Annotated in this window: 104 protein-coding genes, 8 tRNA genes, 1 pseudogene and 1 riboswitch (2 of these 114 running past the window's edge); of the genes and pseudogenes, 53 read left to right on the top strand and 60 right to left on the bottom strand. The window is 73.3% G+C overall.

Annotated features, from left to right (window positions below; all coding sequences use genetic code 11):
• Positions 1-724 carry the 3' portion of a phosphoribosylaminoimidazolesuccinocarboxamide synthase gene (locus tag OG871_RS19575; protein WP_371498247.1) on the top strand. It extends 176 nt beyond the left edge of the window, so 724 of the gene's 900 nt are visible here — the last part of the coding sequence; its start codon lies beyond the left edge, outside the window; the stop codon is at positions 722-724.
• A 67-nt stretch (positions 725-791) separates the two neighbouring features.
• Here the strand turns inward: OG871_RS19575 and OG871_RS19570 are convergent, their stop codons facing one another.
• The 7 genes from OG871_RS19570 to OG871_RS19540 form a co-directional block, all read right to left on the bottom strand.
• A complete protein-coding gene (locus OG871_RS19570; protein WP_371498246.1) occupies positions 792-1406 on the bottom strand; it encodes a response regulator in 615 nt (204 codons plus the stop codon).
• On the bottom strand, positions 1403-2695 hold the full coding sequence (locus OG871_RS19565; RefSeq protein WP_371498245.1) for a sensor histidine kinase: 1293 nt from the start codon (positions 2693-2695) through the stop codon (positions 1403-1405). Before OG871_RS19565 ends, OG871_RS19570 begins: the two co-directional genes overlap by 4 nt.
• Before the next feature lie 86 nt (positions 2696-2781).
• Entirely contained in the window at positions 2782-3627 is an 846-nt protein-coding gene (locus tag OG871_RS19560) for an ABC transporter permease (RefSeq protein ID WP_371498244.1), read from the bottom strand.
• Positions 3624-4625, bottom strand: a complete 1002-nt coding sequence (locus OG871_RS19555) for an ABC transporter ATP-binding protein (RefSeq protein WP_371498243.1) — start codon at positions 4623-4625, stop codon at positions 3624-3626. The genes OG871_RS19560 and OG871_RS19555 overlap by 4 nt, the downstream gene beginning before the upstream one ends.
• A 186-nt stretch (positions 4626-4811) precedes the next feature.
• Positions 4812-4887, bottom strand: a tRNA-Gly gene (locus OG871_RS19550).
• Between the two features lie 50 nt (positions 4888-4937).
• A tRNA-Gly gene (locus OG871_RS19545) sits at positions 4938-5010 on the bottom strand.
• Positions 5011-5149: 139 nt separating this feature from the next.
• The gene (locus OG871_RS19540) at positions 5150-5467 is read right to left on the bottom strand and encodes an Lsr2 family protein (protein WP_033817889.1); all 318 of its coding nucleotides are present in this window, start codon (positions 5465-5467) and stop codon (positions 5150-5152) included.
• A 467-nt stretch (positions 5468-5934) separates the two neighbouring features.
• Here OG871_RS19540 and purS point away from each other — a divergent pair, with 467 nt between their 5' ends.
• From purS to OG871_RS19515, 5 genes are all read left to right on the top strand, one after another.
• Positions 5935-6189, top strand: coding sequence for a phosphoribosylformylglycinamidine synthase subunit PurS (purS, locus tag OG871_RS19535; protein ID WP_371498242.1), 255 nt, complete (start codon positions 5935-5937; stop codon positions 6187-6189).
• The gene (purQ, locus tag OG871_RS19530; protein ID WP_371498241.1) at positions 6186-6863 is read left to right on the top strand and encodes a phosphoribosylformylglycinamidine synthase subunit PurQ; all 678 of its coding nucleotides are present in this window, start codon (positions 6186-6188) and stop codon (positions 6861-6863) included. Before purS ends, purQ begins: the two co-directional genes overlap by 4 nt.
• The gene (gene purL, locus OG871_RS19525) at positions 6863-9118 is read left to right on the top strand and encodes a phosphoribosylformylglycinamidine synthase subunit PurL (protein ID WP_371498240.1); all 2256 of its coding nucleotides are present in this window, start codon (positions 6863-6865) and stop codon (positions 9116-9118) included. The genes purQ and purL overlap by 1 nt, the downstream gene beginning before the upstream one ends.
• 116 nt (positions 9119-9234) lie before the next feature.
• Positions 9235-10062 (top strand): sterol carrier family protein, encoded by an 828-nt coding sequence (locus tag OG871_RS19520; RefSeq protein WP_371498239.1) that lies wholly within the window; start codon positions 9235-9237, stop codon positions 10060-10062.
• 123 nt (positions 10063-10185) lie between these two features.
• Complete coding sequence (locus tag OG871_RS19515; RefSeq protein ID WP_371498238.1) at positions 10186-11913, top strand: WD40 repeat domain-containing protein; 1728 nt, start codon at positions 10186-10188, stop codon at positions 11911-11913.
• Positions 11914-11967: 54 nt separating this feature from the next.
• Here OG871_RS19515 and OG871_RS19510 read toward each other — a convergent pair whose 3' ends face one another.
• Positions 11968-12744 (bottom strand): DUF3152 domain-containing protein, encoded by a 777-nt coding sequence (locus OG871_RS19510; RefSeq protein WP_371498237.1) that lies wholly within the window; start codon positions 12742-12744, stop codon positions 11968-11970.
• Between the two features lie 340 nt (positions 12745-13084).
• Between OG871_RS19510 and OG871_RS19505 the strand changes: the two genes are divergently transcribed.
• Together OG871_RS19505 and wrbA are read left to right on the top strand one after the other, a co-directional pair.
• Positions 13085-13738 carry a TetR/AcrR family transcriptional regulator gene (locus OG871_RS19505; protein ID WP_371498236.1) on the top strand — a complete coding sequence of 218 codons (654 nt, stop codon included), beginning with the start codon at positions 13085-13087 and terminating at the stop codon, positions 13736-13738.
• Positions 13739-13908: 170 nt separating this feature from the next.
• On the top strand, positions 13909-14517 hold the full coding sequence (wrbA, locus tag OG871_RS19500; RefSeq protein ID WP_371498235.1) for an NAD(P)H:quinone oxidoreductase: 609 nt from the start codon (positions 13909-13911) through the stop codon (positions 14515-14517).
• Positions 14518-14615: 98 nt separating this feature from the next.
• Here the strand turns inward: wrbA and OG871_RS19495 are convergent, their stop codons facing one another.
• Both OG871_RS19495 and fbaA read right to left on the bottom strand, forming a co-directional pair.
• Positions 14616-15029: a DUF3151 domain-containing protein gene (locus OG871_RS19495; protein WP_371498234.1), complete on the bottom strand. Its 414-nt coding sequence runs from the start codon at positions 15027-15029 to the stop codon at positions 14616-14618.
• 87 nt (positions 15030-15116) lie between these two features.
• Entirely contained in the window at positions 15117-16139 is a 1023-nt protein-coding gene (gene fbaA / locus OG871_RS19490; protein ID WP_371498233.1) for a class II fructose-bisphosphate aldolase, read from the bottom strand.
• Positions 16140-16457: 318 nt separating this feature from the next.
• Between fbaA and OG871_RS19485 the strand changes: the two genes are divergently transcribed.
• The gene (locus OG871_RS19485; RefSeq protein WP_371498232.1) at positions 16458-17183 is read left to right on the top strand and encodes a DedA family protein; all 726 of its coding nucleotides are present in this window, start codon (positions 16458-16460) and stop codon (positions 17181-17183) included.
• A gap of 125 nt (positions 17184-17308) precedes the next feature.
• On the opposite strand, the gene OG871_RS19480 is transcribed toward OG871_RS19485, so the two are convergent.
• From OG871_RS19480 to OG871_RS19460, 5 genes are all read right to left on the bottom strand, one after another.
• Positions 17309-19132 carry an alkyl/aryl-sulfatase gene (locus tag OG871_RS19480; RefSeq protein WP_371498231.1) on the bottom strand — a complete coding sequence of 608 codons (1824 nt, stop codon included), beginning with the start codon at positions 19130-19132 and terminating at the stop codon, positions 17309-17311.
• Positions 19133-19290: 158 nt separating this feature from the next.
• Positions 19291-19830 carry an orotate phosphoribosyltransferase gene (gene pyrE, locus OG871_RS19475; RefSeq protein ID WP_371498230.1) on the bottom strand — a complete coding sequence of 180 codons (540 nt, stop codon included), beginning with the start codon at positions 19828-19830 and terminating at the stop codon, positions 19291-19293.
• Positions 19831-19876: 46 nt separating this feature from the next.
• Positions 19877-20758: a carbon monoxide dehydrogenase subunit G gene (locus OG871_RS19470; RefSeq protein ID WP_371498229.1), complete on the bottom strand. Its 882-nt coding sequence runs from the start codon at positions 20756-20758 to the stop codon at positions 19877-19879.
• Positions 20759-20886: 128 nt separating this feature from the next.
• Positions 20887-22557, bottom strand: coding sequence for a spermidine synthase (locus tag OG871_RS19465; protein WP_371498228.1), 1671 nt, complete (start codon positions 22555-22557; stop codon positions 20887-20889).
• A gap of 121 nt (positions 22558-22678) precedes the next feature.
• Positions 22679-23236 carry a DUF2617 family protein gene (locus tag OG871_RS19460; RefSeq protein ID WP_371498227.1) on the bottom strand — a complete coding sequence of 186 codons (558 nt, stop codon included), beginning with the start codon at positions 23234-23236 and terminating at the stop codon, positions 22679-22681.
• 483 nt (positions 23237-23719) lie between these two features.
• Here OG871_RS19460 and OG871_RS19455 point away from each other — a divergent pair, with 483 nt between their 5' ends.
• A complete protein-coding gene (locus tag OG871_RS19455) occupies positions 23720-24313 on the top strand; it encodes a hypothetical protein (RefSeq protein WP_371498226.1) in 594 nt (197 codons plus the stop codon).
• A gap of 10 nt (positions 24314-24323) precedes the next feature.
• On the opposite strand, the gene OG871_RS19450 is transcribed toward OG871_RS19455, so the two are convergent.
• From OG871_RS19450 to OG871_RS19435, 4 genes are all read right to left on the bottom strand, one after another.
• Complete coding sequence (locus OG871_RS19450) at positions 24324-25484, bottom strand: pyridoxal phosphate-dependent aminotransferase (RefSeq protein ID WP_371498225.1); 1161 nt, start codon at positions 25482-25484, stop codon at positions 24324-24326.
• Between the two features lie 159 nt (positions 25485-25643).
• The gene (locus OG871_RS19445; RefSeq protein ID WP_371498224.1) at positions 25644-26204 is read right to left on the bottom strand and encodes a YbjN domain-containing protein; all 561 of its coding nucleotides are present in this window, start codon (positions 26202-26204) and stop codon (positions 25644-25646) included.
• Positions 26205-26397: 193 nt separating this feature from the next.
• Complete coding sequence (clpB, locus tag OG871_RS19440) at positions 26398-29004, bottom strand: ATP-dependent chaperone ClpB (RefSeq protein WP_371498223.1); 2607 nt, start codon at positions 29002-29004, stop codon at positions 26398-26400.
• 115 nt (positions 29005-29119) lie between these two features.
• Entirely contained in the window at positions 29120-30034 is a 915-nt protein-coding gene (locus tag OG871_RS19435; protein ID WP_371498222.1) for a LysR family transcriptional regulator, read from the bottom strand.
• Positions 30035-30104: 70 nt separating this feature from the next.
• Between OG871_RS19435 and OG871_RS19430 the strand changes: the two genes are divergently transcribed.
• From OG871_RS19430 to OG871_RS19420, 3 genes are all read left to right on the top strand, one after another.
• Complete coding sequence (locus OG871_RS19430; RefSeq protein WP_371498221.1) at positions 30105-31235, top strand: C4-dicarboxylate ABC transporter; 1131 nt, start codon at positions 30105-30107, stop codon at positions 31233-31235.
• 980 nt (positions 31236-32215) lie between these two features.
• The gene (locus OG871_RS19425) at positions 32216-33196 is read left to right on the top strand and encodes a LuxR C-terminal-related transcriptional regulator (RefSeq protein ID WP_371498220.1); all 981 of its coding nucleotides are present in this window, start codon (positions 32216-32218) and stop codon (positions 33194-33196) included.
• 223 nt (positions 33197-33419) lie between these two features.
• Complete coding sequence (locus OG871_RS19420; protein ID WP_371498219.1) at positions 33420-34397, top strand: LuxR C-terminal-related transcriptional regulator; 978 nt, start codon at positions 33420-33422, stop codon at positions 34395-34397.
• A gap of 14 nt (positions 34398-34411) precedes the next feature.
• On the opposite strand, the gene OG871_RS19415 is transcribed toward OG871_RS19420, so the two are convergent.
• Positions 34412-35038 (bottom strand): hypothetical protein, encoded by a 627-nt coding sequence (locus OG871_RS19415; protein WP_371498218.1) that lies wholly within the window; start codon positions 35036-35038, stop codon positions 34412-34414.
• A gap of 381 nt (positions 35039-35419) precedes the next feature.
• Here OG871_RS19415 and OG871_RS19410 point away from each other — a divergent pair, with 381 nt between their 5' ends.
• A complete protein-coding gene (locus tag OG871_RS19410) occupies positions 35420-35581 on the top strand; it encodes a hypothetical protein (protein ID WP_371498217.1) in 162 nt (53 codons plus the stop codon).
• A 56-nt stretch (positions 35582-35637) separates the two neighbouring features.
• On the opposite strand, the gene OG871_RS19405 is transcribed toward OG871_RS19410, so the two are convergent.
• The 5 genes from OG871_RS19405 to dnaK all read right to left on the bottom strand — a co-directional run bounded on the left by OG871_RS19405 (position 35638) and on the right by dnaK (position 41048).
• A complete protein-coding gene (locus OG871_RS19405) occupies positions 35638-36654 on the bottom strand; it encodes a LuxR family transcriptional regulator (RefSeq protein WP_371498216.1) in 1017 nt (338 codons plus the stop codon).
• A 200-nt stretch (positions 36655-36854) separates the two neighbouring features.
• On the bottom strand, positions 36855-37364 hold the full coding sequence (locus OG871_RS19400) for a heat shock protein transcriptional repressor HspR (protein WP_371498215.1): 510 nt from the start codon (positions 37362-37364) through the stop codon (positions 36855-36857).
• A gap of 4 nt (positions 37365-37368) precedes the next feature.
• A complete protein-coding gene (gene dnaJ / locus OG871_RS19395) occupies positions 37369-38520 on the bottom strand; it encodes a molecular chaperone DnaJ (RefSeq protein ID WP_371498214.1) in 1152 nt (383 codons plus the stop codon).
• A gap of 90 nt (positions 38521-38610) precedes the next feature.
• On the bottom strand, positions 38611-39213 hold the full coding sequence (grpE, locus tag OG871_RS19390) for a nucleotide exchange factor GrpE (RefSeq protein ID WP_371498213.1): 603 nt from the start codon (positions 39211-39213) through the stop codon (positions 38611-38613).
• A complete protein-coding gene (gene dnaK, locus OG871_RS19385; protein WP_371498211.1) occupies positions 39210-41048 on the bottom strand; it encodes a molecular chaperone DnaK in 1839 nt (612 codons plus the stop codon). The genes grpE and dnaK overlap by 4 nt, the downstream gene beginning before the upstream one ends.
• 354 nt (positions 41049-41402) lie before the next feature.
• On the opposite strand from dnaK, the gene OG871_RS19380 reads away from it, so the two are divergent.
• From OG871_RS19380 to OG871_RS19360, 5 genes and pseudogenes are all read left to right on the top strand, one after another.
• Complete coding sequence (locus OG871_RS19380) at positions 41403-43619, top strand: (Fe-S)-binding protein (protein ID WP_371498210.1); 2217 nt, start codon at positions 41403-41405, stop codon at positions 43617-43619.
• A gap of 155 nt (positions 43620-43774) precedes the next feature.
• Positions 43775-44944 carry a LamG domain-containing protein gene (locus OG871_RS19375; RefSeq protein ID WP_371498209.1) on the top strand — a complete coding sequence of 390 codons (1170 nt, stop codon included), beginning with the start codon at positions 43775-43777 and terminating at the stop codon, positions 44942-44944.
• Positions 44945-45166: 222 nt separating this feature from the next.
• A pseudogene (locus OG871_RS19370) lies at positions 45167-45862 on the top strand (NDP-sugar synthase); the annotation flags it as partial.
• A gap of 578 nt (positions 45863-46440) precedes the next feature.
• Positions 46441-47385 (top strand): YIP1 family protein, encoded by a 945-nt coding sequence (locus OG871_RS19365; RefSeq protein WP_371498208.1) that lies wholly within the window; start codon positions 46441-46443, stop codon positions 47383-47385.
• Between the two features lie 79 nt (positions 47386-47464).
• On the top strand, positions 47465-48367 hold the full coding sequence (locus OG871_RS19360; protein WP_371498207.1) for a metal-dependent hydrolase: 903 nt from the start codon (positions 47465-47467) through the stop codon (positions 48365-48367).
• 102 nt (positions 48368-48469) lie between these two features.
• Here the strand turns inward: OG871_RS19360 and dcd are convergent, their stop codons facing one another.
• Both dcd and OG871_RS19350 read right to left on the bottom strand, forming a co-directional pair.
• The gene (gene dcd / locus OG871_RS19355) at positions 48470-49045 is read right to left on the bottom strand and encodes a dCTP deaminase (protein WP_371498205.1); all 576 of its coding nucleotides are present in this window, start codon (positions 49043-49045) and stop codon (positions 48470-48472) included.
• 93 nt (positions 49046-49138) lie between these two features.
• A complete protein-coding gene (locus tag OG871_RS19350) occupies positions 49139-49360 on the bottom strand; it encodes a hypothetical protein (RefSeq protein ID WP_371498203.1) in 222 nt (73 codons plus the stop codon).
• Positions 49361-49616: 256 nt separating this feature from the next.
• Here OG871_RS19350 and OG871_RS19345 point away from each other — a divergent pair.
• Positions 49617-49690: transfer RNA gene (locus tag OG871_RS19345), tRNA-Gly, on the top strand.
• Positions 49691-49988: 298 nt separating this feature from the next.
• On the opposite strand, the gene OG871_RS19340 is transcribed toward OG871_RS19345, so the two are convergent.
• Complete coding sequence (locus tag OG871_RS19340; RefSeq protein ID WP_371498201.1) at positions 49989-51488, bottom strand: MFS transporter; 1500 nt, start codon at positions 51486-51488, stop codon at positions 49989-49991.
• A 129-nt stretch (positions 51489-51617) separates the two neighbouring features.
• On the opposite strand from OG871_RS19340, the gene OG871_RS19335 reads away from it, so the two are divergent.
• Positions 51618-52355 carry a TetR/AcrR family transcriptional regulator gene (locus OG871_RS19335; RefSeq protein WP_371498198.1) on the top strand — a complete coding sequence of 246 codons (738 nt, stop codon included), beginning with the start codon at positions 51618-51620 and terminating at the stop codon, positions 52353-52355.
• A 712-nt stretch (positions 52356-53067) separates the two neighbouring features.
• On the opposite strand, the gene OG871_RS19330 is transcribed toward OG871_RS19335, so the two are convergent.
• Together OG871_RS19330 and OG871_RS19325 are read right to left on the bottom strand one after the other, a co-directional pair.
• Complete coding sequence (locus OG871_RS19330) at positions 53068-53715, bottom strand: hypothetical protein (protein ID WP_371498197.1); 648 nt, start codon at positions 53713-53715, stop codon at positions 53068-53070.
• A gap of 90 nt (positions 53716-53805) precedes the next feature.
• Entirely contained in the window at positions 53806-54258 is a 453-nt protein-coding gene (locus tag OG871_RS19325) for a nuclear transport factor 2 family protein (protein ID WP_371498196.1), read from the bottom strand.
• A 169-nt stretch (positions 54259-54427) separates the two neighbouring features.
• On the opposite strand from OG871_RS19325, the gene OG871_RS19320 reads away from it, so the two are divergent.
• The 3 genes from OG871_RS19320 (at position 54428) to trxA (ending at position 55724) form a co-directional block, all read left to right on the top strand.
• The gene (locus OG871_RS19320; protein ID WP_371498195.1) at positions 54428-54874 is read left to right on the top strand and encodes a cupin domain-containing protein; all 447 of its coding nucleotides are present in this window, start codon (positions 54428-54430) and stop codon (positions 54872-54874) included.
• Between the two features lie 70 nt (positions 54875-54944).
• On the top strand, positions 54945-55385 hold the full coding sequence (locus tag OG871_RS19315) for a MerR family transcriptional regulator (protein ID WP_371498193.1): 441 nt from the start codon (positions 54945-54947) through the stop codon (positions 55383-55385).
• A gap of 12 nt (positions 55386-55397) precedes the next feature.
• Positions 55398-55724 (top strand): thioredoxin, encoded by a 327-nt coding sequence (trxA, locus tag OG871_RS19310; protein ID WP_371498192.1) that lies wholly within the window; start codon positions 55398-55400, stop codon positions 55722-55724.
• 42 nt (positions 55725-55766) lie between these two features.
• Here trxA and OG871_RS19305 read toward each other — a convergent pair whose 3' ends face one another.
• Complete coding sequence (locus OG871_RS19305; protein WP_371498190.1) at positions 55767-56762, bottom strand: LuxR C-terminal-related transcriptional regulator; 996 nt, start codon at positions 56760-56762, stop codon at positions 55767-55769.
• A gap of 162 nt (positions 56763-56924) precedes the next feature.
• Between OG871_RS19305 and OG871_RS19300 the strand changes: the two genes are divergently transcribed.
• The 4 genes from OG871_RS19300 (at position 56925) to OG871_RS19285 (ending at position 59060) form a co-directional block, all read left to right on the top strand.
• Positions 56925-57281 carry a hypothetical protein gene (locus OG871_RS19300; protein ID WP_371498189.1) on the top strand — a complete coding sequence of 119 codons (357 nt, stop codon included), beginning with the start codon at positions 56925-56927 and terminating at the stop codon, positions 57279-57281.
• Positions 57282-57636: 355 nt separating this feature from the next.
• Positions 57637-58059, top strand: a complete 423-nt coding sequence (locus tag OG871_RS19295) for a MarR family winged helix-turn-helix transcriptional regulator (protein WP_371498187.1) — start codon at positions 57637-57639, stop codon at positions 58057-58059.
• 61 nt (positions 58060-58120) lie between these two features.
• Positions 58121-58555 carry a PPOX class F420-dependent oxidoreductase gene (locus OG871_RS19290; protein ID WP_371498185.1) on the top strand — a complete coding sequence of 145 codons (435 nt, stop codon included), beginning with the start codon at positions 58121-58123 and terminating at the stop codon, positions 58553-58555.
• An 85-nt stretch (positions 58556-58640) separates the two neighbouring features.
• Positions 58641-59060: a hypothetical protein gene (locus OG871_RS19285; RefSeq protein WP_371498183.1), complete on the top strand. Its 420-nt coding sequence runs from the start codon at positions 58641-58643 to the stop codon at positions 59058-59060.
• Between the two features lie 7 nt (positions 59061-59067).
• Here the strand turns inward: OG871_RS19285 and OG871_RS19280 are convergent, their stop codons facing one another.
• Complete coding sequence (locus tag OG871_RS19280; RefSeq protein ID WP_371498181.1) at positions 59068-59793, bottom strand: aquaporin; 726 nt, start codon at positions 59791-59793, stop codon at positions 59068-59070.
• 206 nt (positions 59794-59999) lie between these two features.
• Between OG871_RS19280 and OG871_RS19275 the strand changes: the two genes are divergently transcribed.
• Positions 60000-60773, top strand: coding sequence for a MerR family transcriptional regulator (locus OG871_RS19275; protein ID WP_371498180.1), 774 nt, complete (start codon positions 60000-60002; stop codon positions 60771-60773).
• A 31-nt stretch (positions 60774-60804) separates the two neighbouring features.
• On the opposite strand, the gene OG871_RS19270 is transcribed toward OG871_RS19275, so the two are convergent.
• Complete coding sequence (locus OG871_RS19270; RefSeq protein ID WP_371498178.1) at positions 60805-61842, bottom strand: helix-turn-helix domain-containing protein; 1038 nt, start codon at positions 61840-61842, stop codon at positions 60805-60807.
• A 134-nt stretch (positions 61843-61976) separates the two neighbouring features.
• Here OG871_RS19270 and OG871_RS19265 point away from each other — a divergent pair, with 134 nt between their 5' ends.
• On the top strand, positions 61977-62429 hold the full coding sequence (locus OG871_RS19265; RefSeq protein WP_371498176.1) for a rhodanese-like domain-containing protein: 453 nt from the start codon (positions 61977-61979) through the stop codon (positions 62427-62429).
• Between the two features lie 92 nt (positions 62430-62521).
• Here the strand turns inward: OG871_RS19265 and OG871_RS19260 are convergent, their stop codons facing one another.
• Complete coding sequence (locus OG871_RS19260; RefSeq protein ID WP_371498174.1) at positions 62522-64003, bottom strand: aminopeptidase P family protein; 1482 nt, start codon at positions 64001-64003, stop codon at positions 62522-62524.
• 130 nt (positions 64004-64133) lie between these two features.
• The gene (locus OG871_RS19255; protein ID WP_371498172.1) at positions 64134-65495 is read right to left on the bottom strand and encodes a PP2C family protein-serine/threonine phosphatase; all 1362 of its coding nucleotides are present in this window, start codon (positions 65493-65495) and stop codon (positions 64134-64136) included.
• 498 nt (positions 65496-65993) lie between these two features.
• On the opposite strand from OG871_RS19255, the gene OG871_RS19250 reads away from it, so the two are divergent.
• A complete protein-coding gene (locus tag OG871_RS19250) occupies positions 65994-66707 on the top strand; it encodes a bifunctional DNA primase/polymerase (protein WP_371498170.1) in 714 nt (237 codons plus the stop codon).
• A 219-nt stretch (positions 66708-66926) separates the two neighbouring features.
• Here OG871_RS19250 and OG871_RS19245 read toward each other — a convergent pair whose 3' ends face one another.
• From OG871_RS19245 to OG871_RS19230, 4 genes are all read right to left on the bottom strand, one after another.
• Positions 66927-67913, bottom strand: coding sequence for a DUF5926 family protein (locus OG871_RS19245; RefSeq protein WP_371498168.1), 987 nt, complete (start codon positions 67911-67913; stop codon positions 66927-66929).
• A gap of 117 nt (positions 67914-68030) precedes the next feature.
• Complete coding sequence (locus OG871_RS19240) at positions 68031-68510, bottom strand: ATP-binding protein (RefSeq protein WP_371498166.1); 480 nt, start codon at positions 68508-68510, stop codon at positions 68031-68033.
• A gap of 413 nt (positions 68511-68923) precedes the next feature.
• A complete protein-coding gene (locus tag OG871_RS19235) occupies positions 68924-69679 on the bottom strand; it encodes a glycerophosphodiester phosphodiesterase (RefSeq protein ID WP_371503359.1) in 756 nt (251 codons plus the stop codon).
• Between the two features lie 162 nt (positions 69680-69841).
• Entirely contained in the window at positions 69842-71203 is a 1362-nt protein-coding gene (locus tag OG871_RS19230) for a cytosine permease (protein ID WP_371498164.1), read from the bottom strand.
• Positions 71194-71345: riboswitch (TPP riboswitch) on the bottom strand. Its footprint overlaps the gene before it by 10 nt.
• 222 nt (positions 71346-71567) lie before the next feature.
• Here OG871_RS19230 and OG871_RS19225 point away from each other — a divergent pair.
• From OG871_RS19225 to OG871_RS19215, 3 genes are all read left to right on the top strand, one after another.
• Complete coding sequence (locus tag OG871_RS19225; RefSeq protein WP_371498162.1) at positions 71568-73151, top strand: S1C family serine protease; 1584 nt, start codon at positions 71568-71570, stop codon at positions 73149-73151.
• 61 nt (positions 73152-73212) lie between these two features.
• Positions 73213-73300: transfer RNA gene (locus OG871_RS19220), tRNA-Ser, on the top strand.
• Between the two features lie 190 nt (positions 73301-73490).
• The gene (locus tag OG871_RS19215) at positions 73491-74180 is read left to right on the top strand and encodes a histone deacetylase (RefSeq protein WP_371498160.1); all 690 of its coding nucleotides are present in this window, start codon (positions 73491-73493) and stop codon (positions 74178-74180) included.
• Between the two features lie 22 nt (positions 74181-74202).
• On the opposite strand, the gene OG871_RS19210 is transcribed toward OG871_RS19215, so the two are convergent.
• Positions 74203-75399, bottom strand: a complete 1197-nt coding sequence (locus OG871_RS19210; protein WP_371498158.1) for an Ig-like domain-containing protein — start codon at positions 75397-75399, stop codon at positions 74203-74205.
• Between the two features lie 257 nt (positions 75400-75656).
• On the opposite strand from OG871_RS19210, the gene OG871_RS19205 reads away from it, so the two are divergent.
• Positions 75657-77021, top strand: a complete 1365-nt coding sequence (locus OG871_RS19205; protein ID WP_371498156.1) for an FAD-binding oxidoreductase — start codon at positions 75657-75659, stop codon at positions 77019-77021.
• A 416-nt stretch (positions 77022-77437) separates the two neighbouring features.
• Positions 77438-77623, top strand: a complete 186-nt coding sequence (locus tag OG871_RS19200) for a hypothetical protein (protein ID WP_371498155.1) — start codon at positions 77438-77440, stop codon at positions 77621-77623.
• A gap of 245 nt (positions 77624-77868) precedes the next feature.
• On the opposite strand, the gene OG871_RS19195 is transcribed toward OG871_RS19200, so the two are convergent.
• Positions 77869-78972, bottom strand: coding sequence for a DMT family transporter (locus OG871_RS19195; RefSeq protein WP_371498153.1), 1104 nt, complete (start codon positions 78970-78972; stop codon positions 77869-77871).
• A gap of 140 nt (positions 78973-79112) precedes the next feature.
• On the opposite strand from OG871_RS19195, the gene OG871_RS19190 reads away from it, so the two are divergent.
• The 3 genes from OG871_RS19190 (at position 79113) to OG871_RS19180 (ending at position 82422) form a co-directional block, all read left to right on the top strand.
• Positions 79113-80024, top strand: coding sequence for a DUF1906 domain-containing protein (locus OG871_RS19190; RefSeq protein ID WP_371498151.1), 912 nt, complete (start codon positions 79113-79115; stop codon positions 80022-80024).
• Positions 80025-80170: 146 nt separating this feature from the next.
• Positions 80171-81832 (top strand): long-chain fatty acid--CoA ligase, encoded by a 1662-nt coding sequence (locus tag OG871_RS19185; protein WP_371498149.1) that lies wholly within the window; start codon positions 80171-80173, stop codon positions 81830-81832.
• A gap of 92 nt (positions 81833-81924) precedes the next feature.
• The gene (locus OG871_RS19180; protein ID WP_371498147.1) at positions 81925-82422 is read left to right on the top strand and encodes a DUF4396 domain-containing protein; all 498 of its coding nucleotides are present in this window, start codon (positions 81925-81927) and stop codon (positions 82420-82422) included.
• Between the two features lie 15 nt (positions 82423-82437).
• Here the strand turns inward: OG871_RS19180 and OG871_RS19175 are convergent, their stop codons facing one another.
• On the bottom strand, positions 82438-85746 hold the full coding sequence (locus OG871_RS19175; protein WP_371498145.1) for a PAS domain-containing protein: 3309 nt from the start codon (positions 85744-85746) through the stop codon (positions 82438-82440).
• Positions 85747-85949: 203 nt separating this feature from the next.
• Here OG871_RS19175 and OG871_RS19170 point away from each other — a divergent pair.
• From OG871_RS19170 to OG871_RS19160, 3 genes are all read left to right on the top strand, one after another.
• Positions 85950-86040 (top strand) — tRNA-Ser (locus OG871_RS19170).
• A gap of 173 nt (positions 86041-86213) precedes the next feature.
• Positions 86214-86289: transfer RNA gene (locus tag OG871_RS19165), tRNA-Arg, on the top strand.
• 33 nt (positions 86290-86322) lie between these two features.
• A tRNA-Arg gene (locus OG871_RS19160) sits at positions 86323-86398 on the top strand.
• Between the two features lie 75 nt (positions 86399-86473).
• On the opposite strand, the gene OG871_RS19155 is transcribed toward OG871_RS19160, so the two are convergent.
• On the bottom strand, positions 86474-87673 hold the full coding sequence (locus OG871_RS19155; protein ID WP_371498142.1) for a globin domain-containing protein: 1200 nt from the start codon (positions 87671-87673) through the stop codon (positions 86474-86476).
• A gap of 10 nt (positions 87674-87683) precedes the next feature.
• Entirely contained in the window at positions 87684-88112 is a 429-nt protein-coding gene (locus OG871_RS19150) for a globin domain-containing protein (RefSeq protein ID WP_371498139.1), read from the bottom strand.
• A 294-nt stretch (positions 88113-88406) separates the two neighbouring features.
• On the opposite strand from OG871_RS19150, the gene OG871_RS19145 reads away from it, so the two are divergent.
• Positions 88407-91040: an Ig-like domain-containing protein gene (locus OG871_RS19145; RefSeq protein WP_371498137.1), complete on the top strand. Its 2634-nt coding sequence runs from the start codon at positions 88407-88409 to the stop codon at positions 91038-91040.
• Between the two features lie 206 nt (positions 91041-91246).
• A complete protein-coding gene (locus tag OG871_RS19140; RefSeq protein ID WP_371498135.1) occupies positions 91247-92482 on the top strand; it encodes an SPFH domain-containing protein in 1236 nt (411 codons plus the stop codon).
• Positions 92483-92742: 260 nt separating this feature from the next.
• On the opposite strand, the gene OG871_RS19135 is transcribed toward OG871_RS19140, so the two are convergent.
• Positions 92743-93708, bottom strand: coding sequence for an aldo/keto reductase (locus OG871_RS19135; protein WP_371498133.1), 966 nt, complete (start codon positions 93706-93708; stop codon positions 92743-92745).
• Positions 93709-93871: 163 nt separating this feature from the next.
• Here OG871_RS19135 and OG871_RS19130 point away from each other — a divergent pair, with 163 nt between their 5' ends.
• Positions 93872-94075: a hypothetical protein gene (locus OG871_RS19130; protein WP_371498131.1), complete on the top strand. Its 204-nt coding sequence runs from the start codon at positions 93872-93874 to the stop codon at positions 94073-94075.
• A 139-nt stretch (positions 94076-94214) separates the two neighbouring features.
• Entirely contained in the window at positions 94215-95105 is an 891-nt protein-coding gene (locus OG871_RS19125; RefSeq protein ID WP_371498129.1) for a tyrosine-protein phosphatase, read from the top strand.
• Between the two features lie 51 nt (positions 95106-95156).
• Here OG871_RS19125 and OG871_RS19120 read toward each other — a convergent pair whose 3' ends face one another.
• The 8 genes from OG871_RS19120 to OG871_RS19085 all read right to left on the bottom strand — a co-directional run bounded on the left by OG871_RS19120 (position 95157) and on the right by OG871_RS19085 (position 100113).
• A complete protein-coding gene (locus tag OG871_RS19120; protein ID WP_371503358.1) occupies positions 95157-96017 on the bottom strand; it encodes an RNA polymerase sigma factor SigF in 861 nt (286 codons plus the stop codon).
• A 216-nt stretch (positions 96018-96233) separates the two neighbouring features.
• Positions 96234-97046, bottom strand: a complete 813-nt coding sequence (locus tag OG871_RS19115) for an RNA polymerase sigma factor SigF (RefSeq protein WP_371503357.1) — start codon at positions 97044-97046, stop codon at positions 96234-96236.
• Positions 97047-97420: 374 nt separating this feature from the next.
• The gene (locus tag OG871_RS19110; protein ID WP_371498126.1) at positions 97421-97714 is read right to left on the bottom strand and encodes a Dabb family protein; all 294 of its coding nucleotides are present in this window, start codon (positions 97712-97714) and stop codon (positions 97421-97423) included.
• A 61-nt stretch (positions 97715-97775) separates the two neighbouring features.
• The gene (locus OG871_RS19105; protein WP_350641138.1) at positions 97776-97940 is read right to left on the bottom strand and encodes a hypothetical protein; all 165 of its coding nucleotides are present in this window, start codon (positions 97938-97940) and stop codon (positions 97776-97778) included.
• Between the two features lie 483 nt (positions 97941-98423).
• A tRNA-Ser gene (locus OG871_RS19100) sits at positions 98424-98510 on the bottom strand.
• Positions 98511-98578: 68 nt separating this feature from the next.
• On the bottom strand, positions 98579-99094 hold the full coding sequence (gene tadA, locus OG871_RS19095) for a tRNA adenosine(34) deaminase TadA (protein WP_371498123.1): 516 nt from the start codon (positions 99092-99094) through the stop codon (positions 98579-98581).
• A gap of 50 nt (positions 99095-99144) precedes the next feature.
• Positions 99145-99654: a hypothetical protein gene (locus OG871_RS19090; RefSeq protein ID WP_371498121.1), complete on the bottom strand. Its 510-nt coding sequence runs from the start codon at positions 99652-99654 to the stop codon at positions 99145-99147.
• A gap of 255 nt (positions 99655-99909) precedes the next feature.
• On the bottom strand, positions 99910-100113 hold the full coding sequence (locus OG871_RS19085; protein WP_371498119.1) for a hypothetical protein: 204 nt from the start codon (positions 100111-100113) through the stop codon (positions 99910-99912).
• Between the two features lie 174 nt (positions 100114-100287).
• Between OG871_RS19085 and upp the strand changes: the two genes are divergently transcribed.
• Entirely contained in the window at positions 100288-100923 is a 636-nt protein-coding gene (upp, locus tag OG871_RS19080; protein WP_371498117.1) for a uracil phosphoribosyltransferase, read from the top strand.
• Between the two features lie 93 nt (positions 100924-101016).
• Here upp and OG871_RS19075 read toward each other — a convergent pair whose 3' ends face one another.
• Positions 101017-101691: a LytR C-terminal domain-containing protein gene (locus tag OG871_RS19075; protein WP_371498115.1), complete on the bottom strand. Its 675-nt coding sequence runs from the start codon at positions 101689-101691 to the stop codon at positions 101017-101019.
• Positions 101692-101960: 269 nt separating this feature from the next.
• Positions 101961-102257 (bottom strand): type II toxin-antitoxin system VapB family antitoxin, encoded by a 297-nt coding sequence (locus tag OG871_RS19070; protein ID WP_014136828.1) that lies wholly within the window; start codon positions 102255-102257, stop codon positions 101961-101963.
• 158 nt (positions 102258-102415) lie between these two features.
• On the opposite strand from OG871_RS19070, the gene OG871_RS19065 reads away from it, so the two are divergent.
• Positions 102416-104029: a helicase HerA-like domain-containing protein gene (locus OG871_RS19065; protein WP_371498112.1), complete on the top strand. Its 1614-nt coding sequence runs from the start codon at positions 102416-102418 to the stop codon at positions 104027-104029.
• A gap of 3 nt (positions 104030-104032) precedes the next feature.
• Here OG871_RS19065 and OG871_RS19060 read toward each other — a convergent pair whose 3' ends face one another.
• Positions 104033-105196 (bottom strand): hypothetical protein, encoded by a 1164-nt coding sequence (locus tag OG871_RS19060; RefSeq protein WP_371498110.1) that lies wholly within the window; start codon positions 105194-105196, stop codon positions 104033-104035.
• Positions 105197-105288: 92 nt separating this feature from the next.
• Here OG871_RS19060 and OG871_RS19055 point away from each other — a divergent pair, with 92 nt between their 5' ends.
• Both OG871_RS19055 and OG871_RS19050 read left to right on the top strand, forming a co-directional pair.
• Complete coding sequence (locus tag OG871_RS19055) at positions 105289-106137, top strand: alpha/beta hydrolase (RefSeq protein ID WP_371498108.1); 849 nt, start codon at positions 105289-105291, stop codon at positions 106135-106137.
• Between the two features lie 66 nt (positions 106138-106203).
• On the top strand, positions 106204-106725 hold the full coding sequence (locus OG871_RS19050; RefSeq protein ID WP_371498106.1) for a YbhB/YbcL family Raf kinase inhibitor-like protein: 522 nt from the start codon (positions 106204-106206) through the stop codon (positions 106723-106725).
• 57 nt (positions 106726-106782) lie between these two features.
• Here OG871_RS19050 and OG871_RS19045 read toward each other — a convergent pair whose 3' ends face one another.
• Complete coding sequence (locus tag OG871_RS19045) at positions 106783-107277, bottom strand: FBP domain-containing protein (RefSeq protein WP_371498104.1); 495 nt, start codon at positions 107275-107277, stop codon at positions 106783-106785.
• Positions 107278-107363: 86 nt separating this feature from the next.
• Between OG871_RS19045 and OG871_RS19040 the strand changes: the two genes are divergently transcribed.
• The gene (locus OG871_RS19040; RefSeq protein ID WP_371498103.1) at positions 107364-107585 is read left to right on the top strand and encodes a KTSC domain-containing protein; all 222 of its coding nucleotides are present in this window, start codon (positions 107364-107366) and stop codon (positions 107583-107585) included.
• Here OG871_RS19040 and OG871_RS19035 read toward each other — a convergent pair.
• On the bottom strand, positions 107569-108165 hold the full coding sequence (locus OG871_RS19035) for an HhH-GPD-type base excision DNA repair protein (protein WP_371498102.1): 597 nt from the start codon (positions 108163-108165) through the stop codon (positions 107569-107571). The genes OG871_RS19040 and OG871_RS19035 overlap by 17 nt on opposite strands.
• Positions 108166-108301: 136 nt before the next feature.
• On the opposite strand from OG871_RS19035, the gene OG871_RS19030 reads away from it, so the two are divergent.
• A complete protein-coding gene (locus tag OG871_RS19030; RefSeq protein ID WP_371498101.1) occupies positions 108302-108829 on the top strand; it encodes a histidine phosphatase family protein in 528 nt (175 codons plus the stop codon).
• Positions 108830-108889: 60 nt separating this feature from the next.
• Here OG871_RS19030 and valS read toward each other — a convergent pair whose 3' ends face one another.
• A complete protein-coding gene (valS, locus tag OG871_RS19025) occupies positions 108890-111445 on the bottom strand; it encodes a valine--tRNA ligase (RefSeq protein ID WP_371498099.1) in 2556 nt (851 codons plus the stop codon).
• Positions 111446-111547: 102 nt separating this feature from the next.
• Here valS and OG871_RS19020 point away from each other — a divergent pair, with 102 nt between their 5' ends.
• Positions 111548-112135 (top strand): hypothetical protein, encoded by a 588-nt coding sequence (locus tag OG871_RS19020; protein WP_371498097.1) that lies wholly within the window; start codon positions 111548-111550, stop codon positions 112133-112135.
• A 36-nt stretch (positions 112136-112171) separates the two neighbouring features.
• Here OG871_RS19020 and OG871_RS19015 read toward each other — a convergent pair whose 3' ends face one another.
• Positions 112172-112307 carry the end of a hypothetical protein gene (locus tag OG871_RS19015; protein ID WP_371498096.1) on the bottom strand. It continues 989 nt past the right edge of the window, so the window shows 136 of its 1125 coding nt (coding positions 990-1125); its start codon lies off the right edge, out of view; the stop codon is at positions 112172-112174.

Below are 112307 nucleotides of genomic sequence, written 5' to 3'. Positions count from 1 at the left end.
CATCCTCACCCAGCTCTCGCTGTGGTGGTTCGAGCGGATCGTCGACCTGGTGCCCAACCACGTCGTCTCCACCGAGGTCCCGGTCGGGGCGCCCGCCGACTGGAAGGGCCGCACGCTGGTCTGCCGGAGCCTGGAGATGGTGCCGGTCGAGTGCGTCGCCCGCGGCTACCTGGCCGGCTCCGGCCTGGAGGAGTACCGGGCCGACCGCACCGTCTGCGGCATCGCCCTCCCGGAGGGCCTGGACAACGGCTCCGAGCTGCCGGCCCCGATCTACACCCCGGCCCTCAAGGCCGAGGTCGGCGAGCACGACGAGAACGTCCCCTACGAGGAGACCGCGCGGCGGATCGGCGCCGAGCTGGCCGCCACGCTCCGGCAGACCACGCTCGCCGTGTACGGCCGGGCCCGGGACATCGCGCGCGAGCGCGGGATCATCCTGGCCGACACCAAGTTCGAGTTCGGTCTGCTGGACGGCGAGCTGGTGATCGGCGACGAGGTGCTCACGCCGGACTCCTCGCGTTTCTGGCCGGCCGACGAGTGGCAGCCGGGGCGGAACCAGCCGTCCTTCGACAAGCAGATCATCCGCGACTGGCTGGCCTCGCCCGCCTCCGGCTGGGACCGCCACAGCGAGCTGCCGCCGCCGCCGCTGCCCCCCGAGATCGTCGAGCACACCCGGGCCAAGTACATCGAGGCCTACGAGCGGCTCACCGGCACCAGCTGGGTCTGACCCTCACCCCGGGGGCGGCCGCGGAGACCCGCGGCCGCCCCCGGAGTCGTTCCCCGGCCAGCCCCGGTCAGATCCAGCCGTGCTCGCGGGCGATCCGCACGGCCGCGTGGCGGTTCTCCGCGCCGAGCTTGGTGGCCGCTGCGGACAGGTAGTTGCGCACGGTGCCGGGGGACAGCGCGGCCCGTTCGGCGATCTCCCCGATCGAGGTGCCGTGCGCCGCGAGCTCCAGGACGTCCGTCTCGCGCGGGGTGAGCGGGCTGTCACCCGCGCTGATCGCGTCGGCGGCCAGCTCGGGATCGACGTAGCGCCCACCCGCCCGGACGGTGCGGATGATTCCGGCGAGGTCGGCCGCGGAGACGGTCTTCGGCAGGAATCCGCGGACCCCGACCTCCAGCGCCCGCTTCAGGTAGCCGGGCCGGCCGTGGCCGGTGACGATCATGACCCGGCACTCCGGCAGCACCCGCCGCAGCTCCGCGGCCACCTCGATGCCGTCCAGTCCGGGCATCTGCAGGTCCAGCACCGCGACGTCGGGGCGGTGCGCCCTGGCCATCGCGAGCGCCTCGGGGCCGGAGGCGGCCTCGGCCACCACGGTCAGGTCCTCCTCCAGGCCGAGCAGGGTGGCCAGCGCACCCCGGATCAGGTGCTCGTCGTCGGCGAGCAGGATGCGAAGGGGTGCGGTCATCGGGCGGCCACCTCCAGGGCCGGTGCGGGGGCGGCGAGCGGCAGCACGGCGGTGATCCGGAAGCTGCCGGGGGCGGTGGCCGGGAGGGTCAGCGCGCCGCCGTGGGCGGCCAGCCGTTCGCCCAGGCCGGTCAGTCCGGTGCCGGGGTGCGCGCCGTCCCCGCGGCTGTCCTCGCGGCCGTCCTCGCGGCCGTCCGTGAGCCCGGTCGGCACCCCGTCGTTCTCGACCTCCAGGACGGCCCGGCCGTCCTCGGCGCGCAGCCGGATCGAGCAGTGCGACGCCTCGCTGTGCCGCAGGACGTTGGTGGTCGCCTCGCGGACCACCCAGCCGAGCACCGAGTGGGCCACCGGCGTCAGGGCCGCCGGGTCCGGTCCGAGGTCGACCGCGCAGACCACCCCGGCGGCGCGGAGCACCGAACGGGCGCCGGCCACCTCGGCCCGCAGGTCGGCGGTGCGGTAGCCCCGGACCACCTCGCGTACCTCGCGCTGCGACTCCTGGGCGATCCGCTGCACCTCGGTCATCTGGTCGGCCGCCTCGGGGCGGCCCCGACGGGCGAGCTGGACGGCCAGCTCGCTCTTCAGCGCGATGGTGGTGAGATTGCGCCCGAGGACGTCGTGCAGGTCGCGGGAGAACCGCAGCCGTTCCTCGGCGACGGCCAGCTGGGACTGCTTCTCCCGGGCCTCGTCGAGCTCCCAGACCACGCCCGCCAGCCAGGCCGAGCACCGGCAGGTGGCCGCGACCACGGTGAGCGAGATCGCGGCCCCGAGCAGCAGCCCGAGCACGGATCCGGCCGGGAGTCCGGCGGCCGCCATCGCGGGCACGGTGAGCAGAAGGGCGCCGGCCGCGACCAGGGCGGCAGTACGGCGGCTGCGCAGGGCGACGGACACCGGGGCGAACCAGAGCACCAGCAGCGAGCTGATCGTGGGTGCGTTGGACAGTGACCCGCCACCGCGGACGGTCGGATCGATCAGAAGCAGGCCCGAGACGCCGCCGACCATCAGCAGGACGGCGGCCAGGATCCAGCCGGTGGGGCGCTCGCGCCGGCCGAGGTAGTGGTCGAGCCCGCGGCGGAAGAGCACGAAGGCCAGGACGGAGCCGGCCAGCGAGAGGGCCAGCGAGGCCACCGCCACCGGGCGGGAGACCGCCAGCCCGGCCGGGCCGTTGACCGTCCCCACCACCACCAGGGGCTGGACGAGCACCATCGCGTACAGCGACCAGCGGACGTAGATCTCGGTGCGTTGCGGCTTCCCGCAGGCCCGCCACCGTTGCAGCGGCCGCCACGGCCCCATCGTGTCCCCTCCCACCGGCATGACATGCGTGCGCCCCCATCCTGACGGGCCGCCGCCGGGCCGGTGGCACCGGCCCGGCGGCCGGTTCAGCGGCGCGGCTCCCAGCGGAACCAACGGCGGGTCGCCCACCAGGCGGCGGCGGTCCACAGGACGGCCAGGCCCAGGTGCGGGGCGGCCGGCGCCCAGGTGCCGAGGAAGTCGGTCGCGGGCCGCGAGCCGTCGCCGCCGAACCAGCCGAGCCGCAGCAGCTGGAAGGCCGGTGTGGTGGGCAGGGCCCGGCAGAGGTCGGCGACGCGCTCCGGCATCACCTCCAGCGGGATCAGCAGACCCGAGCCGAACTGGGCGATCAGCATCAGCGGGAGCGTGGTGATCCCGGCGCTCTCCACGGTCCTGGTGAACGCGCTGGACAGGGCCGCCAGCCCGGTCAGCAGCGCCACCGCGAGCGCCAGCCCGGCGGCCATCAGCAGCGGGTTGACCGGGGCCGGCAGGTCCAGCAGCACCGCCCCGGCGACGCCGAGCACCGCGCACTGCAGCAGGGCCAGCAGCACCGAGGGGACGGCGGTGCCGGCCAGGATCTCCAGGTCCCGTGCCTCGCCGGTGCGCAGCCGCTTGAGCACCAGCTCACCGCGCCGGGCGACGTACGCGGAGGTCAGGTTGTAGTAGACGACGAAGAGCAGGACGATCCCGGTCACGCCGGTGACCATGGCGGCGTCGACGTCCAGGCCCGGGGTGCTCTCGGCCTGCTGGCGGAGCATCCCGCGCACGGCGCCGACCAGCAGCAGCGGCAGCGCGACGGCGGTGAACAGCGCGGTGCGGTTGCGCAGCAGCAGGGTGCTCTCGGCCCGGCCGAGGGCGAGCAGGCGCCCGGCCGTCGTGGTGGTCGCGGTGGTGGTCGCGGCGCGGGGGGCGGCGGGGGTCGCGGCGGTGGTCATCGGGCGCTTCCGATCGGCGTGGGAGCGGGTGTGGGAGCGGGCGGGGCGGCGGTGGTGCGGCCCTCGGCCGCGATGGCCAGGAAGGCCTCTTCCAGCGAGGCGCTGCGGGCGTCCAGCGCGGCCAGCGCGATGCCGTGGTGTGCGGCCCAGCCGAGCAGGGTGGTGAGGTCGGCCTGGAGGGCGGGGGTCTTGACGGTGATCCGCCGGCCCTCGGCGGTGACCTGCGCGCCGTCCAGCGGGGGCAGGTCGAGCGTCTCGTGGCGTCCGGCGCGCTCGGGCAGTTCGAAGCTGATCCGGGCCGGGCGTCCGGCGATGACCTCGGCGACGGTGCCGCCGGTGATGACCCGGCCGTGATGCATGATCGCCAGCCGGTCGGCGAGCTCCTGGGCCTCCTCCAGGTAGTGCGTGGTGAGCAGCACGGTGGTGCCCTGCTCGCGCAGCTCCCGGACCAGCTGCCAGACGGCGGCCCGGGCCTCGGGGTCGAGGCCGGTGCTCGGCTCGTCCAGGAACAGCACCTCGGGACGGCCCAGCAGTGCCATCGCCAGGTCCAGCCGGCGCCGCTCGCCGCCGGACAGCTGCTTGACCCGCACGCCGCGCCGCTGGTGCAGGCCGACCAGTTCCAGGGCCTCGTCCACCGGGCGGGCACCGCTGGTCAGCCCGGCCCAGCTGCGGCCGGTCTCGGCGACGGTGAGCTCGCCGGGGAAGCCGCCCTCCTGGAGCATGATGCCGATCCGCGGGCGGAGTGCGGCCCGCTCCCGGTAGGGGTCGTGGCCGAGCACCCGGACCCGGCCGGCGGTGGGCGCGGCGAGGCCCTCGATCAGCTCCATGGTGGAGGTCTTGCCGGCGCCGTTGGTGCCGAGCAGGGCGAAGAGCTCGCCGCGGTGGACGGTGAGGTCCAGGCCGCGCACCGCGTCGAAGCCCTTGTCGCCGGCGGGCCCGTAGCGGCGCTGCAGCCCGAGCGCCTGGACGGCGGGCTCCGGGTGGCTGGTGTTCGTCATGCTGCCAGCCTTCCGCCGGCCGGGCGGCGCGGGCAGTGCGCGCCGTCACCGGCCGCCGGGGGCGGATCCATGGATCGGCGGTGACAAATGTCATCGGTCGCGGTTCGCCTGTCGTGGGTCACCGGTCGCGGCGGCGAGTGCCCGGGAACGCCGAAGGGCCCCCTCGACCGAGGGGGCCCTTCGTACTGGAGCGGACGACGAGATTCGAACTCGCGACCCTCACCTTGGCAAGGTGATGCTCTACCAACTGAGCCACGTCCGCATGTCTGTGAAGTTGTCCTGCGTTGTGCTGCTACGCCTTTCGGCGTTGCGAGCGGACGACGAGATTCGAACTCGCGACCCTCACCTTGGCAAGGTGATGCTCTACCAACTGAGCCACGTCCGCACGGTGCCTGGGCACCGGCCGCCTCTTGGGTGTTCCCCGTTGTGGCGACGAGAAATACTCTACAACATCGATCGGACTGCTCGCCCCACCCTTCCTCCGGGGAGGAGGGGTGGGGCCCCCGAGCTGCTCGGGTGAGGTCTCAGTTGGCGTCCGCGAAGGCCTCGTAGACGTGCTTCGGGATCCGGCCGCGGGCCGGCAGCTCCATGCCGTTGGACTGGGCCCAGGCGCGGACCGCGGCCGGGTCCGGGGTGAGCGCCGTGCGCCGGAAGGACTTTCCGGTGCGGCTCTGGCGGCGCCCGGCCGCGACGAACGGGGCGAGGGCCTCCCGCAGCTTTTCCGCGTTGTCCGCAGACAGGTCGATCTCGTACGACTTCCCGTCGACGCCGAAGTGGACGGTTTCCGCGGCGGCGCCGCCGTCCAGGTCGTCGGAGAGCGTGACGACTACACGCTGAGCCATGGGTGTCAATCCTCTCGGGCAATTCGGCCGCCGGGTGTCGGAAGTGCCCCGGGTGCCCCGGTGGCCGGTGGGCCGTGCGTAAACGGGCAGGCTTGCGGCCATGCCGATACGCCGCGCCTGCGGCTGCCGGTCGCCCTATTCTGCACCCAAAGGGGCCTGAATACGAAGGGCTGGGGATTCCTTTTTCGGGAAATTCACGTGATGCGCGCGAGGTCTGATACCGGGCGGATAGGGGTGGTCGATCTGTCCGGAGTGCGGGTATTCGGGTGTTCTCGTCGCGGGCTGTCGCGGAGCATTAACCGGCCGGAAAACCGCCCGGTGCGCGGGGGGTGGAGAGGCCTGGAACCCTTGGTGCGTAAGGGGTGGAGGTCTACGCGCGTCGCTATGTCCGGCCCGCAATCCGGCCCGAAAGCCCAGGTAGTCTGAAGGTCCCCCCGCCTTCACGCACGACACCACCGGGAGTGCCAGTGGCACGCGTCGTAGTCGACGTCATGCTCAAGCCGGAGATCCTCGACCCCCAGGGACAGGCGGTGCAGCGTGCGCTGCCGCGTCTCGGATTCAACGGGATCGCCGACGTCCGCCAGGGCAAGCGTTTCGAGCTGGAGCTGGAAGGGCCGGTGGACGACGCCGCCCTCGCCCGCATCCGCGAAGCCGCCGAGACCTTCCTCGCCAACACCGTGATCGAGGACTTCACCGTCCGAGTCGAGGAGGAGGGCAAGTGACCACCCGCGTCGGCGTAGTCACTTTCCCCGGCTCTCTCGACGACCGTGACGCCCAGCGCGCGGTCCGCCTGGCCGGCGCCGAGCCGGTCGCCCTCTGGCACCGTGACAAGGATCTCCATCAGGTCGACGCCGTCGTCCTGCCGGGCGGATTCAGCTACGGCGACTATCTACGGTGCGGCGCCATCTCCCGCTTCTCGCCGGTGATGGAGACCGTCATCGAGCAGGCCAAGCTGGGAATGCCGGTCCTCGGTATCTGCAACGGCTTCCAGGTGCTCTGCGAATCGCACCTGCTGCCCGGCGCCCTGACCCGGAACGACTCGCTGCACTTCATCTGCCGCGACCAGAAGCTGCGGATCGAGAACGTCGCGACGGCCTGGACCGCCGATTACTCGGCCGGCCAGGAAATCGTCGTCCCGCTCAAGAACGGCGAGGGCCGCTTCGTCGCCGACGGGCATGTCCTCGACGAGTTGGAGGCCGAGGGCCGGGTGGTCGCCCGTTACCTCGACGTCAACCCGAACGGTTCGTACCGCGACATCGCCGGTATCACCAACGCCGCCGGCAATGTCGTCGGTCTGATGCCGCACCCCGAGCACGCGGTGGAGCCGCTCACCGGCCCGACCACCGAGGGCCTGGGCTTCTTCACGTCCGTCCTGAAGCAGCTGGTGAACGCCTGATGTCCCTGGATACCGTCAAGAACGCCGAGCAGACCCCGGACTCCGCCCAGCCCTGGGCCGAACTCGGCCTCAAGGAGGACGAGTACGCGCGGATCCGCGAGATTCTCGGCCGCCGTCCCACCGGTGCCGAGCTCGCGATGTACTCGGTCATGTGGTCGGAGCACTGCTCGTACAAGAGCTCCAAGGTCCACCTCAAGCAGTTCGGCGAGAAGGCCCCGGCCTCGGACGCGATGCTGGTCGGCATCGGCGAGAACGCCGGTGTGGTCGACGTCGGCCAGGGCTACGCGGTGACCTTCAAGGTCGAGTCGCACAACCACCCGTCGTACATCGAGCCCTACCAGGGCGCGGCCACCGGCATCGGCGGCATCGTCCGCGACATCCTGGCGATGGGCGCCCGCCCGATCGCCGTGATGGACCCGCTGCGGTTCGGTGCGGCCGACCACCCCGACACCCGGCGCGTGCTGCCCGGGATCGTCGCGGGCATCGGCGGCTACGGCAACTGCCTGGGCCTGCCGAACATCGGCGGCGAGGTCGTCTTCGACTCCTGCTACCAGGGCAACCCGCTGGTCAACGCGCTGTGCGTCGGCGTGATGAAGCACGAGGACATCCACCTCGCGCAGGCCTCCGGCGCCGGCAACAAGGTCATCCTGTACGGAGCCCGCACTGGCGGCGACGGCATCGGCGGCGTCTCCGTGCTGGCCTCGGAGACCTTCGACGCGACCGGCCCGGCGAAGCGCCCGGCCGTCCAGGTCGGCGACCCGTTCCAGGAGAAGCTCCTGATCGAGTGCACCCTGGAGATCTTCGCCGAGAAGCTGGTGCTCGGCATCCAGGACCTCGGCGGCGCCGGACTCTCCTGCGCCACCTCGGAGCTGGCCTCGGCCGGCTCCGGCGGTATGCGGATCGAGCTGGACACCGTGCCGCTGCGCGACAACACGCTCTCGCCCGAGGAGATCCTCATGAGCGAGTCGCAGGAGCGCATGTGCGCCATCGTCGAGCCCGGCAAGGTCGACCGCTTCCTGGAGATCTGCGAGAAGTGGGACGTCATCGCCACCGTCATCGGTGAGGTGACCGACGGCGAGCGCCTGGAGATCTTCTGGCACGGCGAGCAGGTCGTCGACGTGCCGCCGCGCACCGTCGCCCACGACGGCCCGGTCTACCAGCGCCCGTTCGCCCGCCCGAGCTGGCAGGACGCGCTGCAGGCCGACGCCCCGACCGCGGACCGCCTGGTGCGGCCGGCGAACGGCGCCGAGCTCAAGGCGGCCCTGCTGGCCGTCGCGGGCTCGCCCAACCAGGCCTCCAAGGCGTGGATCACCGACCAGTACGACCGCTACGTGCTGGGCAACACGGTGCTCTCGACCCCCGAGGACTCGGGCATGGTCCGGATCGACGACGAGACCAACCTCGGCGTCTCGGTCGCTACCGACGGCAACGGCCGCTTCGCGAAGCTGGACCCGTACACCGGTGCCCAGCTGGCCCTGGCCGAGGCGTACCGCAACGTCGCGGCCGGCGGCGCCAAGCCGCTCGCCGTCTCGGACTGCCTCAACTTCGGCTCCCCCGAGGACCCGGACGTGATGTGGCAGTTCGCCGAGGCCACCCGCGGCCTGGCCGACGCCTGCCAGGTCCTGGGCACCCCGGTGACCGGCGGCAACGTCTCGCTCTACAACCAGACCGGCGAGATCGCCATCCACCCGACCCCCGTGGTCGCGGTGCTCGGCGTGATCGACGACGTCACCCGGCGCACCCCGATCGGCTTCGCCGAGGAGGGCCAGCTGCTCTACCTGCTCGGCGACACCGCCGACGAGCTGGGCGGCTCCGCCTGGACCGAGGTCGTCCACGGCCACCTGGGCGGCCTGCCGCCCAAGGTCGACCTGGAGCGCGAGCGGCTGCTCGCCGAGATCCTGATCGCGGGCTCCCGCGACGGCATGATCGACGCGGCGCACGACCTCTCCGACGGCGGTCTGGGCCAGGCGCTGGTCGAGAGCTGCCTCAAGGGCGGCAAGGGTGCCCGCATCGTGGTGCCGGAGGAGCTCGACCCGTTCGTGTTCCTGTTCTCCGAGTCGGCCGGCCGGGCCGTGGTGTCCGTGCCGCGCAGCGAGGAGCTCCGGTTCAACGACATGTGCGGCGCCCGCGGCCTGCCGGTCGCCCGGATCGGCGTGGTCGACGGTGACACCCTGGACGTCCAGGGCCAGTTCAGCGTCTCGCTGGCCGAGCTGAAGGACGCGCACACCGGTGTGATCGAGGCCCTGCTCGGCTGATCGGTCCGCACCCCGAGGGCGGCCCGCCGGACGGCGGGCCGCCCTTCGCGCGTCCGCGCCTCGTACGTCCGCGCCTCGTATGTCCGCCCTTCGCGCGGTCGCGCTAGCCTTCCGGCATGGCGAACCGGACCCGTACGTACGACCCCGTGAAGGTGCGCGCCGCGCTGGCCGCGCAGACCGAGGCCCTGCGCGCCGCCGTCCGCGCCCTGTGCGCCGATCCGGCGGCCGAGCGGCTGCTCGCCGCGCCGACCAGGCTGGGCACGTGGACCGTCCGCGAGCTGCTGGCCCACCTGGCGCTGCAGGTGGGCTGGGTGCCCCGGCACCTGGACCAGCCGCTGGAGGGACGGCAGCCGCTCGGCCTCGCGCAGTGGGTGGCCGGGGTCGGCGGTCTGGCCCCGCTGCTCGACGGCGCGGCCCGCGAGCACGCCGCCCGGGCCTTCGAGGGCCCCCCGGCGCAGGTCGCCGAGGAGTTCGAGCGGGAGGCGGACGCCCTGCGCGACCTGCTGACGGGCCCGGCCGCGGCGGATCCCGCCCGGCGGTTCGAGATCCGGCTCGGCTCGATGACGCTCGCCGACATGCTGGTGACCCGGCTGGTCGAGACGGTGGTCCACGCGGACGACCTGGCGGACGCGCTCGGCCGGGGCGACTTCCCGCACGACCGGCAGGCGCTGGCCGCCGTCGCCCGGCTGCTGGCGGACTCCTTCGCCGAACAGGTGCCCGGCGGGGCGGTCGAGCTGCGGGTGCCGCCGTTCGCGGTGGTGCAGGCCGTCGAGGGACCGCGGCACACCCGCGGCACCCCGCCGAACGTGGTCGAGGCCGGCCCGCTGGCCTGGATCCGGCTGGCCACCGGGCGGCTCGACTGGGCGACGGCCGTCGAGGAGGGGGCCGTCTCGGCGAGCGGCGAGCGCAGCGACCTGAGCGCCCACCTACCGGTGCTGGGCTGACCGGCCGGCAGGCCCTCCGGTCCGGCGGAGGGCCTGCCGGGCGGGACCCGGGCCGGTCATCAGTAAGCTCGTGCCGACCATCGGGCGGATGACGCCGACTCAGCTGTGAAGGGGGACTCGGCCGTGGGTGGAGACGGGCGCCGGATACCGCCGCTGCGGGCGGGCCGACGGCCGGCCGGGCTGGCCCTGCTCGGCTGGCTCGGCGACGGCCGGGCGCCGCGGCTGTGCCAGGTCACCGGAGCGGCCGGCGCGGGCAAGAGCCACCTGCTGGCCTGGCTGGCCGAGGCCGGCACCGGTGTCGACGCGGTCCTGCCCGCGGCGGAGGCCACCGTGCAGAGCGCGGCCTGGCTGCTGGGCCGACGGCTGGACCTGCTGGTCCGCACCCCCGAGGAACTCTTCACCGCGCTGACCGAGGACGACCGTCCGCTGGTGATCTGCGTGCCGGAGCTCGGCCGGGCCGCCGACCCGGCCGCGCTGGTGGCCGAACTGCTCGACCCGCTGCTGCGGTTGGAACGGATCAGGCTGGTCGTCGAGGGCGCCCCGGAGACGGTCGGCGCCTTCACGGCCGTGGACGGGCCGGCGGTGCTCGACCTCGACCTGCCGCAGTGGACCGACCCGGACCGGTTCGCCGCCTGGTGCGCCGGCGCGGGCGCCGACCCGGCCGGTTACCCCAGCCCCGGTGCGGCCCTCGGCCACCCGGCCGAGCCCGCCGCCCAGAGCCTGGACGAGCTGGCCCGCCTGCTGCCCGCACAGCCGGACGGCTCGGTGGACCCGCTCGCCGCCGCACCGCGGCTGCTGACCGGGCTGTGGCGGGCGGCGGCCCGCGAGGGCGGCGCCGGCCGGCTCCTCGTCGACGCCCGGCTGCTCACCCACGCCGACCCGGTGGCCGTCTCCGCCGCGCTCTCCCGGGAGAGCGGCCGCCTGCCCGAGCTCTGGCAGGCGGCGGCGCCGGCGCTGGTGGCGGAACCCGACCCCGGGGTGCGCGCCGCGGTGCTGCGGACCAGGCTGATCGGGCTGGACGAGGCGGCCGCGGCCCGGCTGGCGGAGGTGGACGCGCCGTGGCACTGCGCCTGGGCGATGTGGCCCAACTCCGCGTTCGGCTGGCCCGGTCCGGTGTCCTCGCTGGCGCTCGGCGCGGGTCCGTACACCGGTCAGCTGCTGCTCGCCGACCCCGGCGGTACGGTGCGCACCGTGGACGCCGCCTCCGGGCGCCCGCTGGCCCGCTTCCCCGCGCCCGGGCCCAAGCCGCTGCGCGGGCTGACCGTGACGGCCGGCGGCAGCGTGGTGCTGCTGGACTCCTGGGGCGAGCTCGCGGTGGTGCCGTCCTCGGCCGAGGCCGACAGCCGTCCGGGCGAGGCGCTGGCCGCGCTGCGGGCCGGGGTCGGCTCCGACCCGAGCGCGGTGGCCGCCGTCGCCGCGCTGCCCGGCGCGCTGCCCGCCCTCGGCGACGAGAGCGGCCGGCTGCACTGGCGGGCGCCGGACGGCGAGGTGCTGACCGAGGGCCCGCACCTGGGCCCGGTGACCGCGCTGGCCGCCACCTGGCAGGGCGCGCTGCCGGCTCTGGTCAGCGGCGGGTTCGACGGCTCGGTCCAGCTGTGGCGGCCCGGCGGTGGTGCACTGGCCGAGGTGCTGGATCGGCGCGGCCGGGTGGTCAGCGCGGTCGCCGCGGCGGGCGGCGCGGACGGCCCGACCGTGGCGGCGGCCTGGTCGGACGGCCTGGTCCGGCTGTACCGGCCCGGCGCGCAACCGCTCGACCTGCGGCTGGGCGCACCGGTCTGGGCGCTGGCGGTCACGGACGGCCTGCTGGTGCTCGGCACTTCGGACGGCATCGCGGCGGTGCGGGCCCGCTGACACCGGCCGCGGGCCGGCGTCCCGTGGAGCGCGCCGGGCCGCCGGGTACCGGGACTACGGGATGCTCGGGCCGCTGATGTAGCTGCCGTCGGCGGTGTACGGCCAGGCGTTGGGCGTGCAACCGTTGAGGCCGTAGATCTGCTGCATCATCGCGGGTGCGGGCTTGCCGGGGCCCGGGCAGGCCTCGTGGCCGTGGCCTATTCGGTGGCCGACCTCGTGGTTGATGATCAGTGCCCGGTACTCCTCGATCGGGCCCGAGAACTGCGGCGAACCCGTCTGCCAGCGCTTGGAGTTGACCATCACCTGGCGGCCGACGTCGCAGTTGACCTCGCCCTTGGTGTCCAGGCCCCCGCTGGCGCAGATCCGGTCGACGGTCTCCGGCGAGGCGATCCTGACGGTGAAGTCGAAGGTGCCGTCGGCGACCAGCTGGAAGCCGTTGCGCCGGTCCGTCGTCCAGCCGCGCTTGTCGGCCAGGATGGCCTGCACCTCGGTCGCGGCGGTCTGCGGCTCGATGCCGATGCCCTCCTCGACCTCGACCTTGTAGCGCCGGATGGTGCCCTTGCCGACGGCCGGGCCGTTGGCGGCGGCGGCGGTGAAGGTGCCGGTCGGGGTGACGGTGCCGCTCGGGGTGGACTGCGGTGCGCCGGACTGCGGCGGGGTGCCGGCCGGGGGGACGGGCGCGGGGTTCTCCGCCACCTGCTCCGCGGCCTCCGACGGGACGGACCGGGCCTGCATGCTCGGCGCGCTCCCGCTCGGCGTGCCCTCCGAGCTGCCGAGGGCCACCGCCGCCGCGCCCAGCACCGCCAGCGAACCGACCAGCGCGACACCCATGCCGAGCCGGCTGCGCCGCCGTCGAGGCTTGGCGCGTCGGCGGCTCCGGGTGGGAGTGCTCCTGGAGGCGGGGGCTGCAGGCACTACGGGCCCTCTCTCTTCGACGACATGGCAGGACGGACCGTCAACTCGGTGACCACGGTGGCGTCGTACTCACCCTCGCACGTAGGTGCGGGGGATGTCGACATACGCGGTATGTATCCCGGCGTCGTGGGCCGGCCCGTCGATGGAGGTGGACGCGGGAGCGGAGTGCCCGGTTCCGCCGCGCGGGCCGCAGGGGCCGGCCGCCGAGGGCGGTCCGATAGGGTTTCGGCGATCCGCGAAACGCTGGGAGGCCCCCGTGAACCGATCCCCGGGGCCGGTCCCGAACCCGCCGGAGCCGCTGTCCGGTCGGCTGCCGATGGCCGGGCAGGCACCGCCCGAGCGGGCCGACGCCGCGCGCAACCGCCTCAAGATCCTCAAGGTGGCGGCGGAGATCCTGGCCAATGAGGGCGCGGAGGGGCTGACCGTGGCCGAGGTGGCCCAGGCGGCGGGCATCGGTGTCGGGACGGTCTACCGCCGCTTCGGTGACCGTACGGGGCTGCTCCTCGCCCTGCTCGACGAGCGGGAACGGCAGTTCCAGGCGGGCTTCATGACCGGACCCCCGCCGCTCGGTCCGGACGCGCCCGCGCGGGTGCGGCTGCGGGCCTTCGTCCTGGCCCTGGTCGACCGGATCCAGGAGCAGCACGCGCTCCAGCTGCTCGCCGAGCGCAGCTCGCCGACCGGGCGGTTCCGGGGCGGCCCGTACTCGGTGTACCACGCCCACCTGGCGTTCCTGCTGGGCCGGGTGCGGCCCGGGTCGGACCCGCGCTTCGTCGCCGACGCCCTGCTCGCGGCGCTCTCGGCGGAGCAGTTGCAGTGGCTGCGGGAGGGGCGGGGGATGAGCGGGGCGGAGATCAGGGCCGCGGTGGGGGACCTGCTGGACGGCTTCTGCGGGCCGGCGGACGACGCCTAACCGGAACTCATTCCGGTTACCCCTTGAAAGCGGAGCGCGTTCCGCTTTACTGTCGACCTGACGCAGTCGGGACGGTCGGGCGGGAAACCCTGCCGCGGGCCGACCCGGGTGCCGCACAGTTGATCAGCGCACGTCCGGCAGCAGCTCATCGCACAGGGGGAGCAACTCTCATGGCCAGCAAGGTCGCAGTCATCTACTACTCCGCCACCGGCAGCGTGCACCAGCTGGCCGAGGCCGTCGCCGAGGGTGCCGCGAAGGCCGGCGCCGAGGTCCGGCTGCGCCGGGTCGCCGAGCTGGCGCCCGACGATGCCATCGACGCCAACCCGGCCTGGCGGGCCCACCTCGACGCCACCGCGGACGTCCCGCTCGCCTCGCACGAGGACCTGGAATGGGCCGACGCCTACGCGCTCGGCACCCCCACCCGGTTCGGCAACGTCGCCGCGCAGCTCAAGCAGTTCCTCGACACCACCGGCGGCCTCTGGTACCAGGGCAAGCTCCAGGACAAGCCGGCCACCGCCTTCGCCAGCGCCCAGAACGTGCACGGCGGCAACGAGTCCACCCTGCTCGCGCTGTACAACACCCTGTACCACTGGGGCACCATCATCATCCCGCCCGGCTACACCGACCCGTCGGTGTTCGCCGCCTACGGCAACCCCTACGGCGCGGCCCACCCGTCCGGGGCGGGCGCCCCGACCGAGGAACTGCTCGCCGCCGCCCGCTACCAGGGCAGCCGGCTGGCCACCTTCACCGACCGCCTGATCGCGGGCCGGCGCGACTGATCTCCGCGGGTGGGCGCGGCCGCGGCGGCCGGCCCCCGGAAAGACGGACGTCCGCCGCCCGGGCGGACCCGGGCGGCGGACGACGTGGTGTCGGCCGGTCAGCCGAGGGTGTCGGCGGCGGTCGGCGAGGAGTCGCGCAGGAACTGCGTGCAGCGCTCGAACTCGTCCTTCTCCTCGATCGCGCCGGCCGCGCGGGCCAGGGCGTGCAGGGCGCGCAGGAAGCCGCGGTTCGGCTCGTGCTCCCACGGCACCGGGCCGTGGCCCTTCCAGCCGGCCCGGCGCAGCGCGTCCAGGCCGCGGTGGTAACCGGTACGGGCGTAGGCGTAGGACTCGACGGTCCGGCCGGCCACGAAGGCGTCGTCGGCGAGCTGGGCCCAGGCGAGCGAGGAGGTCGGGAACTTGGCCGCGACCTCGGCGGGTGTGGCACCCGAGGCCAGCAGCTCCAGCGGGCCGGTCTCGGCCGGCAGGTGGGTCGGCGGCGGTCCGCCGAGCAGGTTCTCGTGAATGCTCATGGGCCCAGTCAACCACTGTCCGGCCAGGGAGTGGACATACCGGTGCCCCCGGGCGGCGGACCGCACGGGGGCACCGGACGAGCGGCCCTACTTGATGCGGTTGCCCGCGGAGCGCAGCTGCTGGGCGGCCTCGAGCACGCGCGCGGCCATGCCGGCCTCGGCGAGCTTGCCCCAGGTGCGGGGGTCGTAGGTGTTCTTCTTGCCGACCTCGCCGTCGACCTTCAGCACACCGTCGTAGTTGCGGAACATGTGGTCCACGACGGGGCGGGTGAAGGCGTACTGGGTGTCGGTGTCGAGGTTCATCTTCACGACGCCGTTCTCCAGCGCGGTGGCGATCTCCTCGGCGGTGGAGCCCGAGCCGCCGTGGAAGACGAAGTCGAACGGGTCGGTCTTGCCGTACTGCTTGCCGATCGCGTCCTGCAGCTCGCGCAGCAGCTCCGGCTTCAGCACGACGTTGCCCGGCTTGTAGACGCCGTGCACGTTGCCGAAGGACGCGGCCAGCAGGTAGCGGCCCTGCTCGCCCAGGCCGAGGGCCTCGGCGGTGCGGACGGCGTCGTTGACGGTGGTGTACAGCTCGTCGTTGATCTCGTGCGAGACCCCGTCCTCCTCGCCGCCGGTCGGGGTGATCTCGACCTCAAGGATGATCTTGGCGGCGACGGCCTGGGCCAGCAGCTCCTTGCCGATGGCGAGGTTGTCGGCCAGGGTCTCGGCGGAGCCGTCCCACATGTGCGACTGGAACAGCGGGTTCCGGCCCTGGGCGACGCGCTCGGCGGAGATCGCCAGCAGCGGGCGGACGTAGCCGTCCAGCTTGTCCTTCGGGCAGTGGTCGGTGTGCAGAGCCACGGTGACGTCGTACTTGGCGGCCACGATGTGCGCGAACTCGGCGAGCGCGACGGCGCCGGTCACCATGTCCTTGCTGTGCTGGCCACCCAGGAACTCCGCGCCACCCGTGGAGATCTGGATGATGCCGTCGCTCTCGGCCTCGGCGAAGCCGCGCAGTGCGGCGTGCAGCGTCTGCGACGAGGTGACGTTGATGGCCGGGTAGGCGAACTTGCCCGCCTTGGCCCGGTCGAGCATCTCGTTGTAGACCTCGGGAGTTGCGATGGGCATGCGAATCCGCTCCTGTCGGTGTGGGGCGATCGGACGACGCTGTCCGATGCTCAATACGCCAGTGGTACGACGTGTGGCACCGGGCCGACGCGACTCAGCGGTACGGCTTGGTGGTACCAGGATCGACGATGTCCATGCGGTACGAGGAGAGGGTGGTCCACGACCGCGGACCGGACACCAGTGTCATCTTCCCAGACTCCGCCCTCGGGACACCCGGCGGCCCGCCACTTGGGACGGGGGATGTCCGCAGGCCCCGACGGTCCGGGGCGGACGGGCACGTGGAAGACCCCGGTAATCCGGGGGCGCTATCCTGCGCGCGTGGACACCTTCAACCAGCTCGCCGTCAATGTGCTCGATGCGAAGTCGCTGATCTCGTCTCTCGGCGCCATCGGACTGCTCGCGATCATCTTCGCCGAGACCGGCCTGCTGGTCGGGTTCTTCTTCCCCGGTGACTCCCTGCTGATCCTGGCCGGTGTGGCCGCCTCCGGCGCTGCCTCCTCGGTGCTCGGGGAGGGGGCCCGGCTGCCGATCGCGGTGCTGCTGATCGGTGCCCCGATCTGCGCCGTCGCCGGGGCACAGCTCGGCCACTTCCTCGGGGCGAGGTTCGGTCCGAAGCTCTTCGACAAGCCGGAGTCCAAGATCTTCCGGCGCGACTTCGTGGTGAAGGCCGAGGAGTACTTCGAGAAGTTCGGCCCGGCCAAGGCCGTGGTGATCGCGCGCTTCATCCCGGTCGTCCGCACCTTCCTGAACCCGGTGGCCGGCACCCTGGAGATGCCCGCGAAGACCTTCTTCGTCTGGAACGTGGTCGGTGGTGTGCTGTGGACCGAGTCCATGCTGCTGATCGGCTACTTCACCGGTGACTCGCTGGCCCCGGTGATCGACAAGTACCTGATCCCGGCGATGGCGCTGATCATCCTGGTCTCGATCTCGCCGATCATCTTCGAGGTGCTGCGGGAGCGGAAGAAGAAGAGGAACGGCGCGGCCGTCGAGTTCGACGAGGAGCAGCAGCACTCGGTGGCCGGCGGTCGCCACCGCAAGGGCTGAGACACGACACGGAGCCCCGGACACCCCACGGCGGGTGTCCGGGGCTCCGTCGTCCGCCCGTGCGGCGCCGGCCCGTGCGTCCCGGTCCGGACACCGTGGGCCCGGGCCGGGACCCGCGGCGGGAGTCAGGGCGTGACGATCGGGAAGTCGGTCTCCGGGGTGTCCAGGTAGGAGATCAGGGTGGCCAGCGCGCTGGGGTCGCCGCTGTGTTCGACGCCGTCCGGTTCGGCGCCCGCGAGCAGGGCGAGCAGCTGAGGTCGGGTGAGGGTGAGCGTGAGGGCGGCGGGACCGTCGCCGAGCGGCCGCCCGGCGGGGGCGCTGCGGTGGGTCAGCGCGCCGTTGGAGAGGGTCAGCCGCCAGTCGCGCCGCTGGTCGGTGACCCGCAGGTCGATGGTGAGTGCGGCGTCCCAGGCCCGCGGACCGTCCACCCGGATCGCGATCGAGTCGATCAGCTGGTCGACGGTGAGGGCCGCCGCCATCTCCGGGTTGGCGGGGTCGAGGTCGACGGTGGCGAGCGTCCCGCGCAGCTCCATGGCGGCGGTCAGGTAGAAGTTGCGCCAGGTGCCGTTCTCGGCGCCGTGGCCGAGCCGGTCGTAGACGGCCGCCAGGGCGTCCCGGGCGGGGCGGTGGCCGGGTTCGGCGAAGACCGCGTGGTCGAGCAGGGTCGCGGCGAACCGCAGGTCGCCGGTGTCCGCGTACCCCTGGGCCTTGGCGACGGTCGCCTCGATGCCGCCGAGCACGTCCACGTACCGCTTCGCCTGGGCCACCGGCGGGTGCGGCCAGAGATTGGCCGGGTTGCCGTCGTACCAGCCCATGTAGCGCTGGTAGACCGCCTTGACGTTGTGGCTGAGCGAGCCGTAGTAGCCGCGCAGGGCCCAGGAGCGCTCCAGCGCCGGCGGCAGCTTGATCTCCTCGGCGATCTCCGGGCCGGTGAGGCCCCGGTTGAGCAGCCGCAGGCTCTGGTCGTGCAGGTAGGCGTAGAGGTCGCGCTGCCGGGTGAGGTGGCCGGCGATCTTCTCGGCGCCCCAGGTCGGCCAGTGGTGCGAGGCGAAGGAGACGTCGGAGGAGGCGCCGAACAGCTGGAGCGCCTCGTCGAGGTAGTGCGCCCACACCCGCGCGTCGCGGACCACCGCGCCGCGCAGGGTGAGCACGTTGTGCATGTTGTGGGTGGCGTTCTCGGCCAGGCACAGGGCCCGGTGCTGCGGGAAGTGGAAGTTCATCTCCGCCGGGGCCTCGGTGCCGGGGGTGAGCTGGAAGACGATCCGCACCCCGTCGAGCACCTCTTCCTGCCCGGTGCGGGTGATGTCCACGGTGGGCGGGACGAGGGTGATGGTGCCGGTGGAGGTGGTCATGCCGAGGCCGCAGCCGATCTGGCCGTCCGGCGCCTTCGGCAGCTGGGCGCCGTACATGTAGACCGCGCGCCGGGCCATCGCGGTGCCGGCGTAGATGTTCTCGCTGACGGCGTGCTCCAGGAACCCGGCCGGTGCGAGGACCGGAACCGGCTCGTGGCCGTGCGGCAGGACGCCGCGGGCACCGCCGAAGTGGTCGCCGTGCGAGTGGGTGTAGATCAGGCCGGTGACCGGCCGGTCGCCGCGGTTGCGGCGGTAGAGCGCGAGCGCGGCGGCGGCCGTCTCGGCGGAGATCAGCGGGTCGATGACGATCACGCCGCGGTCGCCCTCGACCAGGGTCATGTTGGAGAGGTCGAGCCCGCGGACCTGGTAGATCCCCTCGGTGACCTCGAACAGGCCCTGCTTGGCCGCCAGCTGCCCCTGGCGCCACAGGCTGGGGTGGGCGGTCGCGGGGCAGTCCCGATCGAGGAACGCGTAGGCGTCGTTGTCCCAGACCACCCGGCCGTCGGCGGCGGTGACGACCGCGGGGGAGAGGGTGTCGACGAGCCCGCGCTCGGCGTCGGAGAAGTCTTCGGTGTCCTCGAAGGGGAGCGTCGTCATGGGCCGAGAATCGCACCGGCCGACCGGTTTGTCCCGTTCTGGCATGGTCCGCGATCCATCGGTCGACGGGCCGGGTACACCGACGGCCGGTGCCGCACGTTGTTTCACGTGAAACACCGGCCGTTGGGACGGACGGGTGAAGCGGACCGGGCCCGGGCTCAGCCCAGGTCGAGGTCGTCCAGGGTGTACGCGGTGACGTACGGCAGGCCGGCCTGCTCGATCGCGGGGGCGGCGCCGCGCTCCACGATCACCGCGACGCCGACGACCTCGGCGCCCGCCTCGCGCAGCGCCTCGACCGCGGTCAGCACCGAGCCGCCGGTGGTGGAGGTGTCCTCGACCGCCAGCACCCGGCGGCCCTTCACGTCGGGGCCCTCGATCCGGCGCTGCAGGCCGTGCGCCTTGCCGGCCTTGCGGACCACGAAGGCGTCCAGCTTGCGGCCGCGGGCGGCGGCGGCGTGCAGCATCGCGGCCGCGACCGGGTCGGCGCCCAGGGTCAGGCCGCCCACCGCGTCGTACTCCAGGTCCGCCGTGGCGTCCAGCATGACCGCGCCGACCAGCGGCGCCGCCTCGGCGTCCAGCGTGATCCGGCGCAGGTCGACGTAGTAGTCGGCCTCCAGCCCGGAGGAGAGGGTGACCTTGCCGTGCACGACGGCCTTGTTCTTGATCTGCGCCAGCAGGGCGTCGCGGTCGTTGCTCATGAGCAGTCAGTCTAGGGGGTGCCGCACGGCCGGGCCCGTCGCGCCGTCAGCGCCGGCGCAGCGCCCGGACCAGCACCACGGCGCCGCCCAGCAGGGCCACTCCGCCGCCGATCACCCACGGGATCGCGCTGCGCTCGCCGCCCGAACCGGACAGCAGGGTCGGCTCCACGCCGCCCCAGCGGGTGGCCGCCCGGGCTCGGGCGCTGTGGGCCGGCGCGGCGGGCGCGTACCGGCCGCGCGGCGGGGCGTGGTCGACCTCCTCGGCCGAGCGCCCGACGATGCTGCGGCGGACCGGGCCGGCCAGCACGGGCTCCGGGTCGTACGGCAGCTCGGGGCCCTGGCCGGTCGGATGGTCGGCGTCGGAGAAGGAGATCAGATCCGAGAGGTCGTCGTCGAGGTCCCGCTCGGCCGCGTGGTCCTCCAGGTACACCACGGTGGCCGAGGGCTCCTCCGGCTCCTCGGGCTCCGACGGCGCGGCCTCGGCCGGCTCGCCCGCGCGGGCGGCGAAGGCGGTGGCGCTGCGCTCCAGCAGCCGGCGCCCGGCGGCGGTCCGCACGCCGGGGTCGAACTCCGACAGCCGCCCGCTCACCGCGGCCGTGGCGGCCAGCGCCAGCCGGGTGCCGGTACCGTCCGGCGCCTCCCGCAGGGTGACCCGGACCGTCACCGCGAGCGTCCCGCTGCCGCGCACCTCGTCGGCGGTGAGCCGGACGCCCAGCTCGTCGTCCTGCCACCCGGAGATGTCCAGGTGGCCGCCGTAGGTGATGGTGGAGCCGCCGATCCGCAGCCTGAACCGGCCGCCGAGCCGATGTTCGGAGGACTCCTCCGGCGCGATCGTCAGGCCCGGCACGCAGCCGGCCACCAGCTCCCGATCGGCCAGGGCCTGCCGGACGGCCTCGGCCGACAGTGGGACGACAACCTCATGCTCCATACCTGCGAGCCTACCGACCCGGTCGGCCGCTGCGGAGACTTGCGACGAGGTTGGACCGCCCGGGAGCTCGAGCGGTACACCAACGGAGCCATCCGTCCGCCGCCCTCGCCGCACCCGCCGCGCGGCCGTCAGCCGACCAGCCGCTGCGGCGCCGGGCCCGCGGCCGGGCGGCGGGCCGCCAGTGCGTCGGCCGCGGCCCGCAGGCCGTCCGCGGTGAGCGAGCGCGGGCGCGGGCCGTCGGGCGCCAGCTCCAGGGCCGGCCGCGTCCGCCCGGCCAGGACGAAGGCGGATGCCGGGGGACGGCGGGTGCTGCCGCAGGCCCGGTCCGTGCCCGGGCCGCCCTGGTACGGGACGGTGCCGAGCCCGGCCGCGCGCAGGCCCGCCTCGGCCGTCCACAGGTCGGCGCCGACCGGCCCGGTCCGGACGGCGATCCGGCCCTGGGGTGCCAGCCGGTGGGCCGCGAGGCCGAAGAACTCCAGGGAGCGGTACCGGGCGTCGCGGGACTGCCCGGCCAGGTCGGAGATGATCACGTCGAAGGGTTCGGTCCCGGCGCGCAGCCAGTTCAGCGGCTCGGCGTTGAGCAGCCGGACCCGGGGATCGTCCAGGGCGTGCTCGTTCAGCGCGGACAGCGCCGGGTCGCGGCGGGCCAGCTCGCTGAGGGCCGGGTCGCGCTCCACCACGAGCACCGAGCGGACCGAGGGGTGCCGCAGCACCTCACGCAGCGCCAGCCCGTCCCCGCCGAGCAGCAGCACCCGGGCGTTCGGCCGCCCCGCGAGGGCGGGGTGCACCAGGGCCTCGTGGTCCCGGTACTCGTCCGGGCCGCACACCACCGGGCGGCCGTCCAGGAAGAGTTCCAGCGGGCCGGCGGGGCCGGTGGCGGGCCGCTGCTCGGGCACCCGCGGGTCGGCCGGGCGGGAGGCGCCGGTCAGCACGATCTCCTGGTAGCGGCTCTGGGTGGCCAGCCGGACCTGAGCGCCGTACAGCGCCTGCCGGGCGACCCGTTCGATCGCCCCGGTGCAGGCCGCGGCCGCGGCCAGGACGGCCAGCACCAGCCCGCAGCCGGTCCACAGCAGCACCCGGGTGCGGGGAGAGGGCTCCTCGCGGAACAGCCAGAGCACCACGGCGGCGCCCGCCACCGCGTTCACGCCGCCGGTGACCAGGGCGCCGGTGGCCTGGCCGAAGGCGGGCAGCAGCAGGAAGGGGAAGGTCAGGCCGCCGACCAGGGCGCCCACGTAGTCGGCGGCGAACAGGTCGGCCGCGGCCCGGCCGGCCTCCTCCCGCCGGATCCGCTGGATGAGCGTCATCAGCAGCGGGATCTCCGCGCCGATCAGCACCCCGATCACCAGCGTGGTGCCGACCAGGGCGGTGGTGGTGGCCCGGTAGGTCTCCAGCCAGGCCCAGGCGGCGTAGAGCGCCAGCACCGAGAGCCCGCCGACCAGGGCGAGCGCGCACTCGACCACGGCGAAGAAGGTCGCCGGGCGGCAGGTGAGCCGCTTGGCGAGCAGCGAGCCGAGGCCCATCGCGAAGACCATCACGGAGAGCACCACCGAGGTCTGGGCCACCGAGTCGCCCAGCAGGTAGCCGCCCAGGGCGACCAGTTCCAGCTCGTACACCAGACCGCAGGCCGCGCAGACGAAGGCGGCCAGCAGGACTATCGGCCGGGCGGACCGCGCGCGCCTCCGGGATCTCGGATCCGTCCGCGCGCGGATCGCCCGAGCGCCCGACTCCCCGGTCGGGGCGGTGTCGGGCGGGGTGTCGAGGTCCGGGTCGGCGGGCTTTCCGGCCGAATGGCTGATCATGAACAAACGCTAGGCGAGAACCGACACCGATAGCTGCACCCATATGGTGGACAGCTCGGACGACGCGTTGACAATTCGCAATCGTGTGCCGGTCGGTGACCCGTTGGTCGGTGTTCGAGTGTCAGCGGACCACGAGCGAGGAGCGGGTGCAGACCAGCCGCCCCTCCTGCGGGTACGCGTGCCAGGTGCGCCAGAGCACCCGTCTCTCCTCGCAGTGGGCCACCAGCGCGGTGAACGCGCTCGGATCCCCCGGGAAGACCCCGGCCAGCGCGTGCGGATGCCCCTCCACCAGGGAGAGCAGCTCCTGGGCGCGGGCGGCGAAGACGTGCGGCGGCAACTCCTCGATCCGGGCCGCGAACTCGTACTCCCAGCCCGCCACCTGCTCGGCCACCCGGGCCGGCAGCGGAGTCCTCCGGCCGGGCAGGCAGGCGACGGTCTCCAGGCATTCGCCGGGACCGGCGGCCAGCACGACCTGGTGCGACGCGCCCAGCAGGCGCAGCTGCAGGGTGCCGCGGGAGCGGCCCTCGGCCGGACCTCCGCCGCCGTCCCGGGCGGGGCCGGACAGGTGGTCGAGGCTCAGGTCGCGGACGGCCAGGGCCGGCAGCGGTTCGCCGCCCAGGCACCAGGCCAGGTCGCCGGCGCGGGTGTCCGTGTAGGAGGTCTGCAGTGTGGTGAGCATGCTGGGGCTCCGCGTTTCAGCTCCGTGCGCGCCGGCCCGTGCAGCACCGGACCCGGCCTGGTGGCGGGGTTGTTCGGAGCTGTGCGGTCTAGGACGCGGCCGACCGTGGAAGGAAGGATTCCGGCTGGAGATTCAGCAGCAGAGAAGCACGAATTCTCCGGGTCCGTCAGGGATTTACCCATCTTTGTCAAGCATTCACCGTTCTGGGCGCAGTGCCGGATCTGATGTGATCGCCCTCGGGACGGACCTTGCTCATTGTGCGCTCCGTGCCTACGCGCACGCGCCGCGCGCGCCAGGTGTGCGCCCCCGTGCGCGGTGGCGTTCGTGACCGGGGAGGGATCGCCGCACTTCCACCGAACGGCGGCCCCGGATCGCGCGGTGGCGGCCCGTCAGGTGGTCGGCCCGACCCGGAGCCACGTGGACCGCCGGTTCGTCCATCCGTTCGGCACGTGGCATGCGGGGGAGCCGAGGGGGAGGCCTGGTTTGTCGATCGACCTACCGTCCGAGCTTGTCTGGATCATGGACTTGACGGGCCTCAACTGGCCCGATGTGGACGAGGACGAGCTGCGCGAGTGGGCCGAGCACGTCCGGGAGTTCGCCCGGGGCATGACGGAGACCCACGACGACACCGATGTGCTGATCAAGAACCTCGGCGGAGCCTACGAGGGCGCCTCCGCCGCCGGGCCGGCGGACGAGGAGCAGCTCTGGAACACCACGCTGTACCCGCACCCGGGGGGCCCCACCGACCCGACGACCGTCGCGCTGGCCGACCTCGGTCTTGACGTGCCGGGGGTCGACCGGCGGTTCGTGAACTTCTGCGCCGGGATGCTGGGCGTGGAGGCGGTCGACGACCTCGGGCTGCTGCGCGAGACCTTCGACCGGGCGTGGCCGGACTACCGCGACACCGTCAAGGCCGGTCTGCTCCACCTCGTGCGCAACAAGCCGATGACGGTGGACCAGTGGTACGGCCTCACCTACGTGCGGTTCCCCGATGAGCGCGAGCTGACCGCCTACCGGGCCCAGGTGTACGCGTACCTCTTCGACGGGTTCGACGCGATGCCACTGGCCCCGCAGTAGCCGGCCGGGGTCAGAGCCGGCGCAGCCGGGCCACCGCTTCCCGGAGCACGTCGTCCTGCTTGCAGAAGGTGAAGCGGACCAGGCTGCGGCCGGCGTCGGTGTTGTCGTAGAAGACGACGTTGGGGATGGCGACCACCCCGCAGCGCTCCGGCAGTGAGCGGCAGAACTCCAGGCCGTCCTTCTCACCCAGCGGGGTGATGTCGGTGGTGATGAAGTACGTGCCCTCGGGCCTGAAGACCTGGAACCCGGCGGCTGACAGCCCGTCGGAGAGCAGGTCCCGCTTGCGGGTCAGGTCGGCGCGCAGGGTGTCGAAGTACGTGTCGGGCAGCCGCAGCGCCTCGGCCACCGCGTACTGGAACGGGCCGGCGCTGACGTACGTCAGGTACTGCTTGGCCGTGCGGACGGCCGCGACCAGCGGCGCGCTCGCGGTGACCCAGCCGACCTTCCAGCCGGTGAAGGAGAAGGTCTTGCCGGCCGAGGAGATCGAGACCGTGCGCTCGCGCATGCCGGGCAGGGCGGCGATCGGGTGGTGGCCGCCGCTGAACACCAGGTGCTCGTAGACCTCGTCGGTGACCACCAGCAGGTCGCGCTCGACGGCCAGCTCGGCGATGGCGGCGAGTTCCTCGGGCGTCAGCACGGTGCCGGTCGGGTTGTGCGGGGTGTTGATCAGCAGCAGGCGGGTGCGCGGGGTGACCAGCGCCCGCAGCTCGTCCAGGTCGGGGCGGAAGGACGGGGCGTGCAGGGTGAGCGGGACGCGGGTCGCGCCGGCCATCGCGATGCAGGCGGCGTAGGAGTCGTAGAACGGCTCGAAGGCGATCACCTCGTCGCCGGGCTCCAGCAGGGCGAGCAGTGCGGCGGCGATCGCCTCGGTGGCACCGGCGGTGACCAGCACCTCGGTGTCGGGGTCGTGGGCCAGGCCGTAGAACCGCTGCTGGTGCTCGGCGACGGCGGTGCGAAGCTCGGGGATGCCGGGGCCGGGCGGGTACTGGTTGCCGCGGCCGGTCAGTACGGCGTCGGCGGCGGCCCTGGCCACCGACGCGGGTCCGTCGGTGTCCGGGAAGCCCTGACCGAGGTTGATCGAACCGGTCGTGGTGGCCAGGGCCGACATCTCCGCGAAGATCGTCGTGCCAAGACCGTTCAACCTGCGGTTCAGCAGCGGCCGCTCGCTCATTCCGGGCTCCTCAGCTCGTCGTCGGGCTCATCTTCGACGCCGTGACCGGTGGGGGACAAGCCCGCCGTGCGCGCGGCGGGCCGGCCGGGCGGCCCGTGGACGCACGACGACCCGCCTCCCCGGCGAGGGGGGACGGGCCGTGCGGGGTGCGCGGTGGGGTCAGTTCTCGTCGGAGGAGGCGTCGTCGCCGCCCTCCTCCTCGCCCTCGATCTCCTTCTGCAGGCCGAGGCGCTCGACGATCCACTGCTCGAAGCCGACCGAGGCCTGGGTCCAGTTGGCGGTGGTGGAGACGAAGTAGTCCAGGTTGACGCCGGTCCCGATGATCATCTGGGACTCGCCGATCAGACGGACCACGCCGTCCTCATGAGTGTGGGTGTAGACCTTCGGCCAGAGGGTCTCGCGGTTCCACTCGTCGATCAGGTCGAGGATCTCGGCCTTCTGCTCCAGCGGGTAGGCGCGGTCGTAGAAGGCGCGGACCGCGAAGAGCTCCTTCTGCTCACCGCGGAACATGTAGTAGACGCGGAAACCCTCCCACGGCGCGGTGAGGTCGCCCTCCTCGTCCACCACGTGCTTGAGCTGCATCTGGTCGAGGAGCTGGGTGACCAGCGCCTGGTCCGGGACGATCACCGGCGGCGGACCGGCCGGACCCCCGGGCTGGCCGCCACCCTGCGGGGGCTTGGGCGCGCCGAACGACGGGATCGAGGACGGGTCAATGCTCACGGGGGGTCCCTTCACGGTTCACGAGGGTGGCTGTCCACGTGGGGCCGCCCTGCTTACCTCTCCATCCTGCCTCATCGGTGGCCCGCGGCACAGGGAGCGCAGGGCTTCGTGATCACGCTCCGGGCGAAGTGTCCGACCGCGGAGCGCGACGGGACCGGCGGGCCCGGTGACGGGGGCCGGGCCCGCCGTCCGGTCACTTCACCAGCGACGGGCGCGAGGCCACGGACAGGCGGTCGCCCTCGTCGTCGCGCTCGACCACCACGGTGTCGCCGTCGTGCACCTGGCCGGAGAGGATCGCCCTGGCCAGCTGGTCGCCGATCGCCGACTGCACCAGCCGTCGCAGCGGCCGGGCGCCGTACGCCGGGTCGTAGCCGGTGAGGGCCAGCCAGTCCCGGGCCGCCTCGGTGACCTCCAGGGTCAGCCGGCGGTCCCGCAGCCGCTGGGCCAGCCGGGCGACCTGGAGGTCGACGATCCGGCTCAGCTCGGCGGTGCCCAGCGGGTCGAACACCACGATGTCGTCGAGCCGGTTCAGGAACTCCGGTTTGAAGGCGGCGCGGACGGCGTCCAGCACCAGCTCCTTCTTCCGCTCCTGGGGGGTGGTCTGGTCGACCAGGTACTGGCTGCCCAGGTTGGAGGTGAGGATCAGGATGGCGTTGCGGAAGTCGACCGTCCGCCCCTGGCCGTCGGTGAGGCGGCCGTCGTCCAGCACCTGGAGCAGCACGTCGAAGACCTCGGGGTGGGCCTTCTCCACCTCGTCCAGCAGCACCACGCTGTACGGGCGCCGGCGGACGGCCTCGGTGAGCTGGCCGCCCTCCTCGTAGCCGACGTAGCCGGGCGGGGCGCCGACCAGGCGGGAGACCGAGTGCTTCTCGCCGTACTCGCTCATGTCGATCCGGACCATCGCCCGCTCGTCGTCGAAGAGGAAGTCGGCCAGGGCCTTGGCGAGTTCGGTCTTGCCGACGCCGGTCGGGCCGAGGAAGAGGAAGGAGCCGGTCGGCCGGTCGGGGTCGGCGATCCCGGAGCGGGTGCGGCGGACGGCGTCCGAGACGGCCCGGACGGCCTCGCTCTGGCCGATCAGGCGCCTGCCGAGCTCCTCCTCCATCCGGAGCAGCTTGGCGCTCTCGCCCTCCAGCAGCCGGCCGGCCGGGATGCCCGTCCAGGAGGCGACCACGTCGGCGACGTCGTCCGGTCCGACCTCCTCCTTGACCATCGAGGTGCTGGCGTCCTCGTCCGCCGCCCGCTCCTGGGCGTCGGTCAACTCCTTCTCGGCGGAGGGGATCTCGGCGTACATCAGCTTGGAGGCGCGCTCGAAGTCGCCGTCCCGCTGGGCGCGTTCCAGGGCGCCGCGAAGATCGTCCAGGCGCTCCTTGAGCTCGCCGACCCGGTTGAGGGACTTCTTCTCCTGTTCCCAGCGGGCGTTGAGGGTGCTCAACTGCTCCTGCTTGTCGGCCAGATCGCGCCGCAGCCGGGTGAGCCGGTCGACCGAGGCCGGGTCCGACTCCTTCTCCAGGGCGAGCTCCTCCATCCGCAACCGGTCGACGGAGCGCTGGAGTTCGTCGATCTCGACCGGGGAGGAGTCGATCTCCATCCGGAGCCGGGAGGCCGCCTCGTCGACCAGGTCGATCGCCTTGTCGGGCAGGAAGCGGGCGGTGATGTACCGGTTGGACAGGGTGGCGGCGGCGACCAGCGCGGCGTCCGAGATCTCCACCTTGTGGTGGGCCTCGTAGCGGCTCTTGAGGCCGCGCAGGATGGCGATGGTGTCCTCGACGCTCGGCTCGCCGACCAGCACCTGCTGGAAGCGGCGCTCCAGCGCCGGGTCCTTCTCGATCCGCTCGCGGTACTCGTCGAGCGTGGTGGCGCCGACCATCCGCAGCTCGCCGCGGGCCAGCATCGGCTTGAGCATGTTCCCCGCGTCCATCGCGGAGTCGCCGCCGGCGCCCGCGCCGACCATGGTGTGCAGCTCGTCGATGAAGGTGATGACCTGGCCGTCGCTGGCCCTGATGTCGTTCAGGACGGCCTTCAGCCGCTCCTCGAACTCGCCCCGGTACTTGGCGCCGGCGACCATCGCGCTCAGGTCGAGCGAGACCAGGCGCTTGCCGCGCAGTGACTCGGGCACGTCGCCCGCGACGATCCGCTGGGCCAGGCCCTCCACGACGGCGGTCTTGCCGACGCCGGGGTCGCCGATCAGGACCGGGTTGTTCTTGGTCCGGCGGGAGAGCACCTGTACCACCCGGCGGATCTCCTGGTCCCGTCCGATCACCGGGTCGAGCTTGCCGTCCCGGGCGGCCTGGGTCAGGTCGGCGCCGTACTTCTCCAGCGCCCTGTAGGTGCCCTCCGGGTCGGGGGAGGTCACCCGGGCGCTGCCGCGGACGTCCTTGAAGGCGGCCAGCAGCGCCTTGGCGGTGGCGCCGTGCCGCTTCAGCAGGTCGGCCACCGCGCCGCCCTCGGCGGCCAGACCGACCAGCAGGTGCTCGGTGGACAGGTACTGGTCGTCCAGGTCGGCGGCGCGCCGGCCGGCCTCCTCCAGGACGGCCAGGGTGTCGCGGGCGAGCTGCGGCGCGGCCACCGTGGAGCCCTGTGCGCTGGGCAGTTCCGCCAGCCGGCGGCGGGCGCCCGCGAGGACGGCGGCGGCGTCCGCCCCGACGGCCTCCAGCAGCGGCCGGGCGATCCCCTCGGGCTGCTCCAGCAGCGCCAGCAGGATGTGCACCGGCTTGACGTCCGGGTTGCCTGCGGCGCCGGCCTGCCGGATCGCGGCGGACAGGGCGTCCTGTGTCTTGCTGGTGAACTTGCTGGCATCCACTGCTGTCGTGCCCCTCTCTGTGGTCTGTCTCTTCCGTGCCGGGCGCTGTGGCCGCGCCGACCCTGCTGACTCCAGCATGCACTAAGTTGAGTCTATTCCACTCAACTTTCTGAATCTAGCCTCGCCGGGGCAGTTTGCGGGTCAGTCCGAGCAGCTCCCGGGCCGGGCCCGCCGGACGCTGACCGGAGGGCCAGACCGCCCGCAGCGGGCGGTGCAGGTCGACCCCGGCCAGCGGGACCTCGACCAGCCGGCGGGTGGCCAGCTCCTCCACCACCGCGAGTTCGCTCAGGCAGACCGGGCCGGCGCCGGTCATGGCGGCCGCCTTGAGCGCGGTCGACGAGGCCAGTTCCAGCCGCGGCGCCGCCGTCCCGCCGTACGGGGCCAGGGCCTGGTCCAGCACCTCGCGGGTGCCCGAACCCGGTTCGCGCAGTACCAGGGCGGTGCCGGCCAGCTCCGGGCCGGTGAGCGGGGCGCGCCGGCGGGCCCAGGGGTGGCCGGGTGCCACCACGACCACCAGCCGGTCGGCCGCCACTACCGCCCCGGACAGCCCCGGCGGGGTGTGCGGGCCCTCGACGAAACCGAGGTCCGCGTCACCGGCCAGGACGTGTGCCGCGACATCGGCGGAGTTGGCCGTCCGCAGGGTCACCGCGGTGCCCGGGATGGCCTGGTGCAGGGCCAGCAGCCAGCCCGGCATCAGGTACTCCGCGACGGTCAGGCTCGCCACCACCCGCAGCCGGGCGTCGCGGCGCCCGCGCAGCGCGTCGATCCCGGCGTCCAGCGCCTGGGCGGCCTCCACCACACCGCGGGCCCACTCGACCACCAGCCGGCCGGCCTCGGTCGGCCGGGAGCCGCGCGGTGAACGCTCCAGCAGGGCGACCCCGATCTGTCGCTCCATCCCCTTGATCCGGGCGCTGGCCGCCGGCTGGCTGACGCCCAGCTCGGCCGCCGCCCGCCCCACGCTGCCCAACCGCACCACCGCGAGCAGCAGTTCCAGCGCGCCGATCTCGGGGACGTGCGGGGAGAGAGTCATACAGCCAGGTTATGTCCCCATAGGCCGTCGGTCGCTACCGGGACGCCGGCCGGCCCGGCACGGTGGTGCCATGGCCACCTCCACCCTCCCCACCACCCCCGCCGCGCGGCCCGCCGCCGGCCGGGGGCTCGCCGGCGCCCGCCGGTTCGACCTCGGCGGGCTCGGGCCCAACTGGTACGCGACGGTGATGGGCACCGCGATCGTCGGCAACGCCGCCGCCGCGCTGCCGGTCTCCGTCCCCGGCCTGACCGGGCTGGCGCGGGCGGCCTGGGTGCTGTCGCTGGCCCTGCTGCTGGTGCTGGTCCCGGCCCGCGCCGCGCACCTGGTGCGGCACCGAGCGGCGGCCCGGGCCCAACTGCTGGACGACCCCGCCGCGGCGGTCTTCTACGGCTGCCCGCCGATGGCCCTGCTCGCGGTCGGCTACGGCACCCTGGCGGTCGGCGCCCCGCTGATCGGCTCCGGGCCGGCGGTCGCCGTCGACCTGGTGCTGTGGACCGCCGGCACCTGCTACGCCGTCGCGGTGGCGGTCGGCATCCCGGCGCTGATGATCACCCGGCACCGGCTGTCCGCGCTGCGCGCCGACCCCACCTGGCTGCTGCCGGTGGTCGCCCCGATGGTGGCCGCCGCCCTCGGCCCGGCGCTCGTCCCGCACCTGGCGGCGGGCACGGCCAGGACGGCCATGCTCTACGGCTGCTACGCACTGTTCGGGGCCTCGATGCTGGCGGTGCTCGCCGTCCTGCCGGTGGTCTTCGCCGGCCTGGTGCACAGCAAGGTGGCGGCGCCGGTGCTGACCCCCACGCTGTTCCTGGTGCTCGGGCCGCTCGGGCAGTCCACCACGGCCGTCAACCAGCTCGCCGACGCCGCCCGGGTGGCCGCTCCGGGGCTCGGACCGTCCGCGCTGCACCTGGCCGTGCTGTTCGGGGTGGCGGTGCTGGGCTTCGCCCTGCTGTGGCTGCTGGTCGCGGCGGCGGCCAATCTGCGCGCCTGGCGGGCCGGGATGCCGTTCGGGATGACCTGGTGGGCGTTCACCTTCCCGGTCGGCACGGTGGTCACCGGGTCCGCCGGCCTGGCCCGGCACACCGGCTTCGGCGGCTTCACCGCCGTCGCGGTCGGGCTGTTCGTCCTGCTGGTCGCGGCCTGGGCCGTGACGGGCGCGCGGACGGTGGCCGCACTGGCGGGCGGTCGGCTGCTGGCGCGGTGAGCCGGCCGGTCGCGGAATGCCGGAATTCATGCTTCCGGCCGACTGAATCCGGAACTTCCGCCGCTCGTTTTCCGGTGGTCGCGCGGCGGGGCGGCGGAACGGAATTCCCGCGGCCCGCGGAGGGCCGTTGCCGTGCTGCGTCGCCCTGCTGCCGTCCCCCCACTGGCCTGTGCCTTTCCGGAAGAATTGGGACGGCCCGCGGGGGGCGGTGTCGCGACGGCTGTCATGCGCCGGACCGTCGCGGACCACTCACCGTGATCAACCAGAATCGATCACGATCCAACGGCCAGGGCCGGCCGGACGCGCGTCGCCGGCCCGCAGCCCTGGGTCGTTCTGTTGGAATCCGGCAGGTCCGGCCGACCCGGAGGATACGCGCGTAGACCTTTGGGTGCCCGATCGAATTCCCGCGGAACGGGTGTCCGGCGAGGGTTTCGGGAGGGCGTTTCGGGAGCGGCACGTTCCACTCCGGCGAACGATCGGTCGGCCATCCGGAAATGTGTGAGCGGGGTGAAAGTCGCACGCGGGAGAAACCCTCGATTGCCCACCACCGTTGCAGGTTTCTGCACTTGCGGGAACCTGCAACAGGGCAGCACTTGTTCCCCGCGCGTCACACTGTGAAGGTGGTGACACGCCAGGTCGCCGGGCAGCCGCAGCCCGATGAAGGTGACTTGCTCCTCCCGAGGTGTGACAGGTGTTGCTGCACCACGCACCAGGGGGAGGAGCGCCGGCCGGGACGCCATGTGTGGTGATGGCCCCCGGGAACCGGAGTCGGTGAGGCGTTGCTGCTCCGCCTCACCGAAAGCACCGTGGCCTTGTGTAACACCGGCGGGTCTCCCGGGGTTTCAGAGCGCACCGCGCACTGGCCCCGGGGGGCGCGCAGGTAGGGGGCTGCTGCCGGCCCCGTGGTTCGGCCCGCTGGGACCGCCGGCCTGCTGCGATCATGATCCGGCTCCGGACGAGGTCGGCAGGGGGAACACGTCATGGCTGCGGAGACCAGTACCGGTGGCTCCGGGGTGCCGGACGAGCCCGCCCGCCAGCTCTACCTCGCCATCCTCGCCGAGGGCGGCCGCATCCCCAGCCAGGGCGTCACCGCCGCCGACCGGGCGAGCCTGGACCAACTGGTCCGGATCGGCCTGGTGATGCCCCACCCGATGGACCGCTCCTACGTGGCGGTCAGCCCGCGCCTGGTCGGCGACCGGGTGGGCGCCGATCTCCGGTCACAGGCCACCGGACTGCTGCTGGAGGCCGAACGGCTGCCCGAACGCCTCGCCTCGCTCACCCGCGCCTACGACGCGCTGCCCAGGGAGCCGGAGGCCCGCGACCACGTGAGCTACGTGGACGGGCGCGAGCGGATCCGCCACCGGATCGCCGAGCTGGTCTCCGAGTGCCAGCGGGAGCTGCTCACCGTGCAGCCCGGATCGCGCCAGCCCGAGTCGATGGAGCTGACCCGCCGGCAGGACCTCGCCCTGCTGCGCCGGGACGCCCGGATGCGCACGCTCTACCAGCCGCTGGTGCTCGGCGAGCCGGCCGCCGTCGCCTACGCCCTCGACCTCACCGCCCACGGCGCCGAGGTCAGGGTCCTGGACGAGCCCTTCCAGCGGATGATCATCGTGGACCGGGCGGTGGCCGTGATCCCGGCCGCCGAGGACCACAGCCGCGCGGTGCTGCTCTCCGACCCCGCCACCGTGCACTTCCTGGTCCGGCTGTTCGAACGCGACTGGGAGCGGGCCGACATCGTCCAGTGGCGCGAGCTCGGCCCCCAGCGGGTCACCAGGACCGCCGGGGACCGGGTCGGCCGCCTGCTGGCCAAGGGGCTGACCCAGCGGGCGGTGGCGACCCGGCTGGGCCTGAGCGAACGGACGGTGGCCGGGCACATCTCCCGGCTGCGCGAGCGCTACGGGGCGCAGACGCTGTTCCAGCTCGGCTGGCAGATGCGGGGCGGGGGCGGGGACCGGACGTGACGGCGAGCACCGGGTCGGGGGCCCGGCGGCCCGGCGGGCGCTTACGGCCCCGGGCGCACGAACAGGTGGGGTGGCTGCCGGGGCGGCCGTCGGCGCAGCGTACGGTGGCGAGCCGGCTGACCCTGAGCGGGCGCACGGTGGCCGGGCGGCTCGCCCGGCCGCGATCGCCGTACGCCGCGCAGGCGCTGTTCCAGCTCGGACGGCTGATGCGGAGTGGGACGAAGTGAACGAGTTCGTGGCGGGATCGCTGCCGAGCGACGCGGAGCGGGCGCTGTACCACGCGATCCTGGAGCAGGGCGGCCGGGTCATGTTCCGCGAGGTCGAGGCCCAGAACGCGGCGCTGGTCCTGCGGCTCATCGAGCTGGGCCTGCTGATCCACCACACCGAGGACGCCTCGCTCACCGCGGTGAACCCCCGGGCGGTCAGCGACCGGCTCAGCTCGGAGCTGCGGTCGGCGGGCACCAGGATGCTGGTGCAGGCCGAGGAGATGCCGACGCTGCTGGAGGAGCTGACCCGGGCGTACGACGCGACCCCGCGCCGGGTGGACCGCTCCAGCGAGGTGCAGCACGTCGACGACTTCCTGGAGATCCGGCACCGGATCCTGCAGGTCGAGGCGGAGTGCCGGGAGGAGACCCTGGCGGCCCAGCCCGGTGGCGCCCGGCCGGCCGAACACTTCGAGCAGTCGCTCGAACGCACCCGCCGTCAGCTGGAGAACGGCTGCTCGATCCGGACGATCTACCAGCCCGGGGCCAGGCTCGACGAGGCGACGGTGCGCTACGCCGCACAGGTGACCGAGCTGGGCGAGCGGATCCGGATCCTCAGCGAGCCGTTCACCCGGCTGATCATCTTCGACCGCCGGGTGGCGGTGATGCCGGCCTCCGCCGACAACAGCAGCGCCGCCTTCATCGAGGATCCGGCGGTGGTCAGTTTCCTGGTCGGCGTCTTCGAGCGGGACTGGGAGCGGGCCGAGCGGGTCCAGTGGCGGTCCGTCCACCAGGAGGTGGAGGGCCTGCCGGTGCACGAGCAGGTCGGGAGGCTGCTCGCGCAGGGGTTGACGCAGCGGACCATCGCGGGCCGGATGGGCCTGAGCGAGCGGACCGTGGCCGGGCACATCTCCCGGCTGCGGGAGCTGTACGACGCCGAGACGCTCTTCCAGCTGGGCTGGCAGATGCGGGGAGCCGAGGTGCCGTCGGGCCGGTGACCCCGGCCGCGGGCTCAGCCGGTGGCGATCTCGGGGGACCAGTAGCCGTGCGGGCGGGTGCTGGGCGCGGGCTGGCGCGGCACCGGGAACTGCTCGCCGGGCGCCGTCCAGAAGCCCTCGCGCAGCGACAGGGCCATGCCGGCCCAGTCGAGCGCGGTCTCGACGGTGTGGTGCAGGGCCTCCTGCGACCAGGTGTCGTCGAAGACCAGCGGCAGCACGGGGGAGACCTGCTCGATGGTGGCGATCAGCGGGTTGTGGGTGATCGCCTCGTCGACCAGCAGGACGATCGGCTTGCGCAGCGCCGAGGCCCAGCCCAGCTCCAGGCTGACGCCGGCGGACAGCGGTGCGCCGACGTAGGCGAAGATCAGGTCGGCGGTCTGCATGGCGCGGAAGTCGGACGGGACGCGGGGCTCGGGGGCACGGCCGGCCACCGTCCAGGCGTCGCTGTGGTGTCCGCTGTAGACGGCGGCGCCGCTGCGCAGGAGCGTGGTCCGCAGGGTCGTCAGCCGGGTGCGGCTGGCCAGCGTCACCACGCTGTCGGCCGGCCCGGTGAGCCGCATCAGCGGCGCGGCCAGGAAGACCCGTGCGCGTCGGCCCTCGGGGGTCTGGGCGGCGCGATGGCGCAGGTAGGGCTCGGTCATGTCGACTCCGGGGATTGGCCGCTGGCAGGTACGTGTCCGGCGAACGATGTGGCTGACCCGCTCCGAGGGAGGCTGAACCCGGAGTGAGGGCTGCTGCAGATTGTTGAACGATGTAGCGTCAAGTACGTGTCCCGAACGCTCATGTGGTTGAGTTGATCGTCCATCGCAGGCCGCGGGTAAGTCCACCTAACCGTGGTGTCATATGGCTGCCTGGCAGCGAGATGACGCACCCTCGGTAATGCCTGCGCCGTGACACCGGCCGTATCCCTGAGGCATGATCTGAGCTAATGTTCGAGGCTTCTCTATTGCTCAGTGAGGCATAACCCGAAGGAGGGAGTGGTCGCAATGTCTCGTGTGCGTCGATTTGTTCGCTTTGCAGTCGTGCCGCTTGTCGTCGGCGCGGCGTTGTCGATAGGGACCAATCCGGCTCTGGCGGACAGCGCCTGGACGCGTTCCATGCCTGCCGCATCCGTTCTCCAGCCGGCCCACCAGGTCGCGGTCGAGGCGCAGATCACCTCGTTGGAGGACTCCGCCTGGACCTGATCAGGTGTGGCGCGAGATCCTCCCCCGGGCGAACGGGGGGCCCGGGGCCCGGTGGCTCAGACGATCCCGTCCGCAGCCTCGGGTTCTTCCTCCAGTGATGCGCGGCCGAGTATGTAGCCCAGCTGGAAGAGCGACTCGACGTGGTGGTCCTCGCGCATCTCGGCGATGTGGCGGGCCAGCGTTCGTTCGCTGATGCCCAGTCTTCTGGCGATCACTCGGTGATTGGTGCCCTTGAGGAGCAGGTCGACGATGGTCTGTCGAAGTCGGGAGACGACCTGCGGTGGCACTGTCCGTGCACCGTCAAAATCAAGTCCACGACTCCAGTTTCGCTCGAAGACCTCTTCGATGAGATAGCTGATAACGGCCTGGTCGTGAATGAACGCCGCCAAGTTGAGATCGTCGGCCACAGGGATCACGGCGGTGCGCCGATCGATCACGATCAACCTGGTGTACGGCTCGTCCAAGGTGCGCACCTTGCCCCCCGCGTCGGCAATGGTCGCCACGTACTCCCGGGTGGGTGCGTGATATCGGGTGCTGGGGTGGTAGATCGTCCGAATGGTCGCGCCGCGCCGCAGGGTCTCCAAATCGCGGGCGATGACGCCGGCCAGGGCTTCCGGCGGCCGGGGGCCGCCCGGTTGGGCGGCGAGCATCTCCTCCGAGCAGCCACTGACAAGCTGGCCCAGCCGTTGGTTTATCAGGACCTTGCCATGTACATACTCGATTGTTCCGCCGGTCTTCTCCGGAGTGCGGAACTCCTCGGCCAGTTCCTGCAGGTCCCCCGGCAGCGCCACCGCGCGGTGCAGCAGATCCAGGGCTTTGCGCTGCCAGATACTGCTCAGCCGGGCGGAGAGCTGTGCGGGGTCGACCGCGACCAGGATCCCGGGATCGTCGGTGTCCGGCACCAGCAGACCGATGTTCAGCAGCTCGGCGAGGGCCTTGCCGTCGGCCGCCTTGCTCTCGCACTCGGTGATCCGGCCGCGCGAGCGCAGCACGTGCCGGTAGAGCTCACGGGCCTGGGCCGTCAGGACGCCGAGCCCGCCCGAGGTGAGGCCCGGCTCATCGGTCTCACTCATCTGGCTCCTTGCCATCGGCACCCGGTACGAGGGGCGGCTGATTGCCCGTCCTGGGGATCATAGGCGCGTGGCGCGCAGCCGCGACCGCCTCGGCGATTCTTCTCTTCCCGGCCATGCTCTGCACGGGCACTCTCTCATCAAGACGACGCCGCCGGCACCCCCCAGGCGGAGGGTGCCGGCGGCATGGGTCGCCACGGCCGTCAGCGCTGCTTCGGCCGCCACACGACCAGTGCGCTGGACTGCTGGACCTGCTGGTACGGCACGAGGTCCCGGCGGTACGAGGCGTGCACCGCGGCCTCGCGCTGCTGGAGCGCGCTGGCGGCGCCGTCCAGGGCGTCGGCGAGTTCGGCGACCCGGGACTGCAGCGCGGTGACCTGGTTCTCCAGCTCGATGATCCGCTTGATGCCGGCCAGGTTGATGCCCTCGTCCTGGGACAGCCGCTGGACGTCGCGCAGCTGCTGGATGTCCCGGGCCGAGTAGCGGCGGCCGCGGCCCGCCGTCCGGTCGGGGCAGACCAGGCCGAGCCGGTCGTACTGGCGCAGCGTCTGCGGGTGCAGGCCGGAGAGCTCGGCGGCCACCGAGATCACGTAGACCGGGGTGTCCTCGGTCAGCACGTAGTGGGTGGGGCCGGGCCCCGCCGTGCGGCGGCGGGTGCCGCCGGGCAGGCCCTCGCCGAGGCCCGGCCCGATCGGGCCGTCAGGAGTGATCATCTGGTCACGCTCCCTCCGCCGCCCGGAACAGGGCGGCTCGCGGGTCGTCGGAGGCCGTGGCCTCGCGGTACTGCTCCAGTGCGGTCAGCGCGTCGCCGGTGACGAGCTTGGGTACCACGACCTCCACGGTGACCAGGAGGTCGCCGCGGGTGCCGTCCTTGCGGGTGGCGCCCTTGCCGCGGGCCCGCAGGGTGAGGCCGTTGGCGCTGCCGGCGGGCAGCTTGAGTTTCACCGGCGGGCCACCCAGGGTCGGCACCTCGATGGTGCCGCCCAGCGCGGCTTCGGGGAAGGTGACCGGCACGGTGACCGTCAGATTGTCGCCTTTGCGGCCGAAAACCGGGTGGGCGTCGACGTGCACGGTGACGTACAGGTCGCCCGGCTGGCCACCGCGCTCGCCCTGGGCGCCCTTGCCCTTGAGCCTGATCCGCTGGCCGTCCTGGACCCCGGCCGGGATCCGGACCTGCATGGTGCGGGCCGAACTGGCCCGGCCGCTGCCGTGGCAGACGGTGCACGGGTCGTCGACGATCATGCCGCGGCCCTTGCAGTCCCGGCAGGGCTCGGAGAGGGCGAAGGCGCCCTGGCCCCGGCTGACCGTGCCCGCGCCGACGCAGGTCGGGCAGACCCGCGGGGTGGTGCCGGCCTTGGCGCCGGTGCCGCTGCACACCCGGCAGGCGGCCTGGCTGGTCATCCGCAGCGGGACGGTCGCGCCGTCCACCGCCTCGTCGAAGCCGAGGGTCACCTCGGTCTCGACGTCGGCGCCCCGGCGGGGCTGGGGCTGACGGCCGCCGCGGTTGAACAGGCCGCCGAACACGTCGCCGAGGCCGCCGCTGCCGCCGGTCTGTCCGGCGCCGGTGAACAGGTCGCCGAAGTCGAAGTTGTGGCTGCCGTTGCCGCCCGGGCCGGCCCGGAAGCCGCCGGAGCCGAACAGCGAGCGGGCCTCGTCGTACTCCTTGCGGCGCTTCTCGTCCGACAGGACGTCATACGCCTCGGAGATGTCCTTGAAGCGGTCCTCCGCCTTGGCGTCGCCCTTGTTGGCGTCCGGGTGGAACTCCCGGGCGAGCTTGCGGTAGGTCTTCTTGATCTCCGTGGAGGTGGCGTCCTTGGGCACGCCGAGGACCTTGTAGTAGTCCTTCTCCACATAGTCCTTGGTGCTCATGGCTGCCGCCACCTCCCGAAGTCAGTCCATACGACGCTGCGGAGCCGTCCGTCGTACTCGACGACGTACGACTCCGCAGCGCACAGATTGTCAGTTGTCGGCCGCACCGTCAGCCTTGTCGGACTCCGAATCATCGGAATCCGGCGCGGCCGTGGTCTGCGTCCCCGGCTGGGGCTCGGCCACCGCGACCATCGCCGGGCGGATGATCCGCTCGCCGATCCGGTAACCCGGCTGCAGGATCTGGACACAGGTGTCCTCGGTGACGTCCGAGGAGTAGCTGTGCATCAGAGCCTCGTGCAGCGTCGGGTCGAAGGCCTCGCCCTCCTTGCCGAACTGCTGCAGGCCCAGCTTGGCGACGACCGTCTCCAGGTTGTCGGAGACCGACTTGAAGCCGCCCGTCACCTCGCCGTGCTCGCGGGCCCGGCCGATGTCGTCGAGCACCGGGATCAGGGACTCCAGGATGTTGGAGACCGCGATCTCGCGGACCGTCAGACGGTCGCGCTCGACCCGCTTGCGGTAGTTCTGGTATTCGGCCTGAAGGCGCTGCAGGTCGGCGGTGCGCTCGGCCAACTCGCGCTTCGCAGTCGCGAGTTCACCCGAGGCGCCGCCGGCGGCGGCCTCCTCGGCGGCCTTGATCACAGCCTCGTCGGCGGAGTCGTCGCCGGGCTGCTCGCCCTGCGGCTTCTCCGTCATGCGGCACCACCCTTGGGCTTCTCGTCATCGACGATCTCGGCGTCGACCACGTCGTCCTCGGCCTTGGCGGCGCCCTCGGCGCCCTCGGCGGCACCCGCGGCGTCGGCGTTCGCGTACAGCGCGGCGCCGAGCTTCTGGGCGGTGGTGGAGACCTTCTCGGTCGCCTCGCGGATGGCGGTGATGTCCTCGCCCTTGAGGGTCTCCTTGAGCTCGGCGATCGCCGTCTCGACCTCGGTCTTGACGTCGGCCGGGAGCTTGTCGGTGTTGTCCGCGATGAACTTCTCGGTCGAGTAGACCAGCTGCTCGCCCTGGTTGCGGGTCTCCACGGCCTCGCGGCGCTTGTGGTCCTCCTCCGCGTACTGCTCGGCCTCGCGCATCATGCGCTCGATGTCGTCCTTCGGCAGCGCGGAGCCGCCGGTGACGGTCATCTTCTGCTCCTTGCCGGTGCCGAGGTCCTTCGCGGCCACGTGCATGATGCCGTTGGCGTCGATGTCGAAGGTGACCTCGATCTGCGGCAGGCCCCGGGGGGCCGGCGGCAGGCCGGTCAGCTCGAACATGCCGAGCTTCTTGTTGTACGCCGCGATCTCGCGCTCGCCCTGGTAGACCTGGATCTGCACGGACGGCTGGTTGTCCTCGGCCGTGGTGAAGATCTCGGAGCGCTTGGTCGGGATCGTGGTGTTGCGCTCGATCAGCTTGGTCATGATGCCGCCCTTGGTCTCGATACCGAGGGACAGCGGGGTGACGTCGAGCAGCAGGACGTCCTTGACCTCGCCCTTGAGGACACCGGCCTGGAGGGACGCGCCGATGGCGACGACCTCGTCCGGGTTCACGCCCTTGTTGGCGTCCTTGCCCCCGGTCAGCTCGCGGACGAGCTCGGCGACGGCGGGCATCCGGGTCGAGCCGCCGACCAGGACCACGTGGTCGATCTCGGACAGCTGGATGCCGGCGTCCTTGATGACGTTGTGGAACGGGTGCTTGCAGCGCTCCAGCAGGTCGGCCGTCAGCTGCTGGAACTGGGCCCGGGTGAGCTTCTCGTCCAGGTGCAGCGGGCCCTCGGCGGAGGCCGTGATGTAGGGCAGGTTGATCGAGGTCTCGGAGGACGAGGACAGCTCGATCTTGGCCTTCTCGGCAGCCTCGCGCAGACGCTGCAGGGCCATCTTGTCCTTGGACAGGTCGACGCCGTGGCCGGCCTGGAAGACCTTCACCAGGTGGTCGACGACCTTCTGGTCCCAGTCGTCACCACCGAGGTGGTTGTCACCGTTGGTGGCCTTCACCTCGACGACGCCGTCGCCGATCTCCAGCAGCGAGACGTCGAAGGTGCCGCCGCCGAGGTCGAAGACCAGAATGGTCTGGTCGTCCTTGTCGAGGCCGTAGGCGAGCGCGGCCGCGGTGGGCTCGTTGACGATGCGCAGGACGTTGAGGCCCGCGATCTCACCGGCCTCCTTGGTGGCCTGGCGCTCCGAGTCGGAGAAGTACGCCGGGACGGTGATCACCGCGTCGGTGACCGTCTCGCCCAGGTACGCCTCGGCGTCCCGCTTGAGCTTCTGCAGGATGAAGGCGGAGATCTGCTGGGGGTTGAAGTCCTTGCCGTCCAGGTTGATCTTCCAACCGGTGCCCATGTGGCGCTTGACCGACCGGATGGTGCGGTCCACGTTGGTGACCGCCTGGCGCTTGGCGACCTCGCCGACCAGAACTTCGCCGTTCTTGGCGAAGGCGACGACGGACGGCGTGGTCCGAGCGCCCTCGGCATTGGTGATGACCGTGGGCTCACCGCCCTCAAGAACGCTGACGACGGAGTTCGTCGTACCGAGGTCGATGCCGACCGCGCGTGCCATCGTAAATACCTCCACTGAAGAAGTTGAGCTGTACGGACTCAAGGATGCATGACCGGAGAGGGAGCGTCAACAGCCATGAGTCCGTGGCGCTCAAGTTTCCTGCGTTCGGTGCCGTCCTGGCTGCTCACCGCCGGTGCGCCGGTGTCGGTGGCCGGCGGAGGGTCCGATCGGGGCTCGGGTTGACCCGGAAGGGTGAGTGTCGCCTTACGTGACTGCCGCCATACCTTGTGCATCTTCTGAACGGGTGTTAACGAGCGGTAGTGTCCGCCCGGGTCCGCTTAGAAGTTACCGGTGAGTACAATCGGTTGGACCCCTGATTCGCCAGGTACCCCAGCCGCAGGAGACGGAGAGCCGATGCAGCTAGCAGCGATCGTCATCTCGCTGGTCACCACTGTGATCGGCACCGCGCTAGCCGCCCGCGCGGCCGCGTACATCTACAAGGTGGTGAAGACCGGCCAGCCGGACGCCACCCGCACCGGCAACCCCGTCCAGCGCACCAAGACCGTGGCCGTCGAGTTCCTCGGCCACACCCGGATGAACCGCTGGGGCGTCGTCGGCGTCGCGCACTGGTTCGTCGCCATCGGCTTCTTCACCCTGATCAGCACGCTGGTGACGGCCTTCGGACAGCTCTTCGACGCCGAGTGGACGATCCCGATCATCGGCCACTGGCTGCCGTTCGAGGTCTTCACCGAGCTGGTCGGCACCTTCACCACCCTGGGCATCGCCGTCCTGATCGTGATCCGGCTGCTCAGCCTGCCGTCCCGGTCCGGCCGCAAGTCGCGCTTCGCCGGCTCGATCGCCTGGCAGGCCTTCTACGTCGAGTACACGATCCTCGGCATCGGCCTGTGCATCATGATCCTGCGCGGGCTGGAGGGCGCCCTCGCGGGCGTCGAGTCCTACGAGGCCGCGTACCTGGTGAGCTACCCGCTGGTGGTGGCCTTCCGGGGCCTGTCGCACAGCACGCTGGAAAACCTGATCTACCTCTTCGCGATGCTGAAGATCTCCATCTCCTTCGCGTGGGCCACCACCATCGGCATCAACCCCTCGATGGGTGTGGCCTGGCACCGCTTCCTCGCCTTCTTCAACATCTACTTCAAGCGCGAGGAGGACGGCGGCGTCGCCCTCGGCGCACTGCGCCCGATGACCAGCGGCGGCGCCCCGATCGACTTCGAGGACCCGGCCGACGACGCCGTCTTCGGCGTCTCCCAGGTCGAGCACTTCGCCTGGAAGGGCATCCTCGACTTCTCCACCTGCACCGAGTGCGGCCGCTGCCAGTCGCAGTGCCCCGCCTGGAACACCGGCAAGCCGCTCTCGCCCAAGCTGCTGATCATGAGCCTGCGGGAGCACGCCTTCGCCAAGGCGCCGTACCTGCTGGCCGGCGGCGGCAAGGACATGGAGGGCAACGAGCAGGCCACGCCCGAGCAGCTGGCCGGCGTGCCCGCCGAGGCCCTCGCCGAGGCCGAGCGCCCGCTGATCGGCACCGCCGAGGAGAACGGGGTCATCGACCCCGACGTGCTGTGGTCCTGCACCACCTGCGGTGCCTGTGTCGAGCAGTGCCCGGTGGACATCGAGCACATCGACCACATCGTCGACATGCGCCGCTACCAGGTGATGATCGAGAGCTCCTTCCCGACCGAGGCCGGGACGATGCTCAAGAACCTGGAGAACAAGGGCAACCCGTGGGGCATGGCCACCAAGGCCCGCCTCGACTGGGTCAAGGAGCTCAAGAAGGAGACCGGCATCGAGGTGCCGGTGATCGGTGAGGACATCGACCCCGCCGAGGTCGAGTACCTCTACTGGGTCGGCTGCGCCGGCGCCCTGGAGGACCGCGCCAAGAAGACCACCAAGGCCTTCGCGGAGCTGCTGCACACCGCGGGCGTGAAGTTCGCCATCCTCGGCAAGGAGGAGACCTGCTCCGGCGACTCCCCGCGCCGCCTGGGCAACGAGTTCCTGTTCCAGATGCTCGGCGCGCAGAACGTCGAGACGCTGAACGCCGCGCTGGAGGACGCCCCGGTCAAGCGGATCGTGGCCACCTGCCCGCACTGCTTCAACACCATCGCCAACGAGTACCCGCAGCTGGGCGGCCACTTCGAGGTCATCCACCACACCCAGCTGCTGCAGCACCTGATCGACGAGGGCAAGCTGCTGCCGGTCAACCCGGTCGAGGGTCTGATCACCTACCACGACCCCTGCTACCTGGGCCGGCACAACAAGGTCTACAGCCCGCCGCGCGAGATCATGGACAAGGTCCCGGGTCTGCGCCAGCAGGAGATGCACCGCCACAAGGAGCGCGGCTTCTGCTGCGGCGCCGGCGGCGCTCGGATGTGGATGGAGGAGCGGATCGGCAAGCGGATCAACAACGAGCGGGTGGATGAGGCGCTGTCGCTCAACCCCGACATCGTCTCCACCGCCTGCCCGTTCTGCCTGGTGATGCTCTCCGACTCGGTCAACGGCAAGAAGAACGAGGGCGCGGCCAAGGAGCACCTCAAGGTCGTCGACGTCGCGCAGCTGCTGCTCGAATCGGTGAAGGCCCAGCCCGTCGAGCCGGAACCCGAGCCTGTCGAGGCCTGATCCGGCCCTCCGTGCGGGAGACTGATCCCGCGTCACCCCGTGGCCCCGCCTGCCCCGTCCGGCAGCGGGGCCGCGGTGCGTCCCGGTCCGGGCGGTGCGTCCCGGTCCGGGGCCCCGGAGGGGAGCCGGGACGGGGTTGCCCTAGCATTCCGGCCATGACTGATGGCGGGGGCACAGCAGGCGGTGGCGGGGTCCAGGACGGCGTCCGGGGCGGCTTCCCCGGCGGTGGGACGGAGCCGAGCGGCGCGTCGACGGCCTACCTGCCGCCGGTGACCAGTGCCACCCCGGACTGGGCGGCACTGGCGGCGGCGAACGAGCAGGAGCACCGCCGCAGGAGGCTGCGGCGGATCGGCGGCGGCGTCCTGGGCGTGCTGGTCGTCGGCGGCCTGGTGGCCACCGCGCTCGCCGTCGCGGGTCCGGCGGACGGCAAGCGCCCCGAGGCGCGGGCGACGGCCTCCGAGCTGGCCCCGACCGGCGGCACGGCGGCCGACGGCGCCGCGTCGGCGCCCCCGTCCGGCCAGTCCTCCCCCTCGGCCTCCGCCACCGCGGCCGGCTCGCCGTCTCCGTCGCCGTCCTCCGCCGGCGGTACCGCCGTGCCCGGCGGCAAGGCCTCGGGCGGCGCGGGCGCGAAGCCGTCCGGCGCGGTACCGGGCGCGCCCGCCGGCCCGGCCCAGCTGGCCGCGCAGGCCGGCGGTCAGGCGGCCCTGCTCGGTCCGAAGGCCGTCGTCGGCACCACCGAGGGCCACACCGGCCCCACCCTCGTCCTCGGGAGCAGCGCGGAAGGCTACGCCCAGACCTCGGCGCCGGTGGTGGACACCGGCCGCAGCTTCACGGTGTCGGCGATGGTCCGCAACAACGCCCCGACCGGCGGCCGGGCCGTGGTCACCCAGGGCAGTGACAGCTACTACTCCTTCTACCTGGGCCGGGACTACTGGGACAGCCACGACCAGTGGGTCTTCAAGGTGCAGACCGCGGCCGGCGCCCAGGACAACACCACCTACCAGGCGTTCTCCCCGGGCAAGGCGACGACCGGCCAGTGGACCCTGCTGACCGGCGTCTACGACGCGGGCAGCAGGAAGATCCAGCTGTACGTGGACGGGCAGCTCGCGCAGACCACCCAGATCAGCGGGATCTGGCAGACCGGAGGCCCGCTGCAGATCGGCCGGGTCCGCTACAAGTCCGCCTGGACGGACTTCTGGGACGGCGCGATCGGCGACGTCCAGGTCTGGGACCAGGCACTTCCCGCCGCCGCGGTCGCCCGGCTGAAAGGAACCGGCGGCGCCTCGGCAGGCGTCTCCCCGACCGCGGCGTGGCTGCTGCCCTGAGCGCGGGCGGTGGCCCCGGCGCGCTGTCGGCCACTGGGGCCCGGCCGCTGTCCCACGGGGCGCGGGCGGTGCGGGAGGAACGGGGAAATACAGTAGGCGCTGGACCCGCGACCTGCGGGTCCGCCGGCCGTCCGTGGACCACCGGCTCAGCGCACGCCAACAGCGGCCCGTCGGCCACCCGCCGCAGCCGCACCGCACCGGAGCAGGGGAGAAGCGCAGTCCATGACCGAGGCCATCATGCTGGTCGGTGGCAAGGGCACTCGCCTGCGCCCGCTGACCACCCACACGCCGAAGCCGATGCTCCCCGTCGCCGGGGTCCCGTTCATCGCGCACCAGCTCGCCCGTGCCGCGGCCGCCGGGGTGACCAGGGTGGTGCTCGCCACCTCGTACCTGGCCGAGGTGTTCGAGGACCACTTCCAGGACGGCAGCCCGTACGGCATCGAGCTGGTCTACCTCACCGAGAAGGAGCCGCTCGGCACCGGCGGCGCGATCCGCAACGCCGCCTCCGGGCTGACCTGCGGCCCGGACGCGCCGGTGCTGGTCTTCAACGGTGACATCCTCTCCGGCGTCGACATCGCCGCGCTGCGGGACGGCCACGTGGCCGCCGGCGCGGACGTGACCCTGCACCTCACCCGGGTGGAGGACCCGCGCGCCTTCGGTCTGGTACCGACCGACGCGGCCGGCCGGGTGCTGGAGTTCCTGGAGAAGCCCGAGACGCCCGAGCAGATCGTCACCGACCAGATCAACGCCGGGTGCTACGTGTTCACCCGATCGGTGATCGACCGGATCCCCGCCGGCCGGGAGGTCTCGGTCGAGCGCGAGACGTTCCCCGAGCTGCTGGAGAGCGGCGCGCTGCTGCGCGGCGTGGTGGACACCTCGTACTGGCTCGACCTCGGCACGCCCGGCGCCTTCGTCCGCGGCTCCGCCGACCTGGTGCTCGGCAAGGTGGACTCGCCGGCCGTGCCCGGCCCCACCGGCGAGGCGCTGCTGCTGCCGGGTGCCGAGGTGGACCTGGGCGCGGTGCTCAGCTCCGGCACCGTGGTCTCCGAGGGCGCGAGCGTCGCGGCCGGCGCCATCATCGAGGCCAGCGTGATCCTGCCGGGCGCGGTGATCGGCCCGGACGCCTACGTCAAGGACTCCATCGTCGGTGCGTACGCCACCATCGGGGCGCGGACCTCGCTGGACGGCGCGGTGATCGGCGACGGCGCGATCGTGGAGTCCGACAACGAGCTGCCCAACGGCCTGCGGGTCGCCTGCGGCACCCTGCTGCCGGTCGGCGCCGTGCGCACCACGGCGGGGCCCGGCGGCTGCCCGGCCGGCGAGGTGCCGGCCGCGGCCGTGCACGGGACCGGGCCGGCCCGGTCCGCGGTCGCCGGCCGCTAGGGCCTGACCCGCCCGGGGCCGGGGAGGGACGGGTCGTCACAGGACGGCACCGATCTCCCCCCAGCCCCATGATCACCCGACGGGCGGTCAGCACGAGCGGGTACCGTCGATCCGTGGCAGGTAATCGATACGACAGTGGGCAGGGCGCCGACCCCCGGCAGGGGTGGCCGGCGGACGGCGGCCAGGCATCCCCACAGCGCGGCGGCGGCCCGAGCGGCCGGCCGGAGTTCTTCACCGCACCCCACGAGGCCTACCCGCAGCCGCCGGCCGAGCCGTACGGGGCCGACCCGTACGCCGGCCGGGCGGCGGGCGACGACCCCTTCGCGGCCGACCAGCCCGGGCACACTCGGGCGTTCGCGGTCGGCGACGACCCGTACGGCGGCTACGACCAGTACGGTGCTCCCGGCCAGCCGGACGGCTACCAGCCGGACGGGTACCAGGACGGCGGCTACGGAGCCCAGGACAACGTCGCGGTCTACCGCGCCGGCGGCCAGAGCGCGCCCCGGGTGGCCGGCCCGCGGATGCCCTGGCGGCCACTGCTGACCGGCATCTACCGCGACCCCGCCCGCACCTTCGACCGGATGCGCGACCACCAGGTCTGGCTGCCCGCGCTGTGCGTCTCGCTGCTGTACGGGGTGCTCGCCGTGCTCGGCATGGGCGCCACCCACGACGACGTGGTCAACTCGACCTTCGCCGTCGCCGTGTGGGCCATCGCCGGCGCGGCCGTCGGTTTCAGCATCGCGGGGGCGATGCTCGGTGCGGTCACCTACGCGCTGGCCCGCCAGTTCGGCGGCGACGGGCCCTGGCAGTCCACCGTCGGCCTGGCCGTGCTGATCGGCTGGACCACCGACGTGCCGCGGCTGCTGCTCGCCCTGTTCCTGCCCGGCGACAACGTCGTCGTCCAGGCGGTGGGCTGGGCCACCTGGCTGCTCTGCGCCTTCCTGCTGACCTCGATGGTGCGCCGGGTGCACGACCTGCCCTGGGGCAAGGCCGCCGGCGCGGCCGCGCTGCAACTGCTGGCGCTGCTGGTGCTGATCAAGCTCCCGACACTCGGCTGAGCCCCGCCCCGGGCCGGATAGGCTGTGGGCTTTGGCCACTTCTCGCCATCGCCATCCCCACAGCGACCGGAGCCACCGAATGACCCTCCCCACCACGCACGTCAGCTTCCCGGCCGGAACGGTGCGCGGCGAGTCGGCGATCCTCGCCGTGCACCGGCTCGCCGACGGCCGCCCGGCCGTGATCACGGCGGCGACCCCGTTCCACCCGCTCGACCACACCTGGCCGGACCAGCCCGCCGACCACGGCTCGCTCACCGTCGACGGCGTCGAGCACCCCGTGGTGGACTGCCTGACCGGCGCGGTCGGCCCGGAGGGCGGCGAGGTCCTGGTGGGCGCCGGGATCCCGGTCCGGCGCGGCGACGAGGAGTGGTCCTGGCTGGTGCTGCACGTGCTGCCCGAGAGCGCGGCGGACGCCCTCGCGGACGCGGTGGGCAAGACCGCGCAGCTGTCGGTCGACGCCGAGCGCCGCGGCCTGCTGTCCGCCTCGCACAGCGGCTGCCACCTGCTCGCCCTGGCTCTCAACGCGGCGCTCGCCCCGCGCTGGCGCAAGGACCCGGGCCGCGCCGACGCCTTCGGCAACGCCGACTTCGACAGCCTCGCGATGGCGAGCTCGGTGATGGACACCGAGGCCAGCACCGACACCTACCGGCTCGGCAAGTCGCTGCGCAAGAAGGGTTTCACCGCCGAGGCGACCGAGGAGTTCCCGGCCCTGGCGGACGCCCTCCCGGCGATCACCGAGACCGTCAACGCCCAGCTCGCGGCCTGGGTGGCCGCCGACGCCCAGGTCCGGATCGAGGTCCCCGGGCCCGAGCTCACCGCCCGCCGCCGCTGGCACTGCGAGCTCCCGGCCGGTACGGCGGAGATCTTCTGCGGCGGAACCCACCTGCACCACCTCGGCGAGCTCGCCGAGCTGCGGACCGAGCTCACCCTCTCCGAGGACGGCAGCGAGCTGGTCGCGGTCACCCGCCCGAAGCGCGCCTGAGACCCATGCCGGGGCCCGCTCGCGGTCCCGTTCGCGGGACGGGGAAGGGGCGGCCGATCCTTCGGCCGCCCCTTCGCGGGTCGTTCTCCGTCCGCGGCGCTCTCAGACGTCCGAGCGGTGGAAGTTCAGGAACGAACGCGAGGCCGTCGGGCCGCGCTGACCCTGGTAGCGCGAGCCGTACCGCTCGGAGCCGTACGGGTGCTCGGCCGGCGAGGACAGCCGGAACAGGCAGAGCTGCCCGATCTTCATGCCCGGGTAGAGCTTGATCGGCAGCGTCGCGACGTTCGACAGCTCCAGCGTCACGTGCCCGTTGAAACCGGGGTCGATGAAGCCCGCCGTGGAGTGCGTCAGCAGGCCGAGACGGCCCAGGCTCGACTTGCCCTCCAGCCGCGAGGCCACGTCGTCCGGCAGCGTCAGCCGCTCGTACGTCGCGGCCAGCACGAACTCGCCCGGGTGCAGGATGAACGCCTCGTCCCCCTCCGGCTCGACCAGCCGGGTCAGGTCCGGCTGCTCCTCGGCGGGGTCGATGTGGGGATACCGGTGGTTCTCGAACACCCGGAAGAAACGGTCCAGCCGGACGTCGATACTGGACGGCTGGACCATCGAGGGGTCGAAGGGGTCGAGCAGGACCCGACCCTTGTCGATCTCGGTACGAATGTCCTTGTCAGAGAGCAGCACGTCACCGAGGTTACGTGCACCGGCGGGCCCCCGACGAATCGCACAGGCCCCACCCCGTTCGCCCCACCCGCCCCGGGAGCCGGCTGCTCGCGCTCAGGCCAGGAACTCGGCGGCCTCCAGCCGCAGCGCACGGGCCAGTTGCGACGCGGAGAGCTCACCCAGGTCCGCCGGCACCGAGTTGCGCAGCCGTCCGCACTGCGGACACCGGATCAGCCGGCCGGGCCCGAGCCGGCCGGCGCCCAGATTCTGCATCGGGAACGTGGTGGTGCTGAACAGATGCCCCTCGGCACAACGAACGACGGTGCGCTGCTCCATCGGTCCCTTCCCATCCCTTGCCCGAACACCCTGCGGCCAGGGCCTCCTGGGCCCGGCGACAGCGTCACATTAGGGGATGATCCGGACACCGTGCATGGCGGCTCGCCGCCCCCCACCCCCGCGGAAGGCCCACACGCTACGCCCCGCCGCCGCCACCCGCACCCGCCCGGCGGCGCGTTCACGCCAGGCGCCCGGACGGCTCCGCGGATGGGGTACAGTGGTGATCGATCGAGCGGTCACTGACGGCTCGTCAGACGCGGGCGTAGTTTAATGGTAGAACATGAGCTTCCCAAGCTTATAGCGCGAGTTCGATTCTCGTCGCCCGCTCCAGCAGTAAAGGCCCAGCTCAGGGACGTGATCACCGAGCCGGGCCTTTTGCGTTGGTGGAGCCGGTTCAGGCCCCTTGTGAGCCGCGTCTGGCGGGCCGTGTTCGTGGCCCGCGACGGCCGTGCCGCGGCGATGTCACCGCGCGTCAGGGTGCTGCCGCCTGACTCCGGGTGGTGCGATGTCCAGGCCTGGGGCGTGAGTTCGGCTCTTGTCGTGCGCTTGGTCCGGTGGGTCGAGGCGGTGCGGCGTGCCGGAAGGCCGGTGCCCTGGTGGGGCGCCGGCCTTCCTGGCGGGGGGCGGGTCAGGCGGCGAGTTCGGTCTCCTGTGCGGGGGCGGTGGTGGGCTCGGGCTTGGGGTCGCGCATCACCAGGGTGGCCAGGAGGGCTGCGGCGAGGACGCCGATCGCGCTGATGGTGAAGGTGGTCGACATCGAGGTGGTGAAGGCCTCCCGGGCGGCGTGGACCAGGCCGGTGTCGCCCTGGGCGACGGCCAGGGCGCTGCCGATCGACTGCTTCGCGGTCTCGGGGGCGTCGGCGGGCATCTCGTGGGCGAAGCCGCTGGTCAGGAGCGAGCCGAGGATGGCGATGCCGAGGGCGGTGCCGGCCTGCTGGATGGTGTCGTTCAGGGCCGAGCCGACGCCCGCCTTCTCGGCCGGGATGGTGCTCATCAGCGCGCCGACCGCGGCCGGCATCGCGAGGCCGGCGCCGAGGCCGAGCAGGCCCAGGGCGACCGCCGGCACGGTGAAGCCGGTGGTGGCGGAGACGGTGGCCAGCAGGGTGAAGGAGGAGGCCATGACGAGCATCCCGGCCAGGACCAGGAGGCGGTTGCCGATCTTCGCGGCGAGCCCGGCGCCGGCGGCGTTGCCGATCAGTGCGGCGACGGCCAGCGGCACGAACGCGAGGCCGGCCTTGACGGGTGAGTAGCCGAGCACGAACTGCAGGTACTGGGTGAGTACCAGCAGCAGGCCGCCGTTGCCGATCTGGACGAGCGTCAGCGAGAGCGAGCCGCCGCTGAAGTTGCGCTTCCGGAAGAGGGCCAGCGGCACCATCGGCTCGGGGGTGACGTTCTCCCAGACCACGAACGCGCCGAGGGCGAGCACCGCGACCGCCAGGGTGAGCGCCGAGCGGCCGCCGAAGGCGCCGTGCTGCGGGAGCTCGATGATCCACCAGATCAGGGCGGTCATCCCGACCGCGGACAGCACCGCACCGAGCGGGTCCGGCTTCTGCCACGGCCCCTTGGACTCCGGCATGAGGGTGAGGGCCGCCAGGACGGCGAGGGCGACGACGGGCACGTTGATGAAGAAGATCGAGTGCCAGGAGAAGTGGTCGATCAGGACACCGCCGAGCACCGGGCTGCCGACCAGGCCCAGCATCGACACCGAGCCCCACGCCGCCATCGCCTTGCCGCGCTCGTCCTCCTCGAAGACGGTGATGAGGATCGACAGGGTGGACGGCATGATCAGCGCGCCGCCGACGCCCATCGCGATCCTGGCGGCGATGACCTCGCCGGGGTTCGTGCAGACGGTGGCGGCGAGCGAAGCCGCCCCGAAGAGCAGCAGGCCGATGACCATGATCTTCCGGCGTCCGAACCGGTCGCCGAGGCTGCCCGAGGTCAGCAGGAGGCCGGCGAAGACCAGGACGTAGGAGTCGAGGATCCACTGGACGTCCTGGGCGCTCGCGCCGATGTCCCCGCTCATCTGCGGCACCGCGACGGTCAGCGCCATGCTGTCGACCACCAGGACCAGCGTGCTGAGGCACAGCACGACGAGGATCCACCAGCGGCGTGGGTTGCGGGTTTCCATGGAGCTTTCCTCTCGACCTGCGGACACTGTTCCTTCGATGCGCACACTGTACGCAGATGTGCATGGTGTGCGCAATGCTTGAGTTCTGTACGCTGAAGAAGAACGCTGTACGCACTGCTGAGGAGCGCCATGGCCGCCAAGACGAACCCGATCCCGTCCGTATGGGCCCGGCAGCAACGGGAGCCCGACCGGCCCGCGCTCACCCGGGCCGCGATCGTCCGCGAGGCGATCGTCATGCTGGACGCCGAGGGCGCCGAAGCGCTCAGCATGCGCAAGCTCGGCGCCCGCCTGAACGCCGGGGCGACCTCCCTCTACCGGCACGTGGCCACCAAGGACGAGCTGATGGAACTCGCGGTGGACGAGGCCGTCGCCGAGATCACCGTCCCGCCCGCAGGCGGCCCCGACTGGCGCGCCGCCGTCACCGAGGCCGCCCGGTCCTTCCGTGCGACGGCCCTGCGGCACCCGTGGCTGTCCTCGGTCCTCGGCCAGGCGGGCCTCGCCTACCTGGGCCCCAACCTCATGTCGTTCTCCGAACGGCTGGCCGCCCTCTTCACCGACGCGGGCTTCCCCGCGCCGAACGGTGCGATCGACACCGTCCTGGCCTACGTCATCGGAATGAGCACCACGGAGGCTGCCTGGCTCACCGCCGTCGCCCGCTCAGGCGAGACCGAGGCGGAGTTCATCGCCCGCCTGATGCCCGCGGCCCAGCAGGCCGCCGCCTCCCATGACCATCTCGCGGCCGCCTACGCGGAAGCCGACGCCGAGGCGGCCGCCGGGACGCTCGACCCCGTCGGGATCCGCGACACCAAGTTCGCGTACGGGCTGGACGTCATCCTCGACGGCCTGGCGCTGCGGCTGCCGCGCTAGCGGCCGGGTCCGTCGCCCGGCGGGCGCCGCACGCAGCGGTGCGGCGCCCGCCGGATGCCGACGGCCTCCGGCCCTCAGATCCGCGAATTCACCGGCCCTCGGCGCGAGTTCGCTGCCCGGCTGCCGTGTCAGTGGATGACCGGCGCAGGGGGTGATTCCCTGACCAGGTGAGGCCGCCGGTCACCCGGTAGCAGAGCAGGGGTATGCCGAAGACCAGGAGACTGTCCACCAGCCAGCCGACGGAGCGCAGGAGGAAGTACCACCCCGCACGCCCGGCCGCGGTGCCTGACGTACCGCCAACCATGGGCGATCCCCCATGGATCCAGCGAGCCCTACGGAGCTGACGCTCCGTAACGGTGGTCACCTTGTGGGTGGTTCACCGTGAACGGGTGAGACCCTAGCCACTTCGAACAGCAAAGGCTAGATCGTTTAGGGCTCGTCGACGGGAAGATCTGCTGTGATGTCGGCACATGACGGTAAATCTGTCTGACGTCACCTCAGGACGGGCGAGGGCGCAACGGGTTCGGGGCGAGCGGGGAGTCCGGTGCCCGAGGAGCGGATGGCAGGGCCCGGGCCCGGGGCGTCTCAGGCCGGTCGGCGCGAGCGCCGCGTCACCACGCTGACGGAGCCGGCGGCGCGACGTCCGGCGGCCGGTCGTCGCAGGTTGTCGACGCCGACCGCGCCCACGTCGCGTGCGTCGGTGCGGCCGAGGTCAGGCCGCGGCACCCAGGGCCCTGGCGAGCAGTCGCCCCTGCCGGGAGCCGAGGCCCCGGGCGCCGGTGGCACCGCAGGCCCCGCCGGGGCCCGGCCGCGGCGACGTCAGCCGGTGCGCGAGGGCGGCGCGCCGCTCCGGCGGGGTGCCGGTGGCGGCGAGCGCCGCGGCCACGGTGACGGCGGCGTCGGACGGCAGGGTGGTGGCCCGCAGCGCGGGCAGCAGGAGCAGCAGCCGGGGGTGCCGTTCGGTGACCCCGCCCTGGACTCCGGGGCGCCGGGCGGCGTGCAGCAGCTCGGGCCAGCTGAGCCCGGGGCCGGCGGGCGCCGCGCCCGAGCGGGCGAGCAGCCGGGGGCGGGCCCAGCCGGGATGGGTGAGCAGCAGTTCGGGGCCGTCGGGGCCGGGGACGGCCAGCACGGTGTGGTCGTGCTCCAGCGGCACCCGGGCGACCGGCCGTCCGGCCGCATCCGCCAGGGCGGTGCGGGCGGCCTCGGCCTCGGCCTCCGCGACCCCGAAGGCCGGGGCCGGGAACGGGGCCGGCGCGGTCTCCGTGGTGGCCTGCGGCAGGTAGGCGGCCCAGAAGCCGGGCAGCGCGAGCGGCCCTTCGTCCGGCGCGGGCAGCCCGTCGAGCTCTCCATGGGTCAGCACAGGGCCATCCTGACATCCGGCACCGACAGTGCGGGAGAGGGCGTCGTCGGGGCCGCGTCGAAGTCGCGCCACGGCGGCCGTGCGGGGCGCTCAGCCGGGGTAGGGCTCGCCGGCGGCGCGCGGGCCGTACAGGGTGCGGTCGGCCTCGGTGATGGCGAGGTCGTTGATCGAGGCCTCCCGGCGGCTCATCAGGCCCGACGGGTCGAACTCCCACAGCTCGTTGCCGTGGCTGCGCCACCACTGCCCGCTCGCGTCGTGCCACTCGTAGCGGAAGCGGACGGCGATCCGGTTGCCGGTGAAGGACCACAGGTCCTTGCGCAGCGCGTACTCGAGCTCGCGCTCCCACTTGCGGGCGAGGAAGGCCTCGATCCCGGCGCGGCCGTCGATGAACAGGTCGCGGTTGCGCCAGACCGAGTCGGGTGTGTAGGCCTGCGCGACCCGGTGCGGGTCCCGGGTGTTCCAGGCGTCCTCGGCGGCCTGGACCTTGGCGCGGGCGGTCTCCTCGGTGAACGGGGGCAGGGGTGGACGGGCTGCGTCGGACACGGTGGCTCCTGACCGTCGGTCGAGCTGCGATCTTCTAACCCTTGAATCATCTATCAGAGGTTAGAAAATGGCAAGGACGGTTCCGCCCGGCACGGCCTGACCGACCGTCAGTTCGGTTATCCTGACCGGCCGACGAGAACTCCTCGGGCCGGCGGTTGGGGGGGCGGACATGAGTGGCGGCAGAGCCATCAGAACGCGCAGGCGGCACCGGGTCGGCCTGATCGGCCTGACGGCCGGGGCGGGCGCCCCGGCCGCGGGTGTCACCGCGCGGGTGCTCGCGAGCGGCACCTCGGACGGCACCGTCGAGGTCCGCAGCGAGGGCCGGACGGACGTGGTGGTGCGTGAGATCGTCATCCCGCCCGGCGGCTCGACCGGCTGGCACTACCACCATGGCCAGCTGATAGCGGTCGTGCGCTCAGGCGTGCTCACCCGGACCCTGGCCGACCGCACGGTGGAGACCACCGCCGCCGGGCAGGCCTTCGTCGAGCCCGCGGGCAGCCGCCACATCCACAACGCGCGCAACCTGGGCACCGAGCCGGTCGTGCTCTGCGCGACCTACGTCCTGCCGGCCGGCAGCCCGCTCTCCGTCGACGCCCCCGGCCCGCACCGCCCCTGAGCGGCGGGCCGCCGCCCGTACGACGGCGACCGCTGGCGTTGACGTCGGGGTCAAGGTCTACCGTCGGGGCATGCGGATCGGCGAGCTGGCGGCGCGGGCGGGCACGACCACGCGCACTCTGCGGTACTACGAGTCGCGCGGGCTGCTGCCCGCGCGGCGCTCCGGCAACGGCTACCGGGCGTACGACGAGGAGGACCTGCGGCTGTTGCGGCAGATCCAGACCCTGCAGGACTTCGGGTTCGGGCTGGAGGAGACCAGACCGTTCGTGGAGTGCCTCCAGGCCGGTCACCCGGCGGGTGACGCCTGTCCGGCCTCGTTGGACGTCTACCGGAGCAAGCTGGCCGAACTGGACTCCTGCCTGGCCGAGCTGCAGGCGGTCCGCGACCAGGTCGCCGCCCAGTTGGTGCGGGCGGAGCTGGAGCGGGCGGAGCTGGCACGGGAGGCCGCCCGGCCGGGTGGCCCCGATCCGCAGTGCGAGCTGTCCACGGTGCGTGGGCCGCAGAAGAGCTGAGGGGAGCGCGGTATGGGAGCGGAACTGCAGTCGGTCACCGATCTGACCTTCGGGAGCGAGGTGCTGGCGGCCGAGCGGCCGGTCCTGGTGGAGTTCACCGCGGACTGGTGCCCGCCCTGCCGGATGATCGCGCCGGTGCTGGCCGAGATCGCCCGCGAGGAGGCGGACCGGCTCAGGATCGTTCAGCTGGACGTGGACACCAACCCGGAGACCCAGGCCGCGTACGGGGTGCTGTCGATGCCGACGCTGATGCTGTTCCGGGGCGGCGAACCGGTCCGGACGCTGGTCGGCGCCCGGGCCAAGGCCCGCCTGCTGCGGGAGCTGTCCGACCTGATCTGACCGCGCGGCCCCGACCGCGAGCCTGGGCCTGGGGGCGTCGGGTTACGAGGTGCTCGGCAGCCAGCCCTGCTGGACGGCCCTGACCCCCGCCTCGAAGCGGCTGCGCGCGCCGAGCCGCTCCATCAGCTCGGTGGCCAGCCGGCGGGCGGTCCGCGGGGAGACCCCGAGCCGCTTGGCGATCGCCTCGTCGGTGTGGCCCTCGGCCAGCAGCCGCACCGTGGTGGTCTGCTGGGCGGTCAGGCCGCGGTCGTCCGGGGTGGCGGCCTGGCCCAGCGGCTGGGCGCCCGCCCAGATGTTCTCGAACAGCGCGCACAGCGCCGTCAGCGTCCCGTGTCCGGTCAGGACCACGGCGCCGGCGGCGCTGTTGTCGCTGTTCACCGGGATGACGGCGGTGCTGCGGTCGACCACGATCATGCGGGTGGGCAGGGACGGCACGGTCCGCACCTGGCCGCCCTGCTCCGACAGCCAGTCGACGTAGTCGACGGTGTGCGGGCTGTTGCGGACGCTGTCCAGGTAGACCGTCCGCATCCGGATCCCGCGGCCCAGCAGCTCCTGGTTCAGTGGCTTGGCGGCCTCGATGTGCTCGGGCTTCTGGGCGCCGTCGGGCGAGAAGGTCATCACCTCCTCGCGCATCTCCCTGGTCAGCTTGGCCAGGCGGTCCCGGATCCGGTCGATCCCCACCAGCTGCTCGATGTCGGGGTGACTGCTGGCCGGCCGGAGGTCGGCGTACTCGGCTATGAGCTGGGCGGCGGCCGCCCGGGAGGCCTCGATCCGCTGCTGCTGCGCCGCCAGCTCGGCCTGCTGGCGGGCCATCAGGATCTCCATGCCGACGTCCGGGGACACCGCCCGCAGCTCGCCCTGGTGGTCGTACGAGGGGCGGGCCAGCGCCAGCTCGCTGAGCGTGTCCAGGCTTCTGCGGACGTCGTGCTCGGACAGGTCGGTCCGGGCCGCGAGCGCCAGCACCCCCGCTCCCGGGTGGGCGAGCATGGTCCGGTAGACGGCCTCGGACGTCGTGTCCAAGCCGAGCGATGCGAGCACGACAGTTCCCCCTGTGTGACGAGCTTGCAAGCGATGCGCACACGATCATGGCATATGCGCGTTCGAGCGGGCCACGGCGACCGGTGGCCGTTTTGGGACAGGGCCGCTTGCGTCCAGGTTCAACCTCTATGCGCCGGTTGGGTGCTTTGCCAGAGTCCAGGCATGTACCTGATCCACGCCCTGCTGAGGCCAGGCCCTCGCGTCGCCGAACTGCCCGACACGACAGCGGAGTTGATCCGCCGGATCGCTCATCCGCAGGATCGCGTCGAGCACGTCTCGGTGCACCGGCGGCCCGGATTCGACCCGGTGATCGGTGTGTACCTGCTGGCCGACCGGCTGGAGGAGGCCGAGGACCGTACGGCTGCGCTGTGCCGGCGCGCGGTCGAGGAGCTCCCGGCGCTGCGGGGCTGGCAGCCGGGTCGGGTCGGCGCCCCACTGGTGGCGCCCTTCTACGAGCGGATGCTGGCCGGATCCGGCCCGGCTGGACGGAACGGGCCAAGGCCTCTTCCGTCCAGTTGATCACTCTTCCAACCGCTCTGATCTGCGACGAAGCTAGTTCTTGCCAGCAGGGCCCCGGACCGAAGGAACGGGGCGGCCGGCCGAACACCGGACGAGGCGTCACCGCGGGACGCACGACCGGCACCCATCACCCCGTCGCACCCGAAGGGCACCACCATGTCTCGCTCCCTCATCGCCAAGGCCACCGCGGTCGTCGTCACCGCCCTCGTTCTCGCCCTCCCGGCCACCGCGGCGCACGCCGACATGATCTGGGGCTGACCCCTGCCGCGGCCCGGACCGCCCGTCGCCGGGCCGGTGACCCCTTCCGGACGCCTACCGTGGTGCTCAGCACCCCGGAGCCGAAGGAGTCACCCCCATGCCCGACCGCGACGCCGCGCTGGAGACCATCCAGCGGGAGCTCACCGCGTTCGCCCGCCGGGCCCGCCACAAGGCCGCCCAGCTGCACCCGGACCTCTCGCTCGTCACCTACAGCATGCTCGACCTGGTGAACGAGCGCGGGACCTGCCGGGGCGCCGACCTGGCCTCGCACTTCATGCTCGACAAGTCCACCGTCAGCCGGCAGGTCACCGCCCTGGAGCGGCTCGGTCTGCTCGCCCGTGAGGCGGACCCGGACGACCAGCGCGGTCAGCTGCTCAGGCTCACCGAGGCCGGCACCCAGCTGCTGGCCGAGGCGTACCAGCAGCGCCGGCGCTCCTTCACCAAGCGTTTCGAGACCTGGTCGGACGAGGACATGGCCGACTTCGCCGGCTACCTGGTGCGGTACGGCGAGGCCGACTGAGCGGCCCGCCCCGGTGCCCGGGCGGAGCGGCGTCGGGCCCGGCCCGTGCGGCTCGGCCAGGATGGGGCACATGACCCGAATGACCGAGCCCGAATGGCGCGAGTTCCTCGCCCACGGCACCCGTACCGGCAAGCTCGCCACCACCCGCGCCGACGGCAGCCCGCACGTGGCGCCGATCTGGTTCCTGCTGGACGGAGACGAGTTGGTCTTCAACACCGGCAAGGACACCGCCAAGGGCCGCAACCTGGCGCGTGACGGCCGGGTGATGCTCTGCGTCGACGACGACCGGCCGCCGTTCTCCTACGCCCTGGTGCGCGGCACCGTCGCGATCAGCGAGGACCTGGCCGAGGTCCGCGCCTGGGCGGGCCGGATCGCCGCGCGGTACATGGGCGCGGACCGGGCCGAGGAGTACGCCGCACGCAACGGGGTGCCGGGCGAGCTGCTGGTCCGACTGAAGATCGACAAGGTGATCGCGGAGCACGGCGTAGCCGACTGACCGCGTGCGACCGACCGCCCGCCGGATCCTGCCGGGGGCGCTGTCGGTGCGGGCCGCTGTCGGTGCGGCGTGCCACGCTTCCCGGATGACACCCTGGACACTCGCCCGGATCGAGGACGCGGTCCGCTCCGGCTGGGGCGCGGACACCTGCGAGCCGGCCGGCCGGCACCGCTGGCACCCCGGCAACCCCGCGCGCGGCCAGAGCGGGGCCACCGCCCTGGTGATCCACGACCTGCTCGGCGGCGAACTGCTCCGCGGCGAGGTGTACGTCGACGGGGTGCGGACCGGCCACCACTGGTGGAACCGCTTCGCCCCGGGCGTCGAGACCGACCTCACCAGGGAGCAGTTCGGCCCGGAGGAGACGGTCACCCCCGGCCGGGCCGTCGAGCGGCCCGCCGAACTGGCCCGGCTGCAGGACGAGTACCGGCTGCTGCGCGACCGGGTGCTGACCGCCCTGGACACGGGCGGCACGGGCGGGGCGGCCGGGGCGGGGGAGCGCGGCTGAGCCGGGCTCAGGCCGGGGCGACCAGTTCCCGGGCGTCGTCCGGCGCCCGGTCGCGGCCGCGCCCGAACACCGCCGTCACCACCGCCAGCCCGACCACCGCCCCGGCCGCCTGGGCCAGTACGAAGGCCGGCACCGAACCCGGCGCGATCCCGGTGTAGCTGTCGCTCAGCGCCCGTCCGAGGGTCAGCGCCGGATTGGCGAAGCTCCCCGAGGCCGTCCCCCAGCAGGCCGCCCCGATCCAGGCCGCCACGGCCACCGGCAGCAGCCGCGCCCGCCCGCTGCGGACCAGCCCGCAGACCAGCAGGATCAGCACCCCGGTGGCCACCCCCTCGGCCAGCCACAGGTGCCCGGCGGCCCGCCGCTGCCCGGAGAGCTGCACGAACGGGCGCTCGAACATGGTGTTCGCCAGCCCCGTTCCGGTCACCGCGCCGACCACCTGCGCCAGCACGTACCCGCCCAGCTCACGGGCGGTGAGGCCGGTGCCGCCGCGCCGCTCGGTCCACCAGGCGGCGGCCGAGACCAGCGGGTTGAAGTGGCCGCCGGACACCGGGGCGAACAGGGCGATCACCAGGGCCAGCGCCAGCACCGAGGCCAGCACGTTGGCGAGGAACTGCACCCCGCCGTCCCGGCTCAGGCCGGTGGCCCGGATACCGGAGCCGACCAGGACGGTGGCCAGCACCGCGGTGCCGACGGCCTCGGCGGCCAGGCGCCGGGACAGCGGAGTCGTCGTCATGGCGTTCATCGTGGTCAACCGGGGTGGGCCGGGACAATTGGCCGGTGCGCCGAAGAAGCGCCCCCGCTCCGTGCGTCCCGCTCGGAGACTCGTACGGCGTGCGCCCCCGGCGCCCGCAGCGCCCTCGGCGTCCGTGGGCTCGTCCGGCTTGACCCTCACGCGACGTGAGGCGCCAGGCTGGAGCCAGAGGAGAAGGGAGGAACCCGATGCCCCCGACGGACGGGTACACCGTGGGACGGCTCGCCGAGCTCGCCAAGGTGACCGTGCGCACCCTGCACCACTACGACGAGATCGGTCTGCTGTCCCCCGGCGGCCGTACCCCGGCCGGGTACCGGCGCTACGGCGACGCGGACCTGGACCGGTTGCAGCAGATCCTGTTCTATCGCGAGCTCGGGTTCCCCCTCGAGGAGATCGCCGCCATCCTGGACGACCGCTCGGTCGGCCCGTCCGAGCACCTGCGCCGGCAGCACCGGCTGATCGGTGACCGGATCAGGCACCTCCAGGAGCTGGCCGCGGCGGTCGAACGAGCCATGGAGGCAAGGACGATGGGAATCCAGCTGACGCCGGAGGAGAAGTTCGAGGTGTTCGGTCCCGACTACGACGAGAACTGGGAGGCCGAGGCCGAGCGGAAGTACGGCGGCTCCGAGCCGTGGGAGCAGTCCCGGCGCCGCACCGGCGCGTACACCAAGGCGGACTGGGAGGCGGTCAAGGCCGAGAGCGACGAGCTCAACTCCCGTCTGGTGGCGGCGTTCACCGCGGGGCTGCCGGCCGGATCGGAGCAGGCCATGGACATCGTGGAGGCGCACCGGCGGCAGATCACGGCACGGTTCTACGACTGCACCTACGAGATCCACCGCGGCCTCGCCGCGATGTACCTCGCCGACCCGCGGTTCACCGCCACCTACGAGCGGCTGGCGCCGGGCCTCGCGCAGTGGACCCACGACGCGATCCTCGCCAACGCCGACCGGCACGGCGGCTGACCGGGCGGCGCGCTCGGGCCCCGCGGGCCGGTCAGGCCACCCCGCGGCCGAAGGTCCGGCGGTAGGCGGTCGGGGAGGTGCGCATGGTGCGGCCGAAGTGGTGCCGGAAGGTCGCGGCGCTCTCGAAGCCGACGGCCGCGGCGATCTCCTCGACCGTGCCGTCCGGGGATTCGAGCAGCGGCAGGCTCGCGGCGATGCGCTGGGTGACGACCCAGCGCATCGGGCTGGTCCCGTTGCGGGCGGTGAAGTGCCGCAGGTAGGAGCGGTCCGACATGCGGGCGGCCCGGGCCAGCAGGGGGACGGTGAGCGGGACGGCGAGGTGGTCCAGCGCCCACTGCATCGAGCGCGCGATGCCGTCGTCCTCCTCCTCGACCGGCTTGACCGCGGCCTCGATGAACTGGGCCTGCCCGCCGTCCCGGTGCGGCGGGACGACGAAGCGGCGGGCCACCGTGTTGGCCACCTTCGCGCCGTGGTCGCGGCGCACCAGGTGCAGGCACAGGTCGATCCCGGCCGCGCTGCCCGCGCTGGTCAGGATGGTGCCGTTGTCCACGTACAGCACGTCCGGGTTGACCCGGACCGCCGGGTGGCGCTGCTGGAGCAGGTCGGCGTACCGCCAGTGGGTGGTGGCCTCCAGCCCGTCCAGCAGGCCGGCGGCGGCCAGCGCGAAGGCGCCGGAGCAGATCGAGACGATCCGGGCCCCGCGTTCGTGGGCGGTGCGCAGCGCGTGGACCAGGGCGGGGGAGACCTCGCCGCTGAACGGGTTGGGGACGGCCACCACGATCACCGTGTCGGCGGCGGCCAGCTCGTCCGGTCCGTGCGGGGCACTGAGCGTGAAGCCGCCGACCGCGTTCAGCGGGGTGCCGGGCCGGTCGGCGCAGACCTTGACGTCGTACCACGGGGCGGCCAGCAGCCCGGCGACCTCCGGCCTGGCCAGCGCGAACACCTCGACCACCACACCGAGTTCGAACGGCGCCATGCCGTCGAAGACGTACACGGCGACGGTGTGCACGGGCTCCGGGCGCCGTCCGATGCTGACGGCCACCGGGCCTGCGGTCCGCTGCTCGGTCACTGTTCTCCCCAATTGCGCGGCCTGGCGGGATCTTGGCGAGTGTAGTCGTCCTCGCCACTGTCGGGGCAGGGTGTCCGGACCGGAGGATCTTCCTGTCGGAAGCAGTCGCACAACGGACCACCAGGAGCCCGCAGATGACCACCGCCGTCTCGCCCGTGACCGCCGTCCCCGCCGTCTCGCCCGAGCGGGCCTTCGCCTTCTTCGCCGAGCGGCTCGGCTGCCAGGCCGACCCGGCGGACGTCTGGTACGCCCTGCGGGACGGCCTGCGGGACTTCACCCTCGTCGACGTCCGCGCCGAGGGAGCCCACCGCAAGGCCCACCTGCCCGGCGCGATCAGCCTCCCGATCGCCGACATCACGGCGGACCGGGTCGCCGAGCTGCCGTCCGGCCTGCTGGTCGTCTACTGCTGGGGCCCCGCCTGCAACGGCTCCACCAAGGGCGCGATGAAGCTGGCCGCGCTCGGCCGTGAGGTCAAGGAGATGATCGGCGGCCTGGAGTACTGGGTCCGGGAGGGCTGGCCGACCGAGGGCCGCCGCCCGATCGACCCGGCGCACGCGACCCCGGCCGACCTCGGTCTGGTGTGCTGAGCGGTCCGAGAAGGCCGGCTGAGCCCGTCCGGGCGCCACGACGACGACCGCCCCCGGCCCGACGGCCGGGGGCGGTCGCACGGCCGCAGCCGTCAGCCGGTCAGGCCGGCCATCCAGGACTCGACCTCGTCGGCGCGGCGGGGCAGGCCGGCGGAGAGGTTCTCGTTGCCCTCGGCGGTGACCAGGATGTCGTCCTCGATCCGGACGCCGATGCCGCGGTACTCCTCGGGCACCGTCAGGTCGTCCAGCTGGAAGTACAGGCCGGGCTCGACCGTCAGCACCATGCCGGGCACCAGCTCGGCGTCGACGTACGCGTCCCGGCGGGCGTGCGCGCAGTCGTGCACGTCCAGGCCGAGCATGTGGCCGGTGCCGTGCAGCGTCCAGCGGCGTTGCAGACCCAGCTCCAGGACCTTCTCCAGGTCGTACACCGCCGGGTCGATCAGGCCCCAGGCGAGCAGGCGCTCGGCCAGCACCCGCTGCGCGGCGTCGTGGAAGTCGCGGAACCGGCCACCGGGCCGGACCGCCGCGATGCCGGCCTCCTGGGCGTCGTACACGGCGTCGTAGATCTTGCGCTGGAGCTCGTTGAACCGGCCGTTGATCGGCAGGGTGCGGGTGACGTCGGCGGTGTAGAGGTTGGTGGTCTCCACGCCGGCGTCGAGCAGCAGCAGTTCGCCGGGGCGGACGTCGCCGTCGTTGCGGACCCAGTGCAGGGTGGTGGCGTGCGGGCCGGCGGCGGCGATCGAGCCGTAGCCGACGTCGTTGCCCTCGACCCGGGCGCGGCGCCAGAAGGTGCCCTCGATCCAGCGCTCGGAGGTGGCCACGGCCCGGTCCAGCTCGCGCACCACGTCGGTGAAGCCGTTGACCGTCGCGGTGCAGGCCGCGCGCAGTTCGGCGATCTCCCACTCGTCCTTGACCAGGCGCAGGCCGCTCAGGAAGACCTTGAACTCCTCGTCCCGGTCGGCGTCCAGCGCCTCGCCGAGGGCGTCCTCCAGCTCGGCGTCGTAGCCGCGCACGATCCGGGTCGCGACGGTGTCCGCGCCCAGCTCCTCGGCGGCCTTGCGCACGTCGCGGCAGGGCAGTCCGTAGAGCACCTCGGCCTCGGTCAGGCTGTGCCGGCGGCCGACCCAGAGCTCGCCGTAGCCGTCCAGCCAGAACTCGCCGTTCTCGCGGTCGGAGCGGGGGCGCAGGTAGAGGTGGAACGCGTGGCCGTCCCCGGCCGGCTCGCCGACCAGGACGGCGTCCTCGGTCTGGTCGCCGGTCAGGTGGACGTACTCGCTGGCGGCGCGGAACGCGTAGTCGGTGTCGTTGGCCCGCACCCGCAGCCGGCCGGCCGGGACGACGAGGCGCTCGCCGGGGAACCGGGCCGACAGCGCGGCGCGGCGCTCGGCGGTGTAGGACGCCTGGGCGATCGGCTGGAGGCCGCGCAGCTCGGTGTCGGCCCAGCCGGACTTCATCGAGGCCGCGAGTTCGTCGGAGACCTCCGAGTAGAGCCCGTTCTTGCGGCCCTTGATCTCCTCCTCCGCGGCCAGGCCCTCAGGGTTGTCGGACACCGCCGGGGTACGGTCCTCGGTCACGTACGTCGCCTCCTTGCGCGCGTGGTGCCGCCCCGGGCACCCCGGATCGCGGGGTGGTGGGCGGCCTTGGCTCCCATGGTACGGATGTCGACCCGATCATCCGTTCGGGAGGGCGCGGCGCCCACCGGGCTCACCCGAACCGGACGGCCAGCAGCACCAGGTCGTCGGTGGCGCCCTCGTCCGGGCCCTCGCCGGCCAGTGTCGCCAGCAGGTGGCCGCAGAGCCGGTCCGGGTCGAGCCGGACGTCCCGGGGGGCATCGGCGGCGGCCCGGCGCAGCGCGGCCTGCCCCGCGTGCAGGGTCGGGCCGCAGCGCCGGGCCACACCCTCGGTGTAGAGCACCAGGACGTCGCCGCGCTCCGCGGTGAGCTCCACGCCCGGCGCCTCCCAGCAGCTGAGCATGCCGAGCGGGGCGGACAGCGAGGTCTCCACGAACTCGGCGCCGTGCCGGCCGACCAGGACCGGCGGGCAGTGCCCGGCGCCGGCCAGGGCGATCCGGCGCTCGTCGGGCCGCACGCAGGCGTAGACGGCGGTGGCGGAGCGGGCCGGCTCGGTGGTCTTGAGCAGCAGTTCCAGGTCACCGAGGACGGACACCGGGTCCTCGCCCTCCAGGACGGCGTACGCGCGCAGCGCCGCCCGTACCCTGCCCATCGCGGCGGCCGCCCCCGCGGCGGAGCCGGGGCCGGCGCCGGGTCCGTCGGCCGACACGCTGCCGACGGTCAGGCCGAGCGAGCCGTCCGGCAGCGCGATGGCGTCGTACCAGTCGCTGCCGCAGGAGTGGTCCAGGCCGGCGGGCCGGCAGCGGGCGGCGAGCCGGACGCCGGGTACCACCGGCAGGTGGTCGGGCAGCAGGCTGCGGCGCAGTGCCCGGGTGGCCCGCAGCGCGCGGTCCGCCGCCAGCTGCCGGGCCAGCACCGGGGCGGCGAACTCGCAGTACCGCTGCGCCAGGTGCTGGAGCCGCTCGTCGGGCCGGGCGGGCTCGTCGTAGAACCAGGCGGCGGCCGCCAGTGGCCCGTCCTGCTCGGTGGCCAGCGTCAGCGCGTAGCAGGCGCCGAGGCCGAGCTGGGCCGCGACCTCGCGGAACCGGGGCCCGACGGAGGGGTCGTCGGCGAGGTCCGCGATCAGCAGCCGGCCGGACTGTGCGGGGCTGCTCAGCAGGCCCGCGAACGGGCCGTGGTCGGCCGGGACGGTCTCCAGCGCGCCGAGCCCGGCGCGGTCCAGACCGAGCCCGACCGGCCGGCCGGTGCCCCGGCCGGTGGTGGTGATCAGTCCGCGCCGGGCGCCGAGCAGGGCCGCGCCGGAGTCGAGCACGGTGGCCAGGGTGGCGGGCAGGTCGGGTGAGCGGACCAGCAGGTCGGCGTGCTCGTACAGGCTGGTGAAATCGGACAGCCGTCCGGCCAAACGGTCCTGCAGACCGAGAACGGGCCCGGCCGGGAGGCCGGGCAGCGGGGCGGGCTCGGCGGCGGTCAGGTGCAGCGGCCGGGCATCGGTCATGTCGGAACTCCCCGCAAACTGGTACGTGTCACGCAGGACCCCCGGCAACGCCCAAATCGACAGCTATCTCACTACTCGGCAACAATCCCCCACTTGTACACAGGCCGATCGGGGCATGTCCAGAATGCGGACCGGGTCGGGCGACCGGGTTCCGGGGCGCCGTCGCGGGCCCGGGCGGGGTGCCGCGGCGCCGGGCCGGGCGCAGGGACGCGGCCCGACGGCCGGTCCGACGCCCCGTCAAGTGGCGGTCCGGATCGTATGCTTCGCATCCGCGCGGGCCGCCCGGGGAGGGTTTGACTCACTCATACGGTGGAACCGGGGCCTGCACGGGGGCGTCCATCCGGACGTATGAGGGATTCTCGTTCCAGCGAGCCGGTCCGCCCGGCTCCGCGTCCCCACCCATCCCTGGGTCACCTCGGCCGGGCCGTGCGGCACCCGCCGGCCGTCGCGCCGATCGACGGTCCCGAGCTCCATGGTCGCGGAAAGGAACGAGTGCCCATGCGTCGGACACGTCGTCGACTGGAGCCGCTGCGGCGGGCCGGGGCCTCCCGGGTCGAGGCCCTGCGGACGGGCGCGCTGCGGGCGTTGGGCCGACGGCCCGGGAGCCGGCGGCGGGCCCTGACCGCGGCGCTCGCGGCGGCCGCGCTGGGCTGGCCGGTCCTGCCGGGCGCCAGGGCGGTACGCGGTGCGGGAGGGCCGTGCTCCTGTGGAGACCTCTGCTGCCCGGTGCCGGGCGGGCATCCGTACGATCCGCCGCTGCTCGCCGCCACCACCGAGGCGCGGATGGTGCGCTGGTGGTGGGAGCGGCGCTGTCCCGGGGCGCCGGTCCTGGTGGCCACCGGCCGTACGGTCTGCGCGGTCAGCGTGCCCGCCGTGGCCGGGGCCCGGCTGCTGGCCTGGTTCGACGGGATCGGGGTGCCGCTGGGGCCGGTGCTGGCCACGCCGTCCCGGTACCTGCTGCTGGTGGCCCCGTACACGCTGGACGAGTTGGGCGAACTGCTGGCGGAGCGTGCCTGGGTGCCCGGGTCGCTGCGCTACCACGGTCCCGGTGGGTACCTGCCGCTGCCGCCGTCGCGCACCGGCGCGGGGGGCGTGCACTGGGTCCGCCCGCCCCGGGAGGACGGCGTGTGGCTGCCTCAAGTGGCCGCCCTGCTCGGCGGATTGATCGCGGTCACCACGACGGCGCCGGACGGCAGCCGGCTGCCGTTCTGAACGGCCCTGCCAGAGTGGCCCTTCGGGGTGCGCCGCAGGCGTACCGTCCGAAAAAACGAAAGGTCCGGCCGCTGGCGACGGGGGATGCACCAGCGACCGGACTGTTTAAAACAGTAACAAAGATCCGCGTGCGCGCCAATTTGTCCACGCGGTCCCGGTCTTGGAATCTTCCGCGACCAGGTCCGTTGAGCGGGAATTGTGACGCCCGTCACCGGCCGGTCAGTTGAGCGTGACCTGACGGTTCACCAGATTCGCGCGGGCGCGCCGCTCTTCGGCGGTGAGCGGGGCGGACTCGGTGAGCGCGCCGGCCAGCTTCTCGGCGAAGGTCGCGGCGGGCTTCTCGCAGTCGGCCGCGGTCATCTCCACCGGCAGGTCCCAGACCGGCACGGTCAGCCCGTGCGCCCGGAACGAGCCGACCAGGCGGGTGTCCGTGCCCAGCGAGGCCTCGCCGGAGGCGGACAGCCGCGCCAGCGCGTCCAGCAACTGCTCCTCGGGGACCGTCATCACCCAGCGCAGGTGGTTCTTGTCCGGGGTGCCGCACCAGTAGGCGGCGGTCACGCCGCCCAGCTTCTCGGTCGGGATCGCGGAGGCGTTGGCCCGCTCCAGAGAGGCCGCCACCTCGCCCTCGGCGCTCTCCGACTCCTCCAGCCAGAACTCGAAGCCGGTGTGCACGACCGGGGTGAACTCGGCCTCGGTGTCGAGCAGTTCCTGCAGGCGGCGGCCGCCGGGCACGGTCCGGCGGGACGGCACGGGGCTGCCCGGCGGGGTGGTCAGCGCCAGCTCCAGCGCGTCCGCCAGGTCGCGGCTCAGGTCGCCGGAGGAGGACTGGGTCTGCAGGCCCAGCAGGATCGAGCCGTCCGGGCGGCGCAGGGCCGGCCAGGCCAGCGGCAGCACGGTCGCCAGCGTCACCGACGGCACCTCGCCCTCGGCCTGCTCGGCCACCCCGGCGGCCAGCTTCAGCGGCACGGTGGCGGCGGGCACCAGCTCGCGCAGCGCCACCCAGTCGGCCTCTCCCGGCAGGCCCTCGAACGGGCGGTGCACCAGCTCCTGCACCGCGTGCGCGGCCTCCCGGCCGTGACAGGCCTTGTAGCGGCGGCCCGAGCCGCACGGGCACATCTCGCGTGCGCCGACGACCGGGACCTCGCCCGCGGTCACGGTGGTGGACTGGCTGCGCTGGGGCGACTTCTTGGCGGCCTTCTTGGCCATGGTGCGGCTCTCCCGGTGACGGCGACGTCTTGCTCCGGGAAGCCTACTGAGAATTCCGGGACTTCCCCGCGTACGGCGTCGCGCGGGCTCCGCGCCCGGGCCCGTGCGGCCCGCCGCTCAGGCGCTGCGGGCCTGCCGCCCCGCACCGTCCGGCCGTCCGGCCGCGTTCGCCGCCGGGCGCCGGCCGTCGGCGGGCAGCTCGGCCCAGACCGTCACCCGGCCGGGTGCGTGCCGCACCCCCCAGTCGCTGGCCAGCTCGCCCACGATGTTCAGGCCCCGGCCGCCCCGGGCCGTCACGGACGGCCGGGCGGGTAGCGGCCTGGTGGCCGCGCCGCCGTCCGTGACCTCCAGGGTGAGCAGACCGTCGCCGTGGGTCTGCCAGCGGACCAGCACCGCGCCGGCGTCCCCGTCCTGTTCCGGTTCGCCCTGCGGGTCGGCTCCGCCGGGGCCGCGCCTGGCGGGGGTGCCGACGCCGACCAGGTAGCCCGACGGAAGCTCGGCCTCGTGGTCGAGTTCGGTCAGCCGGGCGAGCGGCCGGGCATACCGGCAGGAATTGCTGAGCAGTTCCGACAGGATCAGCACAGCATCGTCAATCACCGAATCCGGAATCTCCTGATCGCCCAGATCGCGCCGCAACCGCCGTCGCGCCACGCCCACGCTCGCCGGACCGTGCGGCACTGCCAGGGTCGATGAAGCCGGCTCGGCCTTCTCAGGCACAGAACGCGCCACCATCAACGCCACCCCCGGACCTCCTTCGCTTCTGCCGAGGGATGGATGCCCCCTCGGAATGCGTCGGAAACGAGCGTTCACCGATCCCTGACGGCCATTTCCAGGCCCGCAACTCACGGTATGCAAAAGGTGATTAGATGCTCACGTTGTGTTGTGGGATAGGAGGAATTACACCCCTTTCCACACTTCGCGCCCCCTGTGCGCCTCCGCACCCCCGCAACGCCCGAAGGACGGCGCGCGACCGGCCTCGCGCGTGCGCCGGACCGCCCCCGGCGCCCCGGCTAGCGCCCCAGCTGCTCCAGCACCTGGCGCGGCCGGTTGGTGATCAGGGCCTCCACCCCGAGCCGCACGCACAGCTCGACGTCGGCGGGCTCGTCCACCGTCCACACGTGCACCCGGTGCCCGGCCCGGCGCAGCGCCGTCACCAGGCCGGGGTTGCGCCGCACCAGCTCGATCCCGGGCCCGGCGATCCGGGCCCCGCCGGGCAGCGCGGCGGTCCGCCCCAGCAGCGGAAGCCGCCGCTCCAGCAGGTACACCCTCGGCACGGCCGGCGCCGCCCGGCGGACCCGGTGCAGCGCCAGCTCCGAGAAGCTCATGATCCGGACGGCGGACTCGGCGGGATCGGCCGACCCGTCCGGCAGCAGGCCGAACCGGTCCAGCGTCCGCAGCAGTTCGGCCTCCACCCGCCCCGCGTACCGGGTCGGGTGCTTGGTCTCGATGGCCAGCTCGATCCGGCGGCCGCTGTCGGCCACCAGCTCCAGCAGCCGGGCCAGCGTCAGCACCGAGGCGGGCCGCGGGTCCTGCGGCGACTTCCAGGAGCCGAAGTCCAGCTCGCCGAGCTGAGCCAGCGTCATCGCCGACACCGTGCCGCTGCCGTTCGAGGTGCGCCGCACCGTACGGTCGTGGACGCAGACCAACTCACCGTCGGAGGTCAGGCGGACGTCGCACTCCAGCCCGTCCGCACCCTCCTCGATCGCCCGCTGGTACGCCTCGGCGGTGTGCTCGGGCAGCGCGGCGGAGGAGCCGCGGTGGGCGATCACCTTGACCGACCTGCGGTCGGGCGGGCCGGCGGAGGCCGCGGCGGAGTCGAGGGGCTGGGTGTCCACGACGATCACCCTACGCGGGCCAGGATGGCCGAAAGCCGCCGCCATGGGGAACGTGCGGTGAACAGCTCCCCGGCGGCGGCTTCCGTGGCGGTGTCAGACCGCCTTGCGGACCAGCGTGGTCGCCCAGGTGGCGAGGGCCGCGGTCAGGAAGGCGAACAGCGAGGCCGAGGTCCACGGCTGCGCCTCGAAGCCCACCGCGGACTGCAGGTCATGCCAGAAGCCGGTCCACCAGCCGGCGACCGGGGTCGGCGCGATGAACTGGTAGGTGGCGAAGCCCACCGCCCAGGGCAGCAGCATCAGCGGACGGGCCGGGGCGTCCTGCTCCAGGTTCCAGCCGGTGCGGCCGGCGCCGAAGAAGTAGTCGACCGCGAGCACCGCGAAGAGCGGCACGAACACCGCGCCGATCAGGTAGAGGAAGTTGGTGTAGCCCGCGCTGAGCTCGTGGATCCACAGGGCGAGGCCGGTCACCAGGGCGCCGATGCCGACGGTCAGCACCCGGCGGTCGATCCGCGGGAGGAGGTTCTGCACCGACATGGCCGTCGAGTACACGTTCGCGAACGACTGGTCGGTCTCCCGCAGGACCAGGACCAGCAGGAACACCCAGCCGGCCGTCACCCCGGTGAACGAGTCGAAGATCTTCGCGCTGTCGCCGCCCTGCTGGAGCAGGGCGATCAGGCCCAGCACGTAGCACCAGACCTGGGCCACCGTGTAGCCGGAGAAGGTGCCCCAGAACGAGGCGCCCGGGGTGCGGGAGTGCCGGGTGTAGTCCGCGGCCAGCGGGACGAACGAGATCGACACCGCGATGACCGCGTCCGTGGCGGTCAGGAAGCCGTCCCAGTTGCCGGCCCCCGGGTCGGGGAAGCCCTGGCGGCCCAGCTGCACGGTGAAGTAGACCATCGCGACGCCCACCGCGATCGCCACGTACTTGCGCAGCACCGCGATCGAGCCCAGCGGCCAGATCGTCAGCACCGTGGTGAGCGCACCGGCGAGCAGCACGAACAGCCAGCGCCAGCCCTGCGTCCCGGCCACGTTCTGGGCGCCGCCCGCGATCACGATCAGCTCGAACACGCCCCAGCCGATGCACTGCGCGATGTTCAGCACGGTGGGCAGGTACGACAGCCGCGTCCCGAACAGTCCGCGCAGCACGGCCATCGCCGGAGCGCCGGTCCGGGCGCCGATCAGCGCGGCCACGCCGAGCATCGCGGTACCGATCACGGTGCCGACCACGATCGCCGTCACGGCGGCGGCGAAGGAGAGCTCCGCGCCCGCCGTCCCGAGCACCGTGGCGGCGCTGGAGAAGCCGATCAGGCTGATCCCGAGGTTGGCCCAGAGCGCGAACTGGGCGCGGAAGTCCAGGGTTCTCGGAGGTTCGGTGTCGAGCACCAGGGGTGCCTCGGGACGTTCGGCCACGGCGGTGGCGGACGTGGAGGCAGGGGAAGGCGAAACAGCCGTCATGGCCGATACTCCCTACGCCGGCATTACCCGGACAGGTTCCGGCGGTCTGCGTCCCCTCGACCACCCGCGCCGTGGTACCCATGGCGTACGGTCGAACAGCGCACTCTCAGCCTGGTTGGTCCAAGCTCCCGCGTCGTGTCAGGTTGGAGCGCCAGGCTAACGGGATCGGCGTCGAACGCCAAGGCCGGGCGGGGTGCCGTCCGCATCGCGGGACTTCTCCGCACCTCGGCCGGACGGCCGGCCGACCCCCGGTTGTCGGGAGCACCTAAGCATTCTCATGACTTCTTCAGGGGGCTGCTTACGGCAACTGAATCGGCTATGCGAAAAACTATGGCCAAGGTCCTGTCAGCTATGGAGGTCGTCCGTGAGCACCGAGCACGAGAGTGGGTCCACCGGGCCGCGGGTGGGTCAGTCCTCCGGCGTCCCAGAGGCGGGTGCTCTGTCGAAGCCGGCCGAGACCGCCGCCCCGGCGGCGCCCGGGTACATCGACGCTCCCCCGCCGGTGCTGCCCGCCGCGCCGACCGCCCCGGCCCCCGCCCCCGGCTACCTGGACGCGCCGCCGCCCGCCGCCCCGGCCGCGCCCGTCGCCCCCGCGGTGCCGGTGCTCGCCGAGGGCACGCCGCAGGGCGACCCCAACCCGTACGCCCACCCGGCGACGTCGGCCGGGTACCCGCAGGCCGCGCCGCAGCCGTCCGCCGAGGAGGCGCACCACCCGTTCGGCGCCGGGCACCCGCTCGGCGGCTGGGGTACCCCGCCCGGCGGTACGGGCGGTCCCGGGCACCCGGCCGAGTGGGGCGTACCGGGCACCCCGCCCGGCCCTCGCAAGAAGCGCGGCGGCCTGATCGCCCTGGTCGCGGCCGTCGCCGTGCTGGCCGGCCTGGCCGGCGGTGCGATCGGCGTCTCGCTGACGGACGGCAAGGACGGGTTCACCGGCTCCACCAGCCGCACCAGCACCACCGTGACGGTCGGCGACAACCAGAAGGCCCTGGACCGGGCCCCCGAGTCGGTCGCCGGCATCGCCGCCAAGGCACTGCCCAGCACCGTCACCATCAAGGCCCAGAACTCCAGCGAGTCCGGGACGGGCACCGGTTTCGTCTTCGACACCGAGGGCCACATCCTCACCAACAACCACGTGGTCGCCCCGGCGGCCAGCGGCGGCAAGCTGACGGTGAAGTTCTCCGACGGCTCCTCGTACCCCGCCTCGGTGGTGGGCCGCGCCCAGGGCTACGACGTGGCCGTGGTCAAGCTCGACAACCCGCCGAAGGACAAGCTCGTCCCGCTCCCGCTCGGCGACTCCGACAAGGCCGCCATCGGCGACGCCACCATCGCGATCGGCGCCCCGTACGGCCTCGAGGGCACCGTCACCACCGGCATCATCAGCGCCAAGGACCGTCCGGTCGCCTCCGGTGACGAGACGGGCTCCCAGGCGTCGTACATGAACGCGCTGCAGACCGACGCGTCGATCAACCCGGGCAACTCCGGTGGCCCGCTGCTCAACGCCTCCGGTCAGGTCATCGGCATCAACTCGGCGATCCAGTCCAACAGCGGCGGCTCCAGCGGCCGGGCCGGCTCGATCGGCCTCGGCTTCGCCATCCCGATCAACCAGGCCAAGTGGGTCGCCGAGACGCTGATCAAGGACGGCAGCCCGGTCTACGCGATCCTCGGCGTGCTGCGCAACGACGACTACAAGGGCGACGGCGCCCAGATCCAGACCAAGGACGTCCAGGGCACCGCGGCCGTCACCCCGGGCGGCCCCGCAGACCAGGCCGGCCTCAAGCCGGGCGACGTCATCACCAAGCTCGGCGGCATCTCCATCGACAGCGGCCCGACCCTGGTCAGCGAGATCTGGACGCACAAGCCGGGCGAGAAGGTCGAGGTCGAGTACACCCGCGACGGCAAGGCCGCCAAGGCCACCGTCACCCTCGGCGAACGCAAGGGCGACAACTGACCCGAGCACCGAAATCGGTGTGCGCCGAACCCCCCGGGACCCGTTAGGCTGGCCTCCGCCTGGAGAGCTGCCCGAGCGGCCTAAGGGAACAGTCTTGAAAACTGTCGTGCGGTGACCCCGTACCGTGGGTTCGAATCCCACGCTCTCCGCCGCCACCGGCCCCCGACCCGCACCACGGTCGGGGGCCGGTCGCCGTTCCGGCGCCGGGTGGCCGGGGATCGGCCGGACGGGTGGATCCGGGGCCAACGCGCCCTTGCCGGAACGGTCCTGACGGATCGCTCGCCGAGAATCGGGCGCCCGGGACGTGGCCCGGCTGCGACCAGGCGAGGCGGCGGGTGGATGACTTCGATTGTGGTGCGGCGGCCGGGGCCGACGCCCGAGCGCCCGTCCGGGGAGCCCGGCCTGGTCTGGTACGCCGCGTACGCCTCCAACATGCACCTCGCCCGTCTGACCTGCTACCTCTCGGGAGGTCGGCCGGCCGAGGGGACCAGGACCCTCCCGGGGGCCCGGGACCGGCGGCCGCCCGCCGGGACGGTGCCGGTGCTGCTGCCGGGGCGGCTGCACTTCGCGCTGGAGTCGCTGGTCTGGGGCGGCGGGATGGGCTTCTACGACCCGTTCGACGGCGGTGAGATGCCGGCCCGGGCCTACCTGCTGCGCCCCGGGCAGTTCGCCGACATCCTGGCGCAGGAGCGCCGCCGCGCGCCGGGCGCGGATCTGGACCTGGGCGCCGTACTCGCCGAGGGGCGTGCGCAGTTGGGCCCCGGCCGGTACGAGACCCTGCTCTGCGTCGGTGGGCTGGACGGGCATCCGGTGCTGACCTTCACCGCCCCCTGGCGCAGCGCGGAGGCCGAGCTGAACGCGCCCTCGGCGCCGTACCTGCGGGCGGTCGCCACCGGGCTGCGCGAGGGCCACGGCTGGGATGCGGACCGGGCGGCGGCCTACCTGAGCAGCCGCCCGGGGGCGGCGGGGGTGTGGTCGCCCGGCGGGGTCGTGCGGGTCCTGCGGGGAGCCGGCGCGGCCGGGGACTGACCGCGCCGGCCCGGTGGGCCGGCTACCACCTGGCCCAGTCGAGGTTCCAGCCGCTCAGCCCGTTGGCGGGGTCGAGTGCCTGCTTGTGGACCGAGCCGCGCACGGTGACCACGTCGCCGACGATGCTGTCGGCGTAGAACCGGCCGGCCGCCGAGTTCGGGTCGCCCGCCGCGGTGTCGAGCAGGCCGATGCAGCCGTGGCTCATGTTGTAGCGGCCGACCGCGGGGCCGGCGTTCGGGTTGCCGTGCACGTAGGTGCCGGTGCTGGTGAGGCGCAGGGCGTGCGGCCGCTCGGTGTCGTACCCGGCGCCCACGAGGCCGGGCACGCCTTCGGAGCGCATCCGCTCCATCCGGCTCCTGGCGGAGACCACCATGGTCCCGTTCCAGGACGGGTTGTCGTCGTCGCCGGCCGTGATCGGGATCTGCTGGTCCGGCTGGCCGGCCTTCTTGACGGTCATCTGGTGGGTGCTCGCGTCGACCTCGCTGATCTTGGAGCGTCCGATGGTGAACTCCTCGTCGCGGTCGGTCGCGCCGTACACGCCGGGGGAGACCTCGACGTTCTTGGTGCGGAAGTGCACCTTGACCTTGGTGTCGGGCTTCCAGAAGGACTCCGGCCGCAGGTCGAGTCGCCGGTCGTCGAACCAGTGGCCCTTGACCACGGTGCCGTCCGAGGCCTCGACGGTGATGGCCTTGGCGGCCGCCTCCTTGTTCTTGACGTCGCCGGCGAAGTCCACCGAGATGATCATGCCGACGCCGAAGGTCTCCCCGGTGACCACGTTGTCCTCGGCCCTGACCGTGCGCTTCGGCGTCAGCGTGGTGAAGGCGCTGGTCGCGGTGGTCGACAGCCCGTTGGCGTCGGCGGCCTCCGCGCTGACCCGGTAGGCGGTGCCGACGGCCAGCCCGGCCGCGGGGGCCCAGCCGAGCCCGTCGGGGGTGATCGCGCCCGTGACCGGCGCTCCGGCCGGGTCGGTGACGTCCACCTTGGTCAGCTTCCCGCCGGCCACCGCCACCTTGAGCGCGCCCTGCGGGGCCACCCCCTCGGCGCCGTTCTGCGGCTCGACCGTGACCACGGCGGTGGAGGTCTTCGGCGCGCTGCTCGCCGCGCCGCCCGCCGCGGCCGTGCCGGCCGGCCCGCTCGGCGACGTGCCCCCGGCGCCGCCGCACCCCGCGATCAGGAGCACCCCGCTCAGTGCCGCCAGAACTGCCGTCCGCCTGTTCATGTCTCCCCCGTCCGGCCGCCCGCGTGTGCCGGGCGGCCCCCCGTCGTCCCCTGGGGTCCCGTCGACCCCGCAGGCATGCACGTGCCGTAAGGCGCCGAGGATGCGCCCCGCCGGCCGCTGTTTCCGAACGGTTACCGAACAGGTCCGGCCGACCGCCGCCGATCCGCCCGTACGGCAGCCTTGCCGCCGCCCCCGCGCGGGGGCAGAGTGCGGAGCGGACGGGTACGAGGACGCGACCGCGAGGAGCGGAGGCCGCCATGGGTGATCTGGTCGAACGGCTGGCGCAGGGGCTGCCCGAGGGGGCCGTGGTGGTGGACCCGGACGTGGTGGCCTCCTACGCCCACGACATGGCGGGCTTCTGCGCGGCGGGGGTGCCGGCGGTGCTGGTCTTCCCGCAGACCGTGGAGCAGGTGCAGCACGTCCTGCGGACGGCGACCGACCTGCGCGTCCCGGTGGTGCCGCAGGGCGCCAGGACCGGCCTGTCCGGCGGGGCCAACGCGGTGGACGGCTGCATCGTGCTGTCGCTGGTGAGGATGGACCGGATCCTGGAGATCGACCCGGTGAACCGGCTCGCGGTGGTCGAACCGGGGGTGGTCAACGCGGCGCTCTCACGGGCGGCGGCCGAGTACGGGCTCGCCTATCCGCCCGACCCGTCCAGCTGGGAGTCCTGCACCATCGGCGGGAACATCGGCACCGGCGCGGGCGGGCTGTGCTGCGTGAAGTACGGGGTGACCAGCGAGTACGTCCTCGGCCTGGACGTCGTGCTGGCGGACGGGCGGCTGCTGCGCACCGGCCGCCGGACGGCGAAGGGCGTCGCGGGCTACGACCTGACCCGGCTGCTGGTGGGGTCGGAGGGAACGCTGGGAGTGGTGGTGCAGGCGGTGCTGGCGCTGCGGCCCGAGCCGGCGCCGCCACTGGTGCTGGCGGCGGAGTTCGCCGGTACGGACGAGGCCTGTGCGGCGGTCTGCGCGGTGATGGCCGGCGGGTTCACCCCCTCACTGATGGAACTGATGGACGCCACCACGGTGCGGGCGGTGAACGAGATGGCCGCGATGGGCCTGCCGGCGAGCACCCGGGCGCTGTTGCTGGTGGCCTTCGACGGGCCGGCCCAGTCGGCCGAGCTGGCGGCGGTGGCCGAACTCTGCCGGGCGGCGGGGGCCACCGAGGTGGTGCCGGCGGAGGACCGGGCGGAGTCCGAACTGCTGCTCCAGGCCCGGCGGCTGGCCCTGCCGGCCCTGGACCGGATGGGCACCACCATGATCGACGATGTGGCGGTGCCGCGCTCACGGTTGGCGGACATGCTCGCGGGAGTGGCGCGGATCGCCGAACGCGGCCGGCTGACGATCGGTGTGGTCTCGCACGCCGGGGACGGCAACACCCACCCGGTGGTGGTCTTCGACGCGGCGGACCCCGAGGAGGCGGCCCGCGCCGAGCGCTCCTTCGAGGAGATCATGGCGCTCGGTCTGGAACTCGGCGGCACGGTCACCGGGGAGCACGGGATCGGCCTGCTGAAGCGGGAGTGGCTGGCCCGGGAACTGGGGCCGGTCGGCCTGGAGCTCCAGCGGCAGATCAAGTCGGTCTTCGACCCGCTGGGGATCCTCAATCCGGGTAAGACTCTCTGACGTTCATTCAAATGACCATCGTCGGGACTTCTCCGGATGGCTGAAAGTGCCCTGATCGATGGCCGGCGCGCATTCTTCGGGGCGCGGATGCGTTCGTGTGCGCTGGTGGTGGTGCGAAAAGCGTGCAGTTCCGCCCCGCGCGCCCGAGCAATCCGGGCCGGTGATCCGGCTGTTCGGGCGAACTACCAGGCCAGGGGCGGTGTGTCTGCCGACGAACCGCGTATTCCCGGACTAGGCGAATCCGGGGTTATGTCACGCTAACGGGCGAAAAGCCGTTCCGGTACTGGTGCTTTGTCGATTTGTTGCGGAAGGCTGTCTCTCGGCGTCGCAGCCCGCAGGGGTTCGTCTGGCCGCGAACTCCGGCAGTTTCATCGCCCTTGCAGCCCAGGTGGGGCTGACAGCTTCTTGGAGGACTTATGGCGCGCTTCCGCAGGACCCGTCCGGCCGGTCTACTGGTCGCCGTTCCGCTCGCGGCCGGCCTGCTGTTCGCCGGAGCGGCCCCGGCCGCCGCCGACAACGGCGCACTGGCCGGTGACGGTTCCGACAGCAGCGTGGTCTCCAGCGCCGGCAGCGGGAACGTCTTCGGCTCGGTCGACGGCTGAGCATTCCGATGCCCCACTCTCCGACGCACCGACGGTGCCGCTGACGGCGGGGGCGCCCCAGCGGACGAACGGTACGGACGGACCGACGCGACACCCCGGGGAGCGGAAAGGGTCAACCGCACACCGGCTTTGACGGGCGGCACCGGCAACGGCGCCGCCCGTCGGCGTACCCCGGGGTCCGGGACCCCGGCGTCCGGCGTCGTGCGGGATCCGTGCTCAGGCCGGGCCCGGTCCCGGGACCCCCGCTACCGCCGGACGGTCAGCGTCGCTCCCACGCTGGCCGCCACCACGCACGCGATCCCCGCCACCTGCGCCCAGCCGAGCAACTGGTGCAGCAGCACCAACCCCACCAGTGCGCTCACGGCGGGGTCCAGGCTGACGATCACGCTGAACACCCGCTGCGGCAACCGTCGCAGCGCCGTCATCTCCAGCGCGTACGGGATCACCGGGAACAGCAGCGCCACCCCGGCGACGGCGAGCAGCAGCAGGGTGGGCGCCGAGGCGTCCGCGAGCCCGTGCCAGGCCTCGGCCGCACCGAACGGCGCCAGCACCAGCGCGCTGATGGTGAACGAGACGGCCAGCCCCTCGAAGCCCTGGAACGCCGCCCCGACCTTGTCGGTGAACAGGATGTACCCGGCGTAGCAGGCCGCGGCCCCGAAGGCGTAGGCCAGGCCGACCGGGTCCAGCCGGGAGCCGCCCGACCCCTCGCCGAGCAGGGTGAGCAGCGCCACCCCGCCGCCGGCCAGCAGTGCCCAGAGCAGGTGGGAGAGCCGCCTGGCCAGGGTGAGCGCCACCGCGAGCGGTCCGAGGAACTCGAGCGTCGAGGCGGTGCCCATCGGCAGCCGGTCGACGGCCCCGGCGAACAGTGAGGTCATGCCGGCCGAGGCGACCCCGAGCAGGACCGCGAGGCCCAGGTCGCGGCGGCTGCGTCCGCGCAGCCGGGGGCGGGTGGCGGCCAGCAGGACTGTGGCCGCGACGGCCAGCCGCAGGAAGGTCGCGCCGCCGACGCCGAGGACGGCGAACAGCGGCTTGGAGGCCGCGATGCCCACCTGGACGGAGAACATCGCCGCCACACACAGCAGCGGCGCCGGGATGCTTCCCAGGCGCCGCTGTGTGTCCGCGATCCAAGAGCCGGCCGTCGGCCGGTCGGCCCCGGCTGTCCTGCCGGGCGGGGGATCGGTGCTCACCGAGGGCGCCGTCCCGTGTCGTCGCCAACCACCGCGCTCGCCGGCGGGCTCGCCCTTGGGGGAGGGCGGCATGGCAAGGGCGTCGGCGAAGGATTCGCCGGTCGGGGACGCCTGCGACCGGACCGGGGTGGCCGGCCCGCAGGAGTTGGCAGTGGTGGACATGGGAACGAGTGTGACGTAAGGGGTGTCGAAGCTCCAAACTCATTACCACCAGGTGGGACGGTGCCGCCGGGCAGGTGAAGGCAGCGCCCGCCGTGCGTGCCGAACTGGAGTATGTGATGACGAATCAGTAGCTCTGGAGGGTGCGCTACTTAGGCCCGGCAGCTCTCACCGCAGCCTCCCTCGTCCTGCTCCTCGCCACCGACCGCACCGTCCTCGACCCCGCCGCGGGGGCGCCGGGCGCGGGCGCGCGGCGCGGTTCGGAACTGGCCTCCGCCACCACCCCCGCACCGCCGCGGACCGTCCTGCCCGACTCCCGCGCCCGCCGCGAGGCGCTGCCCAGGGAGTTCTTCAGCGGCGCGGGCTTCGACGCCTGTACGGCCCCGGCGCTGGAGACCATGCGGGCCTGGTGGGCCGCTTCCCCGTACCGCGCGGTGGGGATCTACACCAGCGGCGACCAGCGGGGCTGCGAGCAGCCCCGGCTCACCGCGGCCTGGGTCCGCGAGGTCCGGGCGATGGGCTGGAAGCTCGTCCCCACCCACGTCGGCCTGCAGGCGCCCTGCCGGGAGTCCGCGACCAAACCGAAGCGGATCCAGCCCGCCAGGGCCGCCGAGCAGGGCCTCCAGGAGGCCGCGGCGGCGGTGCGCGCGCTCCAGGCCCTGGGCCTGGCCGATGGCAGCCCGGTCTACCTGGACATCGAGTCCTACCCGCGCGGCGACGCGGTCTGCAGCCAGGCCGTCATCGAGTTCACCCTGGGCTGGACCCAGGCCCTGCACGCCGCCGGCTACCACTCGGGCTTCTACTCCAGCACCGACTCCGGCATCGCCGACCTGGCCGCCGCCGCCCGGGTCGGCAGCTCCCCGCTGCCGGACGCGGTCTGGTACGCCCGCTGGGACGACCGGGCCAACACGGTCGACGGCAGCGGCCTGCTCGCCCCCGACCTGTGGATCGACCACCAGCGGATCCACCAGCACCACGGCAACGTCGAGGAGAGCTACGGCGGGGCCACCCTCACCGTGGACCGGGACCAGCTGGACTCCCTGGTCGCACGCTGACCGCGCGCCCCCGGGCGGTGAGCCGCTCGTCTCATCCCGGCAACGCCTGCTGACACGGGCCCGTCGGGCCGTCAGAATCGGGCCGACACGACGTGCGCTACTCGGCGGTAGGGCGTGCCCCGCCGCTGCCCGGTCAAGGAGGACCCGTGTACAGCACGATGCAGGACGTCCCGCTCACCGTCGCCCGGATCCTGACCCACGGCTCCACCGTCCACGGCGGGTCCACGGTCACCACCTGGACCGGCGCGGAGCCCGTCACCCGGACGTACGCCGACGTCGGCGCCCGCGCCGCGCAGCTCGCCCACGCCCTGCGGGACGAGCTCGGCGTCGCCGACGCGAGCGTGATAGCGACGCTGATGTGGAACAACGCCGAGCACCTGGAGGCGTACCTCGCGGTGCCGTCGATGGGCGCGGTGCTGCACACCCTCAACCTGCGGCTGCCGGCCCACCAGCTGTCCTACATCGTCAACCACGCCGCGGACCGCGCGATCATCGTCGACGGCAGCCTGCTGCCGCTGCTGGCCGGCGTGCTGCCGCAGCTGAACCCGACCCTGCGGCACATCGTCGTCAACGGCGAGGGGGACCGCTCGCTGCTGGACGGCTTCGCCGGCACCGTGCACGGCTACGAGGAACTGATCGCGGGCCGGCCCACCGCGTACCCGTGGCAGACCGACATCGACGAGCGCCGTGCGGCCGCCCTCTGCTACACCTCCGGCACCACCGGCGACCCCAAGGGCGTGGTCTACAGCCACCGGTCGGTCTACCTGCACTGTCTGCAGGTCAACGCGGCCGAGAGTTTCGGCCTCACCTCCCGGGACCTCGTGCTGCCGGTCGTCCCGATGTTCCACGTCAACGCCTGGGGTCTGCCGCACGCCGCGTTCATGTCCGGCGCGAACCTGCTGATGCCCGACCGTCACCTGCAGCCCAGGCCGCTCGCCGAGATGATCGACCGGTTCCGCCCGACCGTCAGCGCCGCCGTCCCGACCATCTGGAACGGCCTGCTGGACGAGCTGGACGCGGGCAGCTACGACACCTCGTCGATCCGGATGGTGGTGATCGGCGGTTCGGCCTGTCCGCCCGCGCTGATGAAGGGCTTCCGGGACCGCCACGGCATCCAGGTGGTGCATGCCTGGGGCATGACCGAGACCTCTCCGCTCGGCACCTTCGCCCTCCCTCCGGGCGGCCTGACGGCGGAGCAGGAGTGGCCCTACCGGATCACCCAGGGGCTCTTCCCGGCCTCCGTCGAGGCCCGGCTGATCGGCCCGTCGGGCGAGCGGATGCCGCACGACGGGGTGGCCCAGGGCGAGCTGGAGGTGCGCGGGCCGTGGATCGCCGGCGCCTACTTCGCCGGGGCCGGGCAGCAGCCGGAGCGCCCGGAGGACAAGTTCAGCGAGGACGGCTGGCTGCGTACCGGCGACGTCGGCACCATCACCGCGGACGGCTATCTGACCCTCACCGACCGGGCCAAGGACGTGATCAAGTCGGGCGGTGAGTGGATCTCCTCGGTCGAGCTGGAGAACCACCTGATGGCCCACCCCGAGGTGGCCGAGGCCGCCGTCGTCGCCGTGCCGGACGACAAGTGGGGCGAGCGCCCGCTGGCCACCGTCGTGCTGCGGCCCGGGGCCGCGGCCGGGCTGCCCGAGCTGCGCGCCTTCCTGGCCGAGCGGATCGCCTCCTGGCAGCTGCCGGAGCGCTGGTCGGTCGTGCCGGCGGTGCCCAAGACCAGCGTCGGCAAGTTCGACAAGAAGGTGATCCGGGCCGAGTACGCGCAGGGCCTGCTGGAGGTCACCGTCCTCGGCAAGGAGTAGCCGAACCGCCGGATACCCCCCACCTGGAATACCCCTGGGGGGTATCCGGTTGTGCTGACTCGGACCGCACATCCGAGGCAGGAGGCGCCGCCATGAACCACCAGCACCACGCACACCCTGCACCGCACGAGAGCCACCGGCAGCACACCCCGGCCGACCGGAGCTGGCGCACCGCCGCCCTGGCCACCCTGCACTGCCTCGTCGGCTGCGCCGTCGGCGAGGTCCTCGGCCTGGTCGTGGGCACCGCCCTCGGCCTGCACACCGGCGCCACCGTCGCGCTGTCGATCGCGCTCGCCTTCGTCTTCGGCTACGCGCTGACCATGCGCGGCGTACGCCGGGCCGGCCTCGGCCTCGGCCCGGCGCTGAAGGTCGCCCTGGCAGCCGACACCGTGTCCATCGCGGTGATGGAGCTCATCGACAACAGCGCGATGCTCGCCGTCCCCGGCGCGATGGACGCCGGGCTGAGCGACCTGCTGTTCTGGACCTCGCTGGCCGGCGCCCTGGTGCTGGCCTTCCTCGTCACCGTGCCGGTCAACCGCCGGCTGATCGCCCTCGGCCGCGGCCACGCGGTGGTCCACGCCCACCACTGACCGGCCCGACGGCGCTCAGCCGACCGTACTGACCTCACCCATCGCCCCGATCCGACCGAGCAGGTCGACGATCCGGGACTGCACGTCCTCGGTGGTCGACCGCTCGGCGAGGAACAGCACCGTCTCCCCGGTCCGCAGCCGCGGCAGCTCCTGCGGATCCAGGTCCACCGAGGTGTACACCACCAGCGGCGTGCGGTGCAGCCGGTCGTTGGCCCGCAGCCAGTCCAGCAGCCCGACCCGGCGGCGGCGGACCTGGAGCAGGTCCATCACCACCAGGTTGGGCTGCACGCTGCTGGCCCGGGAGACCGCGTCGTTCTCGTCCAGCGCGTGCTCGACGTGCATCCCGCGCCGCTCCAGGCTGCTGATCAGCGCCGCCGCGATGTCCGGGTCGGACTCCACCAGCAGCACCCGGGCCGCGTGGTTGTCACCGTCGCGCGGCGCGAGGGCGCGCAGCAGCACCGCCGGGTCGGCGCCGTACGCGGCGTCCCGGGTGGCCTGGCCCAGACCCGCGGTGACCAGCACCGGGACCCGGCTGTTCAGCGCGGCCGTCCGCAGCGACTGCAGTGCCGTCCGGGTGATCGGGCCGGTCAGCGGGTCGACGAAGAGCGCCGCCGGGAAGCCCGACACCTGGGCGTCGACCTCCTCCCGGGAGCGCACGATCACCGGCCGGTAGCCGCGGTCCTGCAGCGCCTGCCGGGTCGACGGGTCCGGCTCGGGCCACACCAGCAGTCGGCGGGCACCGTCGACGGCCGGAGAGATCATGGTCGGCGGGTCCGCCGGGGCTGCCGCGGGCGGTTGCTCCCCGGGCCGGCCGGCGCCGGACATCGGCAGTTCCGAGACCGGGCGAGGCGGTGTCCGCGGCTCCATCCCGGCCGCCTGCTCCGCCGCCTCGGGGACCGCGACCTCCTGGCCGCCGCCGGACGCGGGCAGCGCGGGCCGCTCCACGGCCGCGGGGCCGACCGGCGCGGAGGCGTCCGGCTGGGGCACGTCCTTCGGGGCGGCGTCCGGGAACGCACTCGGGAAGGCCCCGGCGAAACCGCCGCCCATCGGACGCGGCGGCGCCAGCTCACCGAGTCCGCTGCCGACCGGCCGGGGCTGCTCCGGGACGTCCCCGGCGGCCGGGGCCGCCGCCGGCAGCTCGGGCCGGGCTGGCCGGGCGAGTTCGAGTTCGGCGGCCGGCCGCTCCGGCTGCGGATCCGCGACCGGTGCGGCCCCCGTCGCCTCGGCCGGCTCACCGGGGACGGCGAGCCGCCGCCGGCGACCGGTCGGCCGGACGGCGGGCGCACCTTCGGCGGCCGCGCCCTGCGAGGGCACCGGCACCGCGGCCGGCAGCGCGTTCTCCAGCCCCGGATACAGCGCCGCCCCGGGATCGGGGACACCGGGGATGGACAGCGCCCCCGAGGACTCGTCGCCGGACGGCAGACCCCGCCGCCGGCGGGACGGCCGGGCCGGCTCGGACGCCGGCGCGGCGGTGTCCGCGGTGGGCCCGTCCGCGGGTCCGAGCGCGATGGCCGTCCGGGGCTGCGGGGCCGCCTCGGCCTGCGCCCGGTCGGCCGCCTCGGCGCGGCCGTGGCCGAGGTCCTGCCCGGCCACCGGCTCCTGCGGCGCCGCCGCGGACTCCGAGCGCCGCTCCTCGGCCGCCTGCTTCGCCTCCGGACGACCCTCCGGCCGGCCCTGCGCCGAACCGCCCGGCTCGCCGGACCTCGCGGACGGCATCTGGGGCAGGTCCGGCAGCATCGCCGTGTCCGTCTCCTTGGGCACCCCGACCGTGCGGGCGGCCTTCGGGGCGGACGGGTCCAGCGGCAGCTCCACCACGTACGTGGTGCCGGCCCGGTTCGGCAGCTCGTGCCGCTGCAGCACACCGCCGTGGTGCTCCACGGTGGCCCGGGCGATCGGCAGGTGCACCGCGCTCGGGCGACGGGACGGCCCGCGCACCTCGATCCGCGCCACCTCGCCGCGCTGCGCCGCGGCCAGGACGACCATCGGCAGCTCGGTGCCGCCCGGCGGGAGCGCGGGCACGCCGAGCCCCGGCGCGTCGGACCGGATCCCGGTGACGTCCAGCGACGGGGTGACGCCGCTGACGTCCGCGACCAGGTGGGCCAGTGCCCTTGCCAGACGGTCCCGGTCCACCGAGAGCTCGACGGGGGCGGCGTGCACCGAGTAGCGCACCCGGCCGGGCCCGACCAGCTCGCCGGCGTGCTCGACGGCCTTCTGGACCACCGTGTCCAGGCCGACCTCGGCCCGGTCGGTCTCGTCCTTGCCGCTCTCCGCGGCGGCCTCGAACCGCTGGTGCGCGAGCACCCCGTCGATCAGTGTGGAGAACCGGCGGCACTCGTCGGCCAGCCGCCGCAGGGTCCAGTTGGCCTCCGGCCAGAGCTGTCCGGCCGGGTCGCCGGCCAGCCCGTCTATCCGCCGGTGCAGCGCGGTCAGCGCGTCCCCGAGCTCCTGCTCCAGGACGGCGGTCAGGTGCTCGTTGCGGGCGACCAGCGCCAGCTCCCTGGTCCGGTCGGTGAACGTCATCACCGCGCCGACCAGCTGGTCGCCGTCCCGGACCGGTGCGGTGGTGAGGTCCACCGTCACCGGGGTGCCGTCCTTGCGCCACAGCACCGTGCCGCGCACCCGGTGCTTGCGGCCGGAGGTCAGGGTGTCCAGCAGCGCCGAGCCCTCCAGGGCCAGCGGGCTGCCGTCGGCCTGGGAGTGCTGGATCAGCGGGTGCAGTTCGCGCCCGCCGAGCTCGCTGGCCCGGTAGTCCAGGATGTGCGCGGCGGCCGGATTGACCAGCACCACCCGGCCGTCCAGGTCGACCCCGAGGACGCCCTCGGCCGCGGCCCGCAGGATCATCTCGGTCTGCTTGTGCTGGCGCCGCAGCTCCGCCTCGACCCCGAGCCGCCCCGAGACGTCGCGGACCAGGAGCAGCAGCAGCCCCTGGCCGGCCGCGCCGGTGGACTCCCGGTACGGGTCGTACGAGAGGTAGCCGAGGCCGTCGCCGCCGGTGCGGTCGTCCTCGAAGTCGTTTCCGGCCACTTCGACCGGGAAGCTGGACCCGTCGGTACGCCGGGCGGTCATCCGGACCGGCTGGTCCAGACGTTCGGGCTCGCTCGCCTTGGGCCGCATCGAGCCGGGGATCCGGCTCGGGTCGAACTCGGGCAGCAGGTCCAGTACGCCTCTGCCGACCAGCGAGGTGCCGGGCGCCTGAAGGCTCTGGACCGCGGCCTTGTTGGCCTCCACCACGGTGCCGTTGCTGTTGACCAGCAGCAGCGCATCGGGCAGGGCGTCGAGTATCGCGGCGAGGCGAGCAGCGCCTCGGGTCGGCCTGCTGCTCACGTCGACAGGTCTCCTCACGGCTGGGGGCCGCCGCTGCGACTCGCGGCACGCGCTCTCCTCGGGAGACTGGAGTATCTCATTCTTCTTTGCGCCGTGGACGACCCGGCTAGTAACGTTGTCGGTGGTTGGTGCCGGAGCCTCAGGCTGTGGCATCATCGCTTTCGCGCGGAGTGCATCGCAGCAAGCGGTGCGGTCCGAGTGGAGGAGGCGTCGCCTAGTCCGGTCTATGGCGCCGCACTGCTAATGCGGTTTGGGTCTTAAAGCCCATCGAGGGTTCAAATCCCTCCGCCTCCGCCTCCACGGAGAGCCCCGTCGGTGAGAAACCGACGGGGCTCTCTGCGTTGTGCCCGGCGCCGGGGCCGCCCGGTGGGGGGTCGGCGGGGGCCCGGAGCAATGGATTTCACCCCAGGTCGAGGGTCATGTAATGTTGTCCCCGCACCGCCCGGTTGGCCAGTTCGACCGGGCGAGCGCTCATAGCTCAACGGATAGAGCACTTGACTACGGATCAAGAGGTTGCAGGTTCGAATCCTGCTGAGCGCACCACAACCCCGCTCGTGGCCCCTCGGGGCCGCCCGAGCGCTCATAGCTCAACGGATAGAGCACTTGACTACGGATCAAGAGGTTGCAGGTTCGAATCCTGCTGAGCGCACCAGCCGAAGGCCCCGGACGAATCGTCCGGGGCCTTCGTCGTAGCCGCACCCGGTCTCCGCCGGGCTCGGGCGCGGGCTCAGGCGAGGTCGGTGGGGTTGATCCAGGCCGGGTCGCGCTGGTCGAGGAACCACTCGGACGAGGTCAGCGGCCGCGCCCGGTTGAAGGTGGCCGGCCCCGGGTCGTGCCGGATCAGTTCGGGCCGGGCGCCCTGCGCGGTCAGCTGGTCGGCCAGCTGCGGGACGAGGCCGGGCGGTCCGCTGAGGTGGATGTCGTGGCCGGAGAGGTCCCGGTGCCGGAGCAGGCCGGTGCGCAGCAGCCCGCCCGCCTGCTCGGGCCCGGCGCCGTCTGCTGGGGCGGTGGGCACCACGTCCAGCCAGCGGTGGCGCCGCGCCAGCTGCCGGACGGCGGCCAGGTCGTACTGGTCGGAGCTGCCGCGGGCGGCCAGGTGCAGGGTGGTGGGGCGGCCGCCGTCCCGGGCGAGCTGCTCGATCAGCGACTTGATCTGCGCCCAGCCCGTCCCGCCGGCCACGGCGAGCACCGGGCGGGTGGAGCCGGGGGCGAGGACGGCGTCGCCCCGCGGCGGCCCGAGGCGGACGGACTCACCCGGCAGCACGTCGTTGACCAGCACGGTGCTCAGCAGCCCGGCCGGCACCCGGCGGACGTGCAGTTCGAGGGTGTGGTCGGGGCGCGGGGCGCAGGCGATCGAGTACGGGCGCCAGACGCGTGGCACCCGGGGCGAGCAGAGTGTGAGGTACTGCCCGGCGGTGAACGGGTACGGGCGGTCGGGGGCCAGGGTGAGGACGACGAGATCGGGCGCGGCCCGGCGCCGGGCGGTCACGTCGGCCTGCCACCAGCCGGGGGCGGCCCGGGCGGCGTCGGCCGTGGCCTCGATCATCGTCTGGGAGATCACGGTGTAGGCCTCGGTCCAGGCCTTCTCGATCTCCGGTGTCCAGTAGTGCCCGGAGAAGTGTCTGAGCGAGGCGATCAGGCTGGCGCCGATGGCGGGGTAGTGCTGGGGGGCGGCGCCGAACTTGCGGTGGTCGCGGCCGAGGGCCGTCAGGTAGTCGCGGAGCAGTCCCGGTTCCTCCAGCCGCAGCACCAGCTGGGTGACGGCGCTGAACAGCCGGTCGCGCTGCTCGTCCATCCGGGCCGGGAACAGCGCCCGCAGGCCCGGGCTGTGGGTGAACAGGTGGGCGTAGAAGTACTTGGTCAGCTGGTCGGCGCGGCGTTCGACAACGGCGAAGCTGGCTCGGAGGACGGCGGGGTCGAAGGGCACCGAGGCGGCCTCAGCCGGCGGTCGGGGACGGGTCCGCCGCCGCCAGCGCCGTGCCCATGGTGCTGGTGATCACCTCGTGGACGGCCGCCCAGGAGGATTCGGTCTCCGCCGTCCAGGCCGGGCCGGCGAAGTGCGCTAGCGTGGCGATCAGGCTGGCGCCGACGGCGGGGAAGTGCTCGGGGCGGGCGCCGTAGCCGGCGTGCCGACGGCCCAGCTCCTGGAGCAGGCCGACCAGGGTGTCGACGTCCTCCAGATGGGTGACCAGGGCGCCCAGGGCGGCCCACAGCCGCTCCTGCTGCTCGTCCAGGTGCGCGGCGAACAGCCCCCGGAGACTCGGGTTGTGCTCGAACAGATTCCGGTAGAAGTAGGCGGCCACCTCGGCACCGTGCGGCTCGACCAGGGCGAAACTGCTCTTGATGACAGCGGGATCGATAGTCACGGTCGCTGACTCTACTGAGCTGTCCGCTAATTCGAACAGGGATGGCTGATGAATGGTCAAACAGCCTGCGGTAAATCCCGGTTGGACGGCCCGACGATGGCTTGAATGCGTCGGTTACGGGTAGTTCCCCTACGGCCGGCCGGGTACCGACCAATCGGGTGCCACCGGGGCAGATCCACCGGTGTCGCGGTATGACCGACTCCAGATCGTGATTCCCTTTTGTCGGATGTTATGGGTGTGTCAGAACAGGTGCCAGGACTGCGACTTGGCGGACTCCATCGTAGGGAGAGTCGGATGATCCGACAGTCTGCGCACCGCGCGCCGTCAGCCGAAGTCCACCCGGCCGGGCGTACCGGAAAGCAGCGGACGGTGCGCCGATCAGCCGCCACGGTGCTGGCCGCAGGCCTGCTGATCGGCTGGAATTCGACGCTCGCACCCGCCCAGCAGTCACCCGGGGCCTGGACGGCGGAGCGGCGCGCGGTGCTCCCCTCGGGTCTGGCCGTCCAGCTGGATTTCACCCCCCTCCCCGGAGTGGGCGCCACCGCCGCGGCCGGAAAGCTCGCAGAAGGCACCGATGCCGACGCTTCCTTTACGGACGGATTGCGGGCCGGCGATCCGTCCGAGACGTTTGTGGTGGCCGAGAAACGCCCCCGGGCGGACGGCTCCTGGCGCACCCTGGGCACGCTGCAGATCACCTTCTCCCGCCCCGTCCGCAACCCGAGGCTCCACGTCAGCGGGCTCGCCGCCCTGGCCACCGGAGCCGTCGGCAGCACCGGGACGGCGACCCGACTGACCGTCACCGGCGGCTCCCCGGCCGGCCCCGGGCTGGTCGGCCGCACCGGCTGGCGCGGCTGGACGGTCGACGCCGGTGAGCTCACTCCCACCGGCGACGGCGCGGGCGACGGCTCGGCCGCCGGCGCCGGGACCCTCGAACTGGCCGGCACCCTCAGCACCGCCACCCTGCGGGTCGAGCAGCGCAGCACCGTCCGGGCGGGCGCCGGGGTGACCCCCGCCGCGCTGCGCCTGGCCTGCACCGTCACGGTGGACGAAGGCCTGGGCACGGCGCCGCAGGGCTACGGCAACGCCTCCCACGTGATCTCCGACCTCTTCCTCGGACAGGACGCCGTGGGGAGCACCGTCCGCGCCCGCCCCGGACTCACCGGGACGGTGCCGCAACCGCTGGTCCCCGGCGAGCAGCCGGCCGGGCCGCTGCCGTTCGAGCGGGAGCGGGCCGACCGGCCGGCCGTCGAGCTGGACCGCGGCGCCGCTGTGCGCAGCCCCTGGAGCAGTTCGGCGCCGCCGCAGCTCCAGCCCGGCCGCGGCGAGTACCCGGGCGCCGATCCGACGCTCACCTTCCCGGCACAGGCGGCGGTCGGCCGGTACTACGGCCTGACGGTGCCGGTCGTCCCCGGCGGTGGCTCGGCCACCCTGGCGGGCTGGCTCGACTTCGACCACAACGGCCGGTTCGACCCGCTGGAGCGGGTGCAGGCCGACGTGCCCGCCGGCAGCAGCGCGGCGGCGCTGGAGTGGACGGTGCCCGGCGACGCCGCCTCCGGGGACACCTGGGCCCGGCTTCGGATCGCCCGCGACGGCGCGCAGTTGGTCCTGCCGGACGGCTTCGCCGATTCGGGGGAGGTGGTCGACCAGCGGGTGCGGATCGCGGTCGGCGCGGCCCCGGCCGAGATCTCTTGGCCGGTGGCCGGAACGACCACGGCCGACCCGAGGCCGGAGATCCGAGGCGAGGGCGCCGTCCAGGGCGCCACCGTGGCTGTCCTGGAGGGCGAGGCCGAGCTCTGCCGCACCACGGCGGGCCCCGACGGCGGCTGGTCCTGCCGCCCGGGCAGCCCGCTCGGCCCGGGCCCGCACACCCTGACCCCGGTCGAGACCACCAGGGGCGGCCTGGTGCTGCGCGGCACGGCGGTCGGGATCACCGTCAAGACCGCGCCACCCGCGGCGCCCGTGTTCACCGTGCCGGAGTTCACCAACGATCCAGGCCTGCTGCTCACCGGCACCGGCGAGCCCCACAGCACCGTCTCGGTGGTCCTCGCCGACCGGCCCGGCGGGACCGGTGCCGCGAACGAGCTGTGCAGCACCGAGGTGGGGGCCGGCCGAGAGTGGTCCTGCCTGCCGGTGGAGAACCTGGTGGACGGGGCGCACCGGCTGAGCGCCACCGCCGTCGACCGGGCCGGCAACCGCACCGACGGCCGACCGGTCACCCTGACCGTCGACACCGTCGCGCCCGGCCGCCCGCAGCTCGGCTCCCCGGCCCCCGGCGACACCCTCGCCACCGCCCGGCCCAAGCTGTCGGGCCGGGCCGAACCCGGTACGACGGTCACCGTCACGGCCCGGGCGGCCGGCGGTGAACGGGCCACCGTGTGCAGCGCGGTGGCCGGCGTGGACTCCGGCTGGAGCTGCACGGTCGTGCGCGACCTGCTGCCAGGGGCCCAGCGGCTGCTCCCCACGGCCACCGACCGGGCCGGGAACGGCACGGCGGGCGAGGAGGTGGCGGTGACGGTCGGAGCGGTGGCGCCGATCGCCCCCTCGGGCCCGCCGTCCGCCGCGCCGTCCGCGTCCGCCTCGCCGCCTTCGGTATCACCTTCGTCGTCCCCCAGCCCGTCCCCGGGCCGGACCGCGTCCGCGTCGCCGAGCCCGTCGGGCGCGTCCCCGTCCGCCGCTGTGTCCGGGGGCGGCCGCCATCTCGCGGCGCCCCCCGTCGCCCCCGTCCCCGCCGCCGGCACCCCCGATGCCTCCGGCGCGTCCACCGCCTCGCCGGCCGTACCGGCCGACGACACGGCCGCGACGGCTCACGGTGCACCGGTGACGGGCTGGCGCCGGGCGGGTGTCGGTGTCCTGCTGATCCTGCTCGCCCTGGGCCTGGTGACCCGTCGGGTGTTCGGCCGGGGCAGCGGGACGCGCCGACGGCGCTGACCGGGCCTCGGGTTCCGGTAGGCCGTCCCCGCAGCTCCGGGGCGTGGCCGGGGCCGGGACCGGGCCGACGGGCAGTCAGAAAATCAAGGGACACGCCGGACCTAAATGTCGCATTTGACTACTTATCTGCCTACGCTGGTTTTCGGCACTGCCCGTCAGATCCGGGCCGCCCGTTGCGCGACACAGCCGACCCCGAGGATCCGTGCATGGACGTCACCCGCGACCCTTCGCCGGGAACCACCCCGAACCCCTCCGACCCGAGGGAGATCCCCTCGGGGGCCACCCAACTGGGTCGCGCCGTGGCCAGAGCCGCGGCGAAGCCACTGATCAAGGCGGCACTGTTCGCCGAGGACGAACTGGACGGGCCCCCCACCCGCCGCTTCCGGGCCGTCGGCCCGCACCCCTCGGCCCCGGTGCCCGGCCCGGCGCCGGCCCCGGCGCCCGCCCCCGACACCCCGGCGGTGCGCCGACCCCCGCGGGTCGACCAGGCGCTGCGCGAGCGCTCCGCCCGGACGGCCCCCGGCTGGATCGCCGTGCTCGCCGTGCTGGCCGGCGTCGGCGCCCTCACGCTGGCCCTGGCACGGGCGGGCATCCTCCCGCCCCTCGCCGCCCTGCCCGACCTCCGTAGTGCCGCCGTCCGCGTCGCCGGGGTACCGGTCGTGACGGAGCGGGAGATCGCCACCGCCGCCGGCGCCACCGCGCTGATCCTGATCGCACTGGCCGGCCTGATGACCAACGCGGGCGGCGAGACCCGGGTGCTGTCCCGCTGGGGGCGCTACCGGGGGACCGTCCGCCGGGCCGGGCTGCTCTGGGTCAACCCGCTGCTGCGCCGTCACCTGGTGGACGTCCGGCTGCGGCACTGGCGCAGCGACCCGGTGCAGGTGACCGACCGCACCGGTACGCCGATCGTGGTCCGGCTGCTGGTCGTGTGGCGGGTCAAGGACACCGCGCGCGCCATGCTGGGCGTCGACGAGCACGAGACCTACCTGCGTGAGCAGGTCCACGCCGTGCTCACCCGGACGGCCACCGCACTGCCCTGTGACTCCAACGCGGGCCCCGGCCCGGCGCTCCGCGACGGCCAGTGGTTCTCGGACGAGCTGACCAGGGCGCTGGCCGCCGAGGCCGCACCCGCGGGCCTGGAGGTCTACTCCGTCCAGCCGCTGGCGCTGGACTACGCCCCCGAGGTGGCCGAGTCGATGCGCCGCCGCAGGCTGGCCGAGCTCGACGCGGGCCTGCGGACGGTCCTGGTGGACGACGCCGTCGAGGCCGCGGCACTGGCCGTCCGCCGGCTGGAGCGGGCCACCTCGTACGAACTCGACCAGGCCGCCCGCAGCGCCCTGATGGAGCACCTGCTGGTCGCCTTCGTCGCCCCGGCCGGAGTGACCGCCTCGGTCCCCGCCCCGGCCGTCCGTCCGGCCCGCAGGGAAGGGAGGCCGGCATGAGCACCGGTCGGATATCCACCGATCCGGTCCCGCTCCGCTTCGAGGACTCCACCGCCCGCTGCCGGTACTGCGTCCGCGCCGCGCGCCCGCAGCCGGGCCGCGCGGCCCCCGACGGCAGCCGGAAGCACCGGATCGTCCGCGGCACCTGCCGGCCGCACCGAGGCCGCCGTGGCCTGCGCCCTGGCCCGGCTCGGCCGCCCGTGAACAGCCTGCGGGGCGCCGCGGACAGCCGTCCGCAGCGCCCCGCAGGCATGGCCGGGTCAGGCCGAGGCCTCGTCCAGCAGCTTCAGCTCCTGGTCCGTGAGCACCAGGGCGGCCGCGGCCACCAGCGGCGCGAGCTGCTCGACGGTGCGGGCGCTGGCGATCGGCGCGGCCACCGTCGGCCGGGACGCCAGCCAGGCCAGGGCGACGGTCGCGGGCTCCACCCGGTGGGCGGCGGCGACCTGGTCCAGCACGCCGAGCACCCGCGGGCCGCGCGGGTCGTCCAGGTAGCGGGCGGCGCCCTGGGCCCGGGCGCTGGGGACGCCGGCGCCGCCGGGGCGGTACTTCCCGGTGAGGAATCCCGAGGCCAGCGCGTAGTAGGGCACCGCCGAGAGGCCGTACTCCGTCACCACGTCGCTCAGCGGGCCCTCGTAGGTGGACCGGGAGACCAGGTTGTAGTGCGGCTGCACCGCGACGTAGGCGGCCAGCCCCTCGCGGGCGGAGAAGCGCAGGGACTCCGCCAGCCGGTCCGGCCCGATGTTGGAGGCGGCGACCTCGCGGACCTTGCCCTCCCGGACCAGCTCGTCCAGGGCGGTGACGATCTCCTCGACCGGGGCCGTCAGGTCGTCCCGGTGGGTGTAGAAGAGGTCGATCCGCTCGATGCCGAGCCGCCGCAGTGACTCCTCGGCGCCGCGCTTGATCGTCGCGGCCTTCAGCCCGGCGAGGTCGGGGTGCGAGCCGACCTTGGTGGCGACCACGATCTCGTCCCGGTTGCCCCGGCTGCGCAGCCAGTTGCCGATCACGGTCTCCGACTCACCGCCGGTGTTGCCCGGGACCCAGGCCGAGTAGGCGTCGGCCGTGTCGATGAAGTTGCCTTCCGCGGCCGCGTAGGCGTCGAGCACGGCGAAGGACTGGGCCTCGTCCGCCGTCCAACCGAAGACGTTGCCGCCGAGCGAGAGCGGCGAGACGGCCAGGTCGGAGGTGCCGAGGGTCACACGTGGGGTGTCACTTCGGGAAGCGGTCATACCCCGAGTCAACCTCATGCCGCCGGGCGCGATTCCCCTTCCCCGAGCGAGTTCACGAGCTTGTCGTACGGGTGTTGCAAGAGGTGAGAGCTCCGTGGAGATGGCCACGTCCGGACCGGTCCGGGGTGTCGGCCGGGCCTCTGTATTGGCTAGAGTCCGTGCCATGGCTGACAACGACTACGACCCCGCCGGCAGCACCCAGATGTTCCGGGCGTTCGTCGACGAGGCCCCGGCCCCGCAGGCCCCGGGCTCCGTCACCACCTACGGCAACGCCGGTGGTGGCTCCAGCAAGACCGGCATGATCATCGTGGGTGCCGTGCTGGCCCTGGTGGTCGTGGCCGGTGTGATCTGGCTCGCCGTCAAGTAACCCGTACCGACCGGCCGCTGCGCCGTCCTTCCGGCCGGGGCCCGGATCCGGGTTCCCGCCGGGGTGGACGCGGCCTCGATGTCCCTAGACTGAACGGGTCCTACGACTCTCGTACGCCCGTGCATCTGGAGGACGTCCCGTGACGCAGCAGCCCACCGAGACCGCCCGCAGCCTCGGCCTGACGGGCGCGGTCAACGCTCGCGACCTCGGGGGCTACCGGACGGCGGACGGTCGGACGCTGCGGCACGGCGTCGCGCTGCGCGCCGACTCGCTCAGCCGGCTCACCGAGGACGACCTCCTTGCGCTGGCCGAGCACGGCCTGCGCCGGGTCGTCGACCTGCGCAGCCTGGTCGAGGTCCGCGAGGCGGGCCCGGACCGGATCCCCGGTCTGCCCACCGCCGAACTCACCAGAGCCGAGCTCTCCGACACCCCGGTCACCGTCGAGCCCGCCGACCCGGCCGGGATCGCGCTGCACCACCTGCCGATCTTCGCCGCCGACTTCGACATCTACGTCGCGCTGCGCAACGCCCTGGCCGACCGGGACGCCGCCAAGCAGCGCGCCCTGCTCGGCGACGGCAAGGCCGCCGGGATGATGACCGGCCTCTACCGCTGGTTCGTGACCGACCCGGTGGCCCGCGACCGCTTCGCCACCGTGATCCGGCTGCTGGCCGCGCCCGACGGCCCGCCGCTGATCTTCCACTGCTCGGCCGGCAAGGACCGCACCGGCTGGACGGCCGCGCTGGTCCTGACCGCACTCGGCGTCGACCGCGACACCGTCTTCGCCGACTACCTGCTCACCAACGAGCGCTCGGCCGCGCTGATCGAGCAGATCATGGACAGCTTCGGCACCCGCGGCCTGATGAAGGAGCCCGCCCTGCTGCTCCCGGTCTTCCTCGCCGAGCGCTCGTACCTGGAGGCCGCGTTCGCCGAGGTCGACGCCGGCTGGCCGTCGTTCGGGACGTTCTGGCGGGACGGTCTCGGCCTGGACGACGAGGTGCTCGACGGCCTCCGCGCCAACCTGCTGGTCTGACAGCCCGAAGGGGCGGCCCGCCGAGGCCCGTCGCGGCCCGTCACGGCCGCCTCAGGACTCCGTGATCAGCCCGTCGCGCAGTTGGGCCAGGGTCTTCGTCAGCAGCCGGGAGACGTGCATCTGGGAGATGCCGATCTCCTCGCCGATCTGCGACTGCGTCAGATTCCCGAAGAAGCGCAGCATGATGATCCGCCGCTCCCGGGGCGGGAGCTTGGCCAGCAGCGGCTTGAGCGACTCGCGGTACTCCACGCCCTCCAGGGCGAGGTCCTCGTAGCCGAGCCGGTCGGCCAGCGGGCCCTCGCCGTTGTCGTCCTCGCCGGGGCTGGAGTCCAGGGAGCTGGCGGTGTAGGCGTTGCCGACCGCGAGGCCTTCCACCACGTCGTCGTCGCTGACGCCGAGGAAGGCGGCCAGCTCGGGCACGGTGGGGGAGCGGTCCAGCTTCTGGGAGAGCTCGTCGCCCGCCTTGGTGAGGGCGAGCCGCAGCTCCTGGAGCCGCCGCGGCACCCGGACCGACCAGCTGGTGTCCCGGAAGAAGCGCTTGATCTCGCCGACCACGGTGGGCATCGCGAAGGTCGGGAACTCCACCCCGCGGTCCGGGTCGAAGCGGTCGATCGCCTTGATCAGGCCGATCGTTCCGACCTGGACGATGTCCTCCATCGGCTCGTTGCGGCTGCGGAAGCGCGCGGAGGCGTACCTGACCAGCGGCAGGTTCAGCTCGATGAGGGTGTCCCGGACATAGGTGTGCTCCGCGCTCCCGGCGTCCAGGGTGGCCAGCCGGCGGAACAGTGAGCGGGAGAGCGTGCGGGTGTCCAGAGTCCGGTCGGCGAGTTCGATCCCGGGAGGCGCGGCGGCGGGCTCCGCGGGCCCGGCCGACCGGGCGGGCACGACGGCGACCGCCCCCTGCCCCGGGATCCCCTCGGCGACTGCCTCGACGACTGCACTGGCCGGCTTTCCGGACACGCACCCACCCCCTCGTGACTGACTGTTCAACGGGCACCACCAGACAGTGGTTCCCGGATGAGTTCGTCCCCCACCTCAATACCGGCACACTGTCCCCGGCAAACCCGAATGTCGCAAGATGTCACTCCGCGGTAACACGGTGCGACCCGGGATCGCCGCCGCCCGTGCTCAGTCCTCCCAGGAGTTCCCGGTCCGCAGCCGGGTCAGGATCCGCGCCAGCAGCCGGGAGACGTGCATCTGGGACATCCCCAGCTCGGTGGAGATCTGGGACTGCGTCAGGTTGGCGAAGAAGCGCAGCATGATGATCCGCCGCTCCCGCTCCGGCAGCTGCACCAGCAGGTGCCGCACCATGTCCCGGTGCTCCACGTCGGCCAGCGCGGAGTCCTCGTAGCCGAGCCGGTCCAGCAGGGCCAGACCGCCCTCGTGCTCCTGCGCGGCCTCCAGCGAGGCGGCGTTGTAGGCCCGTCCGGCGTCCAGGCAGGCCCGGACGTCCTCCTCCGGGATCCGCAGGTTGGCGGCGATCTCCGGCACCTTGGGGGCCCGCCCGTGCACCACGGTCAGCTCCTCCATCGCGCCGCTGACCTGGACCCACAGCTCCTGGAGGCGGCGCGGCACGTGCATGGTGCGGACGTTGTCCCGGAAGTAGCGCTTGATCTCGCCGAGGATGGTCGGCAGGGCGTAGGTGGGGAACTGCACCCCGCGCTCCGGGTCGAATCGGTCGATGGCGTTGATCAGGCCGATCGTGCCGACCTGGACGATGTCCTCCATCGGCTCGTTGCGGCTGCGGAAGCGGGTCGCGGCGTAGCGGACGAGGGGAATGTTGACCTCGATCAGGGCGGCCCGTACCCGGGCCCGCTCGGGCGCGTCCGGCGGCAGTTCCGCCATCCGCTCGAAGAGCACCCGGGTCAGCGTGCGGACGTCCACCGCGCTGCCGCGCGCACCCGACCGGCGGTCCCTCGGCTCCTCGGCGGTGGCCCGCACGGCCTCCGCCGCGGCCTCGGCCGCGACGCGGACCTCGTCGTCCTGGCCGGCCTCCGGCGTCCCGTCCTGTGTCCGTACGGACACCTGCACCCCTCCCAATGTCGACACCGCGTGATCCGGGCTGCCAGCCTGCAGCCCGGCGTTGACCGGGCGCCTCGGTGCTGCTCGGGGTTCGCTCACCACCTTGCCATATCCGGCAAAACCGGTCATAGCATCACAAGTCGTTCGCAGTGCGGGCAAGCACCGGATCTAGGCGTGTTGGTTGACGGTGCGGCGAACGGCGGTATGTGCATCGGCCCCCCGCCCGGGATCGGGGCGGGGGGCCGCAAGGGTTGTACGTGTGCGACGGCCGGCCCGGTGGGTCGGCGGGCCGCTCAGACCTCGATGTCGGCGATCACCCAGGTGGCGAACTCGCGCCACTGACCGGCCGCGGCCTGGTGGGCCGGGTGGCCGAGGTAGGCCTGCAGCGCGTCCCGGTCCTCGACCAGGCTGTTGATCGCGTAGTCGTGGGCGATGTCGCGGTCCGTCGTGTTCCAGCCGCACTCCCACTCGCGCAGCTCGGGGATGAGCGGGCCGAGCTCCGCGAAGGCCTTGGCGCCGGCGACCGCGCGCGCGTCGTCCTTGGAGACGCCGTCGTTGAGCTTGAACAGGACCAGGTGCCGGATCACGATGCCGCTCCTAGCAGTGAGGGTGAACGAACCCCGTCACGGTAACCGGCCGGGCGGAGCGCTATTTCACCAGCCCGGTCATGAACGTCCCGACCGCCTTCGCCGCGTCCGAGATGCCGACGAACCCCGACTGGACCAGTTCGGCGGCCCGGGTGGGAGAGGTGATGATCGTGTAGATCACGAAGATCAGCAGCAGGTACATCCCGACTTTCTTCGCCTGAGCCATCGAACGGGCCTGCCTCCCTCGTACAGGGCGCCGTCCCGGTCCCCGGGCGCCCTCTCTTCTGGCCGCAGCTTATCCACCGGACGGGCTATCGGGTGAGAGCCGCGTTCACCCGACGGGACGAAGGTCCCCGCGAGTGAGGGCTTTCTCCGGATGCCCGGGCGGGGACCGGGCGGCAGGATGGTTGATGTGCCGAGGATCTGGCAGGAATCCCCGGTGCATGGAACCGGAGTTTCCCCGCTGTGGGACCGGGCGCCGCGGCTTCCCCCCGACGCGGCACCGGTTGTGGGATCTCCGCAGGGGGAGCGGTCTCGTCCCCCCGTAGGCCGCTCCCCCTTCCGACGGCCCGCGCGGTCGACGGGCCTCGCACTCCCCGGTCACGGTGGTCGTCGACCGGCCGGCGTGCGGGGCCGTTGCGCGTACCGGAGCAACGACGAAGGGCCCGAGCTGTGATCAGCTCGGGCCCTTCGTTCGTCCTGCTCAGAGCGGTAGCGGTGGGATTCGAACCCACGGTGAAGTTGCCCCCACACACGCTTTCGAGGCGTGCTCCTTTGGCCGCTCGGACACGCTACCGAGGGAGACTCTACCGGACGGTCCGGGCGGGGACGAAATCCGTTCCGGAGCCGGGTCCGTACGGGGGATCAGCGCTGGGTGTCGAAGAACGCGCGGAGCTGGGCGCCGCACTCCTCGGCGAGCACACCGCCGATCACCTCGGGCCGGTGGTTGAGCCGGCGGTCGCGCATCACGTCGAAGAGCGAGCCGGCCGCGCCGGCCTTCTCGTCGAGGGCGCCGTAGACCACCCGGTCGATCCGGGACAGCACGATCGCGCCCGCGCACATCGTGCACGGCTCCAGCGTGACGACCAGGGTGCAGCCGCTGAGCCGCCACTCGCCCAGGGCCGCGGCGGCCTGTCGGACGGCGACCACCTCGGCGTGCGCCGTCGGGTCGCCGACGGCCTCGCGCTCGTTGTGGCCGCGGCCGAGGACGGTGCCGTCCGGTCCCAGGACGAGCGCCCCGACCGGTACGTCACCGGTGGCCGTTGCCAGCGCGGCCTCGTCCATGGCGAGGCGCATCCGGGCGGTCCAGGGGTCGCGTACCGGGTCGGGGCGTACCGGAGCCGGGAGCGGGGCGAGCCGGGGGGTCGGTGCGGGCTGCATGGACCCAGTGTCGGGCACCGGGCCCGGGCGGCGGGCCACCGGGCCGCCCGCTAGCGCACGGCCTCCAGGATCTCGCCGCAGCCGATCGCCTCGGCGATCTCGGCGAGGGCCTCGCCGGGCACCGCGCCCTCACCGGCCAGGTCGTTGAGCTCGGTGGCGCCCAGGCCGTACTCGGCCAGCAGCTCGGCGTCGCCGAGCGGGCCGACCGGGACGCCGCCGGGGCCGACGGCTCCGGCGCTCTCGTCGTCGCCGTCCTGGTCGCTCTCGGCGGCGTCCTCGTCGTCGAGGTCGGCCACCAGGTCGTCGAGGTCGTCGAAGTCGTCACCGGTCTGCTCGACCAGTTCGTCGGTCAGGATCGCGCCGTAGGAGCTGCGGGCCGCCGCGGCGCCGTCGGAGACGAAGATCCGGGGGTCCTCCTCCCCGTCCACCCGCAGGACGGCGAACCAGGCGTCCTCCTGCTCGATGAAGACCAGCACCGTGTCGTCGTCCTCGGCGGCCTCCCGGGCGAGGTCGACCAGATCGGTCAGGGCTTCTACGTTGTCGAGTTCGGTCTCGCTCACATCCCACCCGGCACCGGTGCGAGCAAGCACTGCAGCGAAGTACGCCACCAGGGACACTCCCAAGATTGGTCTCGGCTGTCGGCGATCTCGGGCGAACGCGGTCTGGCCGCCCCCGCGCCAGAGGCGGTCCGCTGTTCGGACCGTCCCACCGCATCGTGACAGAAAGCCTGCCGCTGCGGGGGGTGTTCTGCAGCGCGTCTTTGCAGGTCGTGTCGGAATGGCCGGCCGGTGGCCGACGGAACGGCCGGTGGGCCGTCAGATCCGGAAGGTTCGCATCCGCATCGCCTCGCGCAGCCGGCGCTCCTTGGTACGCCGCGGCTGCACGCGCGCCCGTAGTTCGCGCGCCTCGGTGAGCTCGCGAAGGAACACGGCCCGCCGTCTACGGCGGTCCGCGGGGGTCTCGGGCACGGGCTGGGACTCGTCTGTCGAGCCGGGCCCGGCGTCCGGGTTGCTCTTCATACGCTCCGAGGTTCCCAGAAATGTCCGGTTGATACCACGGGAAAGGTCTCGGTTCGGTCAGGTACCCCGATCGGTGGCGCGTCGCAGCGGCCTCAACCGCAACTCCGGCCCTTCCGGCCGCGCCCGTTTCGCGGCGAGTCGTACCCATGTGCTGCCGGACGTTACGGTTGGCACATGCGTCTCCATGTCGTCGACCACCCGCTGGTGGCCCACAAGCTCTCCACTCTGCGCGACGAGCGCACCGACTCGCCGACCTTCCGCAGGCTGACCGACGAGCTGGTGACCCTGCTCGCGTACGAGGCCACCCGGGACGTCCGGACCGACCAGGTGGAGATCACCACCCCGGTGGCCGTCACCACGGGCACCCGGCTGAGCTACCCGCGTCCGCTGGTGGTGCCGATCCTGCGGGCCGGCCTCGGCATGCTGGACGGCATGACCCGGCTGCTGCCGACCGCCGAGGTCGGTTTCCTGGGCATGGTGCGCAACGAGGAGACCCTGGAGGCCTCCACGTACGCGACCCGGATGCCGGACGACCTCTCCGGCCGCCAGGTCTACGTGCTCGACCCGATGCTGGCCACCGGCGGCACGCTGATCGCCGCGATCCGCATGCTGCTGGAGCGCGGTGCCACCGACGTCACGGCCGTGGTGCTGCTGGCTGCGCCCGAGGGCGTCGCGCTGATGGAGAAGGAGCTGGTGGGGACGCCGGTCACGGTGGTCACCGCCGCGCTGGACGAGCGGCTCAACGAGCACGGGTACATCGTCCCGGGCCTCGGGGACGCCGGCGACCGCCTCTACGGCACGGCCGGCTGACCGGCGCACCGCACGACGGACACGACGGCCCGGTGGGCTCCCCCGATCAGGGAGGAGCCCACCGGGCTGTCGTGGTGAAGGGGCGGACGCCGGTCAGCAGCTGCCCGGCTCGGAGGCGCTCGGCGAGGGCTTGATCGCGGCGGCCAAGGCGGCGGCGGCCTGGGTCGGGTCGAGCATCGCGGTGTAGGCGTCGCCGATGACCAGGTCGACGGTGGCGTCCGCGCGGGTGTCCGCCGTGGTGGTGGAGCCGGCGACCTGCGAGCCGACGAGGGTGGCGCCGCCGAGACCGGCCGGCCCGCTGATCACCTGCACGGTGCCGGGCACCTTCTTGTCGAGCGCGGTGGGCGCGTTGCCGACCTTGCCGACGGTGAACCCGCGGGCCTTCAGCTCGTCCGCGGTCCGGGCCGCCAGACCACTCTTTCCGGTGGCGTTGTACACGTTCACCGTGACGGCCTGCGGCTGCGGGACGGCGGTGCTGGTGGCGGCCGGTGCGCCGGGGGCCGCGGGCGATCCCGCGCCGGCCGCCGGGCTGCTCCCGGGTTCGGGCGCGGCCAGCGGTTTCCCGGACGCGGCGGGCGAGGCGCAGGCCTGGGCCGTGGCCTTGCCGCCCCTGCCGGTGAAGATCTCCACCAGCTGGACCCCGCCCAGCGCGATCAGCGCCAGGGCGAGCAGCGAGCCGATCAGCGCCAGGACGCGGCGGCTCTTTCGGGGCGGGCGGCCCAGGCGAGGGTACGAGTTACCGGTGATCCGGTACTGCTTCCCCTTCAAACCTTGGGGAGTCAACATGCTCACGGTCTGTCTCCCCCTTGTGCCGGGGCGGGGTTCGGTGACGGGACGGCCGTCCGGTGCGGGTGCGGGTGCGGCGGGAACGCCGACTGGTGCGAGGCCGTAGTCAGCAGACTAGTGCCCGACCGGTCGCATATGTACTAAATGATCATCATCTGGAGTACGACGGCACTCGAAAGGATGTACCGGGGTGGGGCGGGCCACCTCTGGCGGGTGACCTGGGAATACGGGTTCGGGTGCGGAGGGGGCGGTCAGTCCATCTCCAGCACGCGGGCGTGCAGCACCTGACGCTGCTGCAGGGCGGCCCGGACCGCCCGGTGCAGGCCGTCCTCCAGGTAGAGGTCGCCGCGCCACTTCACCACGTGGGCGAAGAGGTCCCCGTAGAACGTCGAATCCTCGGCCAGGAGCGTTTCCAGATCCAACTGGCCCTTGGTGGTCACCAGCTGGTCCAGCCGCACCGGACGCGGCGCGACGTCCGCCCACTGGCGGGTGCTGGTCCGGCCGTGATCCGGGTACGGCCGTCCGTTGCCGATGCGCTTGAAGATCACACGGAAAGCCTACCGTCCGGGGCGCCGGGGGCGCAGCAGGCGTGGCCTGACCTGCGGGTCGAACACACCGGCGTTTTGATGGTGAATGCCGGAAACCTCCGCCTTGTGACACCTCATGACCTCTCAGGACACCTCGCCCCGCGTTGGGAGCCAGCCCGATGACCTCCGCCCCGCCACCGTCCGAGCCCGCGTCGCAGCCCGGGTCCGAGCCGCCGGACGCCGTCCGGGAGATCGCCGCCGGGTACGCCTTCACCGGGCCGGCGCTCGACCTCGGCGCCGTCCTGCTGGGTGCCGACGCCTACCCGCGGGCGCAGGTGCGGATCCCGCTCGGGGTGCTGAACCGGCACGGTCTGGTGGCGGGTGCCACCGGCACCGGCAAGACCAAGACCCTGCAACTGATCGCCGAGCAGCTCTCGGCGCAGGGGGTGCCGGTCTTCCTGGCCGACATCAAGGGGGACGTCTCCGGGATCTCCGTGCCCGGCACCCCGAACGACCGGATCACCGGCCGGGCCGCCGAGGTCGGCCAGAGCTGGACGCCGCGGGGCTGCCCGGCCGAGTTCTACGCGCTGGGCGGCCAGGGCACCGGGATCCCCGTCCGGGCGACGGTGACCAGCTTCGGGCCGCTGCTGCTGGCCAAGGTGCTGGAGCTGAACGAGACCCAGGAGGCCTCGCTCGGACTGGTCTTCCACTACGCGGACCGCAGCGGCCTGGAGCTGTACGACCTCAAGGACCTCACGGCGGTGATCTCCTTCCTCACCTCACCCGAGGGCAAGGCCGAGCTCAAGGGGGTCGGCGGGCTGTCGGCGGCCACCGCCGGGGTCATCCTGCGCTCGCTCACCGTGCTGGACAACGAGGGTGCGGGGGCGTTCTTCGGCGAGCCGGAGTTCGACACGGCGGAGCTGCTGCGGACCGCCGCGGACGGGCGGGGGGTCGTCTCGGTGCTGGAGCTGCCCGCGGTGCAGAACCGGCCGCGGCTGTTCTCCACCTTCCTGATGTGGCTGCTGGCCGACCTCTACCAGGAGCTGCCGGAGGTCGGCGACCTCGACCGGCCGAAGCTGGTGTTCTTCTTCGACGAGGCGCACCTGCTGTTCAAGGGCGCGTCCACGTCCTTCCTGGAGTCGATCACCCAGACGGTGCGGCTGATCCGGTCCAAGGGGGTCGGGATCTTCTTCGTCACCCAGACGCCCAAGGACGTGCCCGCCGACGTGCTGGCGCAGCTCGGCAACCGGGTGCAGCACGCCCTGCGGGCCTTCACCCCGGACGACGCCAAGGCGTTGAAGGCGACCGTCTCGACCTTCCCGAGGTCCGGATACGACCTGACGGAAGTGCTCACCCGGCTGGGCACCGGCGAGGCCGTGGTGACGGTGCTCTCCGAGAAGGGCGCGCCGACGCCGGTGGCCGCGACCCGGCTGCGGGCGCCGCGGTCACTGATGGGGCCGGTGGGCGAGCCGGCGCTGCGGGCGGCGGTGGAGGCCTCGCCGCTGGCCGCGCGCTACCGGGACGCGATCGACCGGGAGTCCGCGTACGAGAAGCTGACCGCGCGTCCGGCGGCGGCTCCCGCGGCCGGGCCGGAGTCCGTGTCGCGGTCGGAGCGGTCGGAGCGGCCGGAGCAACCGACGCGGGAACGGGAACGGGAACGGGAGGGGCCGGGCGGCATGCTGGGTTCGCTGCTGAGCAGCCCGGCGCTGAAGTCCTTCGCCCGCTCGGCCGGCACCCAGCTCGGGCGGGAGATCACCCGCAGCCTGTTCGGCACCTCGCGCCGCCTGCGCTGAGGCTCAGCGCAGGGCGGCGCCGATCCGGTCCATCGAGGACAGCCGCATCAGGCCGTAGTGGTAGAACTCGACCTCGGGGACGCCGAGGGCGCGGAGGATCTCGATCTTGGCCGCGAGGTTGTCCGGTCCGTCGCAGTCCGAGGACATCGGGCGCAGGATGACGGCCATCTCCTGCGGGCGCACGCCGTGCAGGGCGAAGGCGGCGACCTTCTCGCGGACGGCCTCCGGGGTCCGGGCGTAGCCCAGGGTCTCGATCTGGTGGGCGGTGCCGGCCAGCGCGGGCAGGTCGATGCCCGAGAGCCACCCCTTGCCGGGACCCGCGCCGTCCATGAAGGTGAGCCGCATGCCGTGCCGGTCGGCGGCTTCGGCGACCTCGGCGGCCAGCGAGGTGACGGTGCGGGTGGCGGCGTCCAGGTAGGCGGCGACGGCGCCGTCGGCGAGGGTGTCGAGGGCGGCCGGTTCGGCGGCCCGGCGCTCGTCGGTGAGGCGGGCCCGGATCTCCTCCCGGACGGCGTCGCGGACCTCGTCCGCGGGGACGCCGGCCGCGGTCGCGGCGGCCCGGCAGTGGGTGCAGAAGCAGATGCCGAGCAGTGCCTCGGCGGTCGGGCCGAGGTCCTCGAAGTAGCGCTCGTGGTGGTAGCCGTGGCGCAGCCCGTGGAAGTGCAGCGACTCGGCGCGGATCGCGTCGACGCCGTACCGGGCGAGCTCCTCGACCAGGGTGGTGGCGTACTCGCGGACCTCCGGGTTGGCGGGGCAGAGCTCGGTGCGGTGCCGGTCGCCGAAGGCGTTGGCGGGGGCGCAGTCCGGGTGCTGGAAGCCGAGCCGGTCGTTGTGGCAGAAGACCGTCCAGGCGTGCAGCCGCAGGCCGCGGCGGTGGGCCTGCTCGGCGGCCTCGGCGAAGGGGTCGCGGTCGCCGATGGCGGTGGAGGGGACGGGGGCGAGCCGCCGTCCCGCCCAGCGGGCCGGGTCGGGCCGGAAGTAGGCGGCGCCCGGTTCCAGGTACCGGACCACCCGGCGCGGGTTGTGCGGGAAGACGTCGCGGGCCTCGTGGTAGACCGAGGCCAGGGTCACCCCGCCGACGCCGGCCCGCTCGGTAAGGTTGCCGAAGAAGGCGTCGGGTCCCTCGTCCAGCAGATCGGTGGCGAAGGCGAGGACGGACGACTCCATGGGGCGGCTCCGGAGCAGGGTGGTACGCGGGGGTCTCCCACGCTATCCGGGGCGCCCGGTATTGGTCTATACCTGATGGCAGGGGAGCGGCGATGTCACCCGTCTACCGGCAGTTCGACCGGGCACAGCTGGATGTGGAGTACTCGCCCAGCAGCCGGGTGGCCGACCTGGCGGCCGAACTGGCCGCGTACACCGACGGCAGTGCCGCCGCGCATGCCGCCCGGACCGTCCGCCGGGACCTGCGCTACGGTGCGCAGCCGCCGGAGCTGCTCGACTTCTTCCCCGCCGCCGCACCCGGCGCACCGCTGCACGTCTTCGTGCACGGCGGCTACTGGCAGGAGCTGGACAAGGCGGACTCGGCCTTCGCCGCGCCCGACTTCCTCGACCGCGGTACCGCCTTTGCCGCCGTCGGCTACGGGCTGGCGCCGGCGTGGCCGCTGGACGAGATCGTGGCCCAGGTCCGGCGGGCGGTGCGCTGGCTGTTCGCGCACGCGGCGCAGCTCGGGGTCGACCCCGGGCGGGTGTACCTCAGCGGCAGTTCGGCCGGTGCGCACCTGGCCGCGATGGCCCTGCTCGACCCGGAGGCCGGCACCGCGCACCGGATCGCCGGAGCCGCGCTGCTCAGCGGCGTCTACGACCTGGAGCCGATCGCCCTCAGCTACGTCAACGACGCGCTGGGCCTGGACGCCGGAGCGGCCCGCCGCAACAGCCCGCTCCACCTGCCGCTCGCCGGACTGCCGCCACTGGTGATCGCCCGGGGCGAGTACGAGACCACCGAATTCGCCCGTCAGCAGGACGAGTTCGCCGCGGCGGCGCGGGCTGCGGGGGTGCCGGTGCAGACCCTGGTGGCCGCCGGCCGCAACCACTTCGACCTGCCGTTGGACCTCGGCCGCCCGGAGAGCGAACTCGGGGCGGCCGTTGTGGAGCGGTTCGGGTCCTGAGCGGCCGCCGGATCCATAGACTGCCCCGGCAAGCAACCGCCCCGACGTCCAGGAGAGGGACGCCCCATGACGGTCCGTCCGCCGATTCCATACGACTTCCTGCCGAAGGTGCCCTCCTTCGAGCTGACCAGCAGTGACCTCGTCGACGGCGCCACCATGCCCGACGAGCACGTGCACGGTGGCGGCAACCGGTCGCCGCAGCTGTCCTGGTCCGGTTTCCCGGCCGGGACCCGGAGCTTCGCCGTCACCTGTTTCGACCCGGACGCCCCCACCGGCAGCGGCTGGTGGCACTGGCTGGCCGTCAACCTGCCGGCCGACACCACCGAGCTGGCGCGCGGCGCGGGCTCGTCCGACGCGGACCTGCCCGGTGGCGCGTCCTTCCACGTCCGCAACGACTTCCCCGGTCACCGGTACGACGGCGCCGCGCCGCCGCCCGGACCGGCGCACCGCTACATCTTCGCGGTGCACGCCCTGGACGTCCCGGTGCTGGACGTGAAGGCGGACACGCCGGCGGCGGCGGTCGGCTTCAACCTGGCCTTCCACGCGGTTGGCCGGGCGCTGCTCACGGTCGAGTACCAGGCGGGCTGACCGTCGGCCGCGAGCCCCCGCCCGGGGGCTCGCGGCGCGCGGGCCGGTGCCCGGTGCTCAGGCCAGGACCTTCGCCAGGAAGGCGTCCAGGTTTCCGACCGTCCGGTCGATCTGCTCCTCCATGGTCAGCGACTCCTCGGGGCGGCTGACCACGGCGGACTTCTTCAGCCCGCGGACGTAGAGCGAGCAGGCCAGGTCGGCGCAGACGTAGTTGCCGACGGTGTTGCCCTCGCGCCCGGCGACGCCGGCCCGGCGCGCGGTCAGCAGGGCGACCCCGGCGCCGGCGTGCGTGGTGATGCACAGCGAGCAGATGTTGCTCTTGGCCAGGCTGCGGCGGACGGACGGGACCCGCAGGGTGACCCCGACCAGGCCGCCGTCCCGCTCGGTGACCAGGTAGCCGCGGTCGGGCGCCCCGGGATCACGCCAGCCGAGGAAGTCCAGGTCCGCCCAGGGCAGGTCGGCCAGGCCCCGGGGCAGGTTGAGCCGCTGGGCCTCGCCCTTGGAACAGTTGACGAAGGACTCGCGGATCTCGCTCTCGGACAGTTCGCGCATGGTTCGCACGCTAGCTTCGTGCCCGTCCGGTGTCTCCCGGTTTTCCCGCGGTGGCGGCCCGCGGGCGGGGTGGGCAGGCTGGGGGCATGGAGCGGATGCCGCTGGAGTCCTCCTGCGTCCGGTCCGCCGGGTACGACGCGGCGACGTGCAGGCTGGAGATCGAGTACACCGGCGGATCGGTCTACCACTACCTGGCCGTGCCGGCCGAGGAGTACGCCGGGCTGCTGGCCGCCGACAGCCACGGGACGTACCTGAACCGGGAGATCAAGGGCCGGTACGCCTACCGCAGGATCAGCCCTTGCCGCTGACCTCGGCGGCCTTGGCGGCGCGCTTGGCCTCCTGCTTGTAGGCGCGCACCTTGACCAGGGACTCCGGGCCGGTGATGTCCGCGACCGAGCGGAAGCTGCCCTCCTCGCCGTACGGGCCGGCGGCCTCGCGCCAGCCCTGCGGACGGACCCCGAACTGCTTGCCCAGCAGGGCGAGGAAGATCTGCGACTTCTGCTTGCCGTAGCCGGGCAGTGCGGTCAGCCGGGCCAGCAGTGCCCTGCCGTCCGGCGCGTCCCGCCAGACCGCCTCGGCGTCCCCGTCGTAGTGCTCGACGAGGTACTCGCAGAGCTGCTGCACCCGCTTGGCCATCGAGCCGGGGTAGCGGTGCACGGCCGGTTTCCGCGCGAACAGCTCCGCGAACTCCTCGGGGTCCATGGCAGCGATCCGGTGGGCGTCCAGGTCGTCCGCGCCGAGCCGGTCCGCCACGGTGCGGGGACCGGTGAAGGCGTGCTCCATCGGGACCTGCTGGTCCAGCAGCATCCCCACGAGGGCGGCCAGCGGGCTGCGGCCGAGCAGTTCGTCGGCCTCGGGCTGCTGGGCGAGTCGAAGTTTCACGACCATGGCGGGGCGGCTCCGATCCGTGTCCGGGCAGGGACTCACATGCTCGCAGCTCGGCGCGGCGGGCCCGGGGCGCAACACGCGCGCGCAGCGGCGCGTGGGCTCCCGTCCGAGCTCTCGGAGGCGCACACTTGACCTCATGACGGCTGCTGCCCACCCCGCCCGGCTGATCGTCCTGCGGCACGCCAAGGCCGCCTGGCCGGACGTACCGGACCACGAGCGCCCACTCGCCCCCCGCGGCCGGGCGGACGCCCCGGCGGCCGGCCGCTGGCTGCGGGACTGCGGCCGCGCGCCCGACCTGGTGATCTGCTCACCCGCCCGGCGCACCCGTGAGACCTGGGAGCTGGCCGCCGCCGAGCTCGGCGGCGACCCCGAGGTGGTGTACGACCCCCGGGCGTACCGCGCCGAGGCCGAGGATCTGCTGGACCTGCTCCGCAAGGTGCCGGAGACCCGGCGCACCGTCCTGCTGGTGGGCCACCGCCCGGCCGTTCAGGACCTGGTGCTGCTGGTGGCGGTGGAGCGCACCGACGAGCCGTTCTCGCGGGTCCGGGAGAAGTACCCGACCTCGGCCGCGGCCGTGCTCGCCCTGCCCGGGACGTGGGCCCAACTCGGCCCGGGCGGGGCGCTGCTGACCGCGTTCGCGGTGCCGCGCGGCGGGACCGGCTGACCGGCCGGCCCCGGCCGCGGGCGGTGCGGGCGCCTGGCCGCACCGCCCCCGGCCGCCCGGTCAGAAGCTGACGGCCACCGCCAGCTTCGGGTCCTCGCCGAGGACGGTCTCCACCTCGGCGATGCGGCCGGCGGCGCGGATGTCGCCCTGGACGAGGGCGAGCCGGTCCAGGGCCGGCCGCGGGCCGGTGATCACGGCTCGGCCGACGTCGGTCCGCATCGGGAGGCGGGCCTCGGACTTGGCCTTGCGCACGCCCGCGATCGCCTCGGCGGCCGTCGCCAGGACGGCGCGGTCCGCGGGCCCGGCGATCCGGTGCAGCTCCTCGGCCCGCGGCCACTCGGCGCGGTGCACCGAGCCCTCCTGCCACCAGGACCAGACCTCCTCGGTGGCGAACGGCAGGAACGGGGCGAACAGCCGCAGCTGCACCGACAGGGCCGCGGCCAGCGCCGCCCGCGCGGAGTCCGCCGCCGCGTCGCCCCGCTCGCCGTACGCCCGGGGCTTGACCAGCTCGACGTAGTCGTCGCAGAAGTGCCAGAAGAACTGCTCGGCCCGCTCCAGCGCGCGGGCGTAGTCGAAGGCCTCGAAGGCCTCGGTGGCGGCCTCGACCGTCGCGGCCAGCTCGGCCAGCATCGCGGCGTCCAGCGGCTCGGTGATCTCCGCCCGGGCCTCGGCCGCACCGAGGCTCAGGACGAACCGGCCGGCGTTGAGGACCTTGACGGCGAGGCGCCGGCCGACCTTCATCTGGCCGACGTCGAACGCGGTGTCCGTGCCGGGCCGGCCGCTCGCGGCCCAGTAGCGGACGGCGTCCGAGCCGTGCTGGACCAGCAGGTCGGCCGGGGTGACGACGTTGCCGACCGACTTCGACATCTTCTTGCGGTCCGGGTCCAGGATCCAGCCCGAGATCCCCGCGTGCCGCCAGGGCAGCACCCCGTGCTCACTGTGCGCGCGGACCACCGAGGAGAACAGCCAGGTCCGGATGATCTCGTGCGCCTGCGGGCGCAGGTCCATCGGGAAGACCCGTTCGAACAGGTCCTCGTCGATGCCCCAGCGGGCGGCGATCTGCGGGGTGAGGGAGGAGGTCGCCCAGGTGTCCATGACGTCCGGGTCCCCGGTGAAGCCGCCGGGACGGTCGCGCTGCTCGGGGCTGAACCCCTCGGGCGCGTCCGTGCTCGGGTCGATCGGCAGCGCGGACTCCGGCGGGGTCAACGGCCGTTCGTAGCAAGGGTTTCCGTCGGCGTCGAGCGGATACCAGACCGGGATCGGGACGCCGAAGAAGCGCTGCCGGCTGACCAGCCAGTCGCCGTTCAGCCCGCCGACCCAGTTGTCGTAGCGGACCTTCATGTGCGCGGGGTGCCAGGTCAGTTCGGCGCCGCGGTCGAGCAGTTCACCGCGCAGCCGCTCGTCCCGGCCGCCGTTGCGCAGGTACCACTGGCGGGTGGTGACGATCTCCAGCGGCTTGTCGCCCTTCTCGTAGAACTTCACCGCGTGACTGATCTGCCGCGGCTCGCCGACCAGTTCGCCGCTCTCGCGGAGCATCGCCACGATCCGCTCGCGGCCGGTGTGCACGGTGGTGCCGGCCAACCGCCCGTACGCCGTACGGGCCTGCGCCGACTCCAGCCCGGCGGGCGGCTCGGCGGCGAACCGGCCGTGCCGGCCGAGCACCGCGCGGGTGTCCAGCCGCAGTTCGCGCCACCAGACCACGTCGGTGGTGTCGCCGAAGGTGCAGACCATCGCGAGGCCGGTCCCCTTCTCCGGGTCGGCCAGCCGGTGCGCGAGCACCGGGACCTCGACGCCGAAGAGCGGGGTGCGCACGGTCGAGCCGAACAGCTCCCGGTAGCGCGGGTCGTCGGGGTGCGCGACCAGCGCGACACAGGCCGGCAGCAGTTCCGGCCGGGTGGTGCCGATCTCCAGCCGTCCGCCGTCCGGGCGGGTGAACAGCAGCCGGTGGAAGGCGCCCGGCCGCTCCCGGTCCTCCAGCTCGGCCTGGGCGACGGCGGTGCGGAAGGTGACGTCCCACAGCGTCGGCGCCTCGGCGAGATAGGCCTCGCCGCGCGCGAGGTTGCGCAGGAAGGCGCGCTGCGAGGTGGCCCGCGCGGCCGAGCCGATGGTCTGGTACGTCATCGACCAGTCGACCGACAGCCCGAGGCGCTGCCACAGCTCCTCGAACACCTTCTCGTCGGTGACGGTGAGCCGCTCGCACAGCTCGATGAAGTTCCGCCGGGAGACCGGGACCTGTTCCTTGCCGGGCTTCGCGGCCGGCTCGAACGAGGGGTCGTACGGCAGGGCGGGATCGCACCGCACGCCGAAGAAGTTCTGCACCCGGCGCTCGGTGGGCAGACCGTTGTCGTCCCACCCCATCGGGTAGAAGACCTCGCGTCCGCGCATCCGCTGGTAGCGGGCGACGGTGTCGGTGTGGGTGTAGGAGAAGACGTGGCCGACGTGCAGCGAGCCGCTGACCGTCGGCGGCGGGGTGTCGATGGAGAAGACCTGGTCCCGAGTCCGGGAGCGGTCGAAACGGTATACGCCCGACTCGTCCCAGCGCCGCGACCACTTCTCTTCGAGCCCCGCGAGGGAGGGCTTCTCGGGCACGTCGGGAAGACGAGGCGTATGCGTCATGCCACCGCATGCTAACCGGTCCCGCCCGGCCGTCACCTGGTATTTTCCGCGGTGCCCGGGGCCGGTGCCCCCGGGCGGGGGGCCGGCTGGTAGGCATGACCCGTGCGTTTCGACAGCGTTCCGAAGCCGCCGGCCGTCGAGGCCAGGCCCCGTGACTCCCGCGGCTACCCCGTGCCGGCCATCACCCCGTGGGAGGGCGGGCAGCCGCAGTTCGCGCTCACCGACCACGGGCGCAGCGCCGACTGCGCGCGCGAGCGGCTGTGCTCGGTCTGCAACGCCCTGATGCCCAGGGGCCCGGTCTGGCGGGTGGTCGGCGCCACCGAGAGCGCGGCGATCGCCGACGCGCTGGCGGCCGGCCGCCCGTACCGCAACCTCGCGCCGACCCTGGAGGGCCCGGGCCATCGGGCCTGCATGCTGTACGCCTCGATGGTGTGCCCGTACCTGGCCCGCCCGAACGCCCGGCGCGGCCTGTCGGCGGACGGGGCCGACGAACTGACCGCGCACGTGCGGCGCGGGGCGGCCCGGGGCGGGTCGGGAGCGGTGGTCGGCTTCGGAGACTACGAGTACGCGATCACCGCGACGAAGGTGCTGTTCCGTTTCCTCGACGTGGTCGAGTTCCTGCCGCACGAGTCGGCGGACACCCATCTGGACGAGCTGCGCGCCGAACTGGCCCGCCCCGGCCGGGAGTAGCCCCGGCCGGGGCGGTGAGCCGGTGGTACGCCCCGGTCAGCGGTGGCCGCCGCGGTAGGCCGGCAGGCCCGGGTGGCCGGAGACCTGGGCGGGGGCGGCGGAGCCGTCGGCCGGCAGGGTCGCGATGCCGTTCGGCGTCCGGACGGCCAGGGTGCGGCCGTCCGGGGACCAG

This window comes from Kitasatospora sp. NBC_00374 (assembly GCF_041434935.1).
Classification (GTDB): domain Bacteria; phylum Actinomycetota; class Actinomycetes; order Streptomycetales; family Streptomycetaceae; genus Kitasatospora.
Note: the sequence above shows the minus strand (reverse complement) of the source record. Positions and strands in the feature narration are given on the sequence as shown.

Bases quoted from the DNA above. Each gene is read 5' to 3' on its own strand.
- OG871_RS19380 (WP_371498210.1), top strand. From the start codon at position 41,403: ATGCAGCTAGCAGCGATCGTCATCTCGCTGGTCACCACTGTGATCGGC.
- valS (WP_371498099.1), bottom strand. From the start codon at position 111,445: ATGACGCATACGCCTCGTCTTCCCGACGTGCCCGAGAAGCCCTCCCTC.
- OG871_RS19350 (WP_371498203.1), bottom strand. From the start codon at position 49,360: ATGGAGCAGCGCACCGTCGTTCGTTGTGCCGAGGGGCATCTGTTCAGC.
- purL (WP_371498240.1), top strand. From the start codon at position 6,863: ATGTCCCTGGATACCGTCAAGAACGCCGAGCAGACCCCGGACTCCGCC.
- OG871_RS19560 (WP_371498244.1), bottom strand. From the start codon at position 3,627: ATGACCACCGCCGCGACCCCCGCCGCCCCCCGCGCCGCGACCACCACC.
- OG871_RS19290 (WP_371498185.1), top strand. From the start codon at position 58,121: ATGGGGCACATGACCCGAATGACCGAGCCCGAATGGCGCGAGTTCCTC.
- tadA (WP_371498123.1), bottom strand. From the start codon at position 99,094: ATGCAGCCCGCACCGACCCCCCGGCTCGCCCCGCTCCCGGCTCCGGTA.
- OG871_RS19135 (WP_371498133.1), bottom strand. From the start codon at position 93,708: ATGACCGCTTCCCGAAGTGACACCCCACGTGTGACCCTCGGCACCTCC.
- OG871_RS19360 (WP_371498207.1), top strand. From the start codon at position 47,465: ATGACCCTCCCCACCACGCACGTCAGCTTCCCGGCCGGAACGGTGCGC.
- OG871_RS19065 (WP_371498112.1), top strand. From the start codon at position 102,416: ATGACCTCCGCCCCGCCACCGTCCGAGCCCGCGTCGCAGCCCGGGTCC.
- OG871_RS19050 (WP_371498106.1), top strand. From the start codon at position 106,204: ATGACGGTCCGTCCGCCGATTCCATACGACTTCCTGCCGAAGGTGCCC.
- OG871_RS19245 (WP_371498168.1), bottom strand. From the start codon at position 67,913: ATGGCCAAGAAGGCCGCCAAGAAGTCGCCCCAGCGCAGCCAGTCCACC.
- OG871_RS19430 (WP_371498221.1), top strand. From the start codon at position 30,105: ATGGCCACCTCCACCCTCCCCACCACCCCCGCCGCGCGGCCCGCCGCC.
- OG871_RS19540 (WP_033817889.1), bottom strand. From the start codon at position 5,467: ATGGCTCAGCGTGTAGTCGTCACGCTCTCCGACGACCTGGACGGCGGC.
- OG871_RS19130 (WP_371498131.1), top strand. From the start codon at position 93,872: ATGGCTGACAACGACTACGACCCCGCCGGCAGCACCCAGATGTTCCGG.
- dnaK (WP_371498211.1), bottom strand. From the start codon at position 41,048: ATGGCACGCGCGGTCGGCATCGACCTCGGTACGACGAACTCCGTCGTC.
- OG871_RS19480 (WP_371498231.1), bottom strand. From the start codon at position 19,132: ATGACGACGCTCCCCTTCGAGGACACCGAAGACTTCTCCGACGCCGAG.
- OG871_RS19285 (WP_371498183.1), top strand. From the start codon at position 58,641: ATGACACCCTGGACACTCGCCCGGATCGAGGACGCGGTCCGCTCCGGC.
- OG871_RS19450 (WP_371498225.1), bottom strand. From the start codon at position 25,484: ATGAGCGAGCGGCCGCTGCTGAACCGCAGGTTGAACGGTCTTGGCACG.
- OG871_RS19145 (WP_371498137.1), top strand. From the start codon at position 88,407: ATGATCCGACAGTCTGCGCACCGCGCGCCGTCAGCCGAAGTCCACCCG.
- OG871_RS19275 (WP_371498180.1), top strand. From the start codon at position 60,000: ATGCCCCCGACGGACGGGTACACCGTGGGACGGCTCGCCGAGCTCGCC.
- OG871_RS19295 (WP_371498187.1), top strand. From the start codon at position 57,637: ATGCCCGACCGCGACGCCGCGCTGGAGACCATCCAGCGGGAGCTCACC.
- OG871_RS19425 (WP_371498220.1), top strand. From the start codon at position 32,216: ATGGCTGCGGAGACCAGTACCGGTGGCTCCGGGGTGCCGGACGAGCCC.
- OG871_RS19300 (WP_371498189.1), top strand. From the start codon at position 56,925: ATGTACCTGATCCACGCCCTGCTGAGGCCAGGCCCTCGCGTCGCCGAA.
- OG871_RS19570 (WP_371498246.1), bottom strand. From the start codon at position 1,406: ATGACCGCACCCCTTCGCATCCTGCTCGCCGACGACGAGCACCTGATC.
- wrbA (WP_371498235.1), top strand. From the start codon at position 13,909: ATGGCCAGCAAGGTCGCAGTCATCTACTACTCCGCCACCGGCAGCGTG.
- OG871_RS19140 (WP_371498135.1), top strand. From the start codon at position 91,247: ATGGACGTCACCCGCGACCCTTCGCCGGGAACCACCCCGAACCCCTCC.
- dnaJ (WP_371498214.1), bottom strand. From the start codon at position 38,520: ATGAGCACCAAGGACTATGTGGAGAAGGACTACTACAAGGTCCTCGGC.
- OG871_RS19405 (WP_371498216.1), bottom strand. From the start codon at position 36,654: ATGAGTGAGACCGATGAGCCGGGCCTCACCTCGGGCGGGCTCGGCGTC.
- OG871_RS19375 (WP_371498209.1), top strand. From the start codon at position 43,775: ATGACTGATGGCGGGGGCACAGCAGGCGGTGGCGGGGTCCAGGACGGC.
- OG871_RS19280 (WP_371498181.1), bottom strand. From the start codon at position 59,793: ATGACGACGACTCCGCTGTCCCGGCGCCTGGCCGCCGAGGCCGTCGGC.
- grpE (WP_371498213.1), bottom strand. From the start codon at position 39,213: ATGACGGAGAAGCCGCAGGGCGAGCAGCCCGGCGACGACTCCGCCGAC.
- OG871_RS19195 (WP_371498153.1), bottom strand. From the start codon at position 78,972: ATGTCCACCACTGCCAACTCCTGCGGGCCGGCCACCCCGGTCCGGTCG.
- OG871_RS19230 (WP_371498164.1), bottom strand. From the start codon at position 71,203: ATGACGGCTGTTTCGCCTTCCCCTGCCTCCACGTCCGCCACCGCCGTG.
- OG871_RS19435 (WP_371498222.1), bottom strand. From the start codon at position 30,034: ATGACTCTCTCCCCGCACGTCCCCGAGATCGGCGCGCTGGAACTGCTG.
- OG871_RS19400 (WP_371498215.1), bottom strand. From the start codon at position 37,364: ATGATCACTCCTGACGGCCCGATCGGGCCGGGCCTCGGCGAGGGCCTG.
- OG871_RS19335 (WP_371498198.1), top strand. From the start codon at position 51,618: ATGGCCGCCAAGACGAACCCGATCCCGTCCGTATGGGCCCGGCAGCAA.
- OG871_RS19205 (WP_371498156.1), top strand. From the start codon at position 75,657: ATGGGTGATCTGGTCGAACGGCTGGCGCAGGGGCTGCCCGAGGGGGCC.
- OG871_RS19180 (WP_371498147.1), top strand. From the start codon at position 81,925: ATGAACCACCAGCACCACGCACACCCTGCACCGCACGAGAGCCACCGG.
- trxA (WP_371498192.1), top strand. From the start codon at position 55,398: ATGGGAGCGGAACTGCAGTCGGTCACCGATCTGACCTTCGGGAGCGAG.
- OG871_RS19415 (WP_371498218.1), bottom strand. From the start codon at position 35,038: ATGACCGAGCCCTACCTGCGCCATCGCGCCGCCCAGACCCCCGAGGGC.
- OG871_RS19265 (WP_371498176.1), top strand. From the start codon at position 61,977: ATGACCACCGCCGTCTCGCCCGTGACCGCCGTCCCCGCCGTCTCGCCC.
- OG871_RS19320 (WP_371498195.1), top strand. From the start codon at position 54,428: ATGAGTGGCGGCAGAGCCATCAGAACGCGCAGGCGGCACCGGGTCGGC.
- fbaA (WP_371498233.1), bottom strand. From the start codon at position 16,139: ATGCCCATCGCAACTCCCGAGGTCTACAACGAGATGCTCGACCGGGCC.
- OG871_RS19470 (WP_371498229.1), bottom strand. From the start codon at position 20,758: ATGGAGCATGAGGTTGTCGTCCCACTGTCGGCCGAGGCCGTCCGGCAG.
- OG871_RS19315 (WP_371498193.1), top strand. From the start codon at position 54,945: ATGCGGATCGGCGAGCTGGCGGCGCGGGCGGGCACGACCACGCGCACT.
- OG871_RS19030 (WP_371498101.1), top strand. From the start codon at position 108,302: ATGACGGCTGCTGCCCACCCCGCCCGGCTGATCGTCCTGCGGCACGCC.
- OG871_RS19200 (WP_371498155.1), top strand. From the start codon at position 77,438: ATGGCGCGCTTCCGCAGGACCCGTCCGGCCGGTCTACTGGTCGCCGTT.
- OG871_RS19055 (WP_371498108.1), top strand. From the start codon at position 105,289: ATGTCACCCGTCTACCGGCAGTTCGACCGGGCACAGCTGGATGTGGAG.
- OG871_RS19210 (WP_371498158.1), bottom strand. From the start codon at position 75,399: ATGAACAGGCGGACGGCAGTTCTGGCGGCACTGAGCGGGGTGCTCCTG.
- pyrE (WP_371498230.1), bottom strand. From the start codon at position 19,830: ATGAGCAACGACCGCGACGCCCTGCTGGCGCAGATCAAGAACAAGGCC.
- OG871_RS19520 (WP_371498239.1), top strand. From the start codon at position 9,235: ATGGCGAACCGGACCCGTACGTACGACCCCGTGAAGGTGCGCGCCGCG.
- OG871_RS19040 (WP_371498103.1), top strand. From the start codon at position 107,364: ATGGAGCGGATGCCGCTGGAGTCCTCCTGCGTCCGGTCCGCCGGGTAC.
- upp (WP_371498117.1), top strand. From the start codon at position 100,288: ATGCGTCTCCATGTCGTCGACCACCCGCTGGTGGCCCACAAGCTCTCC.
- OG871_RS19085 (WP_371498119.1), bottom strand. From the start codon at position 100,113: ATGAAGAGCAACCCGGACGCCGGGCCCGGCTCGACAGACGAGTCCCAG.
- OG871_RS19565 (WP_371498245.1), bottom strand. From the start codon at position 2,695: ATGGGGCCGTGGCGGCCGCTGCAACGGTGGCGGGCCTGCGGGAAGCCG.
- OG871_RS19340 (WP_371498201.1), bottom strand. From the start codon at position 51,488: ATGGAAACCCGCAACCCACGCCGCTGGTGGATCCTCGTCGTGCTGTGC.
- OG871_RS19555 (WP_371498243.1), bottom strand. From the start codon at position 4,625: ATGACGAACACCAGCCACCCGGAGCCCGCCGTCCAGGCGCTCGGGCTG.
- OG871_RS19215 (WP_371498160.1), top strand. From the start codon at position 73,491: ATGACTTCGATTGTGGTGCGGCGGCCGGGGCCGACGCCCGAGCGCCCG.
- OG871_RS19255 (WP_371498172.1), bottom strand. From the start codon at position 65,495: ATGACCGATGCCCGGCCGCTGCACCTGACCGCCGCCGAGCCCGCCCCG.
- OG871_RS19105 (WP_350641138.1), bottom strand. From the start codon at position 97,940: ATGGCTCAGGCGAAGAAAGTCGGGATGTACCTGCTGCTGATCTTCGTG.
- OG871_RS19495 (WP_371498234.1), bottom strand. From the start codon at position 15,029: ATGAGCATTCACGAGAACCTGCTCGGCGGACCGCCGCCGACCCACCTG.
- OG871_RS19510 (WP_371498237.1), bottom strand. From the start codon at position 12,744: ATGGGTGTCGCGCTGGTCGGTTCGCTGGCGGTGCTGGGCGCGGCGGCG.
- OG871_RS19465 (WP_371498228.1), bottom strand. From the start codon at position 22,557: ATGATCAGCCATTCGGCCGGAAAGCCCGCCGACCCGGACCTCGACACC.
- OG871_RS19060 (WP_371498110.1), bottom strand. From the start codon at position 105,196: ATGGAGTCGTCCGTCCTCGCCTTCGCCACCGATCTGCTGGACGAGGGA.
- OG871_RS19045 (WP_371498104.1), bottom strand. From the start codon at position 107,277: ATGCGCGAACTGTCCGAGAGCGAGATCCGCGAGTCCTTCGTCAACTGT.
- OG871_RS19460 (WP_371498227.1), bottom strand. From the start codon at position 23,236: ATGCTCACCACACTGCAGACCTCCTACACGGACACCCGCGCCGGCGAC.
- OG871_RS19250 (WP_371498170.1), top strand. From the start codon at position 65,994: ATGCGTCGGACACGTCGTCGACTGGAGCCGCTGCGGCGGGCCGGGGCC.
- OG871_RS19035 (WP_371498102.1), bottom strand. From the start codon at position 108,165: ATGGTCGTGAAACTTCGACTCGCCCAGCAGCCCGAGGCCGACGAACTG.